The following is an 83,130-nucleotide window of genomic DNA, read 5'->3' on the forward strand; positions in this document are numbered from 1 at the left end:
AAAACCGATGATTATTTGACGAAGATTTCAGATATGATCAATTCAGGTTTTGAAAATATAACACCGATTTTGGATAATTATCGTGAATTGGATAAGCTTACAGAAAGTATCGACACAACTTTTAATATCGGGATTCGTATTGCGTCGGAAGAAGAACCGAAATTCGAATTTTATACTTCTCGATTAGGCATTGGATATCGCGATATCATCCCTTATTATAGTCAAAAAATCGCTGAACACCCCAATGCGAGACTAAAAATGTTGCATTTCTTCATTAATACTGGTATTAAAGATACCTCGTATTATTGGAACGAATTGTACAAGTGTCTTCGTGTTTATGCCCGTCTTAAGAAGATTGCGCCAGAAGTAGATTCTCTTAATATTGGTGGAGGTTTCCCGATTAAAACTTCTTTGAATTTTGATTACGATTATCAATATATGATTGATGAAATCGTTTCTCAAATTAAAAAATTCTGTGAAGAAGAAGGCGTTGAAGCACCAAATATCTATACCGAATTTGGTAGTTTTACAGTAGGTGAAAGTGGCGCTACGCTTTATAGAATCGTTTCTCAGAAACGTCAAAACGATAGAGAAAAATGGAATATGATTGACTCATCTTTCATGACGACTTTGCCAGATACTTGGGCCATTTCTCGTCACTTTATCATGCTTCCGCTTAACCGTTGGGATGATACTTACGAGAGAGTTTTCCTTGGTGGATTGACTTGCGATTCTGATGATTATTACAATTCAGAACAACATACCAACGCAATTTATTTGCCGGTGTATAACGATACAAAACCTTTATATATAGGTTTCTTCCATACCGGAGCTTATCAAGATACGATTAGTGGTTACGGCGGTGTACATCATTGTTTGATTCCACAGCCAAAACATATTTTGATTAATCAAGATGATGAAGGTAATTTTACCTATGAAGTCTTTCAGGAAGCGCAACAGCCGCAAGATGTACTGAAACTTTTAGGTTACTAAAAATATAAAAGGCAGGAATAATTTTCCTGCCTTTTTTTAATCTTTATTTCTGCAATTTTCTGGGATTTTGTACATTAAGACTAAAGCCCAAATTTGTAAAACACCTTGTATTGCGTTAGCTATCGTTAAGATTGGATCATTAAGAATATTCATCACAACAATAGGCATTGCTAAAGTCCCGACGACGACAAATCCTAGCAAAATAAATCTCATCCAGTCGACACCTTTTTGCATAAGATATCCCATAATAAAAATGACAACTAAAGCTAAAAATGGAATCACATTATAAGCTGGATGTGGTAATTGGTCGAACTTCCATATGAAAATTCCTATCCCGATTGCGCCAGAAAGATACACGAGATTCCCAGCTTTTATATGATTTTCGTGGATATGGATTTCCTCCGTTCTTTTTTTATCATTAATAAGATGTCGAATTTGCTCTTCCTCTTGAAGGCTAAATCGGCGTCCTCTATTTTTTAAAATATTAAAAGCATATTCAATCGATTTTGAAACATATCGATCATTGGGAGAAATGTAAAGTTCTAATTCTTTATCATTTTTCTCCTCTAAAATTTTTCTATCTACATACATGACTTTGGAATTTGGTTATTCCTAAGGTACAAAAATATAACTGATTGTCAATGGATTGTAGTGTTAAAATTTAATGTTTGATAGATATGTTTAGGTTTATAACAAGAATATTTGATTTTGTTTAAATTAAATTCTTTCGAGATGCGCTTTATAAATCCAAAATTTTGTTTAGTTTTAGTTGAAATGTTTTGCAATTTTAGACAGTTCCAATTCTTTATAATTGTCAACTAAAGTATTGGCTAATGTATAATCTTGCCCCAAAGTATGTTCGCTTTTGTAAGCGGCACAAAAAATACCAGCGCGATGGGACGCCAAAATTCCGTTGGTTGAATCTTCAATCACCATACAATGTTCAATCGGTTCGTTGGCGATTTCGGCAGCGCGAAGAAATATTTCTGGATGAGGTTTTGACTCCTTGAGATCTGCGCCACTAATTTTTCCAATAAAAAACGGATCTAATTCAAATTTATTAAAAACCATTTCGATCGTCGTGTTAGAAGCCGATGATGCTAAAACCAATTTGATGTTGTTGTCAAAATAATGTTGGATTAAACTCCTTACGCCTGGAAGCAAATCAAATTCTGGATCGTTGTCAAAAAGTTCCTTGAAGATTTCACGCTTCTTTTTTACCAGTTCTTCCTTTTGGGCGTCGAGATTGTATTTATCAATTAATTCTAAACAAACGCTATCGGTTGTGCGACCTGTAAAAGTTTTGAACAACTCTTCGCTGACATCCATTCCATAATGTTTGAACATCCCGAAATAAGCTTTTCTGTGCAGTGGTTCGGTGTCTACGATAACACCATCCATATCAAATAATACGGCTTTTAGACTCATTTTTCTTTCATTTTTACTAATTGCAAAAGTACTGAAAATTAATTTTTTAAGCTTAAAATCCAACTCGAAACTATATCTAAAATTTTCGGTGAAATAGTTTCTGTGATTTCTCCGTATTCGTCGACGCTTCCTGTTTTAGCCGTTTGGAAAAGATGATTGAGACCAGCAATTTCTTCAGTTTTAAAATTTTTGTTACCAGCTTTAGTCAAAGCCATTTTAATGGCTTCTAGATTTGATTTCGCAGAAACTTGTAAATCTAAACTTCCGTTAAGCGCTAATACGGGGATTTTGATTTTAGACCAGTTTTCTGCAGGTTTGTATTGAAGGAAATAAGCCATCCAAGGCTGTGTTAGTTGAGAATATGCGGATTTTTCTTGTGGATTTAAATTAGGAAATGTTTTCGTCAAAAAATCAGAAAAGTCAGCAGTAATATTTTTGCCCTTATAATTTGCAATGTAATCAAACATCGCTTTTTTCTGATCCAAATCTTTTTTTACGATATCTTCGGGAAGTCCAGCTTGTTTCAGAATATCTTCGTTTTGTTGATACATCAATTGATTGATCGCAACGCCAGGACCGGCAAGCGAAACAATAAATTTTACATTTGGATTTTTAACGGCGACCATTGGTGCAATCATACCACCTTCGCTATGACCAACCAAACCTATATTTTTGTAACCACGTTTTAATAAAAAATCTACTGCGGCATCAATGTCTCCTCCGAAGTTAGCGGATGTATCGTTGCGAGAACCAACCGAAGATTCGCCGATACCACGATCATCAAGTCTTAATGTTCCGATTCCTTTTTTAGCAAAATCATCTGCGATAACAGCGAAAGGCTTGTGACCAGCAATTTCCTCATCTCGGTTTTGAGCGCCAGAACCTGTTATTAAAATTGCAATTGGAAAATCTTTTTTATCCTTCGGTAGACTAATAGTTCCTGCAAGTGTATTACTGTCTTTTGGGTTTTTAAAACTAATATTTTCGGTGAAATAATCGAAAGGCGGTTTTGGAGTTTGTGGTCGTTCGAGAACAACATTTTCATTTCTTGAATAAGGTGTTAAAATCAGATCAAAGCTTAAGCCGCTCTGCATAAACTTTCCAGTGATTTTATTGTCTTTAAAAATACCGAGATAAGTAATGTTTAGTTTTTCTGAATTAAGATTGAGTTGATTATTATTAAAGCTAGCTTTTTCAACAGGAATGCCTTTGGCGCCTTGCTTTGGGCTATCCATTGTTGCTATTAAGTTTTCTGGAGTACCGCTAAGATTAAAAATTAACGGAAGTTTTTGCCCTGAAAATTCGAGTTCGCCTTGCCAACTTCCGATAATAGTTTGCGCAAAAATCATAACATTTAATAACAAAAAACTGAACGTGAAAACTAATTTTTTCATGATTTGAATTTTATAATATTGAACGAATAATGATTTTACTTAAAACTTCACCAATAATAAAAGCACCAGCGAAAGCTATATAATGCCACGTTTTTTTAGCGTTAGTCGCAGTCTTAAAACCGAAAAACATTAAAGTAATTGCATAGGTTATTAAAGCAATACTAAGAATGGAAACCCAAACAATTGTGCCAGTTTCGTCAGGAGAAAATTGAATATTTCTAATGCCGATTGATGGATCATTTATCTTCGCTTCAATACTTTTCATTGCGGGAAGATTTGTAAAGAATGGAAAAACGTAGATCGGAATTCTGTACAAGAAAGACGTATTAAGAACGTCAATCATTCTGGTTTTTGGATTGATGATTCGTCCCAAGATAAAAAGCAAAATACAAGGCAAAATAATAGTAATCATATTGGCTGTAATGGCTTGCGCATAAGTCAGCAAATAATATGTGTGCGCATCGATTAGGCCATCATAAATTGTAAAATAAAATTGGGAGATAAACGAACCAATAACGGCAGATATGAGCCCAATTAGCATAAAGGCTTTTGATGATATTTTGGCAAGCGGATTAAAAATATATGTCCAGTACATAGGTTATGATTTTAGGTTTTTTATTTTTTCGATGAGGTCGTCCATTTTGTTGCGCATAGTCGGGTAGGAGAGTTCTGCTTGTTTTGCCATTTCTTTGATGCTGCCGCTGTTAAGAAAAAATTCTAGGATGAAATCTTGCTCGTCTCGGTTTAGCTTTAAATAAAGTGGTAAGTCATAGTCTCCATTGACCACAGTGCTACAGGTTCCGCAAGTCATTTGACTGACACGCAGCGTCGACTCGCAGCTTGGACAAAAGATTGGGAGTTTCATTATTTTGAAATCATTTTTGATAAAGTTAAAAATTATTTTAATTAAATTTAAAAATATTTTAAGTATGAATAAATTTTATTTAAATCAAGCCATAAAAAAGCCTCTCACAAGGAAAGGCTTTATTGATTTTAAAAAAATTATTTCCAAAAATCTTCTTGATATGTTCTTATCGAAAGTTTGGTGCATTTTCTAGAAGAAAGGACTAATTGGATTTTTTCAATCGGATTATCTTCAGCATAGACAAATTGCGGATTCTTGTCTTTGGATTCTGCGTTTGTTCCATTTTTAAAAGTGGTTGTCCATGTATATGAAAAGTCTGGCGCATTTTGTTCCGGTACTAAAATTAATTTTCCAGCCGTGTATTTAACTTCTGTATAATTAAGATTTGGAATGTCGCAAGTTGTGTCGCCAATAATCTCTTGATTACGAACTTCAGTGTTTGCTTTTGCTACAATAACGTTGATCGGTTTTTTACATTTTTCAACACCTGAAGTCGTCATCACCGACAAAGTCAATTCTGCACGACCTTGCTTTGTAGGTGTAATATCAACAAAATTCTTACGTGCATCACTTTCAATTAAGCCAATATTTGGGCTAAGTGACCATTGATGACAATCTTGACATTGTCCATTTTCGTTTTCAATATTAAATTTTACTTTCTCATTGACCATAATTTTTGATGGTCCAATAATTTTACACTGTGCAAAAACTATGATTGTTGTATTAATTAATAATAAACTTAAATTTTTTTTCATTGTGTGTTTTTATTTTAGCGTTTTATTTTAAACTTGAATAACGCCAAGATTAAACTTCTCTGTAATTGGCGCATGATCAGCCGCTTCGATACCCATGCTTATCCACTTTCTAGTGTCAACAGGATTGATGATGGCATCTGTCCAAAGTCTTGCCGCCGCATATTTTGGATCGATTTGTTTTTTATAGTTGGCAACGATTTTATCCAAAATCTCTTTACGTTCTTCTTCGGTAATTTGTTTGCCTTGCTTTTTAAGCGCAGATTCTTGAATTTGTAATAAAACAGTTCCTGCTTGTTGACCGCCCATTACAGCAAGTTCCGCCCAAGGCCAAGCCACAATTAATCTCGGATCGTAAGCCTTTCCGCACATTGCATAATTACCAGCGCCATAAGAGTTACCCGTAATAATTGTGAATTTCGGAACGACAGAATTTGAAACCGCATTTACCATTTTTGCGCCATCTTTGATGATGCCACCGTGTTCAGATTTAGAACCAACCATAAAGCCTGTTACGTCTTGTAAGAAAATCAATGGGATTTTTCTTTGGTTACAATTTGCAATAAAACGCGTTGCTTTGTCAGCGGAATCCGAATAAATCACACCACCGAATTGCATTTCGCCTTTTCCGCTTTTTACAAGTTTTCTTTGGTTAGCAACGATACCAACACTCCAACCATCGATACGAGCTGTACAACATACGATGCTTTTTCCGTAATCTGGTTTGTACTCTTCATATTCAGAATTGTCAACAAGACATTTAATAATATCAAAAGTATCATATTGTTCTGAACGACCAACAGGCATAATTCCGAAAATATTCTCAGGATTTTCTTTTGGTGGTGCGCTTTCGATACGGTCAAATCCAGCTTTGTTGTAACCGCCAATAGATTTCATAATCGTTTTGATACGATCTAATGCATCTTTATCATCTTTAGCTTTGTAATCTGTAACACCAGAAATAGAACAATGTGTCGTTGCGCCACCTAAAGTTTCGTTGTCGATAGATTCACCAATGGCTGCTTTCACAAGATAACTTCCTGCAAGGAAAATACTTCCAGTTCCGTCAACAATCATCGCTTCGTCACTCATAATTGGTAGATAAGCGCCTCCAGCAACACAACTTCCCATAATCGCAGAAATCTGAACGATTCCAGCAGAACTCATTTTTGCATTGTTTCGGAAAATACGTCCGAACATTTCCTTATCAGGGAAAATTTCGTCTTGCATCGGAAGATATACACCAGCAGAATCTACTAGATAGATGATCGGAAGTCTATTCTCCATTGCGATTTCTTGTGCACGTAGATTTTTCTTACCAGTAATCGGGAACCAAGCGCCAGCTTTTACCGTTGCGTCATTCGCAACAACAATACATTGTTTACCAGAAACATATCCAATAACGACAACAACACCGCCAGATGGACAACCACCGTGTTCTTCGTACATGTCGAATCCTGCAAAAGCACCAACTTCGATGCTGTCGGAGTTTTTGTCAAGAAGATAGTCGATACGTTCGCGGGCAGTTAATTTGCCTTGGTCGTGTTGCTTTTGTAAAGCTTTGTCGCCGCCGCCTTTTTTTATTTGGTTATAAAGTCTATTTATTTCTGAAAGTTTCAGTTTGTTTTGATCTTCACGCTTATTGAATTCTAAATCCATTTTGTAATTTTTCTTAGAGTCTAAAAATACTTGTTTTTATAGATATGGACAAAATTTGATCTTTGATAATCTCATTTTTAAGAAAAAAACTATTTTTGAAAACTAATAATCATGTCTTAAATGGACTTTTTGCAATTTTCTATCGGCGCGTATAATGTTACAAGTTTTGTAATCGGGATTTTATTGATTTTGGCCTTTGTCTACTCGTTGCGAAAAACCAGTTCTTCTGATAAACTTAATCTTAGACTACTTGGGATTTTCTGCTTGATAAGTGGCATGCATACGTTGAAAAGTGTTATTGGATCAGTGTTTTTTCCACCTGAACGGAATTCAGTTTCGATTTCGGATAATTATATTGATTTTGTCAACTGTACTTTTGTAATTATTTTTTGCAAAATTTTTTACGATTTATTTAGTGCTTCGAGCGTTTTAAAAACTTTAGTTGTCGTGCTTGGGACGTTGAGTCTTTCCTTTTTTGCAATGACTATTTTAGGTCACGAAAATATTACTATAAACAACTATAATGCTTACGCCGTAATTTTTATGAAATTAATGTTTATTAGTTTTTGTATTGGTTACGTTATTTTGCAACTTAAAAATGAAGAAGCCTTTAGTTTTAAATATTTGTTGCTTTGCGTCGGCTTATTAACCTATTTTTCGTTTACCTTATTGTACGACATTGTTGTTAATTTCTTGTTGAATAATGCTTTACAGAATAATAGTGTTTTTTATTTTATGCTGTCAGTTATTATTTTTGAATTTCTATTTGCTTGTTTTATGTTTTATTTTATCTGGAATTTTAACAAGTTTAAGACTAATTACTAATTTTTAAAATAGAGGGTTTTTACCTAATCAAATTTGCAATTAACTATGTAAATTTCGATTTTAATTTTTGTTATGTACGACTGGCAAGATCCGAGCAACTTTCTGTTAATCATTATATTTATTCTTATAGTGATTGTCTTGTTGGTGGTAACAACGGTTAGCGTTATTTATATTTCTTATCATCGTCTTTTAAAAAGTAAAGAAGCCGAACATCATAAAACTTTGGAACATGAGAAAAAACTTCTCAATGTCAGTCTCGAAGCGCAAGAAAAGGAAAGAGAGCGTATTGCTGCAGATCTACACGATAATATTATCAGTAAATTAACCATCATCCGGCTGAAGTCTGCCATGGGAACAGATTCTAAAGAATTGGATCATCTCTTAGGAAGTACGATTGACGAGTCGCGTAGAATTTCGCATGACCTCGCGCCACCTTTGTATGAAAATAAAACTTTGGTAGATGTTATTCGAAGTGTTTTAGAAAGTTGGGAAAGTATTTATATTGTTAAATTCTACATCGTTGCAGATGATGATTTAGTTGTTGATAAGAATACGAAATTGCAAATTGTCAGGATTTTGCAAGAGCTTCTTAATAATATCCACAAACACGCAAAAGCTAGTGAGATTAAAATGATCATTAGGATTAAAAAAGATCGAATTTCCTTTGTTTTACAAAATGATGGCGTCGGTTTTTCTAAAAATGAAGGAAAGGGTATTGGGCTTCAAAATATCGATTTGAGAGCGAATCAGCTTGACGCAAAATATAAATTTAGAACCAAACAGGATAAAGGTACACGCTTTATCTTTGATATGTCTTATGGAAAAATTTCGCATAGCAATAGTAGATGACGATTATCTTATCGTAAGTCTTTTGAAAAGTTTTCTAGAGCAAGACCCACAACTGGACGTTGTTTTCGAAACTACAGACGGTTACCAATTGCTCCAACATCTTGAGTCGGGCGCAGAGATTGATGTTCTTCTTTTGGATTTAAAAATGAAAACAATTGATGGTCTCGAGGTACTTCGTCATATTAAAGTCAAAAATTTTGATTTGAAGATTATCGTTATTTCCAGTCATTACCAAGATAATTCGGTTGGTTTTATGGTAAAGGAAGGTGTTTCAGCATTTATTCCTAAAGGGATGTCACCTTTTGATTTGCTTAACGTTATAAAACAAGTTGCAGTGACTGGTTTTTATTTTAAACCTGATCAAGTTGAAGCTTTGCGCGACCAAATATCTAGTCGTTCTCCAAAACCGATTTTAGAGTCAGATGAAAGCATTTCGGATCGTGAAATAGAAATCATCAGGCAGCTTTGCCAACAACGCACAGCAAAAGAAATCGGCGAAACTTTGTTTATTTCTCAAAAAACGGTAGAAGGTCACAAGTCGAGATTGTTTGCGAAAATCGGTGTTAAAAATGTGACTGGATTGGTTGTCTATGCGTTACAGAAGAATATTGTAAAACTCGAAGAATTGCCACTTCAATAAAATAGTAAAAACCCCTCATTTTAAAATTGAGGGGTTTTTACTTAAAGTTTTGTTAAAATCAATGTCTAATTTTGATACAGAAATTAATAGCCCAGAAAACATTTTTAAAAACTAATTAACCAAAAATCCCCACTTCAATCGAGGTGGGGATTTTATTTTTATAGGTTTAAGCTTTCTTTTTACGCATTCTCATATTTAAAAATTCTACGACCAGCGAGAAGAAAATTGCAAAATACAGATAACCTTTTGGTACGGCGCCAACTTCTTGTCCGCCAAGTACAGCACCTGACAAGTGCATGCTTTCTGTAATTAGCATAAAACCAATCAAAATTAGAAAAGCCAATCCTAGAATCTGGATCGATGGATTTTGATTAACGAAATTACCAACAGGCACCGCAAACAACATCATAACACCAACCGAAATTACAACTGCCGTTATCATAATTGGAAGTGCGCCATGTACGCCATTAGTCATCCCAACTGCTGTCAAAATACTGTCAATCGAGAATACCAAGTCGATTAATAAAATCTGAAAAATAATGTTTCCGAAAGATTTTGCGCCAGATCCAGTTGCTAATTCTCTTTCGTGTTCGCCTTTGGCGTCAACTTTTTCGTGGATTTCTTTTGTACTTTTATAGATTAAGAAAATACCTCCAGCTAATAATATCAGCGCTTGACCTGTAAAATCTGCACGGAACCAACCCCAATCGAATCCGAAAAGTGTTGCCTTCATCGCGATAAGCCACGTAATCCCAAATAACAAAGCGATTCTCATGAACATCGCTAAGAAAAGTCCAATTCTTGTGGCACGTTTGCGTTTTTCGGGAGGAAGTTTTCCGGTGACAATGGAGATAAAAATGATATTGTCAATCCCTAAGATGATCTCCAAAAATGTTAGGGTCAGTAGTGCAATGAGCGCATCTACAGAGGTGAAAATTTGTAAAAATTCCATTCTTTTATTTTTGCAAAAATAACTTTATTATGCATAAGTTTGTATTAAATTTTACAAGCCCGTTTTCATAATGTTCAGTTCGCATTTATTTCGATTACATTTAATTGTTTTTTTGTGGGGATTCACCGCAATTTTAGGAAAGTTAATTCAGATAGATGCGTCGTCATTAGTCTTTTACAGAATGCTTTTCACAGCATTTTTTTTATTTATCTATTTAAGATTTTTTAAAAAAGAAAGTTTAAAAATTGATAAAAAAACGCTGCTCCGTTTAGTCGCTATTGGAAGTGTGATGGCGGCACATTGGTTTTTCTTTTTTGAATCCATTAAAGTGTCGAATGTATCGATTGCATTGTCGTGCTTGTCGTTGTCCACTTTGTTTGCGGCAGTTATCGAACCTGTTATTTTTAAACGAAAAGTGGATTGGGTTGAGATTCTGATTGGGATTGTGATTGTTGCTTGTATTTTATTGATTTTCAATGCGGAGTTTAAATATAAGCTTGGGATTTTCTATGGAATACTTTGTGCGCTTTGCGGAACTATTTTCTCAGTTCTTAATGGTAAAATGTTTGGTAAAACCTCGTCGGGCAATATTATTTTTTATGAAATCTTTGGAGGATGGCTTGTTATTTCAGCGGTTTTCTTGTTAACGGGACAATTATCTTTTGCGCATGAAATAAGTTTGCATGATTATGCGTTAGTAATTTTATTAGCAAGTGTTTTCACAGCATATCCAATGTTCGAAAGTATCAAGCTAATGAAGTATATTTCGCCATTTACACTAATATTAACGGTTAATCTAGAACCAGTCTATGGGATTATTTTAGCTTTTTTTATCTTTGGGGCGTCAGAACATATGAGTCCGATTTTTTATATCGCCTCAGCTGTGATGATTTTGTCCATTGTCGTTAATGGTTTAATAAAATCTAAAAGGAAGAAAGCAGCAGAATTGCTGGAAGCCAATAAGATCGTTGATTAATGAAAAGATATTTATTTTTTATATGCCTTTTGGCGATTAGTTTGTTTAATGCTCAGATTATTAGAAAATATTCTAATGAATTTTTAAATATTGGAGCTGGTGCACGTGGTCTCGGGATGGGCGGTGCGGTTATATCTAACCAAGAAGATGTCTATGCGCCAATGTGGAATCCTGCAGGACTTAACGGTATAGACCGCGATTGGCAAGCTTCTGCAATGCACGCAGAATATTTTGAATCTATTGCTAAATACGATTACGTTGCTTTTGCAAAATCTGTAGAGAGTGGTGTTTTTGGCATTTCGTTAGTGCGTCTTGGCGTGGATAATATTCTTAATACGACGCAAATGATCGATCCAGAAGGGAATATCGATTATGATAAAATATCCTCTTTCTCGACTGCAGATTATGCTGCAATTTTGTCTTACGCCTTTTATCCTTCGGGCAATCAAAGATTAAGTTTGGGTGCTAACGCCAAAGTTGTCTATCGTAATGTTGGTAAATTTGCTAGCGGTTATGGCTTTGGGTTTGACCTTGGTGCGATATATAAAAGCGAATCTGGCTGGAATTATGGTGCCATGTTACGCGATGCAACGACGACAGTTAACTTTTGGACAGTTAATCAGAAAGAGTTGTCAGCGGTGGTTAATGGGGAAGAGTTTAACCCTGCGCCAAAAGATAAAATGGAAATTACGATGCCAAAGCTTAATGTTGGAGCAAGCCGACTTTTTGAGATTAATCGTGATTTGAAACTTCTTCCCGAAGCTGGAATTAATGTTGATTTTGCTAAAACGCCATCTTTGATTTCGACGGATTTTGCGAGTATTACGCCTTATGCTGGTGCCGAACTTACTTTTCAAGATATGATTTTTGTGAGATTGGGTGTTAACCAATTTAGTAATATAACAGATATCGAAAGCTTAAAACGAAAAATGTCCTTCCAACCGAGCGCAGGTATCGGTATTAAATACAAAGGTCTGACTTTAGATTACGCCATTACAAATTCTGGAATTGGCGGGTCTAATTTTTATTCAAACTTTTTTTCTCTAAAACTGGATATGCAAGATTTTAGAAACTAAATTTTAACTAATTTTCTCGATTTTAAGAAAGTTGAGAAATGTCATATTAATTTAAGTCTAGCTAAATCAATTAGTTAGACTTTTTTATTGATTGTTTATTTAGAATTATTAAAAATAAATTTGTAGAAATGTTAAATATTTATAAATTCGCATCGTTATTTTAAATCTTTCTAAATAAATATAACGTGAACAAGAAAATATTTAGCCTCGGATTAATCGCCATTTCAGGATTGGTTTTCAGTCAAATGAAATATGAAGCGGTAAGTGATACAGTAAAGATTCAACAGATTGAAGATATACTTCTTCATAAAACTGGTAATCCTAACAAAGCAAAACCTCTATCTACAAAGTCTAATTTGACGATGATGGAAACGCCTCAGCCTGTAGCGATTGTTACTCATGAGATTATTGAGGAGCAACAAGCTAAGCAGTTAAGTGATGTTTTGCAAAATGTTAATGGAGTCTATGTAACTTCATCTAGAGGTGGCGCACAAGATAGCTTTGGGGGAAGAGGTTTTTCTTTAGGTAATGATAACATGTTCAAAAACGGTGGTCGTATGAATAGTGGTGTCTTTCCTGAGGTTTCTGGCCTTGAGCGTGTTGAGGTGCTAAAAGGTGCTAATGCAATGTTATACGGAAATACAGCAGCAGGTGGTGTTATTAACTTGGTAACTAAAAAACCTCGTTTCAACTTCGGTGGTAGCGCTGCGTTTAATGTTGGTAGCTGGAATTCTTACAAGCCAACTATCGATGTTTATGGACCTTTGTCTAAAACAGTTGCTTTCCGAGTGAATGGCGCTTACGAATATGCAGATAGCTTCCGTGATGTTGTACATTCAGAAAAGTATTATTTTAATCCTTCAATATTATTTAATTTGGGCGAAAAGTCACAATTAATTGTTGAAGCAGATTATCTTAAAAATAATTCAACACCAGATTTCGGGATCGGTGCAATGACTTTAGCTGACGGAAGTTTTCAACTCGTAGATTGGTTGCCTAGAAATACTTTCTTTGGAACAGACTGGCAGTATCAAAACGTACAGCAAGGTTCGACAAATATCACATTTAATACACAGTTAAGTGATAAATGGACTTTAAATGCTGTTGCAACATACCAAAATTACACGAAAGATTATTTTTCAACAGAACGTGTACAATGGGTTTATCAAAAAAACTCGGGAAGATATTCCTGGACAACACCATTTAATAAAACTTATAGCGAACAGAATTATGGTTCGGCACAAGTTAACTTGAACGGTGAATTTAATACAGGTAGAATAGGGCATAAAGTATTAGTTGGTGCAGACGCTGACTATAATCAAGCAGATGCTTACGCTTACAGCTTATCAAATGTTCCTAATAGTGTTTTGTTTCTTGATGATCAATCCACTTGGAATAACGGAAGTCTTGCGATGCCAACGTCAAAAAATAATACTTTGACAAGAGCAACTACTAGAAGAGTTGGTGTGTATGCGCAAGATTTTATTAGCTTAACAAAACAATTTAAGGTGATCGCTGGTTTGCGTTGGTCTTATATTCAAAACATGCCTTCTTACAGGACTACTTATGCGACGTCGACTAAAGATTTTGTTGCTAATTCAGCCACTTCTGATAATGCATTCTCTCCAAAATTAGGTTTGGTGTACATGCCGAATGATAACTTATCTGTATTTGCAACATATACCAATTCGTTCTCAGCGAATACAGGACGCGATATTTATGACAACTCTTTAAAGCCAACGACAATCGATCAGTTTGAAGTGGGGGCAAAGAAAAACTTGTGGGATAACGCTGTAGCTGTTAACTTGTCAGTTTATCAAATCGTTTATCAAAACTATTATCAAACTGCAGAATTCTTAGCAAATGGCGCTGCTAACAATGATACAACTATTAAGGAGTTTGCGGGTAAGATGCGAAGTAGAGGTGTAGAATTAGATATTACCGGTAACCCAACTCAAAATATTTCAATTATTGGTGGATTCTCTTATAATAATTCAGTGTACTTAGATACGCCAGCTGTAACTGGTTATGTTGAAGATCAAAGATTAGTAAGAACGCCAGCAACAACAGCCAACTTGTCGTTATTCTATAAATTTACTGATGCACTTAAAGGCTTAAAACTTGGTGCAGGTGCTTATTTCGTAGGTGATAGACTTGCAGGATGGAATGATACTAAAGCATTACTTGCTACAAGAAATGGTGTGACAAGAACTTACGATCTTAAAGATTACACAACAGTATCTTTCTCTGCGGGTTATGAGTGGAAGAAATTCATGATTCAAGCGAAAGTTAACAACTTGTTCGATACAGTTAACTACAATGTTCACGAGAATTATTCGGTTAATCCTATTGCACCAAGAAATTATTATGTTACTTTGACATACAAATTATAATTTTTACTAGAATTAAATTTTTCATATCAAAAAGTGGAGGCTTATTAGCTTCCACTTTTTGGGTTTTCACATAAAAAAATAAATGCATAATGGACAAGATTAAAAACACAAAAACTTTTATGAGAATTGTACACCGCTATTTGGGCTATTTTTTAGCAGGAATTATGGCGGTGTATGCCATTAGCGGAATCTTATTAGTCTATCGCGATACCGATTTTCTTAAAAAAGAAATTAAATACGAAAAGAAATTTGATGCTAATTTGGATGAAAAAGCACTTGGTAAAGAAATAAAAATCAAAGGTTTTGAAGTTGATAAAAACGAAAACGGCATCATGTACTTCAAACAAGGAATTTATAATATCGCAACAGGTGAAGCTAAATATTCTAAAAAAGAATTGCCTTTTGTCTTAGATAAAATGACAAAACTGCACAAATCGCAATCCAAAGATACATTGTCGCCGCTCAATACTTTCTTTGGAATTTCGTTGTTCTTCTTTGTAATTTCGAGTTTTTGGATGTTTAACCCTAAGACCAAAGCTTTCAGACGTGGGATGATTTTCACTGCAATTGGTTTGGTGTTGGCTTTAGCGATGTTATTTATTTAAAAAAATATCTGAACTTGTTTCAGAAAACGATAATTTTGCAGCATAAAAGAAGTGCGGCTTGTTGATTTTCTTTCGAGAAGGTAGGAAAGTCCGGACACCAAAGAGCAACATAGCGGATAACATCCGTCACGCGTGAGCGTAGGACAAGTGCAACAGAAAGCAAGTACAGTTCGGCTGTAGTGAAACCAGGTAAACTCTATGTGGTGCAATGCTAAGTATATCGCCAGTTAAGGTCGGCTCGGTCGTTGGCGAGGGGTAAGCAGCTAAAGTTGCAGAGCAATTTGCAAATCAGATAAATAACAAGCGCCCTCCTAGGAGGGCACAGAATCCGGCTTATAGCACTTCTTTTATTTTAAAAATTCTTAAGAATTATATTCTCTTTCCCATTCTTCAGCAGCATTGCTTAGATCTTGGTAGAACTCAGCACCGTATTTTCTTGTTAAAGGCTCTTTTAAGAATTGATATATTTTTACTTTTAATTCTTTTCCTAATGTACAAGCGTCATCACAAATTGGCCACTCGTGGTAGTTAAGCGCGGTGAAGGTTCTGTAATTGGTTACACGTATTGGATAAAGGTGACAAGAGATTGGTTTTTTCCAGTCGATAACACCGTCTTCATAAGCTTTTTCGATGCCACATTTTGTCCAACCTTTTTCGTCAAAAATAACATAAGCGCACTCCGAATTGTTGACCAAAGTCGTTACTAAATCGCCTTCGCTATCGATAACATGTGTCCCTTGCTCTTCAATCGCTTTGATGCCTTCGGGTCTTAGATAAGGTTTTATTTTTGGGAAAATCTCTTTTAGGATCGGAAGTTCGTCTTCGTCCAAAGGCGCACCTGTGTCGCCATCTACACAACATGCACCTTTACATTTGGAAAGGTTACATACAAATTCTTCAGAAAAAATATCTTCAGAAATTAATTTATCTTCTAACTGAATCATGTCTAAATATGAAATATAAATGGTGCTATTTTAAAAATAAATAATGACACCAAAATTAACCAAACGCCAACTTCTTGCATCCAATATTTGGGAAGAAACTTTAACATTCGACTTAGGATAATTGTTACGGGAAGTGCTAAAACCAAAAGCATTTCGTAGTTAGTTCCCATGTACAAAATTACGGATATTAATAATGCTAAAGAAAAAAGTAGTAAAAATGTGTATTTGTATTTACTGGTCGGACTTTTTTCATTAAAATGTTTAAAATGGTCCATAATACCATAGATTAGCATAAGTATTATCGGGGTTATAAATAGCAAATTCGTGAATTTATCAACGAGTTTAAACTCTTTTGTAAAAGGTAAATAATCGGGATCCCAACTTCTATAATCAATCCAATACATCACGCTGAAGTAAGCGATTAAAACCAACATTGCACCGAAAATTAATCTAAATAAATTAGCAAAAGCTTTTCCTGATGTTACAAAAACATGGATGATAACAAAAAATATCATTGGCCAAAATATCGGCAAAAAAAGATAATTAACGCACAATAATGCACCTACTAAAAGATACGAGCCTTTGCGCAGCTTATCGCTAGTTGAGGTTAAAATTAAAAGTAAAAACGAGTTAATTAACAAGGTGACTGCTAGACCGATGCTGAGGTCACCTGGATAGAATGCAAATACAAAAAATGTGTATAAAAACAACGGCAAATGCGTCTGATAAGTAAGATCTAGCTTATTAAATAAAAAATACCCCAACGAAATTCCAGCGAAGGTAATAACCGCTGATATGGCATCCAATCTGTTGATATCCATTGCGTTAAATGCAATTATAATCAACAGTAAAAACCCAATGTAAACAGGAATTGAAAAAATATTGCTTTCTTTAGAAAGTAATCGAAACATTTTTTATAAATTTGTGCAAAGTTAATTTAAAAAAAGAAGAGCAATGACATCTTTCTGGTTATTCTTAGGTAGTGTTTTCAAGTGGACTTTCGGGTTCTTTGATTTTGCAGGTAATTTCCTAAACTGGGTACTATTTATCGTAGCATCTGGATTTTTCATTTATTGGTGCTATATTTTGGTAGTTACTTTAGGTGGTGATAAGGATAAAGAGTATCATTCTGAAACAGAAGGTAAATTCCCTTACTACGATCCAAAACTTTACAAGAACGAAGGTTAAATAAATTGATTATATTAAATATAAGCCCACATTATGATAATGTGGGCTTTATTTTATTAAAAGATAATTGTCTTATTTTTCTTTTCTACAAGGGACTACAACAACTGGGATGTTGGCATTTTTAGTCAAATCTTTAGTTAACGATCCAACAAAAACATCGTAGATTCCACTTCTGCCGTGTGATCCCATTACAATATAATCGCCAGTTTTTTCAGTAACATAATCCATAATCACTTCCGATGCGTTGCCTTGTTTCAAGATATGTGATGCGTCAACATCGTGAGCGATAATATATTGCTCGAGTCTGTTAAGTTCTTTCAGTTCGTATTTTAATTCGTTTTCCTCAACTTCTGGGAAGTATTGGTAACCCATGTCGCTTATTACAAATCCAATGTCAGTCGGACTTACGTGGATAAGGTGGATTTTAGCATTAACATCTTTTGCGAAAGAAATGGCATAATCTACAAGTTTTTCTGTACTATCAGAAAAGTCAATGGGAAGGATAATATTTTTCATGACTATAATTTTCAGGTTAATGATTATCTTAAAGATATGATGTTAATTCGGAATTAATAATTCAATAATATTAACTTTAAATCAATCTTTTTCTCTTTTATAAAGATAAGAATTCTAAATTAAAGTTCTACTGAATGCGCAATGATAAAAGTTTCTTATCTTCTAAAAAGCCTTCAAGAATGTCATTTTCCTCAACTTTGCCGACACCTTTTGGCGTTCCTGTAAAGATTAAATCACCAACTCTTAACGTGAAATATTGCGACGCAAAAGCGATAATACTATCGATATCAAAAATCATATCACTCGTATTTCCGTTTTGGACTTTTTCGCCGTTTTTTGTCAAAGAGAATTTTAATGATGATAAATCATAATCGCTTTTGTTAACGAAATCTGTAACGACAGCAGAACCATCAAATCCTTTTGCAAGTTCCCAAGGTAGACCTTTTGCTTTTAGTTCGCTTTGTAAATCACGTGCTGTGAAGTCAATGCCCAAGCCAATTTCGTCATAATGTTTGTTGGCGTTTTCCTTTTGAATATATTTTCCGCCTTTTGAGATTTTCACAACAACTTCCAATTCATAATGAACGTCGTTACTAAATTCGGGAATGTAGAAATCGGAATCTTTTTTTAGAACCGCTGTATCAGGTTTAATAAAAATTACTGGATTTTCAGGGACTTCGTTGCCGAGTTCTTTAGCGTGTTCGGAATAGTTGCGACCTATACAAATGATTTTCATGTCTTGATTTTAAGTTTAATTAAAATAAAAAAGCAAGATTAAAACTTGCTCATTAATTGAATTTTTGTCCAGATTTTCTTCGTGTACAACGGGAAGTCAGCGTTTTGAAGCCAGCCATAATAACCGTGATCTTTTTGGAAAACACTTTTCACAGTTTGTCCTTTGTATTTTCCAAAGTTGAAGATTTCTTCATTCTTGTCATTAAAACCGATAAAACCTGCTAAATCCGCGTTTTTTTGATGATAAGAATATTCGCTTAATCCTAAAATATCATTCGGAAGATCATCGTATTTACCAATTTGCGCATCTAGAACTTCAAAAGTTGCCAAAGTATCTGCTTCGGCAGAGTGTGCATTTTCTAAGGTTTTTCCACAGTAGAATTGATAAGCAGCGCCAAGATTACGAGGTTCTTTTTTGAAAAAAATAGTTTGCGCATCAACAAATTTATGTTTTGTTAAATCGAAATCCATTCCAGCACGTAATAATTCTTCCGCTAAAACAGGAATATCAAAACGATTGGAGTTAAATCCTCCCAAGTCTGAATCTTTTATCATTTCTAAAACTTTGGGTGCGATATCTTTAAAGATTGGCGCATTCATCACGTCTTTGTCGTAGATGCCGTGTACCAAACTCGCTGGTTCTGGAATCGGCATACCAGGATTAACAAGCCAAGTTTTAGTTTCTTTGGATGCGTCGGGATTAACTTTTAGAATCGAAATTTCTACAATTCTGTCTGTCGATACGTTGGTGCCTGTTGTTTCGAGATCGAAAACACAAAGCGGTTTATGCAGTTTTAAATTCATTTTTTATTGAATTATGAATTATGAATTATGAATTATGAATTATGAATTATGAATTATGAATTATGAATTATGAATTATGAATTATGAATTATGAATTATGAATTATGAATTATGTTTTTTATTAAACCAAATGCTAAACACTAAACACTAATTTCTATTTAAGCTGTTTCTGAAATACCAAAGAAATTAAAATATAATACACAACCAAAAGCGGAATTGCATTAACACCTAAAGCTATTAATAAAATAATACCACCGATTAATAATGCAACTTTTGGATAGTTATCTTCTAATTTCATGGATTTAAACTTCATCGAAATCATTTTAATTGGACTTATCAAAAGCCAACTACAAAGTGCCGTCAAGATTATTAAAACCGCTGGTGATAGCAGATTGTTTAATTGTTCAGCATTAAAAAATTCCGTGGTCGAATGTTGTTGAGCGATATAATATAATCCAAAAAGGAAAACAGTATTAGTCGGCGTATTAAGACCTTTGAAATAATATTTTTGGTCTTCGTCCAGATTGAAAATAGCCAATCGCAAACATGAGAAAAGCGTTACAAAAAAGCCTAAATATTTTAATTCAAAAGGGAAATCGATTCCAAATGCTGTGTTACCATAAGATTCTAAAAACTTGTAAAGGACAACGCCTGGCAAAAATCCGAAACTTACCATATCGGCCAAAGAATCCAACTGAACGCCAAGATCGCTATTGGATTTAAGCGCGCGCGCTACAAAACCATCGAAGAAATCCAATACCAACGAAATGATAATGCAAAGCGCAGTCGTCTGGTAGTCGTTGTTCAACAAATGGATGATCCCGACGCAGCCAGAGAACAAGTTGCCAAGCGTAAAGGCGTTGGCAAGATTATTTTTAATAAAGTTCATAGCACAAAAGTACAAAATATTGATATTGGGCAATGACAATTTGCAAGAAGAAAAGTCAGGAAATACATACTGAACATGTAAAAAATGTATTTTTGCAAGATGAAAGAAATAAGATGGCAGGAGTTTTTAATCCTGATGTATCGCCTTTTTTTGGTTTACTTTTTTTATCAAATTGCGAGATTTTTGTTTTGGTTTTTTAACCGAGACTTGCTAAAAATCGATAGCATTGGTGATTATTTTAATATTGCTTATCATGGGACAGCCTTCGATACGACCGCGATTTTGTATGTCAATTCGGTGTTTATATTGTTGAGTTTAATTCCAATAATTGTTAATTCAAAAGCGGGATATCAAAAATTTTTATTTTGGTGGTATTTTATCACTAATGGGATTGCGTTTTCTTTTAATTTTGGAGATTTTGTTTATTTCAGATTTAGCCAGTCGCGTTTGACATCTTCGGTGCTTTCTGTTGTTGAGCACGAAAGTAATTTAACCAAGGTTTTTTTGAATTCAACTATTCAGAATCCAATGGTTTTGATAAGTTTTGTGTTGTGCATGGCGCTTTGGGTGTTTTTGTATAAACGTGTTAAAGTCCAATATCGAAAACCACAGAATTTATTGGTGTATTTTATTTCGAGCATTTTGATATTGTGCGGAACTGCAGTTTTGGTTGTTGGCGGTATTCGTGGCGATTTTAGACATAGTACGCGACCGATTAATTTGGTGGACGCAAACAAACATGTCAAGAATCCAACTTTAGCCAATGTTGTTCTTAACAGTGTTTTTTCGTTTTTCAGAACGATAAATACGAACAGTTTTAAAATTGTTCATTTCGTTGATGAATCCTTTATCGAAAAGGAAATTCAACCTTATAAACATTACAATCGGCAAGTTGAGGCCCGACCAAATGTTGTTATTTTTATTGTTGAAAGTTTCGGAAAAGAATATTCAGGTGCATTTAATAAAGAAACAAATATTAAAGATTATGTGTCCTACACGCCTTTTGTAGATAGTTTGGCGCAACATAGTTTGATTTTCACTAATGCTTTTGCTAATGGTCGCCAGTCGATACATGGGATGAGTTCTGTGTTGGCGGGGATTCCGAGTTTGACGGATGCTTTTACGTCGTCGCCATATTCTAACCAAAAAATTCAGTCGATTGTTTCTGTCGCTAATGATTTGGGCTATGATACAAGTTTTTATCACGGTGCACCAAATGGCTCGATGGGCTTTTTAGGATTTGGAAATATTTTAGGTTTTAAACATTATTTCGGAAAAGACGAATATAATAATGATAAAGATTTTGATGGAATTTGGTCAATTTGGGATGAGCCATTTTTCCAGTATTTCGCAAATAATATCGGGAAACACCAACCCTTTTTGTCAACGATTTTCACAGCTTCGTCACATGATCCTTTTAAGATTCCAGAACAATATAAGGGTAAATTTAAAAAAGGACCTTTGGCGATCCACGAACCTATTCAATACACGGATTTGTCTCTGAAAAAGTTTTTTGAAACCGCTTCTAAAAAACCTTGGTATCAAAACACGATTTTTGTGATTACGGCGGATCATACCAATATGATCCATTATCCAGAATATCAAAAAACAATGAATCGCTTTGCAATTCCGTTGTTGTTTTATTCTCCCAACCCGAAATATAATCTTCAAGGTGTTAATAAAGATTTCGTCCAGCAGATTGATATTTATCCAACTTTAGCAGATTTGATGGGATACAATAAACCAATCCGAAGTTGGGGACGAAGTTTGGTGTCTGATAAAAGTGAGCCGAGCATTATTGTAAACTCTGATTCTATCCAAGAACAAATGATTATTGGAGATTTTATTTATACTTTTAATGGAAAAGAAGTAACGGGGATCTATGATAAAACTGATTTAGGATTGACCAATAATCAGATTAACAAACCAAAATCTAAGCAGCAAGAATTGGATATGATGAAGGTAAAAGCTTGGTATCAAGATTATATGAATCGCGTGATTAACAAAAAGTTGTATTAGATGCATATTACTTTTTGAATCATTAATTAAAAAATACTTGTTGGTATAGAATATTTATTTATTTTTATCGAATGTTAATTTAACTTTAACAAGTTCTTTATATCATAACATTGTTAATAAATTTAAAATTATGAAAAAATACATGCTTGCGTTTGCAACAATATTCATTAGTGCTATGTCTTTCGCTCAAATCGAAGGAAAATGGAAAACCATCGATGACGAAACAGGAAAAGCAAAATCTTATGTTGAGATTTTTAAGAAATCTGATGGTAAATATTACGGAAAAGTAGCCCAATTGTTGATTAAGCCTACAGATCCTAATTGTACAGGTTGTAAAGATGACCGCAAAGGAAAACCAATTTTGGGTATGGAAGTTATCCGTGGACTATCAAAAGACGGTAACGAATTTACTGGAGGGACAATCACAGATCCAAAAAACGGTAAAACTTACAAGTGTACAATTACAAAAGATGGAGACAAACTTAATGTAAGAGGTTACATGGGAATCTCTCTTATCGGAAGAACCCAAACTTGGCACAAAGTAGACTAATATTACTTAAAATTTAATATCAAAAAAAGCAAGTTCTCAGGAGCTTGCTTTTTTATGCTATGCAAATAATAAAAAAATCTTACTTTTGTAGTCTAAAATTTTTCAATAAATGAAAGAATATACTTTTCGTGAAGTCATTGCTCAAGCTATGAGCGAGGAGATGCGCAAGGACGAATCCATATACTTAGTAGGAGAGGAGGTTGCAGAATATAACGGAGCTTACAAAGCTTCTAAAGGTATGTTGGACGAATTTGGAGCTAAAAGAATCATCGATGCACCAATCGCAGAACTAGGTTTTTCTGGTATCGCAGTTGGATCAGCTATGAATGGGAATCGCCCGATCGTAGAATTCATGACCTTTAACTTCTCGATGGTTGCTATTGACCAGATCATCAACAACGCTGCAAAAATGTTCCAGATGAGTGGTGGACAGTGGAATGTGCCAATCGTTTTCCGTGGACCAACAGCTTCAGCAGGTCAGTTGGGGGCGACGCACTCGCAAGCTTTCGAAAGTTGGTATGCTAACTGTCCAGGGCTTAAGGTAATTGTACCATCTAACCCTTACGATGCGAAAGGACTTTTGAAAACAGCAATTCAGGATAACGATCCAGTTATTTTCATGGAGTCAGAGCAGATGTATGGCGACAAAATGGAAATTCCAGAAGAAGAATATTACATCCCGATTGGGAAAGCCGATATCAAAAAAGAAGGAAAAGATGTGACTTTAGTTTCTTTCGGTAAAATCATGAAGTTGGCGATGCAAGCTGCTGCAGATTTAGAAAAAGAAGGCATTTCTGTTGAGGTTATCGACCTTAGAACAGTTAGACCATTAGATTACGAAACTGTTTTGGCTTCGGTTAAAAAGACAAACAGATTGGTGATTTTAGAAGAAGCTTGGCCGTTTGGTTCTGTCGCTTCAGAAATTACTTATATGGTTCAGCAGAAAGCTTTCGATTATTTGGATGCACCAATTAAGAGAATTACGACGCCAGATGCGCCTGCTCCATATTCGGCAGCATTATTTGCAGAATGGTTCCCGAAACTAGAAACTGTAAAAGCTGAAATAAAAAAAGCAATGTACATCAAAGCATAAACAATTAACTCCCGATTCTGTTGGGAGTTTTTTTATGGCGTGTCCCTTCGCTCGGTAACTTTTGGTGCTTGCTTCGCTGCGCACCTCCAGTTTCTCGCTTGGGTCGCTACGTCCGCTACAATCTTTGGCTTGACGCTCGGACGGCTCCGCTACGCTCCGCCGCCTCGCGCCAAGCCAAAGGATTTCCGCTAACATCGCTCACGCGAGATCCGTGTATTTGATAAAAATTCTTCAAAAAAAGAAAATAAAATTTGCAGATTCAAAAAATAGTTCTATTTTTGCAACTCAAAATGAGATGTAAAATATGTTAATAATTCCAGTAAAAGACGGAGAGTCTATCGACAGAGCTTTAAAAAAGTACAAAAGAAAATTTGATAAAACAGGTGTTGTTCGTAAACTAAGAGCAAGACAACAATTTATCAAGCCTTCTGTAACTAACAGACAAGCTTTAGCAAAAGCAGCTCATAAACAAAGACTACAAAGCAAAGAAGAACAAGCTTAATATTCTTTTTAGCTAATCATACAATCACTCTCAAATTCGTATATTTGAGAGTGATTTTTTGTTTTATACCTAATCCATTTTAGTCGATGTTAGAAAAATTCTTGGATTATATCCGTATCGAAAAACGATATTCCGTACACACCATAACATCTTATCAAAAAGACTTAGAAGACTTTGCTTCCTTTGTTTTAGAAACCGAAGCCACCGCAGATCTTCGTGGCGTTAACAAGAAGGTAATTCGTAATTTTATAGTACAGCTTAGCGAGAATAAACTCAGCAAACGAAGTATCAACCGGAAGCTGTCGTCCTTACGTGGTTTTTACGTTTATTTACTCAGAATTGGAGAGATTACAGTCTCTCCGATGGAAAGTATCTCGTCCCTTAAGTTCTATGCAGAAAAGCAACAAGCCTTTTCTCAAGATGAGATGACTATGTTGCAGGAGAAGACCGAAAATAAGTCAGCCATGTCTTTGTTAGAAAAGTTGATAATTGAGACTTTGTATCAAACGGGGATGAGAAAGGCAGAACTTTGTAATCTCCTTTTCGAAAACGTAGACTTTAGCAAATCCGAATTTAAGATTATTGGTAAAGGAAATAAGCAGCGTGTAGTTCCGATTTCAGAAAGATTGCATCGTGACCTCCAAAATTATGCCGAAGTACGTCGTCCTGATGAAGAAAATAAAACTTATTTTTTTGTTAACAAAAAGGGCAAAAAACTCGGTGAAAGATTTGTTTATTCGGTGGTAAATAAGTACCTTAGTCTTGTTACTACAAAAGAAAAGAGAAGTCCGCATATTCTCAGACATAGCTTTGCTACACATGTTTTGAACAACGGCGCCGAAATTTCGAAAGTAAAAAAAATCTTGGGACATTCCAGTTTAGCCTCAACACAAGTCTATACCGAAGCTAATATAGAAGAATTGAAGAAGGTCTTTAACAAAGCGCACCCAAGAGCGCTAAAGAAATAGGAAGAATGTGATACACCATCACATCCATAATATTAATTTTCAAAAAAAAATGTTGTTATGAAAATCACAGTTCAGGCAATGGGGTTGACACCTCACGAACCATTAGAAGAAAGAATTGAAAACAAATTAAACAAATTAGATACGTTTTATGACAAAATTGTCGAGTGTCAAGTATTCTTAAAAGTAGAAAATACTTCGGACAAAGAAAACAAAACTACCGAGCTTATTGTAAAAATTCCGGGCGACGATATCGTTGTTAAGAAGACTTGCGCTAGCTTTGAAGAAAGTCTTGATCTTTGTGCGGACACCGCTAAGAAATTGTTAATCAAGAGAAAAGAAATGGCTTAGAAAAAAGTTTGAAAAAACTTAATAAAAAATTTGGGGATTTCAATAAAACTACGTTATATTTGCACTCGCAAAACAGAACGAAAGTTTTTTGAAATCCTCAGTTTTTATAAGGCTTTGCAAAAAGTCACAAAAAAATAAAAATTAAAAAAAAACTTGAAAAAGTTTTTGAAAATAAGAAAATAAGTTTTATATTTGCAACCGCTTAACCAAAGCAAGATAAGAGTTCTTAAATAATAAATGCCTCCATAGCTCAGTTGGCCAGAGCACGTGATTTGTAATCTCGGGGTCGTGGGTTCGAATCCCTCTGGAGGCTCTATTAAAAATACTGGGGAGATTCCAGAGCGGTCAAATGGGACTGACTGTAACTCAGTTGCTTCGGCTTCGCAGGTTCGAATCCTGCTCTCCCCACGTTTTTTTAATTTTGCAAATTCAAAATTTAATTTTTAAATTTGCTCCCGTTACCAACATTTTTGGAAACAAAATTGCGGAAGTAGCTCAGTTGGTAGAGCGTCAGCCTTCCAAGCTGAATGTCGCGGGTTCGACCCCCGTCTTCCGCTCAACTAAAATCACAAACCTCTTCTGGAATGTGATTTTTTTTTATCCAAGCCGACATAGCTCAGGGGTAGAGCGCTTCCTTGGTAAGGAAGAGGTCGTGAGTTCAAATCTCATTGTTGGCTCTCTATACAAACCGCTTTTATAGCGGTTTTTTCTTTTATGTGTTATCTGTAATAATCTGAATTTACAGATAATTTATGGACACTATTTTCACACCATTTTTAAACTTTTAAAAAAGGTTTGCATTTTAGTGAAGATTTAAAACAATCAAAATCCTAAAATAATACTAGGATTTTTTTTATGTCTTTATTTTTTGTTAATTTTCAGAAAAATTTTTCGGATGAAGGTATTAATTCTCGAAGACGACTTGGTGTTATCAGAAGAACTTTGCAAGTTTTTGACTGCTAATGATTTTACTTGTGATAAGGTTTATGATGGCGAAGCTTTTTTAAGTCAAGCCAAAATGCAGCATTATGATTTTTTTCTTCTAGACATTAATGTTCCTAAAATTAACGGGCTAGAAGTCTGCGAAACGATACGTTCTTACGACAAAACAACGCCTATCATTATCTTGTCTGCTTACGGGGATTTATCGGATAAAAAAGATGCTTATAGCCGTTTGGCAGATGATTATCTAGTTAAGCCTTTTCAGTTTGAAGAATTGTTACTGCGCATTAACTCTTTGTTGCGTAGAAAAGTGTCTACGGATTCGCCTTCTGAAGATGTTATTATAATTGGTGATCTTAAGATTAGCAAAGCAGATCACAAAGCTTTTCGCGGAAATCAAGAAATTAACTTAACGGTTAAAGAGTTTCAACTTTTGGTTTTCTTGGCAGAAGCGCAAGGTCGCACAGTGTCTAAGCAGCAGATAACCGAACAAGTGTGGGAACATAATTTTAGTACGAATACCAATACGGTAGAAGTTTACATTAATTTTTTAAGAAAGAAAATCGATAAAGATTTCCCTGTTAAGTTAATCCATACGCGTTCCGGCTTTGGCTATTATCTTAGCCTTGTACAATAGATGACTCTAAAACGGAAGATAGCGCTTAACCTAAGTATCGCCTTTTCAATTTTGTTTGGGTTGGTGATGATTGTTATTTATATTCTTTTTAATGGTTTTAGAAAGGAAGAATTTAAAGAACGATTCAGAAAGCGGCTTGATTTTACAATTACTTTTATCGAAAAGTCTAAAAACTTTGAGGAAGAAGCGCCTTTGTTTTTTGATGAAAACTCTGATAACGTGTTGCTTAATGAGCAGATTCTTATTTTTAATGCTAAAAGAGAACTAATCTACAGCACGATTAAAGATCGAAAAGTGAGTTGGGATAGTCGGATTTTGGATGATCTAGAAAAGAAGAAAATTATCTACGACGAAAGTGCTTCTCCCGAAATCTACGCGGCGCTTCGTGAGATTAATAACACCAAATATTACATTTTAACAACTGCGGTTGATGTTAATGGTAACTCGAAATTGTTGTTTCTAAAATATCTTTTAATTTTTTCCTACGCAGTTAGTTTGCTTATTCTTTGGCTGTTTTGTTACAATATCGTTGGAAAGTTTTTGAAACCGCTCGAAGAACTTAACGCTCAAGTTTCGGAGATTACGGCGCACAAATTAACCAATCAAATCCCAGAGCAGAATTATAAAGACGAAATAAGTGTATTGACAAGGTCTTTTAATACGATGATTAAACGGCTTAATGATGTGTTCCAATCGCAAAGAGACTTTACAGCAAGTGCCTCGCACGAGATCAGAACGCCGTTGACGAGGATGTCTTTCCAGTTGGAGAATTTAATAAAGCTTCAAAAACATGATGATGAAGTGTTAGCATCGTTAAAAAGAATGCACACCGACGTCCATCAATTGTCAGATTTGACGAATTCGCTGTTGCTTTTAACCAAATTTGATAAAGAAAACATCCGAAGTATTTTCGAACTTGTGAGAATTGACGAAGTCGTGTTTGATGCTTTTGCAAATGTTGAAAGTAACTTTCCAGAATTGCAGATGGATTTCGAAATCTTGGATAGTATCGATGATCTCGAAATTTTAGAACTTCGTGGTGTTAAGTCGCTTTTAGAAATCGTTTTTATTAATTTATTGAAAAATGCAGCCATCTATTCAGAAGATCAGAAAGCTAGCGTGGACATTTTGCAGATCGATAATCATTTGGTTGTAGATGTTTGTTCTAAAGGAAAAACGCTTAGTGAAGAAGAACAATCTCGATTGTATGAAGCTTTTATGCGAGGCGACAATACGCAAAACAAATCTGGCTCTGGACTTGGACTTCGAATTACTAAGCGAATTCTGGAATATCATAACGCCGATATTTCTTACATCGCAAAATCCGAAAACGAAAATCTCTTCAGACTTACATTTTAGATTTAAGTTGTTTTAGACTTTTTTTCTTGATTTTTCAATATTTTCAAAAAAGCGCCTCTTTTGATTTTTAAACTTAACTAATGTTAATTTGTGTGATTTGGTAGTTTAATTAGTTTTAAATCAATGTGTTATGTTTTTGTTTGTTTAGTTGTATTTAAATAATTTAATGTTTTTTTAATTGAATTTTAAGGAGGTTTTAATTTGAGAAGTGCTCTTTTGTCTCAAAGCCTATGAGATGAGATATGTAAAAAGCTTAATTTTTGCGTTCAGTGGCCTATTTGGAGCCCAGCAAAAACTGACTCTCGCAGACTGTGAAGTCGCCTTTCAAAAAAACAATTTGCAACTATTAGCAGAGCAATACAATCTGAGTATGGCAGATGCTGACATTGTGCAGTCAAAGATTTGGCCGTTACCCGAACTTAGTTTGCAAGTCAATGCTTACAACCCAGAGGACAAAAAAGTATTTGATGCTGCGCATTCTAAAAGTGTGAGCGTGTCGCAACTTATTTTTCTTGGTGGCAAAAAGAAAAACGAAATTGCTTTTGCAAAGTCAAATAAAGAATTGTCGATGTTGCAGTTCAATCAATTGTTAGTTGATCTTAAAGCGCAGCTGAGAGTCGCTTTTTTCAGTCTTTACTTCGAAAACAAAAAACTAGAAAATGTCCAACATCAACTTGGCTACATGGAAGAGCTTTTGTCGGCTTATAATGTTCAAGTCAAAAAAGGCAATATTTCTTTAAAAGATAAAGTGCGTTTGCAAAGTTTCGTCATTCAATTGAATAATGATAAAATCGCGTCTAACAACGAGATATTGGCACTTCAAAAGACTCTAAAGGTTTTAACAGGGATTTTCGAGGATATAACGCCAGCTGTCGAATCTCTCGATGCTTCGCAACTTCTCGATCTTTCAACAGCTGATGATTTGGAACAGATTAAATCCAAAGCAATCACTCATAATGCCGACTATCAGTACGCTCAACGTTTGATAGACAATGCGAAACTTTATGCGCAATGGCAAAAGTCGCTCAATGTGCCCGATCTTAATCTTGGTGCGGCTTGGGATCAAAATGGTGGAGTTTTTCGTAATGAAGTTAACCTCAATGTTGGTATCCCGATTCCGCTTTGGAAAAGTAATAAAGGAAATGTTGACAAAGCCAACTTTGCGATTCAACAAAATCAAAAAAACGCTGAGTTTCAAAAATTAGATTTAGAAACACAAGTGGCTTCGTCCTATAACACTTGGAAGAATAATTACGACCAACTGAAAACCATTACCGAGGAGGACATCAAAGATCTACACGCCGTGTATAATGGCATGTTGAAGAATTTTAGAAATTCTAACATCAGCCTTATTGAGTTCACCGACTTTATGGACAGTTATCGCGAGACGATGCTTCAACTCTACGACATGCGAAGACAAGTTATTTTGTCAGCCGAGCAATTAAATCAATTAGTACAAACAAAAATTTTCTATTAATCATGAAACAGTTAATCATTATTCCGACGGTTGTTATTGGACTTTTTTCTTGTTCTAAAAACGAGAAAGACGTCAAAGCGCCGATACAGAAAGGATTTGAACTTAGTAATACAATGTATGCAACCACCAAATTCGCAAAAGTTGAAAAGAAATTTATAGAAAACGAAATCAGTTTTTTTGGAAAAATTGCAGCCGACAAAAATAATTACATCGATGTGTTTCCGTTGGTTGGCGGTAATGTGTTGAGTGTTAATGCAGAACTTGGCGATTATGTCCGAAAAGGTCAAGTCTTGGCGACCATTAGAAGTACAGAGCTTGCGGAAGTTCAGAAGGATGTTAGCGATGCTAAAACCGATTTGGTGGTGGCGCAAAATAATCTTCGTGTGGCTAAAGAAATGTACGAAGGCAAACTAACCACCGAAAAAGATGTGCTCGAAGCCAAAAGTCAAGTGAAAAAAGCACAAGATCAAATGCAACGCGCCAATGCGGTTAGTACGGTTTACAATGTTAAAAAAGGAAATATTTATTCAGTGTTGGCGCCGATTAACGGTTACATCGTTCATAAAGACATTAATAAAGACATGCAATTGCGCAGCGACAGAAGTGACAATATTTTTGATGTGGCGAATACCAAAGAGGTTTGGGCGATTATGAACATTAATGAAGCTGATATTGATAAAATCCATTTGGGTATGAAAGCGGAAGTTTCGACTTTGACATATCCTGACAAAACTTTCTTTGGTAAGATTGATAAAATTTTTAAAATCATTGATCCAAATACCAATGCGATGCAAGCCAAAGTTATTTTGGATAATTCTGACGGTCTACTTATTCCAGATAGTAAAGCGACGATAAAAGTGACTTCTACAGATAGTACGACTGCGCTTGCGGTTCCGTCCAAAGCGGTGATTTATGATGACAACCGCTATTTTGTTGTGGTTTTTAAATCAAGAACTAACATCAAAGTCAAAGAGGTTAAAATTCTTAAACAAGTTGGCGACGTCACTTACATTTCCGAAGGCGTTTCCGAAGGCGAAGAAGTGATAACCAACAACCAACTTTTAATCTATCGATCATTAATTGTTTAGAAATTTGATTTAAACTTTCTTTTCATTTTTTCCTTTTTTTGAAAGCATTTAGAGCAATTAATTCTAATTGTTCAGGATGCTACTAACCAACATTTCTGAAAACTTTCAAAAAATTATTATGAACAAATTCATTAAAAATATAATTTCATTTTCATTAAAAAATAAAGCCTTTACTTTTATTTGGGTTGCTATTTTGGCGGTCGCGGGTTTTATCAGTTTTAAAAATATGCCGATTGAAGCATTTCCTGATGTAACCAATACGCAGATTGTCATCATTACCCAATGGAATGGAAGAAGCGCCGAAGAAGTAGAACGTTTTGTGACCACGCCTGTTGAGCTTGCGATGAGCTCGGTTCAGAAAAAAACAAGCGTCCGAAGTACAACGATGTTTGGACTTTCTATTGTTAAAATTCTGTTTGATGATGGCGTAGATGACACATTTGCACGGAATCAAGTCAACAACCAACTTCGGACAGTTAGTCTTCCCAACGAAGTCGATCCAGAAGTGCAGCCGCCTTATGGACCAACTGGCGAAATTTTTAGATATACTTTAGAAAGTGAAACCAAAGATTCTCGAGAATTGCTAACACTTCAGAATTGGGTGGTTGATCGTGCGCTGCGCGGCGTTCCTGGCGTTGCGGATATCAATGTTTTTGGTGGTCAAGAGAAAGTCTACGAGTTGAGTATCGATCCACGACGTTTGGATAAATATAATTTGACGCCACTACAAGTTTATGACGCGGTGACACAAAGTAACCTGAATGTCGGTGGTGACGTCATCGAAAAAAATGGGCAAGCTTATGTTGTTCGTGGGATTGGACTTGCAAAATCGATTGAAGACATTGAAAATATTAGCATTCAGAATGATAGTGGAAATCCAGTTTTGGTTAAATATATTGCAGAAGTCCACGAGTCGTCGATGCCAAGAGTTGGACAAGCGTCACTTAACCATCATCCAGATACCGTCGAAGGAATTGTTGTCATGAGAAAGGGTGAAAACCCACGCGAAGTTCTGGTCGGTGTCAAAGCAAAAATTAAAGAGCTTAACGAAAAGATTCTTCCAAAAGGTGTGAAGATGGTGACGTTCTATGATCGCGATGACCTTATGGATTTTACGACAAAAACGGTGATGCATAACCTTATCGAAGGGATTATTTTGGTAACTGTTATTGTTTTTATTTTTATGGCGGACTGGCGAACGACCTTTATCGTGTCTATTATTATTCCGTTGTCGTTGTTGTTCGCGTTTTTGTGTCTTAATCTCGCTGGAATGAGCGCCAATCTTTTATCGCTTGGTGCTGTCGATTTCGGGATTATCATCGATGGCGCCGTCGTCATGGTTGAAGGACTTTTTGTAATGCTCGACCATCGTGCTCATAAATATGGCATGGATCGGTTTAACAAAATGGCAAAAGGCGGTTGGATTAAACAAACCGGAACTGGGCTTGGAAAAGCGATTTTCTTTTCAAAATTAATTATCATCACATCTTTGCTGCCGATTTTTGCATTCCAGAAAGTTGAAGGCAAAATGTTTTCGCCACTAGCTTATACTTTGGGATTTGCGTTGTTGGGTGCATTACTTTTTACATTGACCTTAGTGCCGGTTTTATCGCATTTACTTTTAAATAAAAACGTAAAAGAAAAAAATAATCCGTTTGTTAATTTTTGGGACAGAATCGTATTAGCAGGATTTTCATTCACTTTTAAAAATAAAAAGAAAAGCATCATTATCGCGCTTGGCATTTTGGGAAGTGTTTTGTTTTCTGCAAAATTCCTTGGTACCGAATTTCTTCCGCAACTTAATGAAGGTTCGCTATGGATAACTGCGGAGATGCCGATGAGTTCTTCGCTTAAAGAATCTCTGAAAACAGCGGATGAGCTTAAAAAAGATATCATGAGCTTTTCGGAAGTAACTGGCGTTTTGGCACAAACAGGACGTAGTAACGACGGGACCGATCCTAATGGTTTTGGATTCGTTCAGTTTGCAGTTAATCTTGCGCCACGCGATCAGTGGAAGCGTAAGATAACTTACGACGAACTTATTGAAGAAATTGATGCTAAACTTAGAAATTATCAAGGGATAACATTTAATTATTCTCAACCGATTTCCGATAACGTTGCTGAGGCGGTTGCAGGTTTTAAAGCTGAAAATGGTATTAAAATCTATGGCGACAATCTTAATACCTTGGATCGTTTGGCAGAAGATGTTTTAAAATCGATTAAAAATGTTGATGGTGTTAAAGATGCCGGAATTATTAAAAATATTGGTCAACCAGAAGTTGTCGTGGTGCTTGACCGTAATAAGATGGCAGCTTATGGTGTGATGGCATCGGATGCGCAAGCGGTTTTAGAAATGGCTTTCGGAGGGAAAACAGCTTCGGAAATGTTTGACGGTGAAAGGAAGTTTCCGATTAGATTACGTTACTCCGAAGAATATCGAAAGAACGAAACCGATATCGCATCGTTGATGGTGCCGACGCAAGATGGTTCTAAAATTCCTTTAAAAGAGATTTCTACAATTGAGAAGGATAATGGCGCGGCGTTTATTTATAGAGATGATATCAAACGTTATATCGGTGTTAAATTTTCTATCCGTGATCGTGACTTGGGAAGCACTATCGCCGATGCACAACAGAAAGTTGCTGACATCAAGTTGCCAGAAGGCTATTCGGTTGGTTGGACAGGACAGTTCGAAAATCAACAGCGTGCGACGCACAGACTTGGACAAGTGGTGCCGATTAGTTTTATAATGATTTTCTTCTTGTTATTTATTCTATTCGGGAACATGAAAGATTCGTTGTTGGTTTTAGCCAATGTTCCGTTTGCTTTAATCGGCGGGATTTTGGCTCTACATCTCACCAATATGAATTTCGGAATTTCGGCTGGCGTTGGGATGATTGCCTTACTTGGGATTTGTATCCAAAATGGTGTGATTTTAATAACGGAGTTTCATCATAACGTTAAATTGGGATTAAGTTTGGAGGATTCCATTTTCCAAGGTGTTAAAGTTAGGACGCGTCCAGTAGTGATGACGGCTATGATGGCGTCGATAGGATTATTGCCAGCTGCATTGTCAACAGGTATTGGCTCTGAGTCACAAAAACCTCTAGCTATCGTTATTATAGGCGGTTTGATAACTGCAACTGTGTTAACCTTGTTGATATTTCCTATTATATTTTGGATGTTTAACAGAAATAAAAAAGAAATATCTTTTGAATAATTTTGAACTAATTAATAATAAGTTTTCGAAAGTGAATTTTTTTTGTAAATTTGCATCTGAAAAATAAATAGGTGTAAATGTTGGTGAATTTTTAAAAAAAATATCAAAAAATATTTTGGTATTAAAAAAATCACTATATTTGCACACCTAAAAATTGAATTGTAAATAATTAAATATTAAAGTCATGGCAAAGGAAACGTTTAATCGTAACAAACCCCACTTGAACATTGGTACTATTGGTCACGTTGACCATGGTAAAACTACTTTAACTGCTGCGATCAGTAAAGTATTAGCTGATAAAGGTCTTGCTGAGAAAAGAGATTTCTCTGCGATTGACTCTGCACCAGAAGAAAAAGAAAGAGGTATTACTATCAATACTTCACATATTGAATACGAAACTGAAAACCGTCACTACGCTCACGTAGACTGTCCAGGTCACGCCGATTATGTTAAGAACATGGTAACTGGTGCTGCTCAAATGGATGGTGCAATCTTAGTATGTGCTGCAACAGATGGTCCAATGCCTCAAACTAGAGAGCATATCCTTCTTTGTCGTCAGGTAAACGTACCTAGAATTGTTGTATTCATGAATAAAGTGGATATGGTTGATGATCCAGAATTGTTAGAACTTGTTGAAATGGAATTAAGAGATTTATTATCTACTTATGACTATTCAGAAGATTCTCCAGTAATCGCTGGTTCTGCATTAGGAGCGCTTAACGGTGAGCCAAAATGGGTTGCAACTGTTGATGAATTGATGAACGCTGTAGATACTTGGATCGAGCAACCAGTTAGAGATTCAGATAAGCCATTCTTGATGCCAATCGAAGACGTATTCTCTATTACAGGTAGAGGTACTGTAGCAACTGGTAGAATCGAGGCTGGTGTTATCAACACTGGTGATCCAGTTGATATCGTTGGTATGGGTGATGAAAAATTAACTTCTACTATTACAGGGGTTGAGATGTTCAGAAAGATCCTAGATAGAGGTGAAGCTGGTGATAACGTAGGTCTATTGTTGAGAGGTATTGAAAAAACTGACATCAAGAGAGGTATGGTAATCGCTAAGAAGGATTCAGTAACTCCACACAAAAAATTCAAAGCAGAGGTTTATATCCTTTCTAAAGAAGAAGGTGGTCGTCACACACCATTCCATAACAAATACCGTCCTCAGTTCTACGTAAGAACAACTGACGTTACAGGTGAGATCTTCTTACCAGAAGGTGTTGAGATGGTAATGCCTGGTGATAACTTAACTATTACAGTAGAATTGTTACAACCAATCGCTCTTAACGTAGGTCTTAGATTTGCGATCAGAGAAGGTGGTAGAACAGTTGGTGCTGGTCAGGTAACTGAAATTATCGACTAATATCGAAAATATATAAAAGTTCCGCAAGGAAGCTTGCGGAACTTTTTAATCTACGGGCATCGTCCAATGGTAGGATACCGGTCTCCAAAACCGTTGATCAGGGTTCGAGTCCTTGTGCCCGTGCTAATAAGAATTTTATGAGTTCGCTAATTGATTTTTTGAAAGGTTCTTACACAGAGTTTAAAGATAAGGTAGAGTGGCCGAAGTGGCCAGATTTGCAATCTTCAACTATCGTTGTTGCAATATCTACTGTTATTCTAGCTATGTTTACATTCGGTGTAGATACTTTGTTTAGTACGACAATTAAGAATTTTGTATCTTCTTTAATTAATATATTTAACTAAGGTTTTCTGCGATGGGTGAGTTGAAATGGTATGTGCTGAAAGCAATCAGCGGGCAGGAAAATAAAGTTAAGAACTATATTGAGAACGAAATGAGAAGACTTAACATGGAGTCTTATGTTACTCAGGTCGTTATTCCAATGGAGAAAGTTATCTTAATTAGAAATGGTAAAAAGGTTCCTAAAGAAAGACCTTATTATCCAGGTTATCTAATGGTAGAAGCGGATCTAGTAGGTGAGGTGCCTCACATCATCAAAAACATTCCGGGGGTTATTTCTTTCTTAAGTTTAACTAAAGGTGGAGATCCTGTACCGATGAGAAAATCAGAGGTTAACAGAATGTTAGGTAAGATGGATGAGTTGTCAGAATTTGCAACAGATGTTGAAATCCCTTACGTAGTTGGAGAGAATGTGAAAGTTATCGATGGTCCTTTCAATGGATTTAACGGTACTATCGAAAAAATTCTTGAAGAGAAGAAAAAACTTGAAGTGTCAGTTATGATTTTTGGTCGTAAGACACCTATGGAGCTTAGCTTCGTACAAGTAGAAAAAGTAGGATAAAAAAAATTATACTATATTTGAAACCACTCAATCGAGTGGTTTTTTTAATTATATTTGTTTATATTTGAATAAATATTAATATATGTGTAATAAAAAAATCTACTTTTCATCCATAATTGGATTATGTTTAGGATTTAGCAATTTAAACGCTCAGGATTTAACCTTGTTTGATCAGCAACAACAGTCTAATGGTACCGCAATTAGTGGTTCTTCTTCAGTTTCTAGAAGTATTCATATTGCAGATGATTTCATTTTAAATGATAATTCTAAACTTACTAAAATTACTTTGGAAGGTGCTCAGATTTACGCCAATCTTGCTAGTATTTTGCGTTCTGTTGACTTCTATATTGTAGAGGGTGAAATTTTAAATACAGAGCCAGGGAGCGAGAACGTTGTGTATCAATCTGTAGATAGTCTAGATGGTATTATTTTGGAAAGTAGTGGTATGGTGCAAGACTTTATGATTGATTTAAGTTCTAAGAATGTGAATCTACAAGCCAATAAAAAGTATTGGATTATTTTCAGTGCTAATATTAACGCACCATATCCTTCAAATTTAACAGATTGGCACAACTATCCAGGGGTTAACACTTCGGGAACAAGTCTTGCGCGAACTTATACCAATGGAGCTTGGAGTAATTTGGTCTCTGGTTTAACTTTCAAAATTGAAGGTAAAAATGTGTTGGGGACTTCCGAATTGTTTTCAAACAAAACTTCTGTTTTTGCAGAAACTCTTGTGAGTCATAATTTGAATATTATAGCTAAAGATTTTGAAAGTATATTGGTGTACGACTCTACGGGACGTCTAGCTATAACTTCTCGTAAGTCAATTGTGGAAGTTTCAGGACTGGCTTCAGGAACTTATTTTGGGCTTATCACTCTTAAAAATGGAAAAAAAATAACATCTAAATTTATAAAAAAATAACTTTATATAAAGTTTTCTTTAAATATAAAATGGTCAGAATTAGTTCTGGCCATTGTTATTTTATTATGTAGTCGTTTTTGTGTTCGATTGGCAGCAGTTAGATTTTCAATGGATTATAGCTTGAATATTTGCTTCTAATAATTTATAATGAGTATTGCAGAAATGTAAAAATATTTAACGACAGAATGTTTAATACTTATTAATCTACAAGAAAATCAAGTTTTTACTTTTTAAAGAACGCATTTACAGTCGATAATAATGTTTATAAATATAAATGTTTGTAAGTGAAATTGCATTTTTGTAATAATAATAACATCAGTATTATTAAAGTAGTTTGCCTATTGTTGCTATTAGAATCTAAGATTTTCAATTTTTTACATATTCAGTTTTATAACAACTTTTATATAATACCTTGTAACAATATATCTATTTGTTTTTTTTAAATAATCTGAATTTTAGTAGATTAGTGTTTGTAGATTCAAAAATATTTTATAATTTTGCAATCCGAAATACCATCTTGTTGGGTGAGACAACAATTTGGTATGAATAAATAATGCTTCCAAATTCATTAATTATTCACACAAAAACAAATCAAAATGGCTAAGAAAGTCTTTAAAATGGTTAAGCTTCAGGTGAAAGGAGGTGCAGCAAACCCTTCGCCACCAGTAGGTCCAGCATTGGGTTCTGCAGGTGTTAACATCATGGAGTTTTGTAAACAATTTAACGGAAGAACTCAAGACAAGCCAGGACAAGTTTTACCTGTAGTTATTACGGTTTACGAAGATAAATCTTTCGAATTCGTAATCAAGACTCCTCCAGCAGCTATTCAGTTGATGGAAGCTTCTAAGGTAAAGAAAGGTTCTGGAGAACCAAACAGAAACAAAGTAGGATCTGTATCTTGGGATCAAGTTAAAAAAATCGCTGAAGATAAAATGGCAGACCTTAACTGCTTTACAATGGATTCAGCTTTAAGTATGGTTGCAGGAACTGCAAGATCTATGGGATTAAGAGTAACAGGAACTAAACCAACAAACGCGTAAGAATTATGGCAACATTAACAAAAAAGCAAAAGGAAGCTTTAGCAAAAGTAGAAAAGAACAAAGCTTATTCATTAGAAGAAGGTTCTGCTTTAGTGAAAGAAGTAAACACTGCAAAGTTTGATGCTTCTGTAGATATCGCTGTAAGATTAGGCGTTGATCCAAGAAAAGCTAACCAAATGGTAAGAGGTGTTGTATCTCTTCCTCATGGTACTGGTAAGGATGTTAAAGTTCTTGCTTTAGTAACTCCAGATAAAGAAGCAGAAGCTAAAGAAGCTGGTGCTGATTATGTAGGTCTTGATGAGTACTTACAAAAAATAAAAGATGGTTGGACAGATGTTGACGTTATCGTTACTATGCCAGCAGTTATGGGTAAACTAGGTCCTTTAGGACGTGTATTAGGTCCAAGAGGTCTAATGCCAAACCCAAAATCTGGTACTGTTACAATGGAAGTTGGTAAAGCGGTTTCTGAAGTGAAATCTGGTAAAATCGACTTCAAAGTTGACAAATATGGTATTATCCACGCTGCTATCGGTAAAGTATCTTTCGATGCTGATAAAATCAAGGAAAATGCTCAGGAATTAATCCAAACTCTAATGAAGTTAAAGCCAACTGCGGCTAAAGGTGTATATGTTAAGTCTATCTACCTTTCTTCTACTATGAGTCCAGGTATTGCCATTGACACGAAATCTGTAAACTAAAATCGAGAAGAAATGACAAAAGAAGAAAAAGTATTAGTAATACAAGATATAAAAGATCTACTACAAGATGCTAAAGTTGTTTATGTAGCTGATCTTGAAGGATTGAATGCTGGTCAGACTTCAGATTTTAGAAGACAAGCTTTCAAGCAAAATATCAAAGTAAAAGTTGTTAAAAATACACTTTTACAAAAAGCTATGGAGCAAGTTGAAGGTGTAGATTATTCTGAAATGTTCCCAACTTTCAAAGGGAATTCAGTAGTAATGATCTCTGAAACTGCTAACGCTCCTGCTAAATTAATCCAAGGATTCAGAAAAAAAGCTGAAAAACCAGCTCTTAAATCTGCATTCTTACAAGAAACAGTTTATGTTGGTGATAACAACCTAGACACTCTTGCTAACATCAAGTCTAAGGAGGAGATGATCGGAGAAATCATTGGATTACTTCAATCTCCAATCCAAAGATTGGTATCTGCATTACAAAACAAAGCAGAAGCTGCTACAGAAGTAGAAGCTCCAGCTGTAGAAGAAGTAAAAGCAGAAGAAGCTCCAGCTACTGAAACACCAGAAGCTAGCGCAGAATAATTAAACTCAAAACAAATCAATAAAGTTCAACAAACAAAACATTAATACAATGTCAGATTTAAAAAATTTAGCGGAAACGCTTGTAAACCTAACTGTAAAAGACGTTAACGAATTAGCTACTATCCTTAAAGATGAGTACGGAATCGAGCCTGCTGCTGCTGCTGTAGTTGTAGCTGCTGGTGGTGCTGGTGATGCTGCTGAGGAAAAAACTGAATTCGACGTAATCCTTAAGTCAGCTGGTGCTTCTAAATTAGCTGTTGTTAAATTAGTAAAAGATTTAACTGGTGCTGGTCTTAAAGAAGCTAAAGATATCGTAGACGGAGCTCCTTCTCCAATCAAAGAAGGTGTATCTAAAGACGAAGCTGAAGCGCTTAAAAAGCAATTAGAAGAAGCTGGTGCTGAAGTTGAATTGAAATAATTTTCAATTTATATAATACATGAAGCCATCCCAATTTGGGGTGGCTTTTTTGTTGATTCTTTTTTCTAAAAAACATTTTTTATCTTCGCTTTTCTAATTTTTGAAATGGACAAAACGGAATTTATACACAATCATATTCAACTTTCTAATTCATCGATTAATGCAACACTTCAGCTTTTTGATGAAGATTGCACAATTCCGTTTATTGCACGATACAGAAAAGATAAAACAGGGAATTTAGACGAAGTTCAAATTGAACATATTCAAAAACATTCTAAAAATTTTGATGAAATTCTTAAACGAAAAACTTCGGTATTAAAATCTATTGAAGAACAAAATTTGTTGACACCTGATTTAAAATCTAAATTAGAAAATGCCTTCGATTTGCAATTGATTGAAGATTTGTATTTGCCATTCAAGAAAAAGAAAAATACAAAAGCAGAAGTTGCACGGAGCTTAGGTTTAGAGCCTTTAGCGAAAATCATAATGTCTCAAAATTCTAATGATTTACTTTTTACCGTATCAAAATATGTTAAAGGAAAATTGGAGTCTGAAGAAGAAGCTTTACAAGGCGCTCGAGATATTATCGCAGAATGGCTGAACGAGAATTTGTACATCAGAAAGCAACTCAGATTTTTATATCAAAGAAAAGCTACAATTTCTTCAAAAGTGGTTAAAACCAAAGAAAGTGAAGAGGCTGCACAAAAGTTTAGTCAATATTTCGATTGGGAAGAAAATTTGTCGAGAATTCCTTCGCACAGATTGTTGGCGATGCTTCGTGCAGAAGCCGAATCTTTTGTAAAAGTAAAAATCAATGTCGATAAAGATGAAGCTTTAGAATTGATTGAAAAAGCAGTTATCAAATCAAAAAATGCTTGCGCCGAACAAATTGAATTGGCAGCAAAAGATGCTTTTAAAAGATTGTTAGAACCTGCAATCTCCAATGATGTTTTATCTGAAGCCAAATTGAAAGCCGACATCAAAGCGATTGATGTTTTTTCTGAAAATTTAAAACAGCTTCTTCTCGCTGCACCTTTGGGTGAAAAACGAATTTTAGCCATCGATCCCGGTTATAGAACGGGTTGTAAAGTTGTTTGCTTGGACGAAAAAGGAGATTTGATACACAACGAAACCATTTATCCACATGCGCCTCAAAATGAAAGCGGAATGGCGATGAAGAAAATTCGATCGATGGTGAACGCTTACAATATTGAAGCAATTTCTATCGGAAATGGGACGGCGTCTCGCGAAACGGAGTTTTTCATTAAGAAAATTGCGTTTGATAAACCGATTCAGGTTTTTGTCGTTTCTGAGGCTGGAGCTTCGATTTATTCAGCTTCCAAAATTGCTCGTGATGAGTTTCCTAATTATGATGTAACTGTTCGTGGTGCGGTTTCCATTGGTCGACGACTTTCTGATCCTTTGGCGGAATTGGTTAAAATTGATGCAAAATCCATCGGCGTTGGACAATATCAACACGATGTTGATCAAAGTTTATTAAAAGAAGAACTTGACTCGACAGTGATGCGTTGCGTGAACTCCGTTGGTGTGAATTTGAATACCGCGAGTAAATCGCTTTTGAGTTACGTTTCTGGAATTGGTGAAAAGATGGCCGAAAATATCGTCACTTATCGTTCAGAAAATGGTTCGTTTAATTCAAGAAAAGAATTAAAAAAAGTTCCTCGTTTGGGCGAAAAAGTATTTCAACAAGCGGCAGGTTTTTTAAGAATTCGTGATGCTGAAAATCCATTAGATAATTCTTCGGTTCATCCAGAAGCTTATTCTTTAGTGGAAAAAATGGCGAAAGACCTAAAAACTTCGGTGAAGGATTTAATTTCAAATAAAGATTTAATTTCAAAAATTCAAGCTTCCAATTATGCCAATGCTGAAGTTGGTATTTTGGTAATTCAAGATATTTTAAAAGAATTAGAAAAACCTGGTCTCGATCCTCGAAAAGCAACAAAGGTTTTCGAATTCGATAAAAATATTAGAAAACTTTCTGACGTGAAAGTAGGCATGATTCTTCCTGGGATTGTCAATAACATTACAGCTTTCGGGTGTTTCGTAGATATCGGAATTAAAGAAAGTGGTTTAGTTCATATCTCCCAACTTAAAGAAGGTTTTGTTTCGGATGTTAATGAAGTTGTGAAGCTGCATCAACATGTTCAAGTGAAGGTTGTAGAAATTGATGAACAAAGAAAACGCATTCAATTGACGATGATTTTTTAATGAAATATTTAAAAGTACCGACAATCGGTACTTTTATTTTTTTATGAAATGTTTAACGCTTTTCAGAAATGCAAGCACTTGTGAGTCAGGATAAAAAATTGTATCTTTGCACCTCATTTTGGGCTTAATAATAAACTTTTTATAGGTAACAATACTTTAGAACCTCTTGTGTCTTCGGCTACAAGGGATTTTGTCGTTTATATAAGTTTTTATTTATTTCCCAAAAATTAATTAGAAAAGAATATTTTGCATTACGCTGTGAAAAGATATACCAGCGTTGCTTAGAATTAGAATCAAGAACTAAGATAAAGATTTAAAACCAATTCTGATAGCCCAAAAATCAAGTGTTTTTCTTCTTTTTCAAAATTCTGCTTCTGCTTCGATATTTTTGAGATAAACAAAATATTTTTTAACCTTTTTCTTGTAATTTTATGAGTAAAACACAGGCAAATTCAAAAATCAAAGGGACTGAAAGAATCAACTTTTCTTCTGCGAAAGGTAAGATTGTAACTCCTGACTTTTTGGATATCCAAATCCAGTCTTTCAAGGATTTTTTCCAGTTAGACACGCTTCCTGAACAACGTCTTAATGAAAGCCTTTATGGTACGTTCCAGGAGAATTTTCCAATTACAGATTCTAGAAACCAATTCGTTCTAGAATTCTTAGATTATCTAGTAGATTCGCCACGTTATTCTATCGACGAGTGTGTTGAGAGAGGTTTGACGTACAGCGTTCCGTTAAAAGCTAGATTGAAATTGTATTGTACAGATCCAGAACACGAGGACTTCCAAACGGTTGTTCAGGACGTTTATTTAGGGCCAGTTCCTTACATGACGCCTTCAGGATCTTTCATCATCAACGGAGCTGAGCGTGTTATTGTAACACAGTTGCATAGATCTCCAGGTGTATTCTTCGGTCAAACTTACCACGCAAATGGTACGAAGTTGTATTATTCAAGAATTATCCCTTTCAAAGGATCTTGGATGGAATTTACAACCGATATCAACAGTGTAATGTATGCGTATATCGACCGTAAGAAAAAGTTACCTTTAACAACGCTTCTTAGAGCGATTGGTTATGAGTCTGATAAAGAGATTCTTCAGATTTTTGACCTTGCAGAAGAGGTTAAAGTTAACAAAGCAAACCTTAAAAAAGTACAAGGTAGAACTTTGGCTGCGAGAGTATTGAACACTTGGTTCGAGGATTTCGTTGACGAAGATACAGGTGAGGTTGTTTCTATCGAAAGAAATGAAATTATCCTAGATCGTGAGACTGTTCTAGAAAAAGAACATCTTGATATTATTTTGGAATCTGGGGTTAAGACAATCCTTATCCACAACGAAAATTCTAACGAATTCTCAATCATCCAAAATACATTACAAAAAGACCCAACTAACTCGGAGAAAGAAGCTGTAGAATATATCTACCGTCAGCTTCGTAACGCAGATGCACCAGATGAGGAAACAGCTAGAGGAATTATCGAAAAATTATTCTTCTCAGAGCAACGTTACTCTTTAGGTGAAGTAGGTCGTTACAGATTGAACAAAAAATTAGGTCTTAACATCGCTGAAGATATTCAAGTTTTAACTAAAGAAGATATTATCTCTATCGTTAAGCACTTGATCGAGTTGGTAAACTCTAAAGCGGAAGTTGATGATATCGACCACTTATCTAACAGAAGAATTAAAACTGTTGGTGAGCAATTATCAGGACAATTTGGTGTTGGTCTTTCAAGAATCGCTCGTACGATTAAAGAAAGAATGAACGTTAGAGATAACGAAATCTTTACACCACTAGACCTTGTTAATGCTAAAACTTTAACATCAGTTATTAATTCATTCTTTGGTACCAACCAGCTATCTCAGTTCATGGACCAAACCAACCCACTTTCAGAAATCACGCACAAGCGTAGACTTTCTGCTCTAGGGCCTGGAGGTTTATCAAGAGAAAGAGCAGGTTTCGAGGTTCGTGACGTTCACCATACACACTATGGTCGTATCTGTCCAATCGAAACGCCGGAAGGACCAAACATTGGTTTGATCTCTTCATTAGGTATCTATGCAAAAATTAACCAATTAGGTTTCATCGAGACGCCTTATCGTCAAGTTGAAAACGGGAAAGTAGATTTGGACAGCGCTCCGATTTACCTTAACGCAGAAGACGAAGAAGATAAAGTAATCGCACAAGCGAACGTTGAGATGAAGGATAACGGAGAAATCGCTACAGACCGTGTGATTGCACGTCTAGATGGTGACTATCCAGTTGTTGAGCCTCAGCAAGTTGACCTTATCGACGTTGCACCTAACCAGATTTCTGGTATTTCGGCTTCATTGATTCCTTTCTTGGAGCATGATGATGCGAACCGTGCGTTGATGGGATCTAACATGATGCGTCAGGCTGTTCCTCTACTTAGACCACAAGCACCTATCGTTGGTACAGGTCTAGAAAAGCAAGTTGCTAGAGATTCTAGAATCTTAATCAATGCTGAAGGTACTGGTACTGTAGAATATGTTGATGCTAACAAGATTACTATTAAATATGACAGAAGCGAAGATCAAGATCTAGTTTCTTTCGATACAGGTACTAAAACTTATAACTTAACTAAGTTTAGAAAAACCAACCAATCTACAACAATCACGTTGAAGCCAATCGTAAGAGTTGGTGACGTTGTTGAGAAGGGGCAAGTTCTTTGTGACGGTTACGCAACTGAAAACGGAGAATTAGCTTTGGGTAGAAACTTGGTAGTTGCCTTCATGCCTTGGAAAGGTTACAACTTTGAGGATGCTATCGTAATTAACGAGAAAGTAGTTCGTGAGGACTGGTTTACGTCAATTCACGTTGATGAGTATTCTCTAGAAGTTCGTGATACCAAATTAGGTATGGAAGAATTAACAGCAGATATCCCTAACGTTTCTGAAGAGGCTACTAAAGATCTTGACGAAAACGGTATGATCCGTATCGGTGCAGAAGTTAAGCCTGGTGATATTTTGATTGGTAAGATTACACCAAAAGGTGAGTCAGATCCAACACCAGAAGAAAAACTTCTTCGTGCAATCTTCGGTGATAAAGCTGGTGATGTTAAAGATGCTTCGTTGAAAGCCGACTCTTCATTAAGAGGTGTTGTTATCAACAAGAAGTTATTCTCTAGAAACATCAAAGACAAAAAGAAAAGATCTGAAGAGAAAATCAAACTTGAAGAAATCGAAAATACTTACAAAGCTAAATTCGATGATTTAAGAAATACGTTGATCGAAAAACTTAACATTTTAGTGTCAGGAAAAACATCACAAGGTGTTAAAAATGACTTGGATGAAGAGGTAATCGGTAAAGGTGTTAAATTCACTCAAAAGTTATTGACAAGCGTTGAGGATTATGTTAACATTAGCGGTTCTGACTGGACAGTTGATGCGGACAAAAATGAATTAATCAAACAATTAATCCACAACTATAAGATTAAGTATAACGATATCCAAGGTGTGAAAAACAGAGAGAAATTCGCACTTTCTATTGGAGACGAACTTCCTGCAGGTATCATGAAGTTGGCTAAAGTCTATATCGCTAAAAAACGTAAACTAAACGTTGGTGATAAGATGGCAGGTCGTCACGGTAACAAAGGTATCGTATCAAGAATCGTTCGTGAAGAGGATATGCCATTCTTAGAAGACGGAACACCAGTAGATATCGTATTGAATCCACTTGGGGTACCTTCTCGTATGAACATTGGTCAGATCTACGAAACCGTTCTTGGTTGGGCTGGTAAGAAGTTAGGATTGAAGTTCGCAACGCCAATCTTTGATGGTGCAGAGCTAGATCAAATTACGGAATACACAGACAAAGCATCACTTCCTGCTTATGGTAACACTTATCTATTCGATGGTGGTACAGGTGAGAGATTTACACAACCTGCAACAGTTGGGGTAATCTACATGCTTAAGTTAGGACACATGGTAGATGATAAGATGCACGCACGTTCTATCGGACCTTACTCATTAATTACGCAACAGCCATTAGGAGGTAAAGCGCAATTCGGTGGTCAGCGTTTCGGAGAGATGGAGGTTTGGGCATTAGAAGCATTCGGTGCATCTAATATCCTTAGAGAAATCTTGACTGTTAAGTCGGATGACGTGATTGGTAGAGCGAAAACGTATGAGGCGATCGCGAAAGGAGAAGCAATGCCAGAACCTGGTATTCCAGAATCTTTCAACGTATTACTTCACGAGTTACAAGGTCTTGGACTTGACGTAAGACTAGAAGAGTAATTTTAAATTTTGAATTATAAATTTTGAATTATAAAAATTCAGAGCAATTAATCTAAAATCTAAAATCTAAAATCTAAAATCTAAACAATGTCAAATAAAAATAAATCAAGTAGATTTAGTAAAATCACTATCGGTTTAGCTTCACCAGAATCTATTCTTCAAGAATCTAGAGGGGAAGTTCTAAAACCAGAAACAATTAACTATCGTACGCACAAGCCAGAAAGAGATGGTTTGTTCTGCGAAAAAATATTTGGTCCTGTAAAAGACTACGAATGTGCTTGTGGAAAATACAAACGTATCCGTTACAAGGGTATCGTATGTGACCGTTGTGGTGTAGAAGTTACAGAGAAAAAAGTAAGACGTGAAAGAATTGGTCACATCGGACTTGTTGTGCCAGTTGCACACATTTGGTATTTCCGTTCTTTACCTAACAAAATCGGTTACTTATTAGGTATTCCTTCTAAGAAGCTAGATATGATCATCTACTACGAAAGATATGTAGTGATCCAACAAGGTATTGCTAAAAAAGCAGACGGTTCAGATTTCGAGGATAAAGAATTCCTTACAGAAGAAGAATATCTAGATGTTCTAGAAACGCTTCCAGTGGAGAATCAATATCTTGACGATTCTGATCCTAACAAATTCGTTGCTAAAATGGGTGCCGAAGCTGTTGAAGAATTGTTGAAGAGAATCGACCTAGACGCATTGTCATTCGATCTTCGTCACAAAGCTCACAACGAAGGTTCTAAGCAAAGAAGAACTGAAGCATTAAAAAGATTAAATGTTGTTGAAGCCCTTAGAGGTGCTAATACAAGAATGATCAACCGTCCAGAGTGGATGGTAATGCGTGTTCTTCCAGTTATACCACCAGAATTAAGACCATTAGTTCCGTTGGATGGTGGACGTTTTGCAACATCGGATCTTAACGACCTTTATAGAAGAGTTATCATCAGAAACAACCGTCTTAAGAGATTATTGGAGATCAAAGCGCCAGAAGTTATCTTAAGAAACGAAAAGCGTATGCTTCAAGAATCGGTTGATTCATTATTCGATAACACAAGAAAGTCTTCTGCAGTTAAGTCGGAATCAAACAGACCATTGAAATCACTTTCAGATTCATTGAAAGGTAAGCAAGGTCGTTTCCGTCAAAACTTATTAGGTAAGCGTGTTGACTACTCAGCTCGTTCGGTAATTGTTGTTGGGCCTAGCCTACAATTGCACGAGTGTGGTCTTCCAAAAGATATGGCAGCTGAACTTTACAAACCATTCATCATTAGAAAACTAATCGAGAGAGGAATTGTAAAAACAGTAAAATCTGCTAAACGTATCATCGATAGAAAAGAGCCTGTAGTTTATGATATCCTAGAAAACGTGATGAAAGGTCACCCAGTTCTTTTGAACAGAGCACCTACGCTTCACCGTTTGGGTATCCAAGCATTCCAGCCTAAGATGATCGAAGGTAAAGCAATCCAACTTCACCCATTGGTAACAACGGCATTCAACGCCGATTTCGATGGTGACCAGATGGCGGTACACTTACCTTTAGGTCCAGAAGCAATTTTGGAAGCTCAGTTATTGATGTTAGGTTCTCAAAACATCCTAAACCCTGCGAACGGTTCTCCAATTACGGTACCTTCTCAGGACATGGTTTTGGGTCTATATTTCATGACAAAACAATTGGATTCTACAGAAACTATGAAAGTTAAAGGTGAAGGCCTTGCTTTCTATTCTCCAGAAGAAGTAGAAATTGCTTACGCTGAAGGACAAGTTTCTTTAAATGCAAAAGTAAGATGTCGTCTTCCAGTTAAAGAAAATGGCGAATTGGTAACTAAACTTATCCCAACAACTGTTGGTAGAATTTTGTTCAACCAAATCGTTCCTAAGCAAGTAGGTTATATCGATGAATTGTTGACTAAGAAATCTCTTAGAAACGTTATCGGTAGAATCCTTGCAGATACAGACTTCCCTACAACGGTTAAGTTCTTGGATGATATGAAAGACTTAGGTTATTCTAACGCATTCAAAGGAGGTCTTTCGTTCTCATTAGGTGACATCGTAGTTCCTGCTGAGAAGAAAACAATGATTGCTACGGCTATCGAATCTGTCGACGAAATTAAGGCTAACTATAACATGGGTCTTATCACCGATACAGAACGTTATAACCAAGTTATTGACGTTTGGACTAATACCAATGCGTCTCTAACAGAAATGATCATGAGCAGAATGAAAACTGACCAAGGTGGTTTCAACTCTGTATATATGATGCTTGACTCTGGTGCGAGGGGTTCTAAGGAACAGATCCGTCAGTTATCAGGTATGAGAGGTTTGATGGCAAAACCGCAAAAAGCTGGTTCTGTTGGTGCTGAGATTATCGAAAACCCAATTATCGCGAACTTTAAAGAAGGTCTTTCGATTTTGGAGTACTTTATCTCTACCCACGGTGCTCGTAAAGGTCTTGCGGATACCGCTCTTAAAACTGCCGATGCTGGTTACTTAACACGTCGTTTGGTTGACGTTGCTCAGGATGTTATCATTACTGAAGAAGATTGTGGTACATTAAGAGGTACAGAAGTTACACCACTTAAGAAAAATGACGAAATCGTTGAGAAGATTTCTGAAAGAATCTTAGGTAGAGTATCACTTCACGATATCTACGATCCAGAATCTGACGAGTTAATCGTAGAAGCAGGAGAATTGATTAATGAAGCATTAGCTAAAGCAATCGAAACTGCTGGTATCGAGTCTGTAGAAGTACGTTCTCCATTAACTTGTGAAGCTAAAAAAGGTATATGTTCTAAGTGTTATGGACGTAACCTAGCAACAGGTAAGATGATCCATATGGGTGAAGCAGTTGGTGTAATCGCTGCACAATCTATTGGTGAGCCTGGTACACAGTTAACATTGAGAACCTTCCACCAAGGGGGTACTGCAGGTAACATTTCAGAAAATCCTTCTATCGTTGCAAAACGTGATGGTATTGTTGAGATGGACGAAGTTAGAACTATTACTTCGGAAGACGAAGACGGAAATACAGCAGAAATCGTTGTATCTCGTTCAACAGAATTCCGTTTGGTGATGGATAACGAAGCACGTACACCTATCATGGTTGCTAACTTACCTTATGGTTCATCATTATTTGTAAAACCAGGTGAGAAAGTTTCTAAAGGAACGATGATCGCTAAATGGGATCCATATAACGCGGTAATTATTGCGGAAACTGCTGGTAAAGTAGAATACGAAGATATTATCCAAGGGGTTTCATTCGCTCTAGAAATTGACGAACAAACAGGATTCGAAGAGAAAGTTATCTCTGAATCTAGAAATAAGAAAGCTGTACCAACACTTAAAGTTGTAGACTCTAAAGGTGTTGAACAAAAAGCTTACAACCTTCCAGTTGGTGCCCACCTTATGGTTAACGACGGGGAAAAAATTAAGGCTGGTAAAGTCTTAGTTAAGATCCCAAGAAAATCTGCAAAAGCGGGGGATATCACCGGAGGTCTTCCAAGAGTTACCGAATTGTTCGAAGCTCGTAACCCATCTAACCCAGCGGTTGTTACAGAGATCGACGGTGTAGTATCTTACGGTAAGATCAAGAGAGGTAACCGCGAATTGGTTGTAGAAGCTAAAACTGGTGAAATCAAGAAATACCTAGTTAAACTTTCTAACCAAATCTTGGTACAAGAGAATGACTTCGTAACAGCTGGATCTCCATTATCAGACGGATCAGTTACGCCAGACGATATCCTACACATCAAAGGTCCAACTGCGGTACAAGAATACTTAGTAAACGAGATCCAAGAGGTTTACCGTTTGCAAGGTGTAAAAATCGACGACAAACACTTCGAGATTATCGTTCGTCAGATGATGACAAAAGTTTCGATTGTAGATGGAGGCGATACGCAGTTCCTAGAAGGTGCATTAGAGCATAAATATGATTTCTTAGAAGAAAACAACAGAGTATTTGGACTTAAAGTAGTTGTTGACGCTGGAGATTCTAAAGACCTAAAACCAGGTCAGATGATCACAGCTAGAGAGCTACGTGACGAAAACTCGAAGTTGAAGCGTGAAGACCAAGCTTTAGTACAAGTACGCGAAGCACTTCCTGCAACAGCAACGCCAGTATTACAAGGTATTACAAGAGCAGCGTTACAGACTAAGTCATTCATGTCAGCAGCATCCTTCCAGGAAACAACCAAAGTACTTAACGAGGCAGCAGTGTCTGGTAAAGTAGATTACTTAGGAGGTCTTAAAGAAAACGTAATTGTAGGACACAGAATCCCTGCAGGTACAGGTCTTAAAGAATACCAAAACGTAATCGTTGGTTCTAAAAAAGAATTCGAAGACATCAACTAAAATTTCAATTATAGATTACGAATTATAAATTTTAAATGATATATTCGTAGTCTATAATTTTAATCTAAAATTTAAAATCCAAAATCTAAAATTTTAAAACAAAATGGACAACAATCAAAATCAAGATCCTAACAACATCAACATCCAACTTAACGAAATGGTAGCTGCTGGTGTATACTGTAACTTAGCATTAGTTAACCACTCTCCATCAGAGTTCGTTATGGATTTCATCCAATTAATGCCAGGTGTACAACAAGCTAACGTAAGATCAAGAGTAATCTTGGCTCCACTTCACGCGAAGAGAGTATTAGCTGCGTTACAACAAAACATCGCTAACTACGAGCAACAATACGGAGAAATCAAAGAAGTTGAACCTTTCGTATTAGGAGGTAACAACGTACAAGCTTAAGATTTTTCTTAACATATCAGAAGTCCCGATTCTACCAAGAGTCGGGACTTTTTTATTTTGGGCGTGCCACATGACGGCTCGTTCGGACGCTCGCTGTTGCTAATGCTCCGCAAATATTCGTAGATATATCATAATTAATTAAGCGAAGTTTAGCATGACTTTCTAACAATTGAAAAGGTGAAGTTGCTTTCGCAAACTTGGTTAAAAAAAAATTCCAAAGCCTTACGACTTTGGAATTTTATTTATTTTAAAAACGAAAATTTTAGTAATTGAAAAGCGCTTTTCCTTCCATTAGTTGGTTAACTTTCGTTCTAACAGATGCTAAAACTTCTTCGTTTTTGATGTTATCAACCACTTCAGAAATTAGAGAAGCAATAGCTTCCATATCATTTTCTTTAAGACCTCTTGTTGTAATTGCAGCTGTCCCTAATCTAATACCAGATGTTGTGAATGGTGACTTATCATCAAACGGAACCATATTCTTATTACATGTGATATCGGCTTTTACTAAAGCTTTTTCGGTTTCTTTACCGTTGACATTTTTGTTACGAAGATCCACCAACATCAGGTGATTATCAGTTCCGCCACTTACGATATCAAAACCATTTGCAATCATTGCTTTTGCTAAAGCTTGCGCATTGGCTTTCACTTGTTTTGCATAAACCTCAAATTGTGTATCAATCGCTTCTCCGAAAGCTACCGCCTTACCAGCAATAACATGCTCTAGCGGACCACCTTGGATACCTGGAAAAACGGCACCATCCAAAACTTGGCTCATCATTTTGATGTCACCTTTTGGTGTTTTGTGCCCGTAAGTGTTTTCAAAATCTTTACCCATCATAATCATACCACCACGAGGTCCACGAAGCGTTTTATGTGTTGTTGTCGTCACCACATGACAATGATCGAAAGGATTATTAAGAAGTCCTTTAGCAACGAGACCTGCTGGATGCGCAATATCAGCCCAAAGTGTAGCACCAATTTCGTCAGCCACTTCACGGAATTTAGCATAATCCAAATCTCTAGAATATGCAGAGAAACCAGCAATCATCATTTTTGGTCTTTCACGAAGCGCTACCTCACGCATTTGATCATAATCGATAAGTCCTGACTCACGATCTACGCCATAAGAAACAACATCATATTGTATCCCAGAAAAGTTAACCGCAGAACCGTGTGTTAGGTGACCTCCCATCGAAAGATCCATTCCCATAATTTTGTCGCCAGCTTTTAACACAGCTAAATAAATTGCAGCATTAGCCTGAGAACCGGAATGTGGCTGTACGTTAACATAGTCTACACCGAAAAGTTGTTTTGCACGTTCGATCGCCAAAGTCTCAACCTCGTCTACCACTTCGCAACCACCATAATATCTTTTACCAGGATAACCTTCTGCATACTTGTTAGTAAGCACACTTCCCATCGCTTTCATTACATTATCTGACACGAAGTTTTCTGATGCGATAAGCTCGATGCCATGTGTTTGTCTTTGTTTTTCTTTCTCGATAAGGTCGAAGATGATATCCTGATTCATTGTTTATTTGTTTTAAAATTTATCTTGTACGAATTTAAGCCAATTGCCACTGATAACCAAATTATCTTAGTTTGAATTAAATTCAAGTATGTTAATTAATGCATGTCGAACTTTAGACCAGAATTCCGTAATTAGATGGTGATGCGATTTACTTTTAATAAAGCAATTTGCTTATTGTAGAGGTTTTATCAAAATGATGGTGGATGGCGATGGATCGATAAATTAGTTTAGGTTGGATCAGTTTAGAAAAAGATTGTTGATAAAATTAATGATAAACTTGTTTCTTTTCTAAAGCTAAGATAAGCTCAATTAGTTTGCATCCAGTCAATGATTTTTCTCCGAATTTTACTACTTTTGACGATTGCTTATAAATTTAGGTAGCTTTCCAAATTAAAGGATAAGGAAAACTATTTAATTTTTTAAACTAAAAAACACACTTATGAAAAAAAATATACTTCAGGTATTTTTGATGCTTTGTCATGTCCTTATGTGGGCAAAGACTCCTAACAGCAAAATTGGTTATGAGAATGACCGAAAGCCCTTGATTTCCGCACTCAATATCAAAACCAAAAACAATCAAAACTTTGCGCACGTTCCGACAAGCTCGAGTAATGCAAAAGATAATACTCAAAGTGCAAGCCAAGCTTTTGTAACAGTTTGGGATCTTAGCCAATCAGGCTCTGATAATACTACAATAAAATTCGATCTAAGCTTTTCTGGCCCTGTTAGATATACATGGAAGTCTATAGATGGATTAGATAATGGTAGTGGTAACATAACAACTGCCACGGCTACAATTAATACGCTTCCAGTAGGAAAGACCATTGAACTAAGTCTCGATCCTAGCAACCTGAAAGCCTTCGCGATTGGCTCAACAGACAGAGATAGATTAATTGATGTCAAACAGTGGGGCACGGCTAACTGGACAACGATGTCAAGTGCATTTGCTAATTGTCACAAGCTTAATGTTAGTGCTACCGATATCCCTAATCTAAGTGCTGTCACAGATATGAGTATGATGTTTTCAAATTGTTTTGTATTAAATGGTCCATCTAACATCAACAATTGGAACGTCTCAAATGTCACCAATATGCAGAGGTTGTTTGAATATGCTTATGTTTTTAACCAAAATATAGGAAGTTGGAAAACTACTAAAGTGACGAACATGGTACAGATGTTCTATTTTGCAACAGATTTTGACCAAAATATTGCCAGCTGGGATACCAGTAACATAACAAATATGGCGGGGACTTTCTTTGAGGCAAGTTCTTTTAGTCAAGATATTAGTCGTTGGAAAACGTCGAAGGTAACCAATATGGGAGGCATGTTTGCCTTCGCTAATTCTTTTAACCAAGATATTAGTAGCTGGGATACTAGCCAAGTTACTGATATGAGTGACATGTTTAACAGTAATAAGTTGTTTAACCAAAACATTGCTGGATGGAATACTTCTAATGTTACAAATATGCGGGCGATGTTTAATAACACTAAGTCTTTTAATCAAGACATTAGCGGTTGGGATACTAGAAAGGTTACGACGATGAAGGAAATGTTTAAAATAGCGACGGCTTTTAACCAAAGTCTTGGTAATTGGAAACTAAATTCTATAACCGACCTTGGTGATATGTTATCTAACTCTGGTATGGATTGCGCAAAGTATTCTGCAACTTTGATGGGTTGGGCAGCTAATCCTAATATAGTTTCAGGTGTAAGTTTAGGTGCAGACAACAAGCTTTATACACCTATCGCCAACGCTGCGCATCAAACATTATTAAATAAAGGATGGACTATTAATGACCAACCTGGAGACTGTTTTTTATATGTCAATAAAAATGTAGCAACAAGTGGCAATGGCTCTTCGTGGGCAACTGCTTATAAAGAATTGGCGGATGCGTTAAAGCAGGCTTATGATAATCGATTTGCATACGGACCTCTCAAACCACTACAGATATGGGTAGCTGGTGGAACTTATACACCGCTTTATCCATACAATAGTTTTAGCACTGCTAATGCAACCAATAGAAACAATACCTTTCAATTATTAAATAACGTACAGGTCTTTGGAGGTTTTGCTGGGACAGAAGATAGTCTAGAACAAAGAGATCTTAGTTTAGTTAGTAATAAGAGTGTTTTAAGTGGCGAGATAGGGACAGCAGTTACAACTGATAATACGTATCACATTGTTATCTCGAATGCGAACCCTAACACAACTATTTTAGACGGCTTCACTATAAGTGGGGCATATGCAAGCGATGCACCTTTACTTTCTCCCCCAAATCCCCTTGTGATTGAAGCTGGGCAAGCTGGTGGCATTTACAACTATAACAGTAGTACAATTTACAGAAATCTAATAATCCGTGACAATTTTGCACTTGGTGGAGCAGGAATGGTTAACAGAGATTCAACCTTCCCTCCTACAACAACTCCCACACTTAAAAATATAGTTTTCATTAATAACATAGCAAGTCCGCGTAGTGCAGCTATATACAACAATAATGCGTCACCAATAATTAGCAATGTTACAATTGTTAATAATTATTCTGGTACTAATACAAATGATGGAGGCGCAATTCTGAGCGATTCTCAATCTAGTCCAAAAATCTACAATACCGTCTTTTGGAACAATAAAAAAGGAAGCCCTACAAGTACTAATAGCTTAGGTTTAGATATCATTAACACTGTTACCGCAAGTGTAACACTCAAAAACAGCCTCACGCAGAGTTACACAACAGGAAATGCTGCTGATAATAATAAAGTAGGTGTTGATCCTCAATTTGTAAATATGTCGACTGGCGATTTGAGATTGTCGACAAACAGTCCAGCAATAGATGCTGGTAATGGGACGTTGTATGCTGAAGCTGGAGGAAGTCTATATAAAGACGAAGACCTTGTTGGTCAATCTCGTACGCAAGGCTGTGTGATTGATATGGGGGCTTACGAACACACAGAGTCAGAACAATTTACAATTTGGAAGGACGGCTTATGGTCAAAAAATCCACCAACCGAAGGTGTAAATGCTTGTATTGATGCGACTCTCAACTTAAGCAACAAGCTTAATGTTAAAAAAATAAAAATACTTCCAGACGGACAACTCAACATCCAAAGTAACGCTAGTCTCATCGTTGCAGAAAATATCACGCAGAGCAAAGACAATCAAATTGTTTTAGAAAGCGATGCTAACCTCATCCAGATACCTAATAATGCGCAAAATAGTAATCATAAGATTATTGTAAAGCGAAACATCAAGATGAATAAAATGGATTATAGTTATTGGGGAACGCCAGTATCTAACCAAAAGTTGTTAGATAACGGTGGCGATGGTTTTTCTGTTGGGACGCCTAACAATCGCATCTACTTCTATAACGAACCAAATGATTATTTCAAACCAACAACGGATCAGTATTTTGTGGCAGGAAAAGCTTATGCAATTCGAGGAAAAGATAATTTTACTGATGGCAATTTGCCATTTACTACTTACGAATATCAATTTAATGGAGGAATTAATAACGGACAAGTTACAGTCGAAGTTCAGAAATCTAAAAATACAGGAACGTCGGAGCATGGTAATAACCTAATCGGGAATCCTTATCCTTCCAATATCGATTTTGATAAGTTTTTTAATTTTGGAACTAACAAAAATTTTATCAGTGCTAAGGCTTGGTTCTGGACAAACGCATCACCAAGTATTGACCAACAAGGCTCGAGTTACAATGGTAACAATTATGCATCTTTAAGCCTAACAGGTGGAGTGCCACCGACGACACCACAACCAAATCCTAGTCTTACGCCGACGCAGTATATCAAAGTTGGTCAAGGTTTTATAGTTCAGGTTAAAGATAATCCTGCTACGATAGGTGCGTTACCTGTTACGCATCAATTGGTATTTGATAACTCTATGAGATCAGACGAAGATGGGGTTTTCTACAATGCGAACAAAGGTCAACCCAAAGACAGATTTTGGCTACAATTAACAGCAGATGATAAGTATACTAACACCATCCTTATTGGCTATGTGGGTGCTGCGACTAACAATTATGATGGTGATTATGATAGCGAATTAATGAGTGAAGGTGATGACTCGCTATACAGTATACTTCAAAATAAGAAATTGCAGATTGACGGAAGACAGTATCCGCTTAATACCGAAGACATTGTTCCGTTAGGCGCAAGATATGCTACTAATGCTAACTATCGTTTTTCTTTAGCCGGTAAAGAAGGTGTATTTGCAAATGATCAAAACATCTTCCTGCGAGATAAATTGTTAAACAAAGAAGTTAACCTGTCTGAAACTGACTATAACTTCTCTGCGATTAAAGGTACCGAAAGCAATCGTTTCGAAATCGCTTATAAATCGAGCACATTCTTAGCCACTCAAAACGTAGACAAGACAAATATTAAAATTTATAAAACTGCAACTGACTTTGTAATTATTAACAAAACGCCAATGCAAAAAGTTGAGCTATTTGACATGGCGGGACGCTTAATTTCTAAACTTGATAAAAACGATAACGAGCTCCATATCAATCATACCAATTTGACAGAAGGTTTCTATCTTCTTAAAATCTATAGCGGCAACGAAGTATTAACAAAGAAGATTATTAAATAAAAACTAGTATTAATTAGCGTTAATCCTAAGATTTTAAAAAATAAAAAAACACAATGAAACAAGTCCTATCAATCATTCTTCTTTTGATGCTGAATGTCAAGATTGCAGCCCAATATCAAGATAACAACAATCGTTTTAATGAAGAACAAAACATAAATAATATTAATAGCTTTCAGCAAAGTGAAGAATCTGAACAAGAATCTGAACAACAAACCGATATTCCTAATGAAGAGCCACAAAAAGGTATTGGTAACCCTGGCGAACCAGCACCCATTAATCAATACACACTTGTATTATTGGGATTTGCAATCGTCGGCATCTTTTTAGCCAGAAAGAAAATCAACATACAAGAACAAAACTAATCAAAAAACTCGGCACAGTTAATATCTATGCCGAGTTTATTTTTGAAGAGAAAACAATGCACAAAAAAAGCTTCCGGATTTTCCGGAAGCTTTTATATTTTACGTTAATTCTCTAAAATTATTTAGCGAATTTTTTGTACTTGTTCATGAACTTATCAACACGTCCTGCAGTATCAACTAACTTAGTTTTACCTGTGTAGAAAGGGTGAGAAGTAGAAGAGATTTCCATTTTAATTAATGGATATTCTTGACCTTCGTATTCGATAGTGTCTTTAGTATCAGCAGTAGATTTGCAAAGGAACATTTCATCGTTACTCATATCTTTGAAAACTACCAATCTATAATTTTCTGGGTGTATACCTTGTTTCATTTCAGAATTTTTTAAAAATTTTTGTTTAAATATGAGTTTCGGACGTAATGGCTTCCTACTACTCTGGTATTTGAGATTGCAAAATTAAACAATATTTTTTAATCTACAAATCTTTTATTAAAATTATTTGGGCGTGTCCCTTTGTTTTTTTTCTAAACTTTGGCCATCCAAAAAAAAACAAGCGGGTCGCTACGTTCGCTACTATCTTTTGTAATTGGCGTTGGAGTGGATAGGTCGCTGAGCTGAGCCCAAGCGCCAATTACAAAAGGATATCCGCTACCATCGCTCACGCGCGCGATTCCCTGTTACTACTATACTCTTTTGGCGCTCGCTTCGCTCGCGCCCTCATCATTATATAATAGATGTTAAAACCACTGATCATTTTTTTTAAAACTAAAAATACTTAGATCTTGTCTTGTTGTCTTATTAAGCGAATAGACGTTGTTGTACTTAATAAAAATGCCCAAAGTCGACGTCAACTCGAGTTATTTTCGCAAAAATTGTATCGAGAGCTTTTCGAGAAAAGATTTCATTTCATAATTCGTTGCAATAAAATAGGAACTAACGTCAACTCGAGTGATTTTCGCAGAAAATTATATCGAGAGCTTTAATGACAAAAGATTTCATTTCATCATCCTTTCAATATATCAGTAGCTAACGTCAGCTCGAGTTATTTTCGCAAAAATTATATCGAGAGCTTTAATGACAAAAGATTTCATTTCATCATCCTTCGAAGTAGGTTTGTAACTAACGTCAGCTCGAGTGATTTTCGCAAAAATTGTATCGAGAGCTTTTCGAAAAACGTTAGCATTTAATCAATCATTGACGAGCAACATTCTTTTATTAAAAGTAGAAGATAATACAACTTTACATATCATTTTGTATTCTCGTTAAACGAAAAACGATCCAAACAACGTTTTAAAACAAAACAAAGACATTTAATCCATTTATGAAAACCACATTATAGAATGTGCAAAGCACCCAATAGTTTTAAAATTTAATGCGCTTTATGTCGTACAATTAAGAAATTAGATATTATAATTTTGGTAACTTGGTTAATCTTGATATGATAAAATTGTTTTATGTTAACAATTTTTAGTATATGTTAATCAAAAAATTCTTACTTTCGTCAAATATTTAAGAAATAAAATATGAAAAGAGTCCTAGGTTTACTTTTTTTGTTTTGTGTAGCTGCTGTATCGGCTCAAGATTTTAAGATAGGAGTAACCGCTAACATCCATAAAAGTTCGATCGTTAATATTCATGATGTTTCCAAACCAGCTTGGGGAGGAGGCTTTGGCGTATTTGGTGAAATTCCTTTAGTGAATAATGACATATTTGACTCGGCTTGGTTATACCTTGTTCCACAGATAGAATATAGTATGCAAGGCGAAAATGCAGAACCTTATGCTAACCAACCTAAGCAACAATTTCCCAATCATTACATAGGCGTTCCTATCTATATAAAATACTTTTTTCATCCTAACGGATGGAAAGGTCCTCTTTTCGTAATGGCTGGTCCACGCGCGGAGTTCCTAATATCACATGACAGAAAAGGACCAGAGGTCTATCCTCAATTTGTTGATCAAGAACAAAAAATTAATTCTGTAGGCTTTGGACTTTCTGTAGGCGCAGGTCTTAAGCTATCTGACAAGTTAGAAGCTTTCGTAAGATTCGATCGAGGTTTTAGTAAGATATACCCAGATTATACACATAAATCGACCACATATAATCGTTTGTTAGGTGTTGGTATTAACTACTATATAAAATCTGAATAAGATAATTTTTATTTTGAATTTATTGATGATGAAGATGGAAAAAGCAAAATTGTATTGGATGCTTTTGCTGGCGGTAGGCTTGCTAATTGGGTGTAAGCCAAAACAAAATATGGTGTATTTGCAAAACCATAATTTTGAACAAGAAGTGTCGGAAGCACGTTATCAAGGGCTTAACCTACAAGAAGGTGATGTCTTAGAGATTGTAGTTTCTGCTTACGATGATATTGCCGTTAAGCCTTTCAACCTTAGTACGATGGAGCAGACCAATAGCGCTGGAGTAGAGGCAGGACAAGCAGGTGCTGCTAAAGCCAACCAGTACACAGTATCATCAGATGGCTATATTGCCATGCCAGTGTTAGGGCAGATTTTTTGTAAAGGCATGTCAAAACAACAGCTAAAGACCGATCTTGAGGGACGACTAAAAACCTATTTAACAGATCCTTTGGTAACCGTCAAATTAGTGAATTTTAATGTTAGCATTATTGGCGAGGTCAAAAGCCCTGGCCAAAAGACGAGCACTACCGAGCGTCTTAATATTTTTCAAGCAATCGCATTGGCGGGAGATATGACCGATGGTGGAGATCGTACCAATGTGAAGCTTATACGCTATTCGGAAGATCAAAAAAAAGATGAGGTAGTAGCGCTTAACTTATCAGAATCTAACATTGTGAATTCCCCATACTACTATCTTCAACAGAATGATATCGTATACGTAGAGCCTGATAAAAACAGACAAGTTATAGCTAATACTAATCCAAATAAAGCATTGTATTTTCAGTTATTTGGTGTATTATTGGCAACGATTGGTTTAATAATAAGATTTAAGTAAACTTCATGGAGTTACTAGATTCATCACCCCATCATTCTCAAAAAAAAACGAAGATTGATATTAAAAAAGAGCTTAACAAAATTCGAAAATTGTGGCCTCTATTTATCATTCTTCCTTTGCTGTTTTATATGGCAGCAAAGATCTATATACGATACAGCCAGCCGCAATATTTTAGCAAAACCACACTAAAATTCGAACAAGCATCAGGACGTGCCGCAACGCAAGCGCTTAATGACCTCAAGAATCTTGGCGTTGGGGTGTCTAATGACGAATTGGATGCCGAGACGGTAGTGATGGTTTCTAAACCGATACTAGGCCAGGTAGTTAAGAACCTAAATCTAGATGTTAAATATTATTCGGTAGGCAAGATCAAAGAAGTTGAATATTATAATGAACTTCCTATTCGTGCCCATGTTGTAGAGCTTAGCAATCCTGATAAGTTTGTAGGTGCTAGTTTTATTCTGGATTCGAAATCGGGTAATTCTTTTAGCTTGTCCGCTGCTGATGGTAGCAATCTTAAAAAATACCAGTTTGGCACTTTGGTAGATCTCGGTTTTGGAAAAGTCATTTTCGAAAAAACACCAGTTCATCAGTCGATTCAGAATCTTAAAATCGTATTTGCAAATCCCAAAAATATTGTAGCAGGATTAGAAGGTGCTTTGACGGTTAGTATCTACAAAAGCCTTTTGATGGACATCAGTATGGTAAGTCCTACATATAAAAAATCTGAGGCCATCCTTAAAGAATTGGTTGATGTTTACAACAAAGAGGGTATTAAAGATAAAAATCAGGAATCCCAGTTCACTGCCGATTTTATTGACGGCCGTTTACAAATCATTACTGATGAACTTGCAGGCATCGAGAATCAAAAAGAAGGTGTTAAACGAGAATACCAAATTACAGACTTAGCAACACAAGCGCAATTGGCACTTACCAATGTTAATGCCAATACCAAAGAAGTCTTAGGCTATGCTACGCAATTAGACTTGGTAACCTCAGTATACAATTTAGCCAATAGTAGCTCTGCCAATTTGTTGCCGACAGGACTAGGCTTAGCAGGATCTATCGATACACAAATCTCTCAGTATAACGATTTGGTGTTAACACGCAACCGTGTTTTAAAACAAGCAACCAATGCCAACCCTGCAGTGATCGAAATGAACAAACGTATTGCTGGACTCAAAGATGCTATTCGTAGTAACCTTGGCGATGTTCGTAGAACTTTGCAAGACAATATATCGCGATTACAAGGTGATATTAACAATGATAAAAGCAAGATCGATCGTTATCCAACGCAAGAGAAAATTTTCCGTAGTATCGACAGACAACAGAATTTAAAGGAAGCGCTTTACTTATTCTTATTACAAAAACGTGAAGAAAACGCCATTAACCTTGCAGTGGCGCTACCAAAAGCTAAAGTAATCAATCCTCCTTATACCACAGGCGTTGTCGCGCCAAAAGCACAAATGATTATTTGGGGAGCTACAGCTTTAGGATTAATCCTCGCACTTGCTATTGCGGCACTACGCATCTTGCTAGATAATAAAGTCTATACCAAAAATGATGTCATTAACTTGGTTGATGACGTTAGTGTGGTCGGCGAAATCCCAGTACATGATGCTGCGAATGAGCTTATTGGGACCAATGATTTTTCTGTATTTGCTGAGTCTTTTAGGATTTTATCTTCTAACCTCAAGTATGTTCTTAAAGTTAAACAAACACATGGTGCACCGGTTATTTTGATAACCTCATCCGTAAAAGGTGAAGGTAAGACTACAATATCAATGAATCTTGCACTAAGTCTTGCAGGCAATGCCAAAGTCTTAATCATAGGAGCTGATATTCGTAATCCCCAACTACAACGTTTTATGACAAAAGCCAAACTAGGTCTTACAGACTATTTGGTGAGTAATGATACCGATGTGACAGCTTATATCTCGAATACAGCTTTGTCGCCCAATCTAGATGTTATGTTTAGTGGTGCTTCTGCCCCTAATCCTAATGACTTACTAGATATGCCGAAATTTGATGAGATGATCACCTTGCTAAAAAACAAATACCAATACATTATTTTGGACTCTGCACCAGTAATGTTGGTGTCAGATACCTTGCATCTAATTGAGTCGGCCGATCTTGTACTCTATGTGGCGAAAGCATCTTATACCGACAGAAACATGTTGCATTTTGCAGATAGCTTTATCAAAGAGCACAATATCGACAAATTGTCTTTTGTTCTTAATAATGTAAAACCCGAGTTTTCACGTTATGGTAATAAGTATGGCTATGGCTACTATCATACGAAAGGGAAAAAAAGATTCAGCTTGAAAGGCTAGTTGTATTTTCAATATTACTAAAACTATTGTTGGACTTCAGTGTGTTACTTTATGAAGGGGATCAAAAAATATATTATTGAAAATTTTAGCAATTTTACTTTCTTCTATTCTATTTTAAGATATAGACTTCTCGTGGTATTTGCATTGGCAATTTTTGGAGGATTATTAGATTCTTTGGGTCTTACAATGTTCTTGCCCTTATTACAAATGGCAGATGGTGGAACAACGACAGATTTAGGTAGTCTTAGCTTTTTAACAGATGCTCTTAAGGCAATTGGTATTGAGTTAACAGTCATTAAAGCTTTAGTTATTCTTGTTGTTGTCTTTTTGTTAAAAGGAATGGTTATGTATTTTTCTGGAATATATAAAGTAAAGACACAACAACTTCTCACCAAGACCATTAGGATGAATATTATTAATGGTCTAACAACTTATTCATTTTCTCGTTTTGTCCAAACTGAACAAGGTAAAATTCAAAATATATTTTTAGGTGAAGTTTTAAGATTAAGTAATACGTATAGTAATTATGTTACCATGATACAAGGTGCGATATTAATTATTGTTTATATGTTATTTTCTTTCATTGTTGATTGGAAATTTGCACTATTAGTTTGCGGTGGAGGTGTACTATCCAATTTAGTATTTTTAAAAGTAAATAAATTAACAAAAGAAAGATCAATAAATATATCTTCTGTTAATAATGCATTTGCTGGTCTTTTAATGCAATATGTCAATAATTTCAAGTATTTGAAAGCTACTGGAAAAATATATAACTATCGTGATAAATTGGAAAAATCAATAGATGATGTACAACATGAAAACTTAAAAATCAATCTATTAATTAATCAGATAGCTGCTTTTAGGGAACCATTGCTTATTATAGTTATTGCGTTAGTTATAGGTATTCAAGTGTATTTTATTGAAAGTAAAATTTCAGCGATTATTGTAAGTCTTTTATTTTTTTATAGAGCTTTAGTAAGCATAGTGACTGTACAAAGTAGTTACAATCTAACCGTCACAAATCAAGGAGCAATTAATAATATTAATGATTTCTATCTTGAGTTGCAAAAAAATAAGGAAACCCCAAAAGGTATTTACTTCAGAGGTTTTAAAGAAAATATATTTTTCAGAAATGTATCATTTAGCTACGATAAAAATAAAATTCTTCAGGATATTAATCTTAATATTATAAAGAATCAAACTGTTGCTTTAGTCGGTGAAAGTGGTAGTGGGAAAACAACCTTCGCAAACTTACTGATTAACTTGTTAAAGAGCGATGAGGGCGAAATTCTTATTGATGGTATTGATTTATATAGCTATGACCCTCAAAGTTTTAATTCCAAGATAGGATACATTACACAAGAACCAACAATTTTTAATGATACGATATACAATAATATTACATTTTGGGACAAAAAAAATGATGAAAATTTAGTTAAATTTTATCAGGTAGCGTCGGCTGCATCTCTCAACTCATTCATTAGCTCAACAAAAGACAAAGAAGACACAATATTGGGTAATAGTGGTATTAATTTATCAGGAGGTCAAAGACAACGGATATCTATTGCTCGCGAGTTATATAAGAACATTGATATACTTATTCTGGATGAAGCTACATCTGCACTAGATTCAGAAACCGAATTAGAAATTAAAAATAATTTAGATTCGCTGCACGGTAAAGTTACTATGTTGATAATAGCGCATCGCTTATCAACAATTAAAAATGCTGATGTAATTTATGTTTTTAAAGATGGTAAGATTGAAAATTTTGGAAATTTTGAAGAACTAAAGAAAAAATCTTCCTACTTTAATAATTTGACAAATCTACAAGGTATATAATGGCAAAAGGTAGAAATCTAATTGTCCTTGTAGCAACCTATAATTTAAGTAGAATTGGAGGCACAGAGTCATGGTGTTATACGATAGCAAAAGAACTCAAGATAAGAGGCTATGATGTCGAATATTTTACAATTAGTAGAGGTATTACTTCGAAAAAGTTAGAAGAGATAGGCATTAATTTTATGTCTAAAAAAAAGTATGACCTTATATTAGCAAATCACACAAATGTTATTGATAGACTATTAAATAAGGGAGTGATTATTCAAACTATGCATGGAATTTTTTCAAGTTTAGAATTTCCAAATAAGTATGCTGATCTATTTGTTTCAATTTCACGAGAAATTCAAGATTTTAATAAGACAAAAGGTAGAGACAGTGTTTTTATTCCCAATGGTATAGATCTTCAGCGATTTCATAATAATAGACCTTTGAATGAGAAACTAACAAGAATTTTAAGTTTATCTCATTCTGAAAGAGCCAATGAAAAGTTAAAAACAGCCTGTGACATGCTTAATATAGAGCTTCTTACTATTAATAAATTTAAAACACCTATTTGGGACATTGAAAATTATATTAATAAAGTTGATTTAGTGATAGGTCTTGGTAGATCTGCATATGATGCAATGGCATGTGGAAGACCAATAATCGTTTATGATGAACGAGACTATATGAACTCTAATGCTGATGGTTATATTAATTTTGAAAATATTGATTTGTCTTTTCGGTTTAATTGTTCTGGACGTGGATTGAAAAAAAAATTTACAGTTGATGACCTAGTGGAGGAATTTCTTTTGTATAATACAAAAACAGGTAAGGATATGAGGTCTTTTGCCGAAAATAATTTAGACATAAAAAAAATTGTTGACTCATATTTAGATTTATACGAAAGGGAAAAAGAAAAACATAGGTCTGTAGCTAGATTTTTAAGAAATTCGTTTGCTAAAGGAAAAGCTAGACTAATGCTTGCGAAATACGCTTTTTCTTCTTATTTATATAATAAAATTTATACAAAATAGATGAATATGCAATATCCTCTAGTTTCAATACAAATCCCAACCTATAATCAAAAAGAATTCATAAAGGATGCTTTAGATTCTGCTTTGGCGCAGAACTATGAACATTTGCAAATTGTAGTTTGTGATGATTGTTCGCCTGACTATGATATTTTCGAATATTTAAAAGATTATGTGGGTCATCCTAAAATCGAAATTCATCGGAATGAAAAAAATCTTGGAAGAGTAGGCAACTATCACCATTGTTTATATGATCTGGTAAAAGGCGATTGGTTTGTCAATTTGGATGGCGACGATTATTTTACTAATCGTAATTTTGTTAAAACCGCAATACAATCAATTTTATCAACAAAAGAACGTGTTTCTGTTTTTCAGGGTGGCGCTTTCGTGCACAGGATTAAAGATAATAATATTCCTAATCAGTTGATTAATGGATCAATATACCTTATAAATGGCATAGATTATATAAAGCATTTTCATCATAATTTAGGTTTTACCCATGCATCGATTTTTTATAATGTGAAAGATGCTAAAAGTAAAGATTTTTACAATATTAATGCTTTAGATATTGACTATTATTCCTATTTGAAAATTTTACCAGTAAGTTCTATTCTTTTTTGGGGAGAAAAAGTTTATCATTGGAGACAACATGATGAACAAGAAACACATACCTTAAATTTTGATGCTTGTGTTGTTAAATATGACGAGTTACAAGATATTGAAAATCATTACAAATTATTACCAATTTCAATAAAAGCAAAAATGCTAAAACAGACTAGAGTTGATATAACAATACAACTTTATAGGACGTTTTTTAATGAAAAATTTAGTTTTAATCGATTATTATTTGTTCTCAGAAAAACGAAAGCTAATAAAAATTATATAATTCCTTTGCTATCATTAATAAAACGTAAATTAATTTAATTAAAAAACTTATAAGTTTTCTTATCGAATGATTACCGTAATAATTCCAATATACAACGCAGAGCTATACCTTGAAAACTGCCTATTGTCAATTGTCAATCAAATATACAAAGATTGGCAACTGATTTTAGTGGATGATGGTTCAACTGATTCTTCTTTGGAAATATGTAAAAAGTATGAGAAATTAGATTCTCGCATCATTGTTTTTTCACAAGAAAATAGAGGGCAAGCTGCAGCACGCAATTATGGATTGCAACAGGTGAAAACCCCCTATGTTACTTTTGTAGATGCAGATGACGAAATTGCAGAAGATACTTTGTCCTCAAATATGCAAACTCTACTGAATGATCAAATGATCGATGTATTGCAATATCCCGTTTTCATGAATTATGCAACAGAACAGCAATATATAAGAAAACCAAAAACAACTCTTATTCAAACTGATTTTTATAAAGCATGGCTTGATAGTAAACAAATTAGCTGGGTTATATGGGATAAAATTTATAAAACATCATTATTTGAGAATGTTACTTTCAAAGAAGGAATCGTGTATGAGGATAATTTGATGATTTTGAATCTGATTGAGATAGTTAAAAAAGTTTGCATTTCAGAGGAAGGCTTGTATTACTACTATACAAGAGGTAACTCTACCATGACAAGTGCAAATACTCGCAAGAAAGAAGAAGACTCTTTTTACGTGACAACAGAAATTACTAGATTATTGTTCGTCAAAAAAAACAAAGACATTCTCATCGAGTTTTTAGTGAGATTAATTAATATTAGGAAATCACTAAAGCATAATTATTCTAGCTCAGTGACAATAGATAAAAATTTCCTAAGTATAGTTTCAAAAAAAGACATTATACTTGCAAAAATTGATATGAAAAGTAAATTTAAATTACTCATAGAAAAATATGCAAATTAAAACCATTACTTGTCACGAAGTTTACAATCATGGCGCCTCTTTGCAAGAGTATGCTTTGTTGCGTTTTCTAAATGATGCTGGGCATGATGCACAAGTAATTCATTATAAGCCGCCTTATCTATCGCAACATTTTAATTTGTGGGGCATCAGTAATCCTAAATTTAATTTACCGCTTGTCAAACAACTTTATTTGCTAGCTAAACTTCCTGGAAGGCTGAAAGCTTTACAACGTAGAGACCACTTTGATGCTTTTCATAAAGCTTATATCCCAACTGATTCCACTTTGTATCAATCGAATGAGGCGTTAAAAAATAATCTACCAGAAGCTGATATTTATATTTGTGGAAGTGATCAAATTTGGAATTCCTTCTTCCAAAATGGAAAAGATCCTGCTTTCTATCTCAATTTTGTGCCCAATGACAAAAAGAAGATTGCTTATGCAGCCTCTTTTGCAATTGATGAAGTGGCGGAAGAGATTCAACCGCTTGTAAGAGATAATGTCGCTACTTTTGATGCAGTCGGGGTACGCGAAACTTCGGGATTGCGTATTTTACAGAATTTAGGAATCAACAATGCAGTTCAAGTTTTAGATCCTGTGTTTCTTTTGGACGCCGATTTTTGGAAACAGACTTTTGTAAAACCTATAGAAGACCAATTTATTTTTATTTACGATTTTGACTCTAATCCATTGATTAAAGAGATTGCTTTGGAGTTGAAGAAAAAACTGAAATGTAAAATTTACACCGTTAATCAAAATATTGATTATGCCGATAAAAACTTTTATTTAGAAGGTCCAGAGAAGTTTTTATCCTTAGTTTATTATTCGCAATATACCATCACCAACTCTTTCCATGCGGTTGCTTTCTCGCTTATTTTTGAAAAGCAAATCGTTGTGGTTAATCGAAGCGAGAAAATTAATACGCGGATGCGCGATTTGTTGGTTTTATTCAGCTTGGAAAAGCGATTGATTTCTGCTAAAGAAGAATACACTAGATTAGATTCCATCGACTTTTCAGATTTAAAAATGAGCAAACAGTATCATATTAAACGCTCAAAGGAATTTTTGCTAAATGCTATCCAATCATGAAAAGCCTTGTTTTTGTCATAGAATCCTTGCATTTAGGAGGCGCGGAAAAGAGTTTAGTGACTTTATTGCAGAATTTAGATTATTCGCAATACAAAGTTGACCTCATTACTTTTCATTCTGGTGGCTTCTTTAGGGATATGGTTCCAGAAGAAGTTAATCAAATTGATATCGTATTTCCTAGACTGTCTTTAAAAGATCGTTTCGTGTATGCTTTGCAGCGAAAGATTGGTTCCAAAAGACACCATGCACAAAAATTTTGGCCTTTGGTTAAAAAGTATTTTTCACGACTGGATAAAGAATATGACATTGCAATCGCCTACAATCAAGGTTTTGCAACATATTTTGTGCACGATTTTGTTCAAGCAAATATGAAATATGCATGGCTCAATACCGATTATCAAAAGGCAGGTTATGCCATTGGTTTTGATTACCCTTTTTACAAAGATTATGACAAAGTTATTACAGTGTCTCCACAAGCTGAACAAAGTTTAAAAGCTAGTTTACAAAATGTTGGAAAGCAATTGGATATCGAGGTGATTAAAGATATTTCTGATGTTAACATGATTCAGCAACAAGCGAATCAAGATTTGAAAATAGATTTTGATGGTACTAAAATCAATATTGTATCCGTTGGACGTTTGGTTGAATATAAAGCATTTGATTTAGCGGTAGATGCATGTAAAATTTTAGTTGATAAAAACTACCCCATACAATGGTATGTTGTTGGTGAAGGAAATGAAAGAGCATCTTTAGAGGAGAAAATAAAGAGCTCAAATCTGACTGCAAACTTTTATTTACTAGGGGCCGATCCAAATCCCTATCCTTATATGAAGGCATGTGATATTTATGTGCAAACTTCGTTGTTTGAAGGTTTGGGTTTAACTGTGATTGAAGCCGCCATTCTGCATAAACCTATCGTTTGTACCGATTTCCCTACCGCACACGGGATTTTGAAACATAACGAAACAGGATTGATTGTTGATATGAATGCTGAAGCAGTAGCTCACCATATTGAGAGATTAATTGTTGACAGAGATTTGTCACAGAGATTTGTTCGTAATTTGGAGAACAATTCAAGCCTTGATAAAGAAACGTCTTTAGTAAAAATAAATGAATTATTCTCATGAAACTTCTCTACATCACTAATGGAATTAATGGTTCTGGCGGACTCGAGCGGGTGCTTTCTATAAAGGCATCATATTTAGCTGATGTGTTAGGTTACGAAGTTCATCTATTGGTATTAAATCATACCGATCAAAATCGCTTTTATTCTTTTAGCGAAAAGATTCAATTTCATTCCATTGATGTTGGAGGCAATCCTATTTCTTACTTTTTTAAGTATAAAACGGAGATTCAAAATACAGTAAATCAAATGAATCCCAATATAATTTTAGTATGTGATGATGGACTTAAAGGATTTTTCTTGCCAACAATTATTAAAACAAAAGCCAAGTGGATCTACGAACGGCATGCGTCACAAGAACTAAATAAACAAAAAGGTATTGTGGGAAAATTGTCTGCGCAAATTATGCAAAAACAGGCTAATAAATTTGATCGCTTTGTCGTTTTAACCAATGCTAATAAAGAAGAATGGCAAAATGCCGCAGTTGAGGTGATTCCTAATCCAATCAGTTTTTATCCGAAAGAGTCAAGCGCTTTAGACACTAAAAGGGTCATTGTTGTAGGATCTCACTCTTATAACAAAGGCTATGACAACCTTTTGAAAATTTGGAAAAATATAGAAACCCAATATCCTGATTGGCAATTAGCTATTTTCGGAAAAATAGATCAAGATGAAACCTATGTTAAGATGGCGAAGGAGTTAGATTTACAATACGTAACTTTTCATCAGCCTGTTGCGGACATTCAAAAAGAATATCTGCAATCGTCCATGCTATTATTACCGTCGCGTTCCGAAGGTTTTGGGATGGTGTTGATCGAAGCGATGGCTTGTGGTGTTCCTTGCATTAGTTTCGATTGTCCATCGGGGCCTGGAGATATTATACGTAATGGCATTGATGGGATTTTAGTAGAAAATCAAAATGGGAAAGTATTTGGAGAAGCAATCATTCGGTTGATAGGAAATGAAGAATTAAGAAAAAAAATGGGAATGATGGCAAAAGAGAATGTGAAAAAATATCTGCCTTCAGAAATCATTATGTTATGGGATAATCTATTTAAAAGTTTGTTTTTAAAGTAATGAAAATCGTATTCAATACAGACCAAATTCATTTGCATGGTGGCATCGAGAAAGTGATGGCGACCAAAGTCAACTTTTGGGCGAACTTGCCTGATGTTGAAGTCTTTATTGTAACTACTGAGCAACACAATTTGCCGCCACGATATCCGTTGGATGAGCGTGTTAGATTAGTAGATTTTGGTGTTAATTACGATCGAGGTACGTCTTATTTTTCATTTGAAAATTTAAAAAAAGCTTGGCAACATTATAAAAGACAAAAGCAATTGTTTGCAGACCTGCAACCCGATGTTATCATTTCGCCTAATTTTAATTTTGATCATTATTGGTTGCCTTTTATAAAACAAAAAGCGAAACTCATTAAAGAACGTCATGGCTCAAGATTTTATGAAGTTACGCAACGAAAAAACATCAGTTTTATAAAAAAGTTACGATTCAAGATCAATGATTGGATCGAAAAAAAATATGACGCTATTGTAGTTCTTAATCCTGATGAAGCCAGCTATGTGAAAACCAATAATGCGGTAGTAATCCCAAATCCGGTTAAAATATCTAATTTATTAGCTGATATTTCTGCAAAAAAAGTGGTGGCTGCAGGGCGCATTTCACCAGTTAAAAATTTTGCTGATTTAATAAAAGCTTGGGGATTTGTGTATCAAGAATTTCCCGATTGGCAGTTGGACATCTATGGGGAAGATTATTTAGGAACTCAAACGAAACTAGAACAGCAAATAGAAGAAGCTGGTTTACAAAATGTAATTCATTTCAAAGGAAGTACAGAAAATATGTTGGAGCTAATGTCACAATATAGTATTTACGCCATGACCTCCGAAACCGAATGTTTTCCCATGGTTTTGTTGGAAGCTTTATCGATCGGTTTACCCATTGTGAGTTACGACTGTCCCAACGGACCTCGTCATATAATCGATAATGGCGAAGATGGGATTTTGGTGAAACATAAAAATGTTGAGGCTTTAGCAACAGAACTAAAGACTATGATGCGTAACCCTGCCGAGAGGCAACGTATACAGAAACTTGCCAAACACAATTATCTACACTTTACAACTACTGAAGTCATGAAACAATGGCAAACTTTATTAAATTTGCCGAATGTTTGATTTTATCCCAGTAGAATTTTACACCGCGATACAATATAATATTCTATTATTGGTACTCCTGATAATAATAGCACATTCATGGGTTTACGATGTTAGAGACCAACAAAGTTTACAATTTTTTCAGATATTAGGGATATCACTTACTGTTTTTATGATTCTGTATATGGGGCAACGTCAGATTAATTACCGTTTTGGTGATACTGTGAATTATAATAAGGTTTATAAGGTGATGCAATCTGGCGAAAGTTTCAAAATTGAAAAAGACTATTTTTTTAACTACATGATGTTGTATTTTAGTCAAGTAATGAGCATTAGTGGCTTTTTACAATTATGTTCTGTCCTATACATTTTACCATGTTATTTATTTTCAAGAAAGTATTTTGGGAACTACTGGTTTTTTGCTATGTTCATGTTTATGGCGTCCTTTTCTTTTTGGGCTTATGGTGTTAATGGCGTTAGAAATGGCTTGGGGACATCCTTTTTCTTGTTAGCTTTAGTGTTTTACCAACGCAAGTGGTTGATGTATGCTTTATTTATGGTGTCGTATTTCATGCATGCTTCGTTAATTATTCCAATTGCGGCCTTTGTTGTTTCAGGACTATATAAAAACCCTAAAGCTTATCTCGCGATTTGGTTCCTTGCAATTCCCTTATCATTAGCAGGTGGATCGGCTTGGGCAGGTTTTTTTTCGAGTTTGGGTTTTGCCGAAGATCGGACACAGGGTTATTTGACGGGAGGAGAAAAATATGATAGTAGTTTTTCGCAAACAGGCTTTCGTTGGGACTTTTTGTTATACAGTGCCTCTGCAGTTTTTGCTGGGTGGTACTTTATTTTTAAAAAGAAAATTACAGATAAATTTTATATTCATTTATTTGGGACATACTGTATTGCCAATGCCTTTTGGATTTTGGTCATAACTGCTGCTTTTAGTAACAGATTTGCCTATCTATCTTGGTTTTTAATGCCTGCTGTTATTGCCTATCCGATGTTTAGATATAAAGTGTGGGAGAACCAGTACAAAATTTTTGCGATTGTCCTATTGCTTTATTTTATGTTTACCTATCTTATGAATGTTATTCTCTAACCAAATGAAAAGTATTACCGTTTTTACGCCATCATATAATAGGGCACACCTACTGCCTAAGTTGTATGAAAGTTTGATAAAACAAACTAGCAAAGATTTTGTTTGGATGATCATTGACGACGGATCTAGAGATGAGACAAAATCGATAATGGAAAAATGGATTGTTGAAGCAGATTTTGAGATTCAATATCATTATAAAGAGAATGGAGGTATGCATACAGGGCATAATCTTGCTTATTCTTTAATTGATACTGAGCTTAATGTCTGTATTGATTCTGATGACTATATGCCAATTGATGCGATTGCAAAACTTCTTGATAAATGGAATAGTATAAGCGATAAAAAGAATGTAGCAGGTCTTATTGCGCTGGATGCGGACACGCAAGGAAGATTAATTGGTCAAAAACTGCCTGAAGATGTCCAACGTGGTTCTTATTTCGATGTATATTATAAGTACAAGGCTAATGGTGATAAAAAATTTATTCTAAGAACAGATTTACTCAAAGAATTTCCGAAATACCCAGAGTATAAAGATGAGAAGCTCGTGCCACTTGGGATTTTATACATGATGATGGGAGAAAAATTCCCGTACGTGTTTTTTAATGAAGTTGTTTGTATTGTTGATTATCAGGAAGGAGGATCAAGTAATACAATTTTTAAGCAATATTTTCAGTCGCCAAGAGGTTTTGCATATGCTCGAAAGCTAAAATTGAACTATACAAAATCAATAAAGGAAATTATAAAATATTGTGTACATCTCAGTGCTTTGTTTTTCATCACAAAGGATATCCAGGTAACATTTCAGGATAATAAATATAAAATATTAAGCTTTTTGCTGTTACCCTTTGGATTTTTATTATACCTATACTTATTGAAAAAACGATGAAAGTCTTACATTATATTAATAATCTGGGTTCTGGCGGTGCAGAAAAGTTACTTTCGGATATTTTACCTATCATGAAAGCAAAAGGTCATGATGTCAGTTTGCTTTTAGCGAGGTCGGAACATAACGTTGAAAAATTCGAAAACGAAATAAAGAAGCATCATATTAATATTATTAATCTTAATAAAGGAAATTTTAATATCACTCAGATATTATCTATCATTCGCTTATTAAGAAAGGAGAATTATGATATTGTGCATGCGCATCTTTTTCCTACCCAATATTGGTTGGCGCTCGCTAGTTTTTTTGTACCCAAAAATACCATACTCATCAAAACAGAGCATTCTGTCTATAATTCTCGAAATAGAAAAGCCTATCTTAAAAGACTTGAACGGTTTATATATAATCGGTATAAGGCGATAATTGCGATCACAGATATTGTTAATGTAGTGTTTACTAACTGGCTAAAACATGCGAAAATTGTAACGATTAACAATGGTGTTAATTTGTCAGAGATACATGCTCAGCAAGCTAATTTGCGTAATCAGGATTATAATTTCATTAATACTACTAAGTTTAATATATTGATGGTTGGGCGCTTTGATTTTATTGCTAAAGACCAATTAACTTTATTAAAAGGCATAAGCCTTTTAGATACTGATGTTTGTCTATATTTTGCAGGAGAAGGACCAAATCTTGATAATGTTAAAAATGAGGCAAAAGCATTAAAAATTGATGATAGATGCTTCTTTCTTGGTCTCCGTCCAGATGTTTACAAATTAATGAGCTTGGTTGACTTAAATGTTTTATCAACTAGGAAAGAAGGACTATCTGGCGTTGCTTTGGAGTCGTTAGCATCTGGAAAACCTTTTTTGGGATCAGATGTAGAAGGAGTTAATGATATTGTACCAAATTCAAACTTTTTGTTTGAAGCAGGTAATGAGGTCGCTCTTGCCAAACTAATTTCGGAGGTTAAAACAAACTCTTGTTTTAGAACGGACCTTGTCAATCAAGGCGTTGCGCATGCTAAAAAATTCGATATTGAAATTATGGTAGACAAATATTTAGATCTATATCAAGAAGTAATCGTTAAATCTAGGAAATCTTAAGAAAAATGAAAATCTTTATATCAGGTGATTTTTGCCCAATTAATAGAATTCAGTCCTTTATTGAAGAAGATAGAATGGAGGATGTTTATAACGATATGTTGCCAATTCTTCAAGGTGTAGACTATGCCGTCACAAATCTTGAATGCCCTCTGACAACAAGCGACAAAGCTATCATAAAGTCTGGCGCTGCTATTAAGTCAACGCCTGATTCTATAAAACTTCTTACAAAAGGAGGATTTAACCTTGTTACACTTGCCAATAACCATATATTAGATTATGGCGGTGCTGGAGTAATGGACAGTATAAAATTATGTCATCAGAATAATATCGCTACAGTAGGAGCAGGAAAAAATCTAGATGAGGCTAAAAAAGTATTTTTTGTTAACCATGGGGATCTTAAGATTGGATTCTATAATGTAGCTGAGAATGAATTTGGTAATACTTACGGCGAATCTCCTGGGGCTAATCCATTAGATCCAATACAAAATTCCTATGATATTAAAGAGGCAAAAATAAAATGTGATTATTTATTTGTCATAGTGCATGGTGGTCGAGAGCATTATCAGTTACCAAGTCCTAAAACCAAGCAACGTTATCATTTTTTTATTGACAGTGGTGCAGATGCTGTGGTAGCACACCATCCTCATTGTTACAGTGGTTTCGAATATTATCAAGAGAAACCAATTTTTTACAGTTTAGGGAATTTTATTTTTGATTATAAGAAAAAGTATCAAAAGGGAATGTGGACCGAAGCTTATGCAGTTATTTTTGATTTGTCTGCTGAGAAGTTAGATTTCGAGATTATTGCATATAAACAAGGGCGAGAAGAGGATCCTACTATACGTCTTTTGAATGATGAAGAATCTAAAGGTTTTCATGGAAAACTAAATGAACTTAATGCAATAATTAGTAATGATGAATTATTGTTAAAAGAATGGCGTAACTACCTAGAAAAAGAAAAAGTAAATTATAAGTCAAACTTACTTATTCAGAATAAATATATAAGGGAGTTGATGAAAAGGAATTTTATTCCAAAAGCTTTCCTTCATTCCAAAGAGCACCAAGTGCTATTGCTTAATTTGCTAAGATGTGAAGCGCATCGCGAAATAATGACTGACGTTTTATCAACAGAATTAGAAAAGTAATGAAAGATAAAATTTATAAAATACTACCTGATTTTCTGCAAGGCTTATTGATAAGCCTTTTTAATAAGCTTGCATATAAAGAACGCTATGGTGGCAAGTATCAATATTATCTTAATAAGTTTAAAGCCAATAGAACACTGTCAAGAGAAGAATTAGTAGCTGTTCAGAAGAAACGCTTTGCTGAATTTTTATCTTTTTCAAAGGAGAAAAGTGATTTCTATAAGAATTATGAGCTTGTTGAATTGGAAGACATTAGTCAGCTTCCGATTTTAAAAAAAGAGCAACTTCGACAAAGTATTAAGGATGTTGTTACTATTTCTAAAAAAGATGCTATAGTTTCTAAAACTGGTGGTACCACAGGAAAGTCTCTAGAAGTATTATATACCGCCGATAATATGCAGGAACGCTTTGCGATGTTAGATGACTTTCGAGGACGTTCGGGATATCAACTGGGTAAAAAGACAGCTTGGTTTTCAGGAAAAGATTTACTGACTTCTAAAGATCTCACAAAAAAGAGATTTTGGAAAACAGATATTCTAAACAAAGTTCGTTATTATTCAACGTTTCATATTAAAGAAAGTTATCTTAAATATTATGTTGAAGATCTCATTAAGTATCAACCAGAGTATATGGTTGGCTTTCCTTCAACAATTCTAGAAATAGCGAAGTATGGTATTAATCATGGTTATACTTTTCCTGCAAAGACTGTTAAAGCTATTTTCCCTACTGCCGAAAGCATTACCGAGGAAATGAGACTGCATATTGAAGGATTTTTCAAAACGAAAATGCTCAACCAGTATGCATCTTCAGAAGGCGCACCTTTTATTTTTGAATGTCAAGAAGGAAGTTTACATTTAGAATTACAAAGTGGGATTTTCGAGGTTTTAGATGATAATAACCAACCGACAACGGAGGGGAAATTAGTCATTACTAGTTTTACAACAGAAGGGACTCCGCTTATAAGGTATGATATTGGAGATTCAATCATATTGGACGATCCCGCAAGAAGCTGTCAGTGCGGTAATAACAATCCTTTGGTAAAGGAAATACTTGGCCGTATTGATGACTATATCTATTCACCAGAAACTGGAAAAATTAACCTCGGTAATGTATCTAATACGCTTAAAGATACAAAAGGTATATTGAGATTTCAAGCAATTCAAGATGAGTTAAATACAATTAGTATTTTGCTAGTAGTTGATCATAGCTTTACTCCTAAAGTTGAAGAAGTATTTATGTCAAATTGGCGTGCTCGGGTAGGGCAACAAATGACAATCAATATGCAAATTGTACAAGATATTCCTGTTGAAAAAAGCGGTAAATATAGAATAGTGAAAAATAATATTAAGCATTTGCTTTAAAGTGATCTTATTTTTTATCTAAAAGGGGTGTGTTTTTTTGTAAAACTATTTAGATCGTCTATTAATTGATTTTGGTATTGAGAGACTCTTGTAAACCTATACAGAACTTCGGCTCGACTCAAATATCTCTAGTATGACATACATGTGGTCACTGAGCCAAGCCGAAGTCTCAAAAATTAATACTCCAAGCTGTCTTCATTCAATTTTAGCAAATCAAGATAAAAAGTTAGCTTTAAAAAATAGATCCTGCCATGCAGCTTGATGAATCGGAAAAAGTGCTCACTACGATACTTTCGCAATGTTCTCGGGCTAATCTGCAAAATCTGGCAAACGTCATCTTCAGATAATAACATAGACTTTTGGATGGCGACACCTTTTTCTAGGGAGCTAATTAGCAAATCTTCTGCAATGTGATGCAAATTCATATAATCTCCCTCACTAAAAGAAAATTTTGGTTTCATGATTTTCTTATTTTTTGGTTAATTACTTTATTAAATTTACAATAATTACATTGAAAAAACAACGATTTTAATAAATAAATATTGCAAAAATTAAATTATATTGTTCTCTCAAAGCTTGTTATTAGCTATGCCTAATTTTAATGTATTGCAAAAAAAAGTCTGATCATTCCATTTGTGGTTAAGTAGCTTAAATAAACCACTAACGTCAGCTCGAGTGATTTTCGCAGAAAATTGCATCGAGAGCTTTACAAGAAAAGATTCACTTCATAAATCCCCAAAATGCAATAACCACGAACGTCAGCTCGAGTAATTTTTGCAGAAAATTGTATCGAGAGTTTTTTATTAAACGAAGTGGTATTGTATTGCTAAAGTGTTTAAGAATCTAAATCTTGATTCTTCGCACAACTTATCGATTAATGTATTGCAAGAAAAAGTCTGATCATTCCTTTTTTGGTTAAACCGCCTAGATTGAATCACGAACGTCAGCTCGAGTAATTTTTGCAGAAAATTGTATCGAGAGTTTTTTATTAAACGAAGTGGTATTGTATTGCTAAAGTGTTTAAGAATCTAAATCTTGATTCTTCGCACAACTTATCGATTAATGTATTGCAAGAAAAAGTCTGATCATTCCTTTTGTGGTTAAACCGCCTAGATTGAATCACGAACGTCAGCTCGAGCGATTTTCACAGAAAATTGTATCGAGAGCTTTTTGCTAAACGAAGTGGCATTGTATAGTTAAAATGTTTAAGAATCTAAATCTCGATTCTTCGCACAACTTATCGATTAATGTATTGCAAGAAAAAGTCTGATCATTCCTTTTGTGGTTAAACCGCCTAGATTGAATCACGAACGTCAGCTCGAGTAATTTTCACAGAAAATTGTATCGAGAGTTTTTTACTAAACGAAGTGACATTGTATAGTTAAAATGCTTAAGAATCTAAACCTGAATTCTTCGTACAACTCAGCGTTTAAGGTATTTCAAAAAAAGTATGATTTTTCCTTTTGTGGTTAAACGCCTAAGTAAACCACGAACGTCAGCTCGAGTAATTTTGGCAGAAAATTGTATCGAGAGCTTTTTGCTAAACGAAGTGGCATTGTATAGCTAAAATGTTTAAGAATCTAAACCTCGATTCTTCGTGCAACTCAGCGTTTAATGTATTGCAAGAAAAAAGTCTGATCATTCCTTTTGTGGTTAAACAGCCTAAATAAACCAGGAACATCAGCTTGAGTAATTTTCGGAGAAAATTGTATCGCGAGCTTTACAAGAAAAGATTCACTTTATAAATCCCCAAAATGCAATAACCACGAACGTCAGCTCCAGTAATTTTCACAGAAAATTGTATCGAGAGCTCTTTGCTAAACGAAGTGGCATTGTATAGCTAAAATGTTTATAAATATAAACCTCAATTCTTCGTGCAACTCAGCGTTTAAAGTATTACAAAGAAAAGTTATGATTATTCCTTTTGTGGTTAAACAGACTAAATTAAACCAGGAACATCAGCTAGAGCAATTTGCGAATAAAACGATCTCGATAGCTTTGTATTAAAACCTCACTCCATAAACCATTAAATACAATAATAGCATCGAAGAGTGGACGAACAAGCATCGAACAAGCATCGAACAAAGTCATACTATTGTACTTATTCTTAGACCTCTTTGGTTGCAGATGGCCTTGTCTGGCAATCTTCGGACTAGTACTTGATAACGCCTCTCATGACCTATAACTTTGGGACTACATTAACCATTAAATTTTTTGTTATGGGAAAATTAAGCGACTCCTTATTATCGGGGTCTAACGGTCGCACAGGCCGTTTAGTTGTAGCTAATGTTTTGGGAATAGAAGTTATTAGAATGCGCCCTCGTAGACGTACGAATCAACCATCAGACAAACAATCTCTCATTCAGCAAAGGATGAAAAAATGTTTGGACTTTATTGGAGGCTATTCAGCATTTGCTTGCAAACACTTTGGGTATAGAGTAGGTTTGCGCTCTTGCTATAATCTAGCGATGAATAATTTGTTGTTGGCTTTCAAAGTCGATTACACAAGTATGACCATTACACCAACCTATTCAGAAATCGCATTTTCTAAAGGTGCTTTGTTGCAGCCTCTCCCAACAGGCTTGTCAGCGAGTACTGTCGGAACCTTTGATATAGAGTGGTACAACAATGCGCCCGCTGGCAGTATTAGAGAGAATGATGATCTTCAAGTATTATTTCTACAAGACAACGCTATTACACCTATCCTTATGGAGAATATGGCAAAAAGAATCGATACAACGGTGTCAATTCCGATACCCGTATACCTGCAAGGTCAAAAAATTCATGTTTGGATAGCCTTTCGAGCAGCAGATACACCTGAAGTAGCTAACTCGATATATGTTGGCGAGATTCAGCTAGTTTAATGAGCTTCTTAATTAAAAGGATTCAGATCAAAAGGCAAGCAACTGTACACGTAGTTATTTCATGTAGCTTTCCTATACCACGATCCTAAAGCTTAATGGGGTACATTTTTAATGTCTTTCCTGAATCCTTTCTTTATCACTCTATACAACATGCCTTTAAGGTTCCAGTATCAGTATTAAGCCCCTTTACAATATCCAATACTTGTAAGAGCATCTAGATTTAATTTTCGAGGATAACATTCATCCAAGAAAAGGAGGAGTCTTCACAGATCAAAATCAAATATATTTTCCACAGCCCATCTTTTCGTATACTATAACAACAAGTGTTTCAATGCTACTATATGATATGCTTTACCAGAAGTTGGATGTCTGTTTCTGGGCTTTTATGCTATTGGAAGCTGAAGCGACAAGGCAGAATTTAAATTTTTATTTTTTCTATTTCGGGCAATCCTCGCACCTTGCTGAATCTTTGCTAGCTCGGTCGGGCTGTTCGCTGTATCTTGGAAGCTTCGCTCGGTCGTCTATGTTACGTTGCTCCTTCGTCGCGCCGTAACACCGTCGCCTCGCTCCGCTCCAAGGATGCCGCTTCCATCCCTATTGCGGATGCTGGATAATAATTCGATTTATGAATTTCAATTTTAGATTTCCGATTTTTAATTATGAATTATGAGTTATGAATTATGAATTATGAATTATGAATTATGAATTATGAATTATGAATTATGAATTATGAATTATGAATTATGAATTATGAATTATGTTTGGCATTATATGAAACTAATCCCAATTAAATCTTTTGTTCCCTTTTGTGGTTAAGCTTCCAAAAGAAGTTTGTTTTTCCTAATTAAGCTTTGCGTCTTAGTTTTCCTTAAAATAGGAGAGATAATTAAAAGCCTTTGTTTAGCCTTGCGATTAAATTAATATTTTTATTTAGTTTGTCATTCAGAACGACACGCAGAAACCTAACGAAGTGGTTCGACGAAGTCAATATCCACTTTCAAGTTTGTGTTTGCATAAATCTTATGTTCTCTTTTGTGGTTAGTCTAAAATTTACAAAGCAAAACAACTTTCTTTTACCAAAGTAAGCTTGCGCCTTAGTTTTCCTTAAAAGAGGATGATATATAAAAACCTTAGTTTCACTTTGCGATAAAATCTCTTTTGATTATAAAGTATAAAGCCAGATCCGAAATTCACGTTCCCTATTTTAATTAAACTTAAAACAAAAAAACATGAAACCAAAATAAACGTACCTGACAATAAGCAAGTTAAGATTAAATTAATAAATAGTTTACAAAAAGTTTGGATTGGTAGGGTTAAAGAAACTACTTTTGCACTCGCAAATCAGAAGTGGTGAGCAGCGCAGAAGTTACTAGAAACAAATAAAAAGAATACACTACAATGTGAATTCGGGTTACGAAAAAAAACTTGAAAAAATATTTGTGAGATTCGGAAAAAGTTTTTAGTTTTGCACTCGCAAATCAGAAATGACAAGCAGCGCAGGAGATATTTAGAAATAAGGGTTTAATATTCGGAAGGATGTTTTAGAGGGTTTAAAAAAAACATTAAAAAACATTTGTGGGTATTAAAATTTTTAATTACTTTTGCACTCGCAAATCGGCAGACAGATGACAGAAAAAAGAAGCCGAGGATGCGAACAGAAAAAGAGATCATTGACATAATAATATAACAACCAAGTAAGGAAAAAAAAACCAAAGCGTCAATTTTAAATTGAGCAAGAGTTTAAGGATTAAACAAACATTACAATGGAGAGTTTGATCCTGGCTCAGGATGAACGCTAGCGGGAGGCCTAACACATGCAAGCTGAGCGGTAGATTTTCTTCGGAAGATTGAGAGCGGCGTACGGGTGCGTAACACGTGTGCAACCTGCCCTTATCAAGAG

68 protein-coding genes, 5 tRNA genes, 1 rRNA gene and 1 other RNA gene (1 of these 75 running past the window's edge) are annotated in these 83,130 nt (G+C 35.2%); 58 read left to right on the top strand and 17 right to left on the bottom strand.

The annotated features are described in order from the left end of the window. Positions 1 to 993, top strand: the 3' portion of a protein-coding gene (locus B5X62_RS09835; protein ID WP_079667256.1) for a type III PLP-dependent enzyme domain-containing protein. 399 nt of this gene lie to the left of the window's left edge; 993 of the gene's 1,392 nt are visible here — the last part of the coding sequence; the start codon falls outside the window, past its left edge; the stop codon is at positions 991 to 993. Between the two features lie 36 nt (positions 994 to 1,029). Here B5X62_RS09835 and B5X62_RS09840 read toward each other — a convergent pair whose 3' ends face one another. The 7 genes from B5X62_RS09840 to B5X62_RS09870 all read right to left on the bottom strand — a co-directional run bounded on the left by B5X62_RS09840 (position 1,030) and on the right by B5X62_RS09870 (position 7,091). Continuing rightward, entirely contained in the window at positions 1,030 to 1,584 is a 555-nt protein-coding gene (locus B5X62_RS09840; RefSeq protein WP_079667257.1) for a hypothetical protein, read from the bottom strand. A gap of 174 nt (positions 1,585 to 1,758) precedes the next feature. Continuing rightward, on the bottom strand, positions 1,759 to 2,421 hold the full coding sequence (locus B5X62_RS09845) for an HAD family hydrolase (RefSeq protein ID WP_079667323.1): 663 nt from the start codon (positions 2,419 to 2,421) through the stop codon (positions 1,759 to 1,761). 38 nt (positions 2,422 to 2,459) lie between these two features. Beyond that, a complete protein-coding gene (locus tag B5X62_RS09850) occupies positions 2,460 to 3,815 on the bottom strand; it encodes an alpha/beta hydrolase family protein (RefSeq protein WP_079667258.1) in 1,356 nt (451 codons plus the stop codon). A 10-nt stretch (positions 3,816 to 3,825) separates the two neighbouring features. After that, positions 3,826 to 4,410, bottom strand: a complete 585-nt coding sequence (locus tag B5X62_RS09855; protein ID WP_144038352.1) for a hypothetical protein — start codon at positions 4,408 to 4,410, stop codon at positions 3,826 to 3,828. 3 nt (positions 4,411 to 4,413) lie between these two features. Continuing rightward, entirely contained in the window at positions 4,414 to 4,680 is a 267-nt protein-coding gene (locus B5X62_RS09860; protein ID WP_079667260.1) for a DUF2089 family protein, read from the bottom strand. Positions 4,681 to 4,817: 137 nt separating this feature from the next. After that, positions 4,818 to 5,435: a hypothetical protein gene (locus B5X62_RS09865; RefSeq protein ID WP_079667261.1), complete on the bottom strand. Its 618-nt coding sequence runs from the start codon at positions 5,433 to 5,435 to the stop codon at positions 4,818 to 4,820. 27 nt (positions 5,436 to 5,462) lie between these two features. After that, a complete protein-coding gene (locus B5X62_RS09870) occupies positions 5,463 to 7,091 on the bottom strand; it encodes an acyl-CoA carboxylase subunit beta (RefSeq protein ID WP_079667262.1) in 1,629 nt (542 codons plus the stop codon). A gap of 120 nt (positions 7,092 to 7,211) precedes the next feature. Here B5X62_RS09870 and B5X62_RS09875 point away from each other — a divergent pair, with 120 nt between their 5' ends. The 3 genes from B5X62_RS09875 to B5X62_RS09885 all read left to right on the top strand — a co-directional run bounded on the left by B5X62_RS09875 (position 7,212) and on the right by B5X62_RS09885 (position 9,405). Next, positions 7,212 to 7,916, top strand: a complete 705-nt coding sequence (locus B5X62_RS09875) for a hypothetical protein (protein WP_079667263.1) — start codon at positions 7,212 to 7,214, stop codon at positions 7,914 to 7,916. Between the two features lie 72 nt (positions 7,917 to 7,988). Beyond that, entirely contained in the window at positions 7,989 to 8,765 is a 777-nt protein-coding gene (locus B5X62_RS09880) for a sensor histidine kinase (protein ID WP_079667264.1), read from the top strand. Next, positions 8,734 to 9,405: a response regulator transcription factor gene (locus B5X62_RS09885; RefSeq protein WP_079667265.1), complete on the top strand. Its 672-nt coding sequence runs from the start codon at positions 8,734 to 8,736 to the stop codon at positions 9,403 to 9,405. The genes B5X62_RS09880 and B5X62_RS09885 overlap by 32 nt, the downstream gene beginning before the upstream one ends. Before the next feature lie 166 nt (positions 9,406 to 9,571). Here B5X62_RS09885 and B5X62_RS09890 read toward each other — a convergent pair whose 3' ends face one another. Next, on the bottom strand, positions 9,572 to 10,357 hold the full coding sequence (locus B5X62_RS09890; protein ID WP_079667266.1) for a TerC family protein: 786 nt from the start codon (positions 10,355 to 10,357) through the stop codon (positions 9,572 to 9,574). 70 nt (positions 10,358 to 10,427) lie between these two features. Here B5X62_RS09890 and B5X62_RS09895 point away from each other — a divergent pair, with 70 nt between their 5' ends. The 5 genes from B5X62_RS09895 (at position 10,428) to rnpB (ending at position 15,759) form a co-directional block, all read left to right on the top strand. Then, the gene (locus B5X62_RS09895; protein ID WP_079667267.1) at positions 10,428 to 11,333 is read left to right on the top strand and encodes a DMT family transporter; all 906 of its coding nucleotides are present in this window, start codon (positions 10,428 to 10,430) and stop codon (positions 11,331 to 11,333) included. Continuing rightward, positions 11,333 to 12,409 (top strand): putative type IX sorting system protein PorV2, encoded by a 1,077-nt coding sequence (locus B5X62_RS09900; RefSeq protein ID WP_079667268.1) that lies wholly within the window; start codon positions 11,333 to 11,335, stop codon positions 12,407 to 12,409. The genes B5X62_RS09895 and B5X62_RS09900 overlap by 1 nt, the downstream gene beginning before the upstream one ends. A 185-nt stretch (positions 12,410 to 12,594) precedes the next feature. Next, on the top strand, positions 12,595 to 14,802 hold the full coding sequence (locus B5X62_RS09905) for a TonB-dependent siderophore receptor (RefSeq protein WP_079667269.1): 2,208 nt from the start codon (positions 12,595 to 12,597) through the stop codon (positions 14,800 to 14,802). Positions 14,803 to 14,891: 89 nt separating this feature from the next. Then, entirely contained in the window at positions 14,892 to 15,407 is a 516-nt protein-coding gene (locus B5X62_RS09910; RefSeq protein WP_079667270.1) for a hypothetical protein, read from the top strand. A gap of 45 nt (positions 15,408 to 15,452) precedes the next feature. Further along, positions 15,453 to 15,759: RNase P RNA component class A (gene rnpB, locus B5X62_RS09915), an RNA gene on the top strand. A gap of 10 nt (positions 15,760 to 15,769) precedes the next feature. Here rnpB and B5X62_RS09920 read toward each other — a convergent pair. Together B5X62_RS09920 and B5X62_RS09925 are read right to left on the bottom strand one after the other, a co-directional pair. Beyond that, entirely contained in the window at positions 15,770 to 16,351 is a 582-nt protein-coding gene (locus B5X62_RS09920) for a DUF3109 family protein (RefSeq protein WP_079667271.1), read from the bottom strand. 2 nt (positions 16,352 to 16,353) lie between these two features. Further along, positions 16,354 to 17,262 carry a DUF6427 family protein gene (locus B5X62_RS09925; protein WP_079667272.1) on the bottom strand — a complete coding sequence of 303 codons (909 nt, stop codon included), beginning with the start codon at positions 17,260 to 17,262 and terminating at the stop codon, positions 16,354 to 16,356. A 43-nt stretch (positions 17,263 to 17,305) separates the two neighbouring features. Here B5X62_RS09925 and B5X62_RS09930 point away from each other — a divergent pair, with 43 nt between their 5' ends. After that, on the top strand, positions 17,306 to 17,539 hold the full coding sequence (locus B5X62_RS09930) for a hypothetical protein (protein WP_079667273.1): 234 nt from the start codon (positions 17,306 to 17,308) through the stop codon (positions 17,537 to 17,539). A gap of 72 nt (positions 17,540 to 17,611) precedes the next feature. Here the strand turns inward: B5X62_RS09930 and B5X62_RS09935 are convergent, their stop codons facing one another. The 4 genes from B5X62_RS09935 to B5X62_RS09950 all read right to left on the bottom strand — a co-directional run bounded on the left by B5X62_RS09935 (position 17,612) and on the right by B5X62_RS09950 (position 20,483). Further along, the gene (locus B5X62_RS09935; RefSeq protein ID WP_079667274.1) at positions 17,612 to 18,055 is read right to left on the bottom strand and encodes a universal stress protein; all 444 of its coding nucleotides are present in this window, start codon (positions 18,053 to 18,055) and stop codon (positions 17,612 to 17,614) included. A 127-nt stretch (positions 18,056 to 18,182) separates the two neighbouring features. Further along, positions 18,183 to 18,791, bottom strand: coding sequence for a fumarylacetoacetate hydrolase family protein (locus B5X62_RS09940; RefSeq protein WP_079667275.1), 609 nt, complete (start codon positions 18,789 to 18,791; stop codon positions 18,183 to 18,185). A gap of 38 nt (positions 18,792 to 18,829) precedes the next feature. Continuing rightward, on the bottom strand, positions 18,830 to 19,594 hold the full coding sequence (locus B5X62_RS09945; RefSeq protein WP_079667276.1) for a 3'-5' exonuclease: 765 nt from the start codon (positions 19,592 to 19,594) through the stop codon (positions 18,830 to 18,832). A gap of 154 nt (positions 19,595 to 19,748) precedes the next feature. Next, positions 19,749 to 20,483 carry a CDP-alcohol phosphatidyltransferase family protein gene (locus tag B5X62_RS09950; protein WP_079667277.1) on the bottom strand — a complete coding sequence of 245 codons (735 nt, stop codon included), beginning with the start codon at positions 20,481 to 20,483 and terminating at the stop codon, positions 19,749 to 19,751. A gap of 99 nt (positions 20,484 to 20,582) precedes the next feature. Between B5X62_RS09950 and B5X62_RS09955 the strand changes: the two genes are divergently transcribed. From B5X62_RS09955 to B5X62_RS10090, 28 genes are all read left to right on the top strand, one after another. Next, positions 20,583 to 22,502, top strand: a complete 1,920-nt coding sequence (locus tag B5X62_RS09955) for an LTA synthase family protein (protein ID WP_079667278.1) — start codon at positions 20,583 to 20,585, stop codon at positions 22,500 to 22,502. Between the two features lie 130 nt (positions 22,503 to 22,632). Next, positions 22,633 to 23,052 carry a DUF2147 domain-containing protein gene (locus tag B5X62_RS09960; RefSeq protein ID WP_079667279.1) on the top strand — a complete coding sequence of 140 codons (420 nt, stop codon included), beginning with the start codon at positions 22,633 to 22,635 and terminating at the stop codon, positions 23,050 to 23,052. A gap of 109 nt (positions 23,053 to 23,161) precedes the next feature. Continuing rightward, on the top strand, positions 23,162 to 24,145 hold the full coding sequence (locus tag B5X62_RS09965; protein ID WP_079667280.1) for a pyruvate dehydrogenase complex E1 component subunit beta: 984 nt from the start codon (positions 23,162 to 23,164) through the stop codon (positions 24,143 to 24,145). A 304-nt stretch (positions 24,146 to 24,449) separates the two neighbouring features. Next, complete coding sequence (rpsU, locus tag B5X62_RS09970; RefSeq protein ID WP_079667281.1) at positions 24,450 to 24,647, top strand: 30S ribosomal protein S21; 198 nt, start codon at positions 24,450 to 24,452, stop codon at positions 24,645 to 24,647. 86 nt (positions 24,648 to 24,733) lie between these two features. Further along, on the top strand, positions 24,734 to 25,615 hold the full coding sequence (locus B5X62_RS09975; protein ID WP_079667282.1) for a tyrosine-type recombinase/integrase: 882 nt from the start codon (positions 24,734 to 24,736) through the stop codon (positions 25,613 to 25,615). Between the two features lie 57 nt (positions 25,616 to 25,672). Further along, entirely contained in the window at positions 25,673 to 25,963 is a 291-nt protein-coding gene (locus B5X62_RS09980; protein WP_079667283.1) for an HPF/RaiA family ribosome-associated protein, read from the top strand. 239 nt (positions 25,964 to 26,202) lie between these two features. Beyond that, positions 26,203 to 26,276: transfer RNA gene (locus B5X62_RS09985), tRNA-Thr, on the top strand. Positions 26,277 to 26,290: 14 nt separating this feature from the next. Further along, positions 26,291 to 26,371: transfer RNA gene (locus B5X62_RS09990), tRNA-Tyr, on the top strand. 76 nt (positions 26,372 to 26,447) lie between these two features. Then, positions 26,448 to 26,520: transfer RNA gene (locus tag B5X62_RS09995), tRNA-Gly, on the top strand. A 48-nt stretch (positions 26,521 to 26,568) separates the two neighbouring features. Further along, a tRNA-Thr gene (locus B5X62_RS10000) sits at positions 26,569 to 26,640 on the top strand. Positions 26,641 to 26,858: 218 nt separating this feature from the next. Further along, positions 26,859 to 27,542 carry a response regulator transcription factor gene (locus B5X62_RS10005; protein WP_079667284.1) on the top strand — a complete coding sequence of 228 codons (684 nt, stop codon included), beginning with the start codon at positions 26,859 to 26,861 and terminating at the stop codon, positions 27,540 to 27,542. After that, on the top strand, positions 27,543 to 28,901 hold the full coding sequence (locus B5X62_RS10010) for an ATP-binding protein (RefSeq protein ID WP_079667285.1): 1,359 nt from the start codon (positions 27,543 to 27,545) through the stop codon (positions 28,899 to 28,901). It abuts the gene before it with no gap. 235 nt (positions 28,902 to 29,136) lie between these two features. Then, complete coding sequence (locus B5X62_RS10015; RefSeq protein WP_185116716.1) at positions 29,137 to 30,378, top strand: TolC family protein; 1,242 nt, start codon at positions 29,137 to 29,139, stop codon at positions 30,376 to 30,378. 2 nt (positions 30,379 to 30,380) lie between these two features. Beyond that, on the top strand, positions 30,381 to 31,466 hold the full coding sequence (locus tag B5X62_RS10020; RefSeq protein ID WP_079667286.1) for an efflux RND transporter periplasmic adaptor subunit: 1,086 nt from the start codon (positions 30,381 to 30,383) through the stop codon (positions 31,464 to 31,466). Between the two features lie 118 nt (positions 31,467 to 31,584). Then, entirely contained in the window at positions 31,585 to 34,686 is a 3,102-nt protein-coding gene (locus B5X62_RS10025; RefSeq protein ID WP_079667325.1) for an efflux RND transporter permease subunit, read from the top strand. A 184-nt stretch (positions 34,687 to 34,870) separates the two neighbouring features. After that, the gene (gene tuf, locus B5X62_RS10030; RefSeq protein WP_079667287.1) at positions 34,871 to 36,055 is read left to right on the top strand and encodes an elongation factor Tu; all 1,185 of its coding nucleotides are present in this window, start codon (positions 34,871 to 34,873) and stop codon (positions 36,053 to 36,055) included. 52 nt (positions 36,056 to 36,107) lie between these two features. Continuing rightward, positions 36,108 to 36,178, top strand: a tRNA-Trp gene (locus B5X62_RS10035). A 14-nt stretch (positions 36,179 to 36,192) separates the two neighbouring features. Next, on the top strand, positions 36,193 to 36,399 hold the full coding sequence (secE, locus tag B5X62_RS10040) for a preprotein translocase subunit SecE (RefSeq protein WP_079667288.1): 207 nt from the start codon (positions 36,193 to 36,195) through the stop codon (positions 36,397 to 36,399). A gap of 11 nt (positions 36,400 to 36,410) precedes the next feature. Next, positions 36,411 to 36,956 (top strand): transcription termination/antitermination protein NusG, encoded by a 546-nt coding sequence (nusG, locus tag B5X62_RS10045; RefSeq protein ID WP_079667289.1) that lies wholly within the window; start codon positions 36,411 to 36,413, stop codon positions 36,954 to 36,956. A gap of 82 nt (positions 36,957 to 37,038) precedes the next feature. Beyond that, positions 37,039 to 37,881 carry a T9SS type A sorting domain-containing protein gene (locus tag B5X62_RS10050; protein WP_079667290.1) on the top strand — a complete coding sequence of 281 codons (843 nt, stop codon included), beginning with the start codon at positions 37,039 to 37,041 and terminating at the stop codon, positions 37,879 to 37,881. 596 nt (positions 37,882 to 38,477) lie between these two features. Continuing rightward, complete coding sequence (gene rplK, locus B5X62_RS10055; RefSeq protein WP_079667291.1) at positions 38,478 to 38,921, top strand: 50S ribosomal protein L11; 444 nt, start codon at positions 38,478 to 38,480, stop codon at positions 38,919 to 38,921. 5 nt (positions 38,922 to 38,926) lie between these two features. After that, positions 38,927 to 39,619, top strand: a complete 693-nt coding sequence (gene rplA, locus B5X62_RS10060) for a 50S ribosomal protein L1 (RefSeq protein WP_079667292.1) — start codon at positions 38,927 to 38,929, stop codon at positions 39,617 to 39,619. A 12-nt stretch (positions 39,620 to 39,631) separates the two neighbouring features. Continuing rightward, the gene (gene rplJ / locus B5X62_RS10065; protein ID WP_079667293.1) at positions 39,632 to 40,201 is read left to right on the top strand and encodes a 50S ribosomal protein L10; all 570 of its coding nucleotides are present in this window, start codon (positions 39,632 to 39,634) and stop codon (positions 40,199 to 40,201) included. 49 nt (positions 40,202 to 40,250) lie between these two features. Further along, entirely contained in the window at positions 40,251 to 40,619 is a 369-nt protein-coding gene (gene rplL / locus B5X62_RS10070; protein ID WP_079667294.1) for a 50S ribosomal protein L7/L12, read from the top strand. A gap of 105 nt (positions 40,620 to 40,724) precedes the next feature. Continuing rightward, positions 40,725 to 42,848: a Tex family protein gene (locus B5X62_RS10075; RefSeq protein ID WP_079667295.1), complete on the top strand. Its 2,124-nt coding sequence runs from the start codon at positions 40,725 to 40,727 to the stop codon at positions 42,846 to 42,848. A gap of 431 nt (positions 42,849 to 43,279) precedes the next feature. Next, complete coding sequence (rpoB, locus tag B5X62_RS10080; protein ID WP_079667296.1) at positions 43,280 to 47,107, top strand: DNA-directed RNA polymerase subunit beta; 3,828 nt, start codon at positions 43,280 to 43,282, stop codon at positions 47,105 to 47,107. Between the two features lie 87 nt (positions 47,108 to 47,194). Continuing rightward, positions 47,195 to 51,460, top strand: coding sequence for a DNA-directed RNA polymerase subunit beta' (rpoC, locus tag B5X62_RS10085; RefSeq protein WP_079667297.1), 4,266 nt, complete (start codon positions 47,195 to 47,197; stop codon positions 51,458 to 51,460). A gap of 103 nt (positions 51,461 to 51,563) precedes the next feature. Then, positions 51,564 to 51,869, top strand: coding sequence for a DUF3467 domain-containing protein (locus B5X62_RS10090; RefSeq protein ID WP_079667298.1), 306 nt, complete (start codon positions 51,564 to 51,566; stop codon positions 51,867 to 51,869). A 262-nt stretch (positions 51,870 to 52,131) separates the two neighbouring features. On the opposite strand, the gene glyA is transcribed toward B5X62_RS10090, so the two are convergent. Then, on the bottom strand, positions 52,132 to 53,403 hold the full coding sequence (gene glyA, locus B5X62_RS10095; RefSeq protein ID WP_079667299.1) for a serine hydroxymethyltransferase: 1,272 nt from the start codon (positions 53,401 to 53,403) through the stop codon (positions 52,132 to 52,134). A 439-nt stretch (positions 53,404 to 53,842) separates the two neighbouring features. Here glyA and B5X62_RS10100 point away from each other — a divergent pair, with 439 nt between their 5' ends. Together B5X62_RS10100 and B5X62_RS10105 are read left to right on the top strand one after the other, a co-directional pair. Beyond that, positions 53,843 to 58,009 (top strand): BspA family leucine-rich repeat surface protein, encoded by a 4,167-nt coding sequence (locus B5X62_RS10100; RefSeq protein WP_079667300.1) that lies wholly within the window; start codon positions 53,843 to 53,845, stop codon positions 58,007 to 58,009. A 53-nt stretch (positions 58,010 to 58,062) separates the two neighbouring features. Then, the gene (locus B5X62_RS10105) at positions 58,063 to 58,371 is read left to right on the top strand and encodes a hypothetical protein (RefSeq protein ID WP_079667301.1); all 309 of its coding nucleotides are present in this window, start codon (positions 58,063 to 58,065) and stop codon (positions 58,369 to 58,371) included. 118 nt (positions 58,372 to 58,489) lie between these two features. Here B5X62_RS10105 and B5X62_RS10110 read toward each other — a convergent pair whose 3' ends face one another. Then, on the bottom strand, positions 58,490 to 58,741 hold the full coding sequence (locus tag B5X62_RS10110; RefSeq protein ID WP_079667302.1) for a type B 50S ribosomal protein L31: 252 nt from the start codon (positions 58,739 to 58,741) through the stop codon (positions 58,490 to 58,492). A 1,151-nt stretch (positions 58,742 to 59,892) separates the two neighbouring features. On the opposite strand from B5X62_RS10110, the gene B5X62_RS10115 reads away from it, so the two are divergent. The 16 genes from B5X62_RS10115 to B5X62_RS10190 are packed head-to-tail and all read left to right on the top strand — an operon-like array spanning position 59,893 to position 78,366. Continuing rightward, entirely contained in the window at positions 59,893 to 60,519 is a 627-nt protein-coding gene (locus B5X62_RS10115) for a porin family protein (protein ID WP_079667303.1), read from the top strand. A gap of 25 nt (positions 60,520 to 60,544) precedes the next feature. Next, on the top strand, positions 60,545 to 61,348 hold the full coding sequence (locus tag B5X62_RS10120) for a polysaccharide biosynthesis/export family protein (RefSeq protein WP_245797179.1): 804 nt from the start codon (positions 60,545 to 60,547) through the stop codon (positions 61,346 to 61,348). A gap of 5 nt (positions 61,349 to 61,353) precedes the next feature. Continuing rightward, positions 61,354 to 63,681 (top strand): exopolysaccharide transport family protein, encoded by a 2,328-nt coding sequence (locus B5X62_RS10125; protein WP_079667304.1) that lies wholly within the window; start codon positions 61,354 to 61,356, stop codon positions 63,679 to 63,681. 51 nt (positions 63,682 to 63,732) lie between these two features. After that, positions 63,733 to 65,520 carry an ABC transporter ATP-binding protein gene (locus B5X62_RS10130; protein ID WP_079667305.1) on the top strand — a complete coding sequence of 596 codons (1,788 nt, stop codon included), beginning with the start codon at positions 63,733 to 63,735 and terminating at the stop codon, positions 65,518 to 65,520. Then, positions 65,520 to 66,536, top strand: coding sequence for a glycosyltransferase family protein (locus B5X62_RS10135; protein ID WP_079667306.1), 1,017 nt, complete (start codon positions 65,520 to 65,522; stop codon positions 66,534 to 66,536). The genes B5X62_RS10130 and B5X62_RS10135 overlap by 1 nt, the downstream gene beginning before the upstream one ends. A gap of 6 nt (positions 66,537 to 66,542) precedes the next feature. After that, complete coding sequence (locus B5X62_RS10140; RefSeq protein ID WP_159447646.1) at positions 66,543 to 67,457, top strand: glycosyltransferase family 2 protein; 915 nt, start codon at positions 66,543 to 66,545, stop codon at positions 67,455 to 67,457. Positions 67,458 to 67,485: 28 nt separating this feature from the next. After that, positions 67,486 to 68,382 (top strand): glycosyltransferase family 2 protein, encoded by an 897-nt coding sequence (locus B5X62_RS10145; RefSeq protein ID WP_079667308.1) that lies wholly within the window; start codon positions 67,486 to 67,488, stop codon positions 68,380 to 68,382. Further along, a complete protein-coding gene (locus tag B5X62_RS10150) occupies positions 68,372 to 69,469 on the top strand; it encodes a polysaccharide pyruvyl transferase family protein (protein ID WP_079667309.1) in 1,098 nt (365 codons plus the stop codon). Before B5X62_RS10145 ends, B5X62_RS10150 begins: the two co-directional genes overlap by 11 nt. After that, positions 69,466 to 70,596 (top strand): glycosyltransferase, encoded by a 1,131-nt coding sequence (locus B5X62_RS10155; protein ID WP_079667310.1) that lies wholly within the window; start codon positions 69,466 to 69,468, stop codon positions 70,594 to 70,596. The genes B5X62_RS10150 and B5X62_RS10155 overlap by 4 nt, the downstream gene beginning before the upstream one ends. Beyond that, positions 70,593 to 71,669: a glycosyltransferase family 4 protein gene (locus B5X62_RS10160; protein WP_079667311.1), complete on the top strand. Its 1,077-nt coding sequence runs from the start codon at positions 70,593 to 70,595 to the stop codon at positions 71,667 to 71,669. Before B5X62_RS10155 ends, B5X62_RS10160 begins: the two co-directional genes overlap by 4 nt. After that, complete coding sequence (locus B5X62_RS10165) at positions 71,669 to 72,784, top strand: glycosyltransferase family 4 protein (RefSeq protein ID WP_079667312.1); 1,116 nt, start codon at positions 71,669 to 71,671, stop codon at positions 72,782 to 72,784. The genes B5X62_RS10160 and B5X62_RS10165 overlap by 1 nt, the downstream gene beginning before the upstream one ends. Continuing rightward, positions 72,777 to 73,868: an EpsG family protein gene (locus B5X62_RS10170; protein ID WP_079667313.1), complete on the top strand. Its 1,092-nt coding sequence runs from the start codon at positions 72,777 to 72,779 to the stop codon at positions 73,866 to 73,868. The genes B5X62_RS10165 and B5X62_RS10170 overlap by 8 nt, the downstream gene beginning before the upstream one ends. Continuing rightward, a complete protein-coding gene (locus tag B5X62_RS10175; RefSeq protein ID WP_079667314.1) occupies positions 73,855 to 74,754 on the top strand; it encodes a glycosyltransferase family 2 protein in 900 nt (299 codons plus the stop codon). The genes B5X62_RS10170 and B5X62_RS10175 overlap by 14 nt, the downstream gene beginning before the upstream one ends. Next, a complete protein-coding gene (locus B5X62_RS10180; RefSeq protein ID WP_079667315.1) occupies positions 74,751 to 75,860 on the top strand; it encodes a glycosyltransferase in 1,110 nt (369 codons plus the stop codon). The genes B5X62_RS10175 and B5X62_RS10180 overlap by 4 nt, the downstream gene beginning before the upstream one ends. A 5-nt stretch (positions 75,861 to 75,865) precedes the next feature. Next, positions 75,866 to 77,005, top strand: coding sequence for a CapA family protein (locus tag B5X62_RS10185; protein ID WP_079667316.1), 1,140 nt, complete (start codon positions 75,866 to 75,868; stop codon positions 77,003 to 77,005). Beyond that, positions 77,005 to 78,366, top strand: coding sequence for a phenylacetate--CoA ligase family protein (locus B5X62_RS10190; protein ID WP_079667317.1), 1,362 nt, complete (start codon positions 77,005 to 77,007; stop codon positions 78,364 to 78,366). The genes B5X62_RS10185 and B5X62_RS10190 overlap by 1 nt, the downstream gene beginning before the upstream one ends. 176 nt (positions 78,367 to 78,542) lie before the next feature. Here B5X62_RS10190 and B5X62_RS15480 read toward each other — a convergent pair whose 3' ends face one another. Continuing rightward, complete coding sequence (locus B5X62_RS15480; RefSeq protein WP_144038353.1) at positions 78,543 to 78,827, bottom strand: helix-turn-helix domain-containing protein; 285 nt, start codon at positions 78,825 to 78,827, stop codon at positions 78,543 to 78,545. 1,758 nt (positions 78,828 to 80,585) lie between these two features. On the opposite strand from B5X62_RS15480, the gene B5X62_RS10195 reads away from it, so the two are divergent. Both B5X62_RS10195 and B5X62_RS10200 read left to right on the top strand, forming a co-directional pair. Beyond that, positions 80,586 to 81,230, top strand: coding sequence for a DUF6266 family protein (locus tag B5X62_RS10195; RefSeq protein ID WP_079667318.1), 645 nt, complete (start codon positions 80,586 to 80,588; stop codon positions 81,228 to 81,230). A gap of 1,760 nt (positions 81,231 to 82,990) precedes the next feature. Then, a 16S ribosomal RNA gene (locus B5X62_RS10200) occupies positions 82,991 to 83,130 on the top strand; the annotation flags it as partial.

It is taken from the genome of Soonwooa buanensis (assembly GCF_900167905.1).
Lineage (GTDB): Bacteria > Bacteroidota > Bacteroidia > Flavobacteriales > Weeksellaceae > Soonwooa > Soonwooa buanensis.

Excerpts from the sequence above, each read along its gene's own strand:
- B5X62_RS09840 (WP_079667257.1), bottom strand. The coding sequence starts at position 1,584 with ATGTATGTAGATAGAAAAATTTTAGAGGAGAAAAATGATAAAGAATTA.
- B5X62_RS09845 (WP_079667323.1), bottom strand. The coding sequence starts at position 2,421 with ATGAGTCTAAAAGCCGTATTATTTGATATGGATGGTGTTATCGTAGAC.
- B5X62_RS09850 (WP_079667258.1), bottom strand. The coding sequence starts at position 3,815 with ATGAAAAAATTAGTTTTCACGTTCAGTTTTTTGTTATTAAATGTTATG.
- B5X62_RS09855 (WP_144038352.1), bottom strand. The coding sequence starts at position 4,410 with ATGTACTGGACATATATTTTTAATCCGCTTGCCAAAATATCATCAAAA.
- B5X62_RS09860 (WP_079667260.1), bottom strand. The coding sequence starts at position 4,680 with ATGAAACTCCCAATCTTTTGTCCAAGCTGCGAGTCGACGCTGCGTGTC.
- B5X62_RS09865 (WP_079667261.1), bottom strand. The coding sequence starts at position 5,435 with ATGAAAAAAAATTTAAGTTTATTATTAATTAATACAACAATCATAGTT.
- B5X62_RS09870 (WP_079667262.1), bottom strand. The coding sequence starts at position 7,091 with ATGGATTTAGAATTCAATAAGCGTGAAGATCAAAACAAACTGAAACTT.
- B5X62_RS09875 (WP_079667263.1), top strand. The coding sequence starts at position 7,212 with ATGGACTTTTTGCAATTTTCTATCGGCGCGTATAATGTTACAAGTTTT.
- B5X62_RS09880 (WP_079667264.1), top strand. The coding sequence starts at position 7,989 with ATGTACGACTGGCAAGATCCGAGCAACTTTCTGTTAATCATTATATTT.
- B5X62_RS09885 (WP_079667265.1), top strand. The coding sequence starts at position 8,734 with ATGGAAAAATTTCGCATAGCAATAGTAGATGACGATTATCTTATCGTA.
- B5X62_RS09890 (WP_079667266.1), bottom strand. The coding sequence starts at position 10,357 with ATGGAATTTTTACAAATTTTCACCTCTGTAGATGCGCTCATTGCACTA.
- B5X62_RS09895 (WP_079667267.1), top strand. The coding sequence starts at position 10,428 with ATGTTCAGTTCGCATTTATTTCGATTACATTTAATTGTTTTTTTGTGG.
- B5X62_RS09900 (WP_079667268.1), top strand. The coding sequence starts at position 11,333 with ATGAAAAGATATTTATTTTTTATATGCCTTTTGGCGATTAGTTTGTTT.
- B5X62_RS09910 (WP_079667270.1), top strand. The coding sequence starts at position 14,892 with ATGGACAAGATTAAAAACACAAAAACTTTTATGAGAATTGTACACCGC.
- B5X62_RS09920 (WP_079667271.1), bottom strand. The coding sequence starts at position 16,351 with ATGATTCAGTTAGAAGATAAATTAATTTCTGAAGATATTTTTTCTGAA.
- B5X62_RS09925 (WP_079667272.1), bottom strand. The coding sequence starts at position 17,262 with ATGTTTCGATTACTTTCTAAAGAAAGCAATATTTTTTCAATTCCTGTT.
- B5X62_RS09930 (WP_079667273.1), top strand. The coding sequence starts at position 17,306 with ATGACATCTTTCTGGTTATTCTTAGGTAGTGTTTTCAAGTGGACTTTC.
- B5X62_RS09935 (WP_079667274.1), bottom strand. The coding sequence starts at position 18,055 with ATGAAAAATATTATCCTTCCCATTGACTTTTCTGATAGTACAGAAAAA.
- B5X62_RS09940 (WP_079667275.1), bottom strand. The coding sequence starts at position 18,791 with ATGAAAATCATTTGTATAGGTCGCAACTATTCCGAACACGCTAAAGAA.
- B5X62_RS09945 (WP_079667276.1), bottom strand. The coding sequence starts at position 19,594 with ATGAATTTAAAACTGCATAAACCGCTTTGTGTTTTCGATCTCGAAACA.
- B5X62_RS09950 (WP_079667277.1), bottom strand. The coding sequence starts at position 20,483 with ATGAACTTTATTAAAAATAATCTTGCCAACGCCTTTACGCTTGGCAAC.
- B5X62_RS09955 (WP_079667278.1), top strand. The coding sequence starts at position 20,583 with ATGAAAGAAATAAGATGGCAGGAGTTTTTAATCCTGATGTATCGCCTT.
- B5X62_RS09960 (WP_079667279.1), top strand. The coding sequence starts at position 22,633 with ATGAAAAAATACATGCTTGCGTTTGCAACAATATTCATTAGTGCTATG.
- B5X62_RS09965 (WP_079667280.1), top strand. The coding sequence starts at position 23,162 with ATGAAAGAATATACTTTTCGTGAAGTCATTGCTCAAGCTATGAGCGAG.
- rpsU (WP_079667281.1), top strand. The coding sequence starts at position 24,450 with ATGTTAATAATTCCAGTAAAAGACGGAGAGTCTATCGACAGAGCTTTA.
- B5X62_RS09975 (WP_079667282.1), top strand. The coding sequence starts at position 24,734 with ATGTTAGAAAAATTCTTGGATTATATCCGTATCGAAAAACGATATTCC.
- B5X62_RS09980 (WP_079667283.1), top strand. The coding sequence starts at position 25,673 with ATGAAAATCACAGTTCAGGCAATGGGGTTGACACCTCACGAACCATTA.
- B5X62_RS10005 (WP_079667284.1), top strand. The coding sequence starts at position 26,859 with ATGAAGGTATTAATTCTCGAAGACGACTTGGTGTTATCAGAAGAACTT.
- B5X62_RS10010 (WP_079667285.1), top strand. The coding sequence starts at position 27,543 with ATGACTCTAAAACGGAAGATAGCGCTTAACCTAAGTATCGCCTTTTCA.
- B5X62_RS10015 (WP_185116716.1), top strand. The coding sequence starts at position 29,137 with ATGAGATATGTAAAAAGCTTAATTTTTGCGTTCAGTGGCCTATTTGGA.
- B5X62_RS10020 (WP_079667286.1), top strand. The coding sequence starts at position 30,381 with ATGAAACAGTTAATCATTATTCCGACGGTTGTTATTGGACTTTTTTCT.
- B5X62_RS10025 (WP_079667325.1), top strand. The coding sequence starts at position 31,585 with ATGAACAAATTCATTAAAAATATAATTTCATTTTCATTAAAAAATAAA.
- tuf (WP_079667287.1), top strand. The coding sequence starts at position 34,871 with ATGGCAAAGGAAACGTTTAATCGTAACAAACCCCACTTGAACATTGGT.
- secE (WP_079667288.1), top strand. The coding sequence starts at position 36,193 with ATGAGTTCGCTAATTGATTTTTTGAAAGGTTCTTACACAGAGTTTAAA.
- nusG (WP_079667289.1), top strand. The coding sequence starts at position 36,411 with ATGGGTGAGTTGAAATGGTATGTGCTGAAAGCAATCAGCGGGCAGGAA.
- B5X62_RS10050 (WP_079667290.1), top strand. The coding sequence starts at position 37,039 with ATGTGTAATAAAAAAATCTACTTTTCATCCATAATTGGATTATGTTTA.
- rplK (WP_079667291.1), top strand. The coding sequence starts at position 38,478 with ATGGCTAAGAAAGTCTTTAAAATGGTTAAGCTTCAGGTGAAAGGAGGT.
- rplA (WP_079667292.1), top strand. The coding sequence starts at position 38,927 with ATGGCAACATTAACAAAAAAGCAAAAGGAAGCTTTAGCAAAAGTAGAA.
- rplJ (WP_079667293.1), top strand. The coding sequence starts at position 39,632 with ATGACAAAAGAAGAAAAAGTATTAGTAATACAAGATATAAAAGATCTA.
- rplL (WP_079667294.1), top strand. The coding sequence starts at position 40,251 with ATGTCAGATTTAAAAAATTTAGCGGAAACGCTTGTAAACCTAACTGTA.
- B5X62_RS10075 (WP_079667295.1), top strand. The coding sequence starts at position 40,725 with ATGGACAAAACGGAATTTATACACAATCATATTCAACTTTCTAATTCA.
- rpoB (WP_079667296.1), top strand. The coding sequence starts at position 43,280 with ATGAGTAAAACACAGGCAAATTCAAAAATCAAAGGGACTGAAAGAATC.
- rpoC (WP_079667297.1), top strand. The coding sequence starts at position 47,195 with ATGTCAAATAAAAATAAATCAAGTAGATTTAGTAAAATCACTATCGGT.
- B5X62_RS10090 (WP_079667298.1), top strand. The coding sequence starts at position 51,564 with ATGGACAACAATCAAAATCAAGATCCTAACAACATCAACATCCAACTT.
- glyA (WP_079667299.1), bottom strand. The coding sequence starts at position 53,403 with ATGAATCAGGATATCATCTTCGACCTTATCGAGAAAGAAAAACAAAGA.
- B5X62_RS10100 (WP_079667300.1), top strand. The coding sequence starts at position 53,843 with ATGAAAAAAAATATACTTCAGGTATTTTTGATGCTTTGTCATGTCCTT.
- B5X62_RS10105 (WP_079667301.1), top strand. The coding sequence starts at position 58,063 with ATGAAACAAGTCCTATCAATCATTCTTCTTTTGATGCTGAATGTCAAG.
- B5X62_RS10110 (WP_079667302.1), bottom strand. The coding sequence starts at position 58,741 with ATGAAACAAGGTATACACCCAGAAAATTATAGATTGGTAGTTTTCAAA.
- B5X62_RS10115 (WP_079667303.1), top strand. The coding sequence starts at position 59,893 with ATGAAAAGAGTCCTAGGTTTACTTTTTTTGTTTTGTGTAGCTGCTGTA.
- B5X62_RS10120 (WP_245797179.1), top strand. The coding sequence starts at position 60,545 with ATGATGAAGATGGAAAAAGCAAAATTGTATTGGATGCTTTTGCTGGCG.
- B5X62_RS10125 (WP_079667304.1), top strand. The coding sequence starts at position 61,354 with ATGGAGTTACTAGATTCATCACCCCATCATTCTCAAAAAAAAACGAAG.
- B5X62_RS10130 (WP_079667305.1), top strand. The coding sequence starts at position 63,733 with ATGAAGGGGATCAAAAAATATATTATTGAAAATTTTAGCAATTTTACT.
- B5X62_RS10135 (WP_079667306.1), top strand. The coding sequence starts at position 65,520 with ATGGCAAAAGGTAGAAATCTAATTGTCCTTGTAGCAACCTATAATTTA.
- B5X62_RS10140 (WP_159447646.1), top strand. The coding sequence starts at position 66,543 with ATGCAATATCCTCTAGTTTCAATACAAATCCCAACCTATAATCAAAAA.
- B5X62_RS10145 (WP_079667308.1), top strand. The coding sequence starts at position 67,486 with ATGATTACCGTAATAATTCCAATATACAACGCAGAGCTATACCTTGAA.
- B5X62_RS10150 (WP_079667309.1), top strand. The coding sequence starts at position 68,372 with ATGCAAATTAAAACCATTACTTGTCACGAAGTTTACAATCATGGCGCC.
- B5X62_RS10155 (WP_079667310.1), top strand. The coding sequence starts at position 69,466 with ATGAAAAGCCTTGTTTTTGTCATAGAATCCTTGCATTTAGGAGGCGCG.
- B5X62_RS10160 (WP_079667311.1), top strand. The coding sequence starts at position 70,593 with ATGAAACTTCTCTACATCACTAATGGAATTAATGGTTCTGGCGGACTC.
- B5X62_RS10165 (WP_079667312.1), top strand. The coding sequence starts at position 71,669 with ATGAAAATCGTATTCAATACAGACCAAATTCATTTGCATGGTGGCATC.
- B5X62_RS10170 (WP_079667313.1), top strand. The coding sequence starts at position 72,777 with ATGTTTGATTTTATCCCAGTAGAATTTTACACCGCGATACAATATAAT.
- B5X62_RS10175 (WP_079667314.1), top strand. The coding sequence starts at position 73,855 with ATGTTATTCTCTAACCAAATGAAAAGTATTACCGTTTTTACGCCATCA.
- B5X62_RS10180 (WP_079667315.1), top strand. The coding sequence starts at position 74,751 with ATGAAAGTCTTACATTATATTAATAATCTGGGTTCTGGCGGTGCAGAA.
- B5X62_RS10185 (WP_079667316.1), top strand. The coding sequence starts at position 75,866 with ATGAAAATCTTTATATCAGGTGATTTTTGCCCAATTAATAGAATTCAG.
- B5X62_RS10190 (WP_079667317.1), top strand. The coding sequence starts at position 77,005 with ATGAAAGATAAAATTTATAAAATACTACCTGATTTTCTGCAAGGCTTA.
- B5X62_RS15480 (WP_144038353.1), bottom strand. The coding sequence starts at position 78,827 with ATGAAACCAAAATTTTCTTTTAGTGAGGGAGATTATATGAATTTGCAT.
- B5X62_RS10195 (WP_079667318.1), top strand. The coding sequence starts at position 80,586 with ATGGGAAAATTAAGCGACTCCTTATTATCGGGGTCTAACGGTCGCACA.